This window comes from Caballeronia sp. KNU42 (assembly GCF_053760385.1).
On record NZ_CM132388.1, the window covers coordinates 4,064,102 to 4,178,984 of the forward strand.

The 114,883-nt window shown below is 57.0% G+C and carries 105 protein-coding genes and 3 pseudogenes (2 of these 108 cut by a window edge); 75 read left to right on the forward strand and 33 right to left on the reverse strand.

The window, feature by feature from the left end; genetic code table 11:
• From ACSOSP_RS18300 to ACSOSP_RS18390, 19 genes are all read left to right on the forward strand, one after another.
• A protein-coding gene (locus ACSOSP_RS18300; protein ID WP_455308702.1) for a hypothetical protein crosses the window boundary here: on the forward strand, positions 1–190 show its 3' portion. The gene continues 338 nt to the left of window position 1, outside the view; only the last 190 of its 528 coding nucleotides appear in the window; its start codon lies beyond the left edge, outside the window; its stop codon occupies positions 188–190.
• A complete protein-coding gene (locus ACSOSP_RS18305) occupies positions 187–813 on the forward strand; it encodes a lytic transglycosylase domain-containing protein (protein ID WP_455308703.1) in 627 nt (208 codons plus the stop codon). Before ACSOSP_RS18300 ends, ACSOSP_RS18305 begins: the two co-directional genes overlap by 4 nt.
• Before the next feature lie 120 nt (positions 814–933).
• Entirely contained in the window at positions 934–1,257 is a 324-nt protein-coding gene (locus tag ACSOSP_RS18310; RefSeq protein WP_455308704.1) for a TrbC/VirB2 family protein, read from the forward strand.
• Entirely contained in the window at positions 1,254–1,595 is a 342-nt protein-coding gene (locus ACSOSP_RS18315; RefSeq protein ID WP_455308705.1) for a type IV secretion system protein VirB3, read from the forward strand. Before ACSOSP_RS18310 ends, ACSOSP_RS18315 begins: the two co-directional genes overlap by 4 nt.
• Complete coding sequence (locus tag ACSOSP_RS18320; RefSeq protein ID WP_455308706.1) at positions 1,592–4,081, forward strand: VirB4 family type IV secretion/conjugal transfer ATPase; 2,490 nt, start codon at positions 1,592–1,594, stop codon at positions 4,079–4,081. The genes ACSOSP_RS18315 and ACSOSP_RS18320 overlap by 4 nt, the downstream gene beginning before the upstream one ends.
• Positions 4,078–5,211 carry a type IV secretion system protein gene (locus ACSOSP_RS18325; RefSeq protein WP_455308707.1) on the forward strand — a complete coding sequence of 378 codons (1,134 nt, stop codon included), beginning with the start codon at positions 4,078–4,080 and terminating at the stop codon, positions 5,209–5,211. The genes ACSOSP_RS18320 and ACSOSP_RS18325 overlap by 4 nt, the downstream gene beginning before the upstream one ends.
• Before the next feature lie 19 nt (positions 5,212–5,230).
• The gene (virB5, locus tag ACSOSP_RS18330) at positions 5,231–5,932 is read left to right on the forward strand and encodes a P-type DNA transfer protein VirB5 (RefSeq protein ID WP_455308708.1); all 702 of its coding nucleotides are present in this window, start codon (positions 5,231–5,233) and stop codon (positions 5,930–5,932) included.
• Positions 5,933–6,104: 172 nt separating this feature from the next.
• Complete coding sequence (locus ACSOSP_RS18335) at positions 6,105–6,866, forward strand: virB8 family protein (protein ID WP_455308709.1); 762 nt, start codon at positions 6,105–6,107, stop codon at positions 6,864–6,866.
• Complete coding sequence (locus tag ACSOSP_RS18340) at positions 6,863–7,675, forward strand: TrbG/VirB9 family P-type conjugative transfer protein (protein WP_455308710.1); 813 nt, start codon at positions 6,863–6,865, stop codon at positions 7,673–7,675. Before ACSOSP_RS18335 ends, ACSOSP_RS18340 begins: the two co-directional genes overlap by 4 nt.
• The gene (virB10, locus tag ACSOSP_RS18345) at positions 7,668–8,981 is read left to right on the forward strand and encodes a type IV secretion system protein VirB10 (RefSeq protein ID WP_455308711.1); all 1,314 of its coding nucleotides are present in this window, start codon (positions 7,668–7,670) and stop codon (positions 8,979–8,981) included. The genes ACSOSP_RS18340 and virB10 overlap by 8 nt, the downstream gene beginning before the upstream one ends.
• On the forward strand, positions 8,978–10,105 hold the full coding sequence (gene virB11 / locus ACSOSP_RS18350) for a P-type DNA transfer ATPase VirB11 (protein ID WP_455308712.1): 1,128 nt from the start codon (positions 8,978–8,980) through the stop codon (positions 10,103–10,105). Before virB10 ends, virB11 begins: the two co-directional genes overlap by 4 nt.
• Before the next feature lie 4 nt (positions 10,106–10,109).
• Complete coding sequence (locus ACSOSP_RS18355) at positions 10,110–12,368, forward strand: type IV secretory system conjugative DNA transfer family protein (protein WP_455308713.1); 2,259 nt, start codon at positions 10,110–10,112, stop codon at positions 12,366–12,368.
• Positions 12,369–12,401: 33 nt separating this feature from the next.
• Positions 12,402–13,037 (forward strand): hypothetical protein, encoded by a 636-nt coding sequence (locus ACSOSP_RS18360; RefSeq protein WP_455308714.1) that lies wholly within the window; start codon positions 12,402–12,404, stop codon positions 13,035–13,037.
• 52 nt (positions 13,038–13,089) lie between these two features.
• Positions 13,090–14,646 (forward strand): LPD7 domain-containing protein, encoded by a 1,557-nt coding sequence (locus ACSOSP_RS18365; RefSeq protein WP_455308715.1) that lies wholly within the window; start codon positions 13,090–13,092, stop codon positions 14,644–14,646.
• The gene (locus tag ACSOSP_RS18370; protein WP_455308716.1) at positions 14,643–15,164 is read left to right on the forward strand and encodes a plasmid mobilization protein; all 522 of its coding nucleotides are present in this window, start codon (positions 14,643–14,645) and stop codon (positions 15,162–15,164) included. Before ACSOSP_RS18365 ends, ACSOSP_RS18370 begins: the two co-directional genes overlap by 4 nt.
• A gap of 14 nt (positions 15,165–15,178) precedes the next feature.
• Positions 15,179–16,171, forward strand: coding sequence for a relaxase/mobilization nuclease domain-containing protein (locus tag ACSOSP_RS18375; protein ID WP_455308717.1), 993 nt, complete (start codon positions 15,179–15,181; stop codon positions 16,169–16,171).
• A gap of 17 nt (positions 16,172–16,188) precedes the next feature.
• Positions 16,189–16,977, forward strand: coding sequence for a DNA adenine methylase (locus tag ACSOSP_RS18380; protein ID WP_455308718.1), 789 nt, complete (start codon positions 16,189–16,191; stop codon positions 16,975–16,977).
• 867 nt (positions 16,978–17,844) lie between these two features.
• Positions 17,845–18,144: an alcohol dehydrogenase catalytic domain-containing protein gene (locus ACSOSP_RS18385; protein ID WP_455308719.1), complete on the forward strand. Its 300-nt coding sequence runs from the start codon at positions 17,845–17,847 to the stop codon at positions 18,142–18,144.
• A gap of 240 nt (positions 18,145–18,384) precedes the next feature.
• Positions 18,385–19,425, forward strand: coding sequence for a porin (locus ACSOSP_RS18390; protein WP_455308720.1), 1,041 nt, complete (start codon positions 18,385–18,387; stop codon positions 19,423–19,425).
• A 130-nt stretch (positions 19,426–19,555) separates the two neighbouring features.
• On the opposite strand, the gene ACSOSP_RS18395 is transcribed toward ACSOSP_RS18390, so the two are convergent.
• Complete coding sequence (locus tag ACSOSP_RS18395) at positions 19,556–20,518, reverse strand: LysR family transcriptional regulator (protein WP_455308721.1); 963 nt, start codon at positions 20,516–20,518, stop codon at positions 19,556–19,558.
• A gap of 501 nt (positions 20,519–21,019) precedes the next feature.
• On the opposite strand from ACSOSP_RS18395, the gene ACSOSP_RS18400 reads away from it, so the two are divergent.
• The 10 genes from ACSOSP_RS18400 (at position 21,020) to ACSOSP_RS18445 (ending at position 32,318) form a co-directional block, all read left to right on the forward strand.
• Complete coding sequence (locus ACSOSP_RS18400; protein WP_455308722.1) at positions 21,020–21,970, forward strand: 3-carboxyethylcatechol 2,3-dioxygenase; 951 nt, start codon at positions 21,020–21,022, stop codon at positions 21,968–21,970.
• Positions 21,971–21,999: 29 nt separating this feature from the next.
• Positions 22,000–23,514 carry a 4-hydroxyphenylacetate 3-hydroxylase family protein gene (locus ACSOSP_RS18405; RefSeq protein WP_455308723.1) on the forward strand — a complete coding sequence of 505 codons (1,515 nt, stop codon included), beginning with the start codon at positions 22,000–22,002 and terminating at the stop codon, positions 23,512–23,514.
• A complete protein-coding gene (locus ACSOSP_RS18410) occupies positions 23,511–24,389 on the forward strand; it encodes an alpha/beta fold hydrolase (RefSeq protein WP_455308724.1) in 879 nt (292 codons plus the stop codon). The genes ACSOSP_RS18405 and ACSOSP_RS18410 overlap by 4 nt, the downstream gene beginning before the upstream one ends.
• 69 nt (positions 24,390–24,458) lie before the next feature.
• The gene (locus ACSOSP_RS18415) at positions 24,459–24,986 is read left to right on the forward strand and encodes a flavin reductase family protein (protein WP_455308725.1); all 528 of its coding nucleotides are present in this window, start codon (positions 24,459–24,461) and stop codon (positions 24,984–24,986) included.
• A 35-nt stretch (positions 24,987–25,021) separates the two neighbouring features.
• On the forward strand, positions 25,022–25,855 hold the full coding sequence (gene mhpD / locus ACSOSP_RS18420; protein ID WP_455308726.1) for a 2-keto-4-pentenoate hydratase: 834 nt from the start codon (positions 25,022–25,024) through the stop codon (positions 25,853–25,855).
• Positions 25,856–25,865: 10 nt separating this feature from the next.
• Complete coding sequence (locus ACSOSP_RS18425; protein ID WP_455308727.1) at positions 25,866–26,819, forward strand: acetaldehyde dehydrogenase (acetylating); 954 nt, start codon at positions 25,866–25,868, stop codon at positions 26,817–26,819.
• The gene (gene dmpG / locus ACSOSP_RS18430; protein ID WP_455308728.1) at positions 26,816–27,850 is read left to right on the forward strand and encodes a 4-hydroxy-2-oxovalerate aldolase; all 1,035 of its coding nucleotides are present in this window, start codon (positions 26,816–26,818) and stop codon (positions 27,848–27,850) included. The genes ACSOSP_RS18425 and dmpG overlap by 4 nt, the downstream gene beginning before the upstream one ends.
• Before the next feature lie 75 nt (positions 27,851–27,925).
• Complete coding sequence (locus ACSOSP_RS18435; protein ID WP_455308729.1) at positions 27,926–29,275, forward strand: MFS transporter; 1,350 nt, start codon at positions 27,926–27,928, stop codon at positions 29,273–29,275.
• 163 nt (positions 29,276–29,438) lie between these two features.
• The gene (locus ACSOSP_RS18440; protein WP_455308730.1) at positions 29,439–31,193 is read left to right on the forward strand and encodes an FAD-dependent oxidoreductase; all 1,755 of its coding nucleotides are present in this window, start codon (positions 29,439–29,441) and stop codon (positions 31,191–31,193) included.
• A gap of 255 nt (positions 31,194–31,448) precedes the next feature.
• Positions 31,449–32,318 (forward strand): alpha/beta fold hydrolase, encoded by an 870-nt coding sequence (locus ACSOSP_RS18445; RefSeq protein ID WP_455308731.1) that lies wholly within the window; start codon positions 31,449–31,451, stop codon positions 32,316–32,318.
• 264 nt (positions 32,319–32,582) lie between these two features.
• On the opposite strand, the gene ACSOSP_RS18450 is transcribed toward ACSOSP_RS18445, so the two are convergent.
• Positions 32,583–33,485: a LysR family transcriptional regulator gene (locus tag ACSOSP_RS18450; RefSeq protein WP_455308732.1), complete on the reverse strand. Its 903-nt coding sequence runs from the start codon at positions 33,483–33,485 to the stop codon at positions 32,583–32,585.
• Positions 33,486–33,605: 120 nt separating this feature from the next.
• On the opposite strand from ACSOSP_RS18450, the gene ACSOSP_RS18455 reads away from it, so the two are divergent.
• The 11 genes from ACSOSP_RS18455 (at position 33,606) to ACSOSP_RS18505 (ending at position 42,812) form a co-directional block, all read left to right on the forward strand.
• Positions 33,606–34,592, forward strand: a complete 987-nt coding sequence (locus ACSOSP_RS18455) for a 2Fe-2S iron-sulfur cluster-binding protein (protein WP_455308733.1) — start codon at positions 33,606–33,608, stop codon at positions 34,590–34,592.
• A 14-nt stretch (positions 34,593–34,606) separates the two neighbouring features.
• Positions 34,607–35,653, forward strand: a complete 1,047-nt coding sequence (gtdA, locus tag ACSOSP_RS18460) for a gentisate 1,2-dioxygenase (protein WP_455308734.1) — start codon at positions 34,607–34,609, stop codon at positions 35,651–35,653.
• Positions 35,654–35,670: 17 nt separating this feature from the next.
• Positions 35,671–36,366, forward strand: coding sequence for a fumarylacetoacetate hydrolase family protein (locus ACSOSP_RS18465; protein ID WP_455308735.1), 696 nt, complete (start codon positions 35,671–35,673; stop codon positions 36,364–36,366).
• 49 nt (positions 36,367–36,415) lie between these two features.
• Entirely contained in the window at positions 36,416–37,675 is a 1,260-nt protein-coding gene (locus ACSOSP_RS18470) for an aromatic ring-hydroxylating dioxygenase subunit alpha (RefSeq protein ID WP_455308736.1), read from the forward strand.
• Between the two features lies 1 nt (position 37,676).
• Positions 37,677–38,150 (forward strand): aromatic-ring-hydroxylating dioxygenase subunit beta, encoded by a 474-nt coding sequence (locus ACSOSP_RS18475; protein WP_455308737.1) that lies wholly within the window; start codon positions 37,677–37,679, stop codon positions 38,148–38,150.
• A gap of 9 nt (positions 38,151–38,159) precedes the next feature.
• Positions 38,160–38,471 carry a non-heme iron oxygenase ferredoxin subunit gene (locus tag ACSOSP_RS18480; RefSeq protein ID WP_455308738.1) on the forward strand — a complete coding sequence of 104 codons (312 nt, stop codon included), beginning with the start codon at positions 38,160–38,162 and terminating at the stop codon, positions 38,469–38,471.
• 77 nt (positions 38,472–38,548) lie between these two features.
• Positions 38,549–39,193, forward strand: a complete 645-nt coding sequence (gene maiA, locus ACSOSP_RS18485; RefSeq protein WP_455308739.1) for a maleylacetoacetate isomerase — start codon at positions 38,549–38,551, stop codon at positions 39,191–39,193.
• A gap of 193 nt (positions 39,194–39,386) precedes the next feature.
• Positions 39,387–40,307, forward strand: a complete 921-nt coding sequence (locus ACSOSP_RS18490; protein ID WP_455308740.1) for a branched-chain amino acid ABC transporter permease — start codon at positions 39,387–39,389, stop codon at positions 40,305–40,307.
• Positions 40,307–41,326, forward strand: a complete 1,020-nt coding sequence (locus tag ACSOSP_RS18495) for a branched-chain amino acid ABC transporter permease (protein WP_455308741.1) — start codon at positions 40,307–40,309, stop codon at positions 41,324–41,326. Before ACSOSP_RS18490 ends, ACSOSP_RS18495 begins: the two co-directional genes overlap by 1 nt.
• Positions 41,323–42,096 carry an ABC transporter ATP-binding protein gene (locus ACSOSP_RS18500; RefSeq protein WP_455308742.1) on the forward strand — a complete coding sequence of 258 codons (774 nt, stop codon included), beginning with the start codon at positions 41,323–41,325 and terminating at the stop codon, positions 42,094–42,096. The genes ACSOSP_RS18495 and ACSOSP_RS18500 overlap by 4 nt, the downstream gene beginning before the upstream one ends.
• On the forward strand, positions 42,093–42,812 hold the full coding sequence (locus tag ACSOSP_RS18505) for an ABC transporter ATP-binding protein (RefSeq protein WP_455308743.1): 720 nt from the start codon (positions 42,093–42,095) through the stop codon (positions 42,810–42,812). The genes ACSOSP_RS18500 and ACSOSP_RS18505 overlap by 4 nt, the downstream gene beginning before the upstream one ends.
• 24 nt (positions 42,813–42,836) lie before the next feature.
• On the opposite strand, the gene ACSOSP_RS18510 is transcribed toward ACSOSP_RS18505, so the two are convergent.
• Positions 42,837–43,811 carry a LysR family transcriptional regulator gene (locus ACSOSP_RS18510; RefSeq protein WP_455308744.1) on the reverse strand — a complete coding sequence of 325 codons (975 nt, stop codon included), beginning with the start codon at positions 43,809–43,811 and terminating at the stop codon, positions 42,837–42,839.
• Positions 43,812–44,380: 569 nt separating this feature from the next.
• Between ACSOSP_RS18510 and ACSOSP_RS18515 the strand changes: the two genes are divergently transcribed.
• The 6 genes from ACSOSP_RS18515 (at position 44,381) to ACSOSP_RS18540 (ending at position 49,636) form a co-directional block, all read left to right on the forward strand.
• Complete coding sequence (locus ACSOSP_RS18515; protein WP_455308745.1) at positions 44,381–44,896, forward strand: MaoC/PaaZ C-terminal domain-containing protein; 516 nt, start codon at positions 44,381–44,383, stop codon at positions 44,894–44,896.
• A gap of 30 nt (positions 44,897–44,926) precedes the next feature.
• Positions 44,927–45,790, forward strand: coding sequence for a 3-keto-5-aminohexanoate cleavage protein (locus tag ACSOSP_RS18520; RefSeq protein WP_455308746.1), 864 nt, complete (start codon positions 44,927–44,929; stop codon positions 45,788–45,790).
• A 59-nt stretch (positions 45,791–45,849) separates the two neighbouring features.
• Positions 45,850–46,398, forward strand: coding sequence for a cupin domain-containing protein (locus ACSOSP_RS18525; RefSeq protein ID WP_455308747.1), 549 nt, complete (start codon positions 45,850–45,852; stop codon positions 46,396–46,398).
• 36 nt (positions 46,399–46,434) lie between these two features.
• Positions 46,435–47,613: an ABC transporter substrate-binding protein gene (locus tag ACSOSP_RS18530; RefSeq protein WP_455308748.1), complete on the forward strand. Its 1,179-nt coding sequence runs from the start codon at positions 46,435–46,437 to the stop codon at positions 47,611–47,613.
• A 228-nt stretch (positions 47,614–47,841) separates the two neighbouring features.
• A complete protein-coding gene (locus tag ACSOSP_RS18535) occupies positions 47,842–48,975 on the forward strand; it encodes a porin (RefSeq protein ID WP_455308749.1) in 1,134 nt (377 codons plus the stop codon).
• 160 nt (positions 48,976–49,135) lie between these two features.
• Entirely contained in the window at positions 49,136–49,636 is a 501-nt protein-coding gene (locus ACSOSP_RS18540; protein ID WP_455308750.1) for a MarR family winged helix-turn-helix transcriptional regulator, read from the forward strand.
• Positions 49,637–50,617: 981 nt separating this feature from the next.
• On the opposite strand, the gene ACSOSP_RS18545 is transcribed toward ACSOSP_RS18540, so the two are convergent.
• The 6 genes and pseudogenes from ACSOSP_RS18545 to ACSOSP_RS18570 form a co-directional block, all read right to left on the reverse strand.
• Positions 50,618–52,180, reverse strand: coding sequence for a methyl-accepting chemotaxis protein (locus ACSOSP_RS18545; protein ID WP_455308751.1), 1,563 nt, complete (start codon positions 52,178–52,180; stop codon positions 50,618–50,620).
• A gap of 501 nt (positions 52,181–52,681) precedes the next feature.
• A complete protein-coding gene (locus ACSOSP_RS18550; protein ID WP_455308752.1) occupies positions 52,682–53,410 on the reverse strand; it encodes an SDR family oxidoreductase in 729 nt (242 codons plus the stop codon).
• Positions 53,411–53,883: 473 nt separating this feature from the next.
• Positions 53,884–55,365 carry a xylulokinase gene (xylB, locus tag ACSOSP_RS18555; RefSeq protein ID WP_455308753.1) on the reverse strand — a complete coding sequence of 494 codons (1,482 nt, stop codon included), beginning with the start codon at positions 55,363–55,365 and terminating at the stop codon, positions 53,884–53,886.
• Positions 55,366–55,759: 394 nt separating this feature from the next.
• Positions 55,760–55,894: pseudogene (locus ACSOSP_RS18560) on the reverse strand (SDR family oxidoreductase); the annotation flags it as partial.
• 187 nt (positions 55,895–56,081) lie between these two features.
• Positions 56,082–58,337: a PAS domain-containing sensor histidine kinase gene (locus ACSOSP_RS18565; RefSeq protein ID WP_455308754.1), complete on the reverse strand. Its 2,256-nt coding sequence runs from the start codon at positions 58,335–58,337 to the stop codon at positions 56,082–56,084.
• A gap of 589 nt (positions 58,338–58,926) precedes the next feature.
• Complete coding sequence (locus ACSOSP_RS18570) at positions 58,927–59,871, reverse strand: TetR/AcrR family transcriptional regulator (RefSeq protein WP_455308755.1); 945 nt, start codon at positions 59,869–59,871, stop codon at positions 58,927–58,929.
• A gap of 695 nt (positions 59,872–60,566) precedes the next feature.
• On the opposite strand from ACSOSP_RS18570, the gene ACSOSP_RS18575 reads away from it, so the two are divergent.
• The 7 genes from ACSOSP_RS18575 to ACSOSP_RS18605 all read left to right on the forward strand — a co-directional run bounded on the left by ACSOSP_RS18575 (position 60,567) and on the right by ACSOSP_RS18605 (position 67,675).
• Positions 60,567–61,346 carry a response regulator transcription factor gene (locus tag ACSOSP_RS18575; protein WP_455308756.1) on the forward strand — a complete coding sequence of 260 codons (780 nt, stop codon included), beginning with the start codon at positions 60,567–60,569 and terminating at the stop codon, positions 61,344–61,346.
• Between the two features lie 540 nt (positions 61,347–61,886).
• Complete coding sequence (locus ACSOSP_RS18580) at positions 61,887–62,486, forward strand: TetR/AcrR family transcriptional regulator (RefSeq protein ID WP_455308757.1); 600 nt, start codon at positions 61,887–61,889, stop codon at positions 62,484–62,486.
• A 444-nt stretch (positions 62,487–62,930) separates the two neighbouring features.
• Positions 62,931–63,593 (forward strand): DUF3313 domain-containing protein, encoded by a 663-nt coding sequence (locus tag ACSOSP_RS18585; RefSeq protein WP_455308758.1) that lies wholly within the window; start codon positions 62,931–62,933, stop codon positions 63,591–63,593.
• A gap of 85 nt (positions 63,594–63,678) precedes the next feature.
• Positions 63,679–64,950, forward strand: a complete 1,272-nt coding sequence (locus ACSOSP_RS18590; protein ID WP_455308759.1) for a paraquat-inducible protein A — start codon at positions 63,679–63,681, stop codon at positions 64,948–64,950.
• A gap of 61 nt (positions 64,951–65,011) precedes the next feature.
• Entirely contained in the window at positions 65,012–66,556 is a 1,545-nt protein-coding gene (locus tag ACSOSP_RS18595; RefSeq protein WP_455311033.1) for a PqiB family protein, read from the forward strand.
• Positions 66,553–67,170, forward strand: a complete 618-nt coding sequence (locus ACSOSP_RS18600; protein WP_455308760.1) for a PqiC family protein — start codon at positions 66,553–66,555, stop codon at positions 67,168–67,170. Before ACSOSP_RS18595 ends, ACSOSP_RS18600 begins: the two co-directional genes overlap by 4 nt.
• Positions 67,171–67,519: 349 nt before the next feature.
• The gene (locus tag ACSOSP_RS18605; RefSeq protein ID WP_455311034.1) at positions 67,520–67,675 is read left to right on the forward strand and encodes a DUF6726 family protein; all 156 of its coding nucleotides are present in this window, start codon (positions 67,520–67,522) and stop codon (positions 67,673–67,675) included.
• Positions 67,676–68,198: 523 nt separating this feature from the next.
• On the opposite strand, the gene ACSOSP_RS18610 is transcribed toward ACSOSP_RS18605, so the two are convergent.
• The 9 genes from ACSOSP_RS18610 to ACSOSP_RS18650 all read right to left on the reverse strand — a co-directional run bounded on the left by ACSOSP_RS18610 (position 68,199) and on the right by ACSOSP_RS18650 (position 77,236).
• Complete coding sequence (locus tag ACSOSP_RS18610) at positions 68,199–68,705, reverse strand: heme-degrading domain-containing protein (protein ID WP_455308761.1); 507 nt, start codon at positions 68,703–68,705, stop codon at positions 68,199–68,201.
• A 642-nt stretch (positions 68,706–69,347) separates the two neighbouring features.
• Positions 69,348–70,157, reverse strand: coding sequence for an SDR family oxidoreductase (locus ACSOSP_RS18615; RefSeq protein WP_455308762.1), 810 nt, complete (start codon positions 70,155–70,157; stop codon positions 69,348–69,350).
• Between the two features lie 241 nt (positions 70,158–70,398).
• Positions 70,399–70,722, reverse strand: coding sequence for a hypothetical protein (locus tag ACSOSP_RS18620; RefSeq protein WP_455308763.1), 324 nt, complete (start codon positions 70,720–70,722; stop codon positions 70,399–70,401).
• The gene (locus ACSOSP_RS18625; RefSeq protein WP_455308764.1) at positions 70,719–71,687 is read right to left on the reverse strand and encodes a hypothetical protein; all 969 of its coding nucleotides are present in this window, start codon (positions 71,685–71,687) and stop codon (positions 70,719–70,721) included. The genes ACSOSP_RS18620 and ACSOSP_RS18625 overlap by 4 nt, the downstream gene beginning before the upstream one ends.
• A gap of 3 nt (positions 71,688–71,690) precedes the next feature.
• On the reverse strand, positions 71,691–71,921 hold the full coding sequence (locus ACSOSP_RS18630) for a hypothetical protein (RefSeq protein WP_455308765.1): 231 nt from the start codon (positions 71,919–71,921) through the stop codon (positions 71,691–71,693).
• Between the two features lie 59 nt (positions 71,922–71,980).
• Positions 71,981–73,111 carry a Gfo/Idh/MocA family protein gene (locus ACSOSP_RS18635; RefSeq protein WP_455308766.1) on the reverse strand — a complete coding sequence of 377 codons (1,131 nt, stop codon included), beginning with the start codon at positions 73,109–73,111 and terminating at the stop codon, positions 71,981–71,983.
• A 112-nt stretch (positions 73,112–73,223) separates the two neighbouring features.
• Positions 73,224–74,402, reverse strand: a complete 1,179-nt coding sequence (locus tag ACSOSP_RS18640; protein WP_455311035.1) for a porin — start codon at positions 74,400–74,402, stop codon at positions 73,224–73,226.
• Between the two features lie 288 nt (positions 74,403–74,690).
• Entirely contained in the window at positions 74,691–75,893 is a 1,203-nt protein-coding gene (gene manD / locus ACSOSP_RS18645) for a D-mannonate dehydratase ManD (protein WP_455308767.1), read from the reverse strand.
• On the reverse strand, positions 75,890–77,236 hold the full coding sequence (locus ACSOSP_RS18650; RefSeq protein ID WP_455308768.1) for an MFS transporter: 1,347 nt from the start codon (positions 77,234–77,236) through the stop codon (positions 75,890–75,892). The genes manD and ACSOSP_RS18650 overlap by 4 nt, the downstream gene beginning before the upstream one ends.
• 156 nt (positions 77,237–77,392) lie before the next feature.
• On the opposite strand from ACSOSP_RS18650, the gene ACSOSP_RS18655 reads away from it, so the two are divergent.
• Positions 77,393–78,136 carry a GntR family transcriptional regulator gene (locus ACSOSP_RS18655; RefSeq protein WP_455308769.1) on the forward strand — a complete coding sequence of 248 codons (744 nt, stop codon included), beginning with the start codon at positions 77,393–77,395 and terminating at the stop codon, positions 78,134–78,136.
• A gap of 334 nt (positions 78,137–78,470) precedes the next feature.
• Here the strand turns inward: ACSOSP_RS18655 and ACSOSP_RS18660 are convergent.
• The 4 genes and pseudogenes from ACSOSP_RS18660 to ACSOSP_RS18675 form a co-directional block, all read right to left on the reverse strand.
• Positions 78,471–78,829, reverse strand: a pseudogene (locus ACSOSP_RS18660) (ATP-binding protein); the annotation flags it as partial.
• A gap of 106 nt (positions 78,830–78,935) precedes the next feature.
• Positions 78,936–79,136: a hypothetical protein gene (locus tag ACSOSP_RS18665; protein WP_455308770.1), complete on the reverse strand. Its 201-nt coding sequence runs from the start codon at positions 79,134–79,136 to the stop codon at positions 78,936–78,938.
• 65 nt (positions 79,137–79,201) lie between these two features.
• Positions 79,202–79,528 (reverse strand): Mu transposase domain-containing protein, encoded by a 327-nt coding sequence (locus ACSOSP_RS18670; RefSeq protein ID WP_455308771.1) that lies wholly within the window; start codon positions 79,526–79,528, stop codon positions 79,202–79,204.
• A 4-nt stretch (positions 79,529–79,532) separates the two neighbouring features.
• On the reverse strand, positions 79,533–79,802 hold the full coding sequence (locus ACSOSP_RS18675; RefSeq protein ID WP_455308772.1) for a hypothetical protein: 270 nt from the start codon (positions 79,800–79,802) through the stop codon (positions 79,533–79,535).
• Between the two features lie 764 nt (positions 79,803–80,566).
• On the opposite strand from ACSOSP_RS18675, the gene ACSOSP_RS18680 reads away from it, so the two are divergent.
• On the forward strand, positions 80,567–81,619 hold the full coding sequence (locus tag ACSOSP_RS18680) for a porin (protein ID WP_455308773.1): 1,053 nt from the start codon (positions 80,567–80,569) through the stop codon (positions 81,617–81,619).
• A gap of 134 nt (positions 81,620–81,753) precedes the next feature.
• Positions 81,754–82,062: a DUF4148 domain-containing protein gene (locus ACSOSP_RS18685; RefSeq protein WP_455308774.1), complete on the forward strand. Its 309-nt coding sequence runs from the start codon at positions 81,754–81,756 to the stop codon at positions 82,060–82,062.
• A 410-nt stretch (positions 82,063–82,472) separates the two neighbouring features.
• On the opposite strand, the gene ACSOSP_RS18690 is transcribed toward ACSOSP_RS18685, so the two are convergent.
• The 7 genes from ACSOSP_RS18690 to ACSOSP_RS18720 form a co-directional block, all read right to left on the reverse strand.
• Entirely contained in the window at positions 82,473–83,177 is a 705-nt protein-coding gene (locus ACSOSP_RS18690) for an ABC transporter ATP-binding protein (protein ID WP_455308775.1), read from the reverse strand.
• Positions 83,174–84,952 carry a branched-chain amino acid ABC transporter ATP-binding protein/permease gene (locus ACSOSP_RS18695; RefSeq protein ID WP_455308776.1) on the reverse strand — a complete coding sequence of 593 codons (1,779 nt, stop codon included), beginning with the start codon at positions 84,950–84,952 and terminating at the stop codon, positions 83,174–83,176. Before ACSOSP_RS18695 ends, ACSOSP_RS18690 begins: the two co-directional genes overlap by 4 nt.
• Complete coding sequence (locus ACSOSP_RS18700) at positions 84,930–85,775, reverse strand: branched-chain amino acid ABC transporter permease (RefSeq protein ID WP_455308777.1); 846 nt, start codon at positions 85,773–85,775, stop codon at positions 84,930–84,932. Before ACSOSP_RS18700 ends, ACSOSP_RS18695 begins: the two co-directional genes overlap by 23 nt.
• Positions 85,776–85,782: 7 nt before the next feature.
• Positions 85,783–86,967 carry an ABC transporter substrate-binding protein gene (locus tag ACSOSP_RS18705; protein WP_455308778.1) on the reverse strand — a complete coding sequence of 395 codons (1,185 nt, stop codon included), beginning with the start codon at positions 86,965–86,967 and terminating at the stop codon, positions 85,783–85,785.
• Positions 86,968–86,999: 32 nt separating this feature from the next.
• Entirely contained in the window at positions 87,000–88,439 is a 1,440-nt protein-coding gene (iaaH, locus tag ACSOSP_RS18710; protein WP_455308779.1) for an indoleacetamide hydrolase, read from the reverse strand.
• A 223-nt stretch (positions 88,440–88,662) separates the two neighbouring features.
• Positions 88,663–89,376, reverse strand: a complete 714-nt coding sequence (locus tag ACSOSP_RS18715) for a helix-turn-helix transcriptional regulator (RefSeq protein ID WP_455308780.1) — start codon at positions 89,374–89,376, stop codon at positions 88,663–88,665.
• 697 nt (positions 89,377–90,073) lie between these two features.
• Entirely contained in the window at positions 90,074–91,039 is a 966-nt protein-coding gene (locus tag ACSOSP_RS18720; RefSeq protein WP_455308781.1) for an AraC-like ligand-binding domain-containing protein, read from the reverse strand.
• 362 nt (positions 91,040–91,401) lie between these two features.
• On the opposite strand from ACSOSP_RS18720, the gene ACSOSP_RS18725 reads away from it, so the two are divergent.
• The gene (locus tag ACSOSP_RS18725) at positions 91,402–92,445 is read left to right on the forward strand and encodes a carbon-nitrogen hydrolase family protein (protein ID WP_455308782.1); all 1,044 of its coding nucleotides are present in this window, start codon (positions 91,402–91,404) and stop codon (positions 92,443–92,445) included.
• 123 nt (positions 92,446–92,568) lie between these two features.
• Here the strand turns inward: ACSOSP_RS18725 and ACSOSP_RS18730 are convergent, their stop codons facing one another.
• Positions 92,569–93,465, reverse strand: coding sequence for a LysR family transcriptional regulator (locus tag ACSOSP_RS18730; RefSeq protein WP_455308783.1), 897 nt, complete (start codon positions 93,463–93,465; stop codon positions 92,569–92,571).
• A 107-nt stretch (positions 93,466–93,572) separates the two neighbouring features.
• Between ACSOSP_RS18730 and mdlC the strand changes: the two genes are divergently transcribed.
• From mdlC to ACSOSP_RS18755, 5 genes and pseudogenes are all read left to right on the forward strand, one after another.
• Positions 93,573–95,153, forward strand: a complete 1,581-nt coding sequence (gene mdlC / locus ACSOSP_RS18735; protein ID WP_455308784.1) for a benzoylformate decarboxylase — start codon at positions 93,573–93,575, stop codon at positions 95,151–95,153.
• Positions 95,154–95,172: 19 nt separating this feature from the next.
• Positions 95,173–96,356 (forward strand): annotated as a pseudogene (locus ACSOSP_RS18740) (alpha-hydroxy-acid oxidizing protein).
• On the forward strand, positions 96,353–97,435 hold the full coding sequence (locus ACSOSP_RS18745; protein WP_455308785.1) for an enolase C-terminal domain-like protein: 1,083 nt from the start codon (positions 96,353–96,355) through the stop codon (positions 97,433–97,435). The pseudogene ACSOSP_RS18740 and the gene ACSOSP_RS18745 overlap by 4 nt, the downstream one beginning before the upstream one ends.
• A gap of 110 nt (positions 97,436–97,545) precedes the next feature.
• Positions 97,546–98,895, forward strand: a complete 1,350-nt coding sequence (locus tag ACSOSP_RS18750; protein ID WP_455308786.1) for an MFS transporter — start codon at positions 97,546–97,548, stop codon at positions 98,893–98,895.
• Positions 98,896–98,939: 44 nt separating this feature from the next.
• Positions 98,940–100,403: a benzaldehyde dehydrogenase gene (locus ACSOSP_RS18755; protein WP_455308787.1), complete on the forward strand. Its 1,464-nt coding sequence runs from the start codon at positions 98,940–98,942 to the stop codon at positions 100,401–100,403.
• A 473-nt stretch (positions 100,404–100,876) separates the two neighbouring features.
• On the opposite strand, the gene ACSOSP_RS18760 is transcribed toward ACSOSP_RS18755, so the two are convergent.
• Both ACSOSP_RS18760 and hpaR read right to left on the reverse strand, forming a co-directional pair.
• Positions 100,877–101,404, reverse strand: coding sequence for a hypothetical protein (locus ACSOSP_RS18760; RefSeq protein ID WP_455308788.1), 528 nt, complete (start codon positions 101,402–101,404; stop codon positions 100,877–100,879).
• 1,094 nt (positions 101,405–102,498) lie between these two features.
• Positions 102,499–102,900, reverse strand: coding sequence for a homoprotocatechuate degradation operon regulator HpaR (gene hpaR / locus ACSOSP_RS18765; protein WP_455311036.1), 402 nt, complete (start codon positions 102,898–102,900; stop codon positions 102,499–102,501).
• 179 nt (positions 102,901–103,079) lie between these two features.
• Between hpaR and ACSOSP_RS18770 the strand changes: the two genes are divergently transcribed.
• Genes ACSOSP_RS18770 through hpaI form a run of 7 tightly spaced genes read left to right on the forward strand, consistent with a single transcriptional unit; the run spans position 103,080 to position 109,051 of the window.
• Positions 103,080–103,850 (forward strand): fumarylacetoacetate hydrolase family protein, encoded by a 771-nt coding sequence (locus tag ACSOSP_RS18770; protein WP_455308789.1) that lies wholly within the window; start codon positions 103,080–103,082, stop codon positions 103,848–103,850.
• On the forward strand, positions 103,847–104,605 hold the full coding sequence (locus ACSOSP_RS18775; RefSeq protein WP_455308790.1) for a fumarylacetoacetate hydrolase family protein: 759 nt from the start codon (positions 103,847–103,849) through the stop codon (positions 104,603–104,605). The genes ACSOSP_RS18770 and ACSOSP_RS18775 overlap by 4 nt, the downstream gene beginning before the upstream one ends.
• Before the next feature lie 16 nt (positions 104,606–104,621).
• Positions 104,622–106,079: a 5-carboxymethyl-2-hydroxymuconate semialdehyde dehydrogenase gene (gene hpaE, locus ACSOSP_RS18780; protein ID WP_455308791.1), complete on the forward strand. Its 1,458-nt coding sequence runs from the start codon at positions 104,622–104,624 to the stop codon at positions 106,077–106,079.
• 51 nt (positions 106,080–106,130) lie between these two features.
• Positions 106,131–106,994: a 3,4-dihydroxyphenylacetate 2,3-dioxygenase gene (gene hpaD / locus ACSOSP_RS18785; protein WP_455308792.1), complete on the forward strand. Its 864-nt coding sequence runs from the start codon at positions 106,131–106,133 to the stop codon at positions 106,992–106,994.
• Positions 106,995–107,012: 18 nt separating this feature from the next.
• Entirely contained in the window at positions 107,013–107,414 is a 402-nt protein-coding gene (locus ACSOSP_RS18790) for a 5-carboxymethyl-2-hydroxymuconate Delta-isomerase (protein ID WP_455308793.1), read from the forward strand.
• 17 nt (positions 107,415–107,431) lie between these two features.
• Positions 107,432–108,235 carry a 2-oxo-hept-4-ene-1,7-dioate hydratase gene (hpaH, locus tag ACSOSP_RS18795; protein WP_455308794.1) on the forward strand — a complete coding sequence of 268 codons (804 nt, stop codon included), beginning with the start codon at positions 107,432–107,434 and terminating at the stop codon, positions 108,233–108,235.
• A gap of 9 nt (positions 108,236–108,244) precedes the next feature.
• On the forward strand, positions 108,245–109,051 hold the full coding sequence (gene hpaI, locus ACSOSP_RS18800; RefSeq protein WP_455308795.1) for a 4-hydroxy-2-oxoheptanedioate aldolase: 807 nt from the start codon (positions 108,245–108,247) through the stop codon (positions 109,049–109,051).
• A gap of 105 nt (positions 109,052–109,156) precedes the next feature.
• On the opposite strand, the gene ACSOSP_RS18805 is transcribed toward hpaI, so the two are convergent.
• A complete protein-coding gene (locus ACSOSP_RS18805; RefSeq protein WP_455308796.1) occupies positions 109,157–109,957 on the reverse strand; it encodes an IclR family transcriptional regulator in 801 nt (266 codons plus the stop codon).
• A gap of 395 nt (positions 109,958–110,352) precedes the next feature.
• Here ACSOSP_RS18805 and ACSOSP_RS18810 point away from each other — a divergent pair, with 395 nt between their 5' ends.
• The 6 genes from ACSOSP_RS18810 to ACSOSP_RS18835 form a co-directional block, all read left to right on the forward strand.
• The gene (locus ACSOSP_RS18810; protein WP_455308797.1) at positions 110,353–111,351 is read left to right on the forward strand and encodes a 2Fe-2S iron-sulfur cluster-binding protein; all 999 of its coding nucleotides are present in this window, start codon (positions 110,353–110,355) and stop codon (positions 111,349–111,351) included.
• A 38-nt stretch (positions 111,352–111,389) separates the two neighbouring features.
• Complete coding sequence (locus ACSOSP_RS18815) at positions 111,390–112,733, forward strand: aromatic ring-hydroxylating oxygenase subunit alpha (protein ID WP_455308798.1); 1,344 nt, start codon at positions 111,390–111,392, stop codon at positions 112,731–112,733.
• Between the two features lie 20 nt (positions 112,734–112,753).
• Positions 112,754–113,548, forward strand: a complete 795-nt coding sequence (locus ACSOSP_RS18820; protein WP_455308799.1) for an SDR family NAD(P)-dependent oxidoreductase — start codon at positions 112,754–112,756, stop codon at positions 113,546–113,548.
• A gap of 15 nt (positions 113,549–113,563) precedes the next feature.
• Positions 113,564–114,154, forward strand: a complete 591-nt coding sequence (locus tag ACSOSP_RS18825) for a 3-phenylpropionate/cinnamic acid dioxygenase subunit beta (protein ID WP_455308800.1) — start codon at positions 113,564–113,566, stop codon at positions 114,152–114,154.
• 13 nt (positions 114,155–114,167) lie between these two features.
• Positions 114,168–114,356, forward strand: a complete 189-nt coding sequence (locus ACSOSP_RS18830; RefSeq protein WP_455308801.1) for a hypothetical protein — start codon at positions 114,168–114,170, stop codon at positions 114,354–114,356.
• Positions 114,357–114,496: 140 nt separating this feature from the next.
• Positions 114,497–114,883 carry the 5' end (the start) of a methyl-accepting chemotaxis protein gene (locus ACSOSP_RS18835; protein WP_455308802.1) on the forward strand. 1,167 nt of this gene lie beyond the right edge of the window, so the window shows 387 of its 1,554 coding nt (coding positions 1–387); the start codon lies at positions 114,497–114,499; the stop codon falls past the right edge of the window.

The window sequence follows — 114,883 nt, forward strand, 5'->3', positions numbered from 1 at the left end:
CGGCGCGATCAATGTCGAGATCGATGGCGAACTCTACACCCGCGTCTGGTGGGGTGTGGGCGGTACGGGGACGATTCCCGAGTTCTATGGTCCCGGCAGCACACAGGCCGCGTACGATCCGTCCCGCTCGGCACAGGCGTTCCTGCAGCAGATGTACCGCGATTCGTCGTCGGGTGGAGGTGGGGAATGATGCTCGATTTCAACACACTGGCGCAGGCCTGCGCCCCGGAGGTCGCACCCACGACGATGGCGGCGATCGTCAGGACCGAGTCCAGCTTCAATCCGTATGCGATCGGTGTCGTGCGCGGGCATCTGGTACGACAACCACGCAACCTGGGTGAAGCGGTTGCCACCGTTCACGCACTTGAGCTCGCGGGTTACGACTATAGCGTCGGATTGGCGCAAATCAACCGGGCACATTTTGATGCTTACGGGTTGATGCCCGAGGCCGCACTCGAGCCCTGCCGGAACCTTGCTGCGGGCGCGGATATCCTGTCGCGCTGCTTCGAGCGGGCACGGGCAATCAGTTCCGGACCCCAGCAGGCGCTGGGGGCGAGCCTGTCGTGCTATGCAAGCGGTAACTTCGTGACCGGTTATCGGGTTGGCTACGTGCAACGGGTGGGCGCCAATGCAATGACGCGGGCACTGCCGCGCATTCCTACAATCGATCCTGCTGGCACGCCGATTCCGGTTGTACCGAACGCCCCAGATGTATCGAACCACCGTAGGCCCGATCACGATAAGGTAGACCGAAATCACGATCCACCCGCAGCGCCGGAGACACCTGATGCCGACGATGCACGCGTTTTCTGAAGCGTGGGGCAGGCGAATCAGGTAGTCGGATCATCGCCATGAGATAGCTGGGAGCACATCACTGAAATAGAGGTGAGGGAAAGCTATTTTTATTTAGTAATCCTACTTGATTGGTGGATTATGAAATACCGAATTCGCAAATTTACATACAGCTGGGCAGCGCGGCTTGCCGCGCGACGTGCGGTCGTTTCGGTCTCGACGCTTGGACTGGTCTCGCCGGCGTTCGCGCAGCTCTCGCAGGCCAACACGTTCCTGCAAAGCGTGGCGACGGCACTCGAAGGAGTTGGCGTTGTCGTCTGCACGATCGCCATTCTGTGGGCCGCGTTCAAGCTGATGTTCCAGGCCGCGCGTTTCACTGAAATCTCCCACATCTTCATTGGCGCGATGCTGGCTGGAGGCGCTGCGACGTTTGCCGGCTGGATGTTCAGCGGCAGCGGATCGTGAGCGAAGCCGTCATGAACGATCTCTCTGATCCCGTCTTCAAGGGTTGCACCCGGCCAGCGATGCTTTGGAGCGTTCCGATGGCCATGTTGCTGCCCGTCATCGGATTGCTCCTGATCCTCGGCATGTGGGGCCTGTGGTTGTATCCGCCCGTGGGCCTGATCTCGTTCGCCTTGATGGTGCCCGTCTATTTCGCAATGCGCGCCGTGACCCGGCGCGACGACCAACGTTTGCGTCAGCTTGTGATGCGCCTGCACGTGGTGCTCGGCCAGCGCAATCACCGCTTCTGGGGCGCGCGCACCTATGCGCCAATCCGCTTCAAAAACCGGAGCCGGTCATGAACGCCGCGACACAACACGCGAACATCGCGCGCCGTGAAGTCGTGGTCGCCGACTACCTGCCGTATTCGTCGCTGGTCAGCGAGACGGTGGTCAAGATGCGCGGCGGCGACTATCTGCGCACCTGGCGCATCGCCGGCATCGCGTTCGAAGCAGCTGACCCGATTGATGTGCTCACGCGGCACAACGGCTTCAATCAGCTGGTTCGCAGTTTGGGGGGGCAGTTCGCACTCTGGGCGCACCGTCTGCGGCGACGCGTCTCCGACCGATTCACGACACGTTACGACAACGCATTCTGCCAGGAACTGGCCGATCGCTATTACGACAGCTTCGCGGGCTACAGGATGATGGCCAATGAACTGTACCTGACGGTGATCTACCGGCCGCATACATCGAAGCTCGGCTCACTGTTTAACCGTGTACCGCGCCGCACGCTCGATGACATTCACCTTGCGCAAACCGATGCCATCCGTGTCCTGGACGAGATTGCCTGGCAGATTGATTCGAGTCTCGCGGCCTTCGAGCCCGAACGGCTCGCGACCTACAGCCACTCCGCCGGAGGCCAGACTGGCGCGTCGGTTGTCACGTATTCTCGCCTTCTGGAGTTTCTTGGCTACCTGGTCAATGGGGTTTGGGAGCCTGTGCCAGTCCGGGCGTCGCCGATTCGTGAATACCTGCCGACTTCACGCCTGTTCTTCGGCAATGAACAGATCGAGATCCGCACGCCGACGGAGACCCGACACGGCGCGTTGCTCGACTTCAAGGATTATCCGCAGTTCTCCGAACCAGGACTGCTGAATTCACTGCTCTATGGCGACTTCGAATATATCGAGTGCCAGAGTTTAACGATCCTCGACAAGGCATCCGCGAAGCAGGCACTGGAGCGCCAGCGCAACCAGCTGATCGCCTCCGAGGATGCGGCCGAGTCCCAAATCGTTGCGATGAACCAGGCGCTCGATGATCTGATCGGCGGGGCCTTCGTGATGGGCGACTACCATTATTCGCTCGCGGTTTTCGGCGAGACGCCGGAGCGGGTGAGCAAGAACCTTGCGAAAGCACGCACAAGTCTCAATGACGCGGGTTTTCAGACAGCGCTCATCGACCTGGTGGCGGATGCTGCGTGGTTCGCGCAACTGCCGGGCAACTGGAAGTACCGGCCGCGCGAAGCGAAGATCACCTCACGCAATTTCTGCGGTCTGTCGAGCTTTCACAATTTTGCCACCGGCAAGCGCGATGGCAATCCGTGGGGCGAGGCGGTCACGATTCTCAAAACGCCGAGCGGCCAGCCGTACTACGTCAATTTCCACGTCACCTCGGACAAGGCCGACGCGCGGGACGAGAAGGCGCTCGCCAACACGGTGCTCATTGGCCAGTCAGGCGGTGGCAAGACTGCCCTGGAGATGTTCCTGCTCGCGCTGGCGATGAAGTATCAATTCACGTGCGTGTTCTTCGACAAGGACCGTGGCGCCGAGATTGCCATCAGGGCGATGGGCGGTACTTACCTGACGCTCAGGCGCGGCGAGCCGACCGGCTTCAATCCGTTCCAGCTCGAGCCGACCGCGGCGAACATTCAGTTCTGGGAACAACTCGTCACGCGCCTTGTTACCGATCCGGGCGAAACGTTGTCGGCCCGGGAAGAACAGGACGTGTCGCGGGCGGTGCGGGAAGTAGCGCGCATGGACCGGCCGACCCGGCGCCTGTCGATGGTGCTGCAACTGCTGCCCAGCGTTGGTGAAAACAGCCTATACGCGCGGCTGAAAAAATGGTGTGCCGGCGAGCGTCTGGGCTGGGTGCTCGATAACCCGGTTGATCGCATCGATCTGACGCGTAACACCCTGTTCGGCTTTGACGATACGGAACTGCTCGACGACCCGGAAGTATCGACACCGGTCACGATGGTGCTGCTGTATCTGACTGAGAGTCTCATCGACGGCCGCCGCTTCATCTATGTGATGACGGAATTCTGGAAACGCCTGGCCGATCCGGTCTTTGCCGATTTTGCTAAAAACAAGCAGAAGACAATCCGCAAGCAGAACGGCTTTGGCATCTTCGATACGCAATCACCCGCCGATCTGCTCGAGAGCGAGAACGCCCGGACGATGGTCGAGCAGTCGGGCACGTTCTTCTTCCTGCCGAACCCCCGCGCCGATCACGACGATTACGTCAATGGCCTCAAGCTCACCGAAGCGGAATTCAACATCGTACGCAACCTTGGCGACACGAGCCGCATGTTCCTTGTCAAGCAGGGGCACCGGTCGGCGATCGCCAGGCTTGATCTGTCCGACTTCAGTGATGTGCTCGACATCCTGTCGGGCACCACCGACAACGTCGAACTGCTCGATGAGATCCGGGCGGAAGTGGGAGACGATCCGACCCGGTGGCGTCCTGTTTTCCACGAACGGTTATCGGCGCGGCGTGCTGCATCAAGGTTGCATTCTGTGCGCGCAGATGTGTCTGCGCTACGGGCCGGGGCCGGGGAGCGGCCATGAACGGGACCGGGATCTTTATTACGGTCGGTGAGACCCTCGAACGGGGGATGTCGACTTTCGTCAACAGTACCTCGTCGGCGATTGCCAGCGCCATTGTCCCGATCGTGACGACCGCCATCACGTTGTGGGTGTTGCTGTTTGGTCTCGCCGCGATGCGCGGCGAAACGCACGAGCCGGTTCCCGCTTTCGCATGGCGTGGCACGAAGATCGCGCTGATCATGGCTGTTGCGCTCTCCGGCGGTATTTACCAGAGCGAGGTCGTGGGTGCGGTCAACGGTGTCGCCGGTGGGCTGGCACAGGTCATCGCGCAATCAGCTGACAACGGCGGCGCCTGCACGGCGAGCGTCGCCACCGACACGAGTATCTATACCGCGCTCGACTGTTACGACCAGAAGACCGACACGATTGTCGAGGCGTATTACACGCAGGCGGTGCACGACGGGGCGGTGTTGCAGATCGTCGCCGCAATAGGGGAACTGATCGGCGGCACGTTGGTGGGACTTGCCGCCGGCATGTTCATGATCGTACTGGCCGGTGAAGTCGTGGTCGCGCGCGTGGGTCTCGATCTGGTCCTCGCACTCGGTCCAGCGTTTATTGCGTGCGCCGCGTTTCCACCCTCGGCACGCTTCTTCGATGCCTGGGTCAGCAAGGTCGCTTACTGCGTCGTGCTGCAGGTACTGATTGCCGCATTTCTGGCGATGGCCTTGGCTGCGTACAGCCAGGAGCTGAACGCCTTCGTTCTCCCTTCGGGTGGCGCCGGTACCGGATCGACGTCGATCGGTCAAAGCGCGCTCGCGTGGCTAGGGGCGGCCACTGGATCGTCGACCAGCTCGGTGACCTCTGGCGGTGACGGCTCGATGAGTCTGAACGCCATCGCGAGCGCACTGGGCCTGGTGGTCACCACGCTTTTGCTCGCCTGGGTCGGTTTGAAGCTGCATCACTTTGCTGCAGCACTCGCTGGCGGCAGCGCGGGCGTGAGCGGCGTGGGCGCCTTCATCGCGGGCTTCGCAATGCGGCGTTTCACCACGGCGATGAAAACGCCGGTCACTCCGTCTTCCGGCGGGGCCATCACTCCATCTACGCCGGCCTACCGGCGGGCCGCCGAGGCGCATCTCGGCCGCAATACCTAGTGAACTAGTGGAGGGCGTCATGACGCGTTCAATCCGTATCCAGTTTCTCCTCGCCGTGCTGTGTGCATCATCGGCAATCGGGGTGGCACAGGCGCAGGGTATTCCGGTGTTCGATGCGTCCAACGTTGCACAGGCGATTAGCCAGGTACTGCAGCTCGAAAAGGAGGTTCAGCAGGAACTGCAGCTGTTCAATTCGCTTAACGGCGTGCGCGGCTTTGGTTCGATCCTGAGCAATCCGGTCGAGGCCAATTCACTGCCAGCTAATTGGATGAGTGTTTATACGGCGATCCAGAACGGCGGGTACGCGGGGCTCACGGGCTCCGCGCAGCAACTGCGGCAGGCGAGCCAGATCTACAACTGCGAGGATCAGACCGGCTCAGCCGCGCAGCTTTGCGAGCGCGATCTGAATAAGCCCTTCCAGGACAAGGCGTTTGGCGAGCAGGCATACCAAACGGAGATGCAGGAGCTCAACCAGATTCAGGGTTTGTTGCAGGAGATCGACGCGACACAGGATCCGAAGGGCATCGCGGAACTGCAGGCCCGCATCCAGACCGAGACCACGACGGTCAACAGCGAAATGACGAAGCTGCAGCTCTTCAGGATGCTGGTCGACGATGAGGATCACTTAGTTCAGGAGCAGGGAAAAGAGTCTGCGATGAGCCGGGCGGCAGCGACGGGGCGCCTGCAGGACACCGTTGGTCCGGTGTCATTTGGACAGTGAGGTCGACCATGAAACAGTTCCCGTTAAAGCTCACCTATACGGTACTCCTGCTATTCGCTGCGGGCTGCAGCAGTGCCCCGCCGAAACCGGCGCTGGCGGATGGTTCTCATCGCGTTCCGGTGAATGTGTCACCGAGTACGCCAGACGCTTCGACCGTGCCGAGGGACGCGAAATGAGTCCGACGACGCACTTCTCGCGCGCCCTTGACTGGGAGGCCTCCACCACCGAAGCGCTGGAGAAATCAGAACGTCGTGCCTGGCGCGTCGCCTATGCCTCGGTGGCCGTGGCGGTCCTGTGCGCAGTGGGCCTAGCCGTGATGGCTCCGTTCTACCGGATCGTGCCACTCGTCATCGAGGTTAACCGGCTAACCGGTGCCGCTCAGGTCGTCGACGTTACCGATGCGCAGAAGGTTCGCGCAAGCGACATCCAGGATGAACACTGGGTCGGTGAATACGTCGAGACGCGCGAGCGTTATCTGTGGGGCATCCTGCAGCGCGACTATGACCACGTGCTGAACATGAGCGATCCGGCGGTGGCGCGCCAGTACCGTGATATCTACGACGGCCCGAACGCGCAGGATCGAGAGCTGAAATCCGATACCGAGTGGCGCATCCGGATTCTCTCGATTACGTTGCCGCCCGGCGAGCCGGGTCGAGCGGTTGTGCGCTTCGAGCGCACCGTGCGCAAGAACGGTGTCGAGAATGCGGAGCCGCCGACCCGATACGTCGCCACGCTGGCCTTCACCTATCGTCCATCGATCTTCGTGCGCGAGCAACTCGCGATCGACAACCCGCTCGGTTTCAAGGTGACGGCCTATCGCGTCGATCCTGAGTTCACGTCGCCCGGTGTATCGCATGAAGCTGCTCAGGCCGCAACGGCTGCATCGACATCTGGATCGACGTCCGCATCGACATATCCGCGAGGCGCCCAATGAAAACGCTTCTTCTCAGCCTGATAGTGGCGACTATCAGTGCCCATGCATTGGCCTACGCGATACCTGGTGCACTTGAGGATCAGCGTGTGCGCCAGATCGCCTATGACCCGAACGATGTCGTTCGAGTGGTGGCGCAGCGCGGCTTTGCCACGCATATCGCGCTCGATCCCAATGAGCACATCGCGGTCGCGGCGCCCGGCGATTCGGAGGGCTGGATCGTGATCGCCAGAAAGGGCGATCACGATATCTATATCAAACCGAAGCTGGAGGCGCACGACAGCAATCTGGATATTCGCACCGATAAGCGCAGCTACAGCTTCGATCTCGTCGTGCTTCCGCTGAAGGCGAAGTTCGGCAATGACGATGAGATGTACCGGGTGAGCTTTGTCTATCCTGCTTCACCCGCGCAGACGGTCGGGAAGCAGGCTGCGAGCGAGGTCGCACAGCGCCTGGCCGTGCCGCCAGTCATTCGCAATCTGAAGTATTCGATGCAGGTCGAACCGGGATCGGATGATATCGAGCCGGTGTTCGCCTATGACAACGGACGCTTCACCTACATCCGGATTCCAGCCAATCACGAGATTCCTGCGGTTTTCCAGTTACAGGATGATGGCTCCGAAAGCCTGGTCGATTCGCACATGGACGGCGACACGATCGTCGTGCATGAAGTTGCGAAGCGCTTCGTGCTGCGTCTTGGTAAAGAGGTTGTAGGCCTGTGGAACGACGCCTACGATCCCGACGGCGTGCCCCCTCAGAATGGCACCACGGCGGCCGGTGTCGCGCGTACATTGCGGGGCGATCATGACTGAGCCGACCCTGCATCGTTCTCCACGCCAGTTGGCGCAAGACGATTCGATCAATTCGATTTCCGACGCGTCAATGGCTGATACCACAATGGCCGATGTTGGCCTGCAAGGGCGCACGGCGGAATCCAACCCGGCAGGAGGCTCACCAGGTTCCAGCTTTGATCGTGGCATGCCCGGGTTGAACCGGCGGGGTGCAGGCGCCCACAGTACAACGTCGTGGCTTATGCTTCTGATTATTGTTGTGGTGCTGGCCGGTGCGGTCTGGACCGTGCGTCATCTGTTGTCGATGCGCTCGCAGGCACACAGCGGACGTCGGGATGATGCCAGTGCCCAGCAGATCGCCGGTAGAGTGTTTGGCGACGACAGTCCTCAGCCGGCCTCGGGGGCGTTGCGTACCTACGTGGCTTCCTCTGCGGTGCCACCTTCGGCGTCTCCGCCGACTGTACCCACCGCATCCAGCCGCACATCTCGGGCCACGGCGCCGGTCCACAGCTATTACGACGCGCCCCTGCTTGCCGGTGGTGACAGCAGCGGGGTGAACGCGGGCGGCATATCACCTGCGATGCCAGGCGCGGTGCCAGGTGTTGTGTCCGACGGTTTGTTGCCAGGTGGCGTCTTGCAGGCCAGTTCCGGGCAGGGACAACCGACAGCGCAGACAGGCCCGCTTGCGGAAGTATTTCGTTCGACCTCCACCCCGACGGCCGCCGCGAGCTTTCTGGGGGACCGCAATTTCCTGCTGACCAAGGGTACGACCGTTGATTGCGTCCTCGATACCGCGCTCGACTCCACCGCGCCGGGCATCACAAGCTGCACGGTGACCAAGGACATCTATTCGGATAACGGCCATGTGGTGCTGATCGAACGTGGCTCGCAGGTCATGGGTGAGTACCAGTCCAACGTGCATCAGGGGCAGAAACGCATTTTTGTACTGTGGGACCGCATCAAGACGCCTCTCGGCGTGATTGTCTCGCTCGACTCGCCCGCGGCAGATGCTCTGGGGCGCACCGGTTTCGACGGTTACGTCGACAACCACTGGTGGCAGCGCTTGGGGGCAGCTTTCATGTTGAGCACGATCCAGGACGCGATCGGCTATGCGGCATCGCGCAACGGCAGCTCGACCGGCGCTATCGAGTTCAACGACACCCAGCAGACGGGCAACGACGAGGCGGCCCGGGTACTCGACTCGACAATCAATATCCTGCCGACGCTTTCCAAGAACCAGGGAGATCGCGTCAGCATTTACGTGGCACGCGACCTTGATTTCAGTCGCGTCTACGCGTTGCAGCCGACAGGACCAGGTAGGCCATGAAGACCATGATCGAGACCGGTCCGCTCATGTTCGACCGGCTTGCCGACGATGCGTCGGTGCGCGAACTGATGCGGCCCTTGCTGCCATTTCTGGATGCGCCAGACATTACCGAGGTCGCGATCAATGAGCCCGGCTTCGTATTGACGGAAACCGACAGGGGCTGGACCAGCGACAACGTGCCGGAACTGGACTACCAGCGGTTGCTCTCGCTGACGGTGGCCATTGCCACCTTCACGCACCAGGATATCTCACCGCAACACCCGATTCTGTCTGCCATGCTGCCGGCCGAGTTGGGACGCACTGGCCACGCCGCTCGCATTCAACTCGTGATTCCGCCAGCGGTACCGCAGGGGACCGTTTCGGTGACCATCCGGCGTCCATCCGCGACCCTCAAGACGCTCGACGAATGGGGGCAGGACGGATTGTTCGAGGAAACAGTTCTGGCCGGCATGGCTCCGGGTGAAGAGCCGCGCGCGCATCTATCGATCGTAGACCGTCAACTGGTCAGCGCGCTCGAAAGCCGGGATTACGTGGGTTTCTTCAAGGGTGCAGTCAAGGCCCGAAAAAATATCTCGATCGTGGGCGATACGGGGTCCGGCAAGACGACGTTCATGAAAACGCTGTGCCAGCATATTCCGGCAACGGAGCGCCTGCTGACGATCGAGGACGTCCACGAGCTGCTGCTGCCGAACCACGACAACTGTGTGCACCTCTTTTACAGCAAGGGAGAACAGGGGCAAGCCCGCGTTACGCCGGCAGATCTGATCGCCAGTGCCATGCGCATGAAGCCGGACCGGGTGCTGTTGGCAGAGCTAAGGGGTAGCGAGGCTTACGATTTTCTGAAGCTGCTTACGACCGGCCATAGTGGTTCCATCACGAGCTACCACGCACAGTCGCGTGCGGTCGCCATCGAGCGTTTTGCGCTAATGGTCAAGGAACATCCAGAGGCTGCAGTTTATGCCGATACAGCGCTCAAGCGCTTGCTGTCGCTGACCACCGATATCGTGGCGCACATCGAAGCACGTCCCGTGTTTGATGCGACGGGTCGTCAAACGGGCAAGCGCCGCGTGATGACGGAAATCGGCTTCGATCCGTGTGTGAAGCACGACATCAGACGGGCTTGACGTCATGTTCTCCCGAACATTCTCTTCAGCATCGGTTGGCCCGCAATGGGTGTGGGGCCATCGTCGGCGGATCGTCACCGTGCTGGTGATTCTCGTTGCAATTGGCGGCACGCTTGTTGTCAACTGCTGGCTGGCCGGCGCCATCTTCTTTGCCCTGAACCGTCATAACCCGCTTCACGCACGTCTATGGAGTTGGCCGGGCGCGGTGCTGTATCACGTCAGTGGGCAATGGCCTGAACAACGGCCGAATGCGGGCAGAACGCTGGCCATGTCGGCTTGGCTTGCGGGCCTCGTTGGGCTCGGCATACCGGCGCTGGGTGCTAGCGCGGTACTCGATGCACGTAGCCGGCGTGAACTGCATGGTAGTGCCCGGTTTGCGACGGCTGCCGAGATCCGGCGTGCCGGTCTTATGGCACCGGAAGGCATCGTGGTGGGTAAATATCGGGGCCGCTACCTGATGTTTTCCGGGCAGCAGTTCATCTTCGTGGCGGCGCCCACCCGCTCAGGCAAGGGCGCGAGCGCAGTGATTCCGAACCTACTGAACTTTTCCGAATCGGTCGTGGTGCTCGATATCAAGCAGGAGAATTTCAACGCCACGGCCGGCTTTCGGGCCCAATACGGTCAGGAAGTCTATCTGTTTAACCCGTTTGCCGAGGATTTCAGGACACACCGGTACAACCTGCTATCGAGCATCACAGATGGCGTGTTCCGTGTGGGGGACATCCTCGCAATCGGCTACGCACTCTATCCCCGTAGTGGTTACGACAGCTTCTGGGCCGACCAGGCGCGCAATCTGTTCCTCGGCATCGTGCTGCTGTTGTGCGAATTGCGAGATGCCCGGCGCACCGATCGTACAAGGGCTGCGGACATCCCGGACTATCCGGTCACGATGGGCGAAGTGCTGCGCCAGTCATCGGGTAACGGCACTACCGTCAAGATCTATCTGCGCCGGATGCTGGATCAATACCGCGACACTCTGTCGGGTGCGTGTATCAATGCACTGAATCGGTTTCTGGCAAACGACGATAAGGTTCTGGCGAGTGTGCTGGCGACCTTCAATGCACCACTCACTATCTGGTCCAATCCGATCGTCGATGCGGCGACCAGTGCCAACGATTTCGATCTGAAGGACGTGCGCCGCAAGCGCATGTCGATCTATATCGGTATCACGCCGGACCATCTGGCCGAAGCGGCGCTGCTAATCAATCTCGTGTTCTCGCAACTGGTGAACCTCAATACCAAGCAGATGCCGCAGGACAACCCGGCTTTGAAATATGCCTGCCTATTGCTGATGGACGAATTCACCGCGATCGGTAAGGTCCACATCATCGTTAAGGCCGTGTCGTACATGGCGGCCTACAACCTTCGCCTGCTGCCGGTCGTACAGTCAATCGCCCAGCTTGAGTCGGTGATGGGACGCGCGGACGCCCGGACCTTCATCACCAATCACGCGATGCAGATTGCCTTTGCGCCACGTGAGCAGAAGGATGCGAACGAATACTCGGAGATGCTGGGTTATTTCACCGAGAAGGCGCGCAGCAAAAGCCAGCCACGTGGGTGGTCCGCGAAACGCGGTGCGAGCGAGAACGTATCGGACCAACGCCGCCCGCTCATGATGGCGCAGGAATTAAAGGAGATCGGAGCGGACAAGGAAATCATCTTTCTGGAAAACACCAAACCGATCCTGGCTGACAAGATCCGTTATTACGACGATCCGGTGTTCCAGGCACGGCTGGTTAATCCACCGCCTGTCCGGAAGCTCGACGTAACCCTCTTTCTCGCCAAGATCGACGGCCGTCTGCGTGCAGTGACGGTTGATGACATCGATCCCGATATCGGCCGGCTGCGCAGCCTCTCTGCCGAATACCTGGAGTGCCTGGATGGCTGGCGTCCCGGCGATTTACCCGGGGAGCGGCAAATGCTCGAATGGAGCGAAACCGTAGCCTACGTTGATACCTATTTCCGGAGCTTCGGTATTCCCGAAGACGCCATCACGCAGGCGGAACTCTCGTTGGCCCGTATCGAATCGACACCTGTGAGCGTGGACGCACCGTTGCCGGAGAGCGAGCTTGCCGGGCTCAGTCGCCGCATGTTTAGCGCAGGCACTGTCGTACCGATTGACAGTGAACCTGGCGGATCCAGAAAGCGGAAGGCGAGGGCCGCTTCCAGAGAGGCGGCATCAGGCACGGCGGGGGAACGTCCCCGTAGGTCTACAAAGAGAGCTGAGGGCCGTGGTGATTTATCGAATGAAGCGAGCGCATGAAGGGCGCGGCTGAACATGAAGTGGAGGTGGCAAATGGGCAAAGTGAAAGAGAGGCTGTTGTCTCAGGGCGAAACAAACCCGGTACATCCGGCGATCTGGCCGGGGAAGCCCGTGCATGAGACGGGTCGACCCGCGGAGGATGCCGGATACCTCTTCGAGATGAAAGACGTGCCGCAGGAGGTTCGGGCTGCGGCGCAATACCGGTTTGGCGCCGACCTGAAGATGAGTACGCCGCACCGCCATGGACCGGGTTACGGCGCAGGAGGCATGTATCGCGGGGAGGTGTTCAACACCGAAGGCTATCTGATCCAGGAAGTAGCGCCGCGCAGTGTCGTGTTCCACCGCAAGGACAAACTGGTGTTTTTCTCGGACCGGTTGCGATGGGCAGATGACCACCAGCGGCTGAATGGCGCTGACGTCCAGATCGCCTATGACGATGACCGGCCGGAGGTGTATCCATGGAATCGTGCCCGTGACCGGTTGACGGGCGTCGTGGCGTCGCTGAAGAAATCAGCGAAGGAATTGGGTATGACCGATCTGGCGTCGCATGACGGCGTGCTCGATCAGCTCGAGGCCCACACCTGGGATCGGATCAGGGAGAGGCGCCGCGCCGCGCAGGCTGCCCGTCAGTCGGGAAATGATCTGGCAGACCGCGATGTTGTCCGTTAGAGCGGGGGCGAACGCGGTTGCCGCGCGTGCCCAAACTGTGTGGGAGACAATCATGGGTAACAGCGATCAATTGGGCGACGAAGACGCCTCGAAGACGGCTGCACTGCTCAAGAATGTCATTGAGCCGGTCGTTTCACCGCCTGCGCCTGATAAAGATGCGGTGGGCAAGCTGGCCGGGACACGAGCGACGGATCCAGATCCGTCTGCACCGCAAGGGGCTGGGCAAGCGTCACCCGGCACAGGGAAGCCCCACCCAGCTGTTTCGCCCGAACAGACGGCAACCGCGCCCGACCCGGGCCGCGACGACGTGGCGTCGGCATTTGCTCCACCAACGGCGCTAGACACCGGATTAGCCCGGAAGTTGTCAACGCAGCCGTTGCAGGATCCACCGGAGCTGATCAGGAAGCGCTATCTGCGCTCGGGCAACCAGTATTTCCTGAAGGACGAGCAGCATCGTCTTGCATTCGAGGATCGGGGCGCGCGCCTTGTCACCGAACATAGCCGTAGCGACATCGCAGAATCGATGGCGGAGATGGCGTCGGCGAAAGGCTGGACTTCGATTCGTGTGGGTGGCAGCGACGAGTTCAAACGTGAGGTCTGGCTGCATGCGTCCTTGCGTGGTCTCGAGGTCGCGGGCTACAAACCGCAGCCCGTCGACCGGGCCCGGCTCGACGCCCTGCGTGAAGAGCGGCTGACCAATCGCATAGACGTCCGCGTTCCCGTTGGCGTTGACGTGGGTAGTGAGGCCACAGGTAAGGCGAGTGAGGCGGCTATGACGCGCGAGTCGAGCCCTGTCATGCCGCCATCGGGCGACACATCATCAATGACGGCAGAGCGGACCACCCAAGCGCGGGGCGCGCCCAGTGCTGCCACATCAGCACCGCAACTCACCGGCGAACTGCTCGCACATGGTGAGGCGCCTTATCGGAATAATCCCAGAAACAGCCCGTCGTACTTCGTGACGTACGCTGACCTGGCGGGGCCGCGCACGATCTGGGGGATCGATCTTGGACGCGCGATCCCCGCGGCCGGCGCGCAGGTCGGCGATGTGGTGGCGCTCGAAAATCGCGGCAAACGATGGGTCACGGTCAACGTCCCGGTATTGAACGACGCGGGCGAGGTGACTGGCGTCAGGCCGAAGGAGGTCTACCGGAATACGTGGGATGTGCAGATCCGGGAGCGTGAACGTGAGTATCGGCACGAGCAGCCTGCTGAGGCGGCGCGAACAGAAGGCCTGCCGCAAGCCCGTGAGACGCTTGACCCCATCGAGCGGGTGCGTGAGAAGTTCTGGAATGATTCTCCGACGCTACAGCCAGTAAGGCCATTGACTGATGCTGACCAGATGAAGCAGGTACACGTGGCCGTGATTGGCGAGGTGATGCGTCGCCAGGGCTTTGGTGAGCGGGCGATCGAGCGTGTCCAGGCGCATTGCGCGGGACTGGTCGGCGAGTTGCAGGAGCAGGGCGTCACGATCCCGGCACCGCGGCGCTACGACCGGAATGCAACGCCGACCCGCATGCGTCATGCGCCATCCCCTTCGACGGCGTCCCAGACGAAGGAAATCGAGCGCGCCGTGAATCACCCCGACCCTTCGCTGCCCTCCCTATGAAAATCCGTCCAGTTCATATTCGGCCAACTGACCTGCAGGCCCGCTGGCGTGCCTATTGTGATCGTGCAGGTGTCTCGCAAAGCGAGGCATTGCGTGCGTTGATGGTCCATGTGCTAGGTGACGCGTCCCAACCGCTGTTCGAGGTTCAGTTCCTGCCGGAGCGGGGCCGTCACCAACGTATCGAGCTGCGCCTCACTCCGTCTGAATATGCCGCCTCACAGCAGGCCGCACGTTCGGTAGGCCTGTCGCCGAATCGCTGGATCGTTGCGCTGATCCGGGCGCATCTGGGCGGAGACCCGCAATTCGGTGCGACCGAACTGGCCGCATTAAGCGAATCGAATTCGCAGCTCGCATTGATTGGTCGCAACCTGAACCAGATGGCACGCGCCTTGAACGCTGGGGCGGATGTGAATCCTCGTTGTCTGGCGCTGGTCGAGGCACTCATGGGCGAAGTCGACGCTCATCTGGACCGGGTGTATCGGGTCATGCGGGCAAACGTCGAGCGTTGGGGTCGTTGACTGGAGGAGAAATCATGCCGCTGCCCAAACGCTATGTCGACGACATTCTGCTTAACTGGGGCGACCGATTGTTCTTTAACGGACTTCGCCGACCCGGGGCGCGACAAGGTGGCCGCCCTCGACCAGGCGGTGCGCTGCGCCTGCGTGCTCAGATTGTTCGCACCGTCAGGAACGTACCGGAGGTGATGCTTAAGATCACGAACAGGCGGGGCGGCCGAAACGGAATGCAGGCGATTCGTGCCCATCTCCTATACGTATCTCGCAACGGCCGCGTCGAACTTGAGAACCAGGATGGCGACGCGATACACGGCAAGGAGGACGTGAACGACCTGGTGCGTGAATGGAGTCGCAGCGGACGTGGCATCCCAGAACAGAGCCGCAAGCGCGAAGCGCTGAATCTGATGTTCTCGATGCCGCCGGGCACTGATCGCCAGGCGGTGCGCGATGCGGCACGGGCATTCGCCCGGGCTGAGTTTGGCGGGAATTTCAGCTACGTGTTTGCGGCACACGACGACGAAGCGCATCCGCACGTTCACCTGTGCGTGCAGATGCAGGGACGGGACGGCACGCGCCTGAATCCGCGGAAGGCGGATCTGCAGCGATGGCGGGAAGGCTTTGCACGTAGCCTGCGCGAGTACGGTGTGGAGGCCAATGCCACGCCACGTCGTACGCGGGGTGTCACGCGTCGCTACGCCTCGCAGGCGGTGGTCCATATGCGCGAGCGTGGCATCGCCAAGGGTTCGCCATCGTCGCCTCCAACCCAGGCGGTGGTCGATGGCCATCAACCGGTGCTCGAAGCCTGGTGGGCGATCGGGCGGGCGCTGGCCGCCTCGGATGACCCGGACGACCGGCAGCTGGCCCTTGATGTCACCGGGTTCGTGCAGCAAATGCCAGTGACGGTGAGCAGACCCCATCAACGCGATCATCCCGACGTGCCGTCTCGAAGTAACCAGAAGCCGGATGTCGACGTCCACCCGCACCCTGACGATCCGGATCCCGAACGCTAAGCGATGGGAATACTACGATGAACCCGATCGTGCCGTGGATTGGCGGCAAACGTCGTCTGGCGGATGTGCTCATACCCAGGTTTCCACCTCACCGGTGTTACGTTGAGGTATTTGCCGGTGGCGCTGCATTGTTTTTCCTGCGTCCACCAGCGGAGGTGGAAGTCCTGAATGACGCGAACGGCGAGTTGATTAACCTTTATCGCGTCGTCCAGCATCATCCAGATGAGTTGGTACGCCAGTTCCGTTGGGTGCTGAACAGTCGGCAGGCCTTCGAACGGCTAAAGATGACACCGCCCGAAACGCTCACCGATATCCAGCGCGCTGCGCGCTTTTACTTTCTGCAACGGGAGGCTTTCGGTGCACGTGTCGAGGGCCAGACCTTCGGTACGGCGACGACGGCCGGACCCGGTCTGAATCTTGACTACCTGCCGCAAGAACTGGCGGCAGCCCATCGACGTCTGTGTGGTTCCTTCATCGAAAACCTCGATTGGCACGCGTGCCTTCTGCGCTACGATCGTCCTCACACGTTCGCGTATCTCGATCCTCCGTACTGGAAGACAGAAGGATACGGTCTGCCATTCGAATTCGGCGAATACGAGCGGATGGCTGAACTTTTGAAAAGTATCAAGGGGAAAGCGATCGTCAGTCTGAACGACCATCTCGATATGCGAGCGGTGTTTGCCGGATTCGAGATTGAGACGCTCGACATTCAGTACACGGTCGGTGGAGGCGGTCACGCCGTTCGTCGCTCCGAGTTGATCATTTACTCGTGGGATCGCCGGCGCGATCCCGTCGGGCTTTTCTAGAGTACACACGCGCCCTAGGATAACCATCCCACGATATACGGAAGTTGGGCATCGTCCAATTTATTGGTTGGTGCATGCTTCCCGCCCTCATGTGGAAAAAGAGGCGCGCGAAGGAATTCGGCTTCACCTTCACGCAGCCTAAACCGGCGTTCCCAGATTTCTGCTTTTGCTCTCTTTTAAGCAGCTCCGCGGACGCGCCAACAGCGGCGCTCTCGATTCAGCGTGATGCCACTAACCCGGCTTTTAGCGGCGAACAGACCGTACGAGAATTGACGGATGAAGGGCCTCGTCATCGCCTACCTCATTGACTGCGGAACATCCTCGACAAGCTGGTTTGTGTCAAAAATGCACAGTCGCGTCCACGGTACGACAACTCGTACTGTTCAGAACAAAACGGTTTTGATCGCGCGGTGCCAGGGCACCTTGCTTCGATGGCCAATTGTGGCTCCGCTGTCAACTATGATGTTGTGGCCAGTAATAAACGCACCCCTACGTTTGTCATCTAAATTTGACCTACCCCAAAGACAGCGTAGTACATGCTTGAAGACCGTGTAATCTGGATAACAGCTATAGGTCGAATGCATAACCGACCGTTGCCGCTCTGCGGTAACTTATCTTCCCATGGCCCCTCGCACAAAGCCCACCAGTTGCGTGCGCGACACCGCACAGGTGCAGCAAGGCTCGCTATGCCGCTCTAATTTCATAAAGTCTCGACCGCTCCGTAAATGGGCGCGTACCTGACCGAGGAGGCTGCCTTTCAGTCCAAACAACGTTTCGACTATTGCTGTGCGAAGAAGCGGGTGCGATGCAGGCACGCGGACAAGGCGAATTTACGACAACGTAAACGCAAACTTAAAGGAGACGAGCATGACAAATGTGCGTGCTGCACGATTTCATAAAGTTGAGGAAGAAGGCAAGGTCGACAAGATTCCGGTCCCGGAACCGCGTCCGACAGACGGTCTGATCCGGGCTAAGGCCTACGGCGTTGTACCCAACCTCCGCAACGTCGTCGCTCACTATCCGCAACGGTTCCCGTCCCCTCCGTTGCCCAAACTTCCGGCTATCTTCGGACCCGATGCGTCCCGCGTAGTGGAGCGGGTCGGCAGTCACGTTCATTGCGTGAAGGTTGGCGATCGCGTCTGTATAAGTCCAGGTCTCTGTTTGTAATACTCGGGTCGGAATTTCCCGATTGATGTCCGTCAGCAGCAAGTCGGGCTCGTACCTCAGGTTTGGCATGGGACGACGTTGTTCGGCCGGACACCGTAATCTGCTCGCGGTCAAACGCGAGACGGGCCTTTCTCACCAGTCATCTTTGTCCGGCTTCATTCGCCATGTCGGCAAGGGACGCGTTCGTCATCAGAAGATAGAGAGTGCTTTGTGAAAAAAATTATTTCGGTAGTTATCCTTATGACACTTTCAACGTTATCGCACGCGCAAAGCTCGGTTACGTTGTTCGGCATTCTCGATGTGGGCATCACTTACGTGAGCAATTCAGGCGGCCACTCGCTTGTAAGTACGGCGACTGGCATTCAGGCGCCAAACATCATTGGGATTCGCGGTATCGAGGACCTTGGCGGCGGCCTGCAAGCCATCTTTGTCATGGACTCGCAGCCTAACCTCAACAACGGCACGGCGAACGGTGGCGCTTTGTCCGGACGCGAGTCGTACGTCGGACTCGCATCCCAGTACGGGACGCTGACCCTTGGGAGGCAGTTTGACTACATGTTCGAAACGTTGTCGATTGAACGATGGGGTCACCAGATTCCGTATGTGAGCCTGTATCAACTGCCTGGTGGACCTTTTGCAAAGCTCGGTTCGCCTCTGGGCACATTCGACTACACACGAATCGCAGGCGGCGAAGCCACGCCGAATTCTGTCAAGTTCACATCGAAGACATATGCGGGATTCGGCTTTGGTGCAATGTACGGCTTCAGTAACATTGCCGGGCAGACCGGTCGCAACAATCTGACCAGCTTTGAGACCCATTACGATGATGGCCCGTTAAGGTTAGACGCGGCGTACACTTATTCAAAAGAAGACGGAATCGATAACGGAGATTCGGGGATTCGAAACTTCGGCGCCGGCGGACGATACGACTTTGGGCGGTTTGCGTTGGATGTGCTTTATGTGAACACGCACAATACGTTCAACGGGGCACACGTCGACAGCTACGAGGTAGGCGGGCTTTACACCTTTGCGCCTGATTTGTTCCTGTATGCGCAGTACATCTATGCCAAAGGCAATGACCAGTTGACGAACAACCATTCGAACCAGGGTGGCATCACGCTCGACTATCTGCTCTCCAAGCGGACGGACGTGTACGTCAATGCTATCTATCAACGCGCGAGCGGCGGCGCTGATGCTTTTGCGTCGGTGAATGGCACATTCGCGACATCCTCTAGTGCAAGTCAAACCGTCCTACGGGTCGGGATGCGAACTCTATTTTGATCTTTGATTGTTGGTTTGCTGTTCTGCTGGTCTGTAAAGCCTCGGCATGTTGTGGCTCGTCATCGCGACGAGCCACAATTGCCCTGCCTAATCGAGAAGCGGTATGAACGACACAAGCAAATTTCTGCAATCAATTCTCTTCAACAAACTCGAACGTACCGGCCGGAGCTGTTTTGCTTGCCCGCTCCGCGCCAAGCCATACACCACTGGCCACAATCTCATCCACCATCTGGAAGATAAGTCGCTGTCCTTCGCGGACGGCTTGTGAGTGCGACCGAGCTGAGTTTTCACACAGTGCCCACGTCATATACATCCCGCGAATCGGGCTCCATGAGACTTCTGCCTCGAGGCGTGGGTTTCCGCTGATGGCGCAGCACGGGGTGACCGTGTCGGCAACCCCCTGACGAGCCAGTTCAATCGAGAGCGACATGGCGTCAATTTCGAAAGCCGTCTTGAATTCAAATCCCTTTCTCGACAGAGTGTTCTCGATTTGGGTGCGGATAACATTCGGTTTGCCCGGCAAGGCGAGCCTCAGGTTGTCCATACGGGACAAAGGCACCGGCTTCTCTCGTCTTAGCTCGGATTCCTTCTTCGAAACAAGAACGAGGGGCTCGCGGATAAGCGGTGTGTGGATGTAGCCATTGGGAGGTGAGCCCTCGAAGGGGACTATCGCGAGGTCCAGCATGCCAGCGTGCATCACTTCCCTTAACTCGTGGCTTGCCCCTTCGTGCACCCTCAATGACACCCCGGAATACTGTTCGACAAGCCTGCCGATGTATTTCGAGGTGAACAGGTATTGCCATGACGGTGGGACACCGACGGACAACTGACCGGCTGCCCTGTCACCCACCTGTTCGACTAGCTTGGTGAGTTGTCGAAGTATCGGACGCGCCCGCTCCAACAGCAGGGTGCCAGCTTCAGTCAACTGGACCCCCCCCTGCGTTCTAGTGAAGAGCTTTGCCCGAATCTGATGCTCTAGCAGCGCAATGTGCCGCGACAGAGCAGGCTGCGAGAGGCGAAGGTCGGTTGCTGCCTTGTTGATGCTTCCAAGCTCCGCTACTCGAAGGAAATACTCAATAAGCCGCGAGTCCATCACCTTGTCTCCGATACGCCTCAAGTGAGTAACCTGGGCGCTTGTTATCCATAAAACGATTATATGTCGCAGAGTGATGCTCACCTCCCTCGGGGTTTGCCCTCACGCATCACAACGGGCTGTGAATGCCTTGCCATTCTCCAAGCATCGAATCGCCAAACTCTCCTTCCGGTGGACGATAGCGGCTAAAAAGCTGCTCCCCAAAAATGACCTCACGATGCGGATTTAAAGGGTTAACTCCGATAAACGAAAATCGGATAATGCCTATAGATGCATCGCATTATCCGGATAACCAGCGCATCGCTACTATCACTTCAACACACCGCTCATTCGAAAGCCCCGCCAGAAGGAGCATCTCGGTGCCAGCCGTCGAATTTTTGTTCGACGCACAGGATTGTCCATGCGCCGCAATGCATGGGACCAGACCAAAGGTCTACTCCTATCACTGCGCACTAGATGCGCGTGGCAACCGGGAGTAAGGCCATACAAAGGAGACAGACCGTGCCGTTGGCCGTCTTGAGTGCATCGCACACCCCTCTCATGAAAGACGGGATTACGACAGACGAAGTTCGGGCCGGCGTGAAGCGAGGGTTCCATGAGCTCGCTGAACGCGCCCAAAGCTTCAATCCCGACCTCGTTATCCAGTTCGCGCCGGACCATTTCAACGGTTTTTTTTACGACGTGATGCCGAGCTTCTGCCTTGGGGTGAACGCAAGCTCGGTGGGCGACTGGGACACATCCGTCGGCCGCCTTCCAGTTCCGTCGGCGGAGGCGCTGAAACTCGGTGAAGCATTGCTCAACGACGGCATCGACATCGCAGTGTCGTACCGCATGGAAGTCGACCACGGATTTGTCCAAATCTGGGAAGCCATGTTCGGCTCTTTCGAGACCTATCCGTCGATTCCCATCTTCATCAACTGTGCCGCTCCTCCGCTGCCGACTTTCAAGCGAGCGCGCCTTCTCGGAGAGGCGGTGGGCAGGTTCGCGGCTGCGACGGGCAAGCGTGTCCTTATCTCTGCATCAGGAGGCCTTTCGCACGACCCGCCGACGCCCAGTATTGTCACAGCGCCGGACGACGTGAAGGCGCGTCTCATTGATGGACGCGAGCCGACGCCGGAGGCACGCGTGGCGCGAGAACAGCGGGTTCTCGCTGCGGGTGCGCGGGCGTATCAGGGTGATCCAAACATTTTGCCGGTCGACCCGGCCTGGGACCGGAGCCTCATCGACCGACTGCAAAGCGGAAATCTGATGGATTTTGACGCTTTGACCACTAGAGAAGTCCGTGAGAAAGCCGGACGCGGTGGCCCTGAAATTCTGGCCTGGGTCGCGGCATTTGCCGCACTTTCTGTAGAAGGCGACTACAAGGCAGACCTTATTTACTACGAGGCAATTCAGGGGTGGATTGCCGGGATGGCAATGATGTTCGCCGAATCAGAGGCATCGCGTGCATGACGCACCGGTGCGATTTTAGGAGATGAGTCATGGGTATCAGAACTGGCAAGCAGTTCATCGAAGGACTGAAGAACCGTCCGCGCGACGTATGGGTGCGCGGTGAGCGCGTCGAGGATGTCACGACGCACGCAGCATTCAAGGGGGCCGTCGAGCAACTCGCAGCGCTCTATGATACGCAGCACGACCCAGAACTGCAGGACAAAGTAACTTACGTGGTGCCGGAAACCGGTGAACGCGCCGGTCTAGCCTTCATGCCGGCAAAGTCCACGGCAGACCTTCGCAAGCGCCGCGAGGCCTATCGCATCTGGGCTGAAACAAATTTCGGCCTGATGGGCCGTTCGCCGGATTTCATGAACGTCACCCTACTGGCGTTCCGGGAAGCGCGTCACGATTTCGCCAAGGGCGGCCAGAAGTACGCGGACAACATCGTGAAGTACTACGAGTACATCCGCGACAACGACCTGTTCCTGAGCCATGCGCTGATCACGCCCCAAAACGACCGCTCGAAGCAGTCGTCGGAGCAAGCCAGCATGCACCTTCGCGTCGTGAAGGAAACCAATGAAGGCATCTACGTCAGCGGCGCGCGGATGATTGCAACGCTTGGGCCCGTGTCCGACGAAATGATTATGTATAACCTGCCGCAATTCAAGGCAGGCGACGAAGACCACGCGCTCATTTTTGCCGTGCCGACTGACGTCAAGGGCATGCGTCAGATTTCCCGCGACCCGTACTACGTCGAAGCGCATGAAAGCTACGACCATCCGCTGTCGACGCGCTTTGAAGAAAACGACTCGCTGCTTATCTTCGATAACGTGTTCGTGCCCTGGGACCGCGTCTTCTGCTATCGCCAGGTTGAACTGTCGAACCAGCTGTACACGCACACTGGCGTGCGCAACCACACGGCGCATCAGACCAATACCCGCGCGCTCGTCAAGATGCAGTTCTCCGTCGGCCTGGCCATCGCGGTTGCGAAGTCCATCAAGGCGGACCAGTTCCTCCACGTGCAGCAGATGCTGGGCGAACTGCTCGGCTACATCGAGCAGGTCAAGAGCGCGCTGGTGCGCTCCGAGTACGAATCGGAACCGACGGAGGTTGGCACCGTTCGACCAAGTCTCGCTCCGTTGCAGGCAATTCGCACGATGCTTCCGACGGCTTATCCGCGCGTCATTGAAGTGCTGCAAACCATTGGTGCCGGTGGCTTTATGTTGATGCCAAGCGCTGCGGACTTCCGCGCGCCGGAACTCGCCGACGACCTCTCGCTTTACTACCAGGGCGCCGGTGGCATGCCATCGGTCGAGCGCGTGAAGCTTTTCAAACTTGCATGGGACCTCGCTGGCGAAGCCTTCGGTCAGCGTCTCGTGCAGTACGAACGCTACTACGCAGGGGACCCGGTGCGCAACCTCGCACTCAACTACCTGAGCAACCGCAATCCCGATATGCAGCGTTTGGTCGATAAGGCCCTAGCGCTTGCAGGTGACCCGAACGGCACGGCGCCCGTCGCGGAACAGACAAACAACGAACTGACCACGGAAGTGAACTCATGAGCGATACCCGACCCCCCAATTTTTCAAGCGTATGGGCTGACATGCGCGGCGTCTCTTTCAGCCAGGGTTTCCTGGATGCAGATGGAATCAGGACGCGCTACATGATGTCCGGCAGCCCGGACAAGCCACTTCTGCTCTGTCTGCATGGCGTCGGCGGCCATGCCGAAGCGTATTCGCGGAATTTCGGGCCGCACGGCGAGCACTTCTGGGTTGTGGCTATCGACATGCTTGGTCACGGCTGGACTGACAAGCCCGCCATCGATTATCAGGTGAAGGATTATGCGGACCACGTCATCGCCGTCCTGAAGGCGTTGGGCCGTGAGCGCGCGCACATCACCGGCGAGTCGCTGGGCGGCTGGGTCGCAACTTACCTGGCAGTGCATCACCCGGAAATCGTCGACCACATGGTGCTCAACACCGCCGGTGGTTGGACTGCGCACCCTGAAGTGATGACCCGCCTGAAGACCCTGTCGAATCAAGCAGCCGAAGACCCGAGTTGGGAACGCATTAAAACCCGTCTCGAGTTCCTGATGTGCGACAAAAGCATGGTCAGCGACGACCTCATCGAGACCCGTCGCGCCATCTACGCGCAGCCCGGCTTCGCTGACACGATGAAGCGAATCATGTGCCTTCAAGAGATGGAACTCCGTCGCCCGAACATGATTACCGAGGAGCAATACCGGTCCATCAAGGCGCCATCACTCGTGGTCTGGACGTCGCACGACCCAACGGCAACGCCCGCGGAAGGCAAGGAAATCTCAGAAATGATTCCGAACTGCAAATACGTCGTGATGAACGAATGCGGTCACTGGCCGCAGTTCGAAGACGCACCGCTGTTCAATCGTCTGCATATCGACTTCCTGCTGGACAAGTGACGACGTAGCGGTCTGGGCACTAATGGAACCGCTGCCAAGAGAGTAACGCCTGAGAACGAGGATTGAATCATGTCAGACACCACCCGAGCCGCTGACGCTTCGACGTCGGACACCAACGCGACAGGCAACCTATTTCGCCACGCGCTGGGGCATTTCGCAACTGGCATCACCGTGATATCGGTGCTGGATGCACGGGGCAAGCCGTATGGCGCGACGGTCAGCTCGTTCTCGTCACTCTCGCTGGACCCGCCGCTTATCCAGTGGAGTCTGACGACGGCCTCGTACTCGTATCCCATTTTCAGCCGGGCAAAGCACTTCGCGGTCAACATCATCGCGTCCGATCAGGAAGACGTCTCGCGCATTTTCTGTAAGCCGATTGACCGGTTCGCTCAGGTCGAATCGCGGACCGGACTCGAGGGGCTGCCTTTGATCGCGGGTTGTCTTGGCTGGATTGAATGCAGCCTCGAGCGTGAAATCGAAGCCGGTGACCACACCATCTTCGTCGGACGCGTCATGCGCACCCGAGTGGCAGACAAATCGCCCCTGGTTCATTGGCGCGGCTGTTATCACCCGCTCGAAGTCGACCCTGTCTGCTAACTCCTCGTCGACGCGAGCAATCAATAGAGGTTTTTATGTCTGATGCAACCATCGAGCGCCAGGCCGCCAACTCGGCGAGTATTGAAGCGCTGGCTGCCGAACTGCGCAACTGTTACGTGACCGGGCAGACCATCGCCCCCTTGCGTTCCCGCGCGTCGTCCAACGATGTTGACACCGCGTATGCAATTCAAGACGCAAACACCAAGTTCTTCGAGGCCCAAGGCCGTCGCCTAGTCGGACGAAAAATCGGACTGACGTCGAAGGTCGTGCAGGCGCAGCTAGGTGTGGACCAACCGGACTTCGGAATGCTGTTCGCCGATATGGCAGCCGGCGAAGGTGAACCCATCCCGTTCAGCCGCCTTCATCAGCCTAAGATTGAAGCAGAGGCGGCGCTCATCCTGGCAGAGGACCTCGACATCGAGGCACCAACCGTCGCCGACCTAATTCGCGCAACTGCTTATGTCGTGCCCGCACTCGAAATCGTCAGCAGCCGAATTGCCAACTGGGATATCCGCTTTTTCGACACCGTGGCCGACAACGCCTCGTCCGGGCTCTTCGTGCTTGGTGGCCCCGTCCGTCGTATCCAGGACCTGGATTTACGAGGCCTGCAGATGACGATGCGCCGCGACCGTGATGGCGTGACGACCGGTCCCGATGTTGTATCGACTGGCAGTGGTGCAGCTTGCCTCGGCCACCCCCTCAATGCGGCCGTGTGGCTCGCGGGTGAAATCGCCCGCCGCGGTCGTCCTCTCAAAGCCGGTGATGTCGTGCTGACCGGAGCACTGGGTCCCATGGTTCCAGTAGCCGCCGGTGACACGTTTGTCGCTCAACTGTCCGGACTCGGTGAAGTCACGGCGAAATTCGTTTAAGAGGTTTTAAATGTCCAAAACCAAGGTAGCCATCATCGGTTCCGGCAACATCGGCACTGACCTGATGATTAAAGTACTTCGCCTGTCTGACGTTCTTGAAATGGGTGCATTTGTCGGTATTGACGCCGAGTCCGATGGCCTGAAGCGCGCTGCACGCATGGGTGTGCCCGTCACGGCTGAAGGCATCGACGGTCTCACCCGGATGCCTAATTTCGATGAAATCAAAATTGTCTTCGATGCGACCTCGGCCGGCGCTCACAAGAAGCATGACGCCGTACTGCAGTCGTTCGGCAAGCGCGTCATTGATCTCACGCCCGCAGCGATTGGCCCTTTCACAGTGCCGTGCGTGAATGGCGAGCAAAACCTCGATGCCCCGAACGTCAACATGGTGACGTGCGGCGGCCAGGCAACGATTCCCATTATTGCCGCCGTGAGCCAGGTCTCGAATGTTCCTTACGCAGAAATCGTAGCGTCGATTTCGTCAAAGTCTGCAGGCCCGGGCACTCGCGCAAACATTGATGAGTTTACCGAAACAACGTCCCGGGCAATTGAAAAGGTCGGTGGCGCGAAGCGTGGCAAGGCAATCATCGTCCTAAACCCGGCGGAGCCGCCGCTCATCATGCGCGACACAGTCTATTGCCTCTGCGAAAGCACAGACGAAGAAGCGGTCACCGCGTCGATTGAGGCGACCGTCGCCAAAGTCCAGTCGTACGTCCCTGGTTACCGGATGAAGCAAAAGGTCCAGTTCCAGCACTACACCGACGGAAATCCGCTCTTCATCGCGGAACTGGACCGCTCTTTCACCGGTATGAAGGTCACTGTGTTCCTTGAAGTCGAAGGCGCTGCCCACTACCTGCCTGCATATGCCGGCAATCTCGACATCATGACGTCGGCGGCATTGGCAACAGCAGAAAGCATTGTCCGTCGCCAGAAACAAGCAAGCACAGCCACGGAGGCCGTATGAGCAACGAAGTCAAATCCAAGCTGTACATCCAGGACGTAACGCTACGCGACGGCATGCATGCCGTTCGCCATCAGTACAGCCTCGACCATGTTCGTGCAATCGCCCGCGCGCTTGATGCAGCGAAGGTTGACGCCATCGAAGTGGCCCACGGTGATGGTCTTTCAGGTTCGAGCTTTAACTATGGGTTTGGTGCTTGCACCGACTGGGCATGGATTGAGGCGACCGCCGAGGTCATCACGCACGCCAAGCTGACTACGCTGCTCATTCCTGGCATCGGCACGACCCACGACCTGAAGCGCGCATACGAATCAGGTGTGCGCTCCGTTCGGGTTGCAACGCATTGCACCGAAGCAGATGTATCGAAGCAGCACATCGAATACGCCCGGGAACTTGGCATGGACGTCTCAGGCTTTCTGATGATGTCGCACATGCTCGAACCGACAAAGCTCGCCCAGCAGGCGAAGCTGATGGAGTCGTACGGCGCTCACTGCGTCTACGTGACCGACTCGGGTGGCGCCATGACGATGGATGACATCGCTGCACGTTTTCACGCCTACGACGAAGTGCTCAAGCCCGAAACGCAACGTGGCATCCACGCACATCACAACCTCTCGCTTGGCGTGGCGAACTCGATTGTCGCTGTTCAGAACGGTGCCATTCGCGTCGACGCAAGCCTGGCCGGCATGGGTGCGGGTGCCGGCAACGCGCCCCTCGAAGTTTTTATCGCCACGGCTGACGTCTACGGCTGGGAGCACGGCACGGACCTGTTCGCCTTGATGGACGCTGCAGAAGAACTCGTTCGTCCGCTGCAGGACCGGCCGGTGCGCGTGGATCGCGAAACGCTGAGTCTCGGTTACGCCGGCGTCTATTCGAGTTTCCTGCGACACGCGGAGACGGCGGCAAAGCAGTACGGACTCGATACGCGAACCATCCTCATCGAATTGGGTAAGCGAAAAATGGTCGGAGGGCAGGAAGACATGATTGTCGACGTCGCGCTCGACCTGGTTCAACGGCAGAGAGAAACAGCCTGAAGTAATAACGCACCAGACCCTCGATGGTCCGGTGACGAATAACAAAAACCAATCTATCCAAGTATGGAGGAAGACATGCACGAGTATCTCGCTTCGAATTCTGATTCCAGCCTGCTAAAAAAGCGGGCGTACCGGAAAATCTGGTGGCGTATCATTCCGTTGCTTTTCGTGTGTTACGGGATTGCGTTTATCGACCGCATCAACCTTGGTTTCACCAAGCTGCAGATGAGCGATGCGTTAGGCATCAATCCCACGTGGTATGGCATCGCAGCGGGTGCGTTCTTTGTCACTTATTCGCTGTGTGAGATGCCAAGCAACATCTTGCTCGCCAAATGGGGCGCCCGGCGAACCTTTGTGCGCATCATGGTTCTGTGGGGTCTGGCTACTGTTGCCACCGCGTTTGTTCTGACCGTAGGACACCTCATCACGCTGCGCCTGCTTCTCGGCGCATTCGAGGCGGGCTTCCTGCCGGGCATCGTTCTCTACCTGACATTCTGGTTTCCGGCCAGCATGCGCGCTCGGGTGACAGCTGTCATCTTCGTTGCGAATGCCGCTGCAGGTGCTATCGCCGCACCATTGAGCGGGTGGATTCTGACATCGCTGAACGGCGCTCTTGGCATGGCCGGATGGAAGTGGGTATTTATCGTACAAGGAGTGCCAGCATGCGTGCTTGGCGTCGTGTGCTTCCTCACGTTGTGCGACCGGCCGGATGACGCTGAATGGCTGACAGTCGAAGAGAAGGCAGCGGTCAAGGCGGACCTTGCTTCGGAAGCCGTAGTTTTACCTGACCACTCCTTCGGCGTCTTTCGCCAGGTGGCGGGAAACCCGGTGAATTACCTCGTCGCCTTCCTGTTCTTTACCGCAATCTGCAGCAACTATCTGCTTTTCTTCTGGCTACCTACAATTGTGAAGGAAAGCGGCGTTGCGTCGCTTGTGAACGTGGGATTGCTGAGTGCCATTCCGCTGGGTATGGGCTTCATTGGGGCCATCGTACTGAGCTGGAGCTCCGACTGGCTGAAGGAACGACGCTGGCATCTCACGCTCTGCTTTTGCCTGATCGCACTTGGCCTGATTGCCAGCACGACGACCCGTTCATTGCCGTTGATGCTCCTGTCGTTTGCGGTCGCGAGCTTCGCGACGGGCGCGAGCGGCCCCCTTATCTGGGCCATTCCACCGTCATACCTTGGCAAGAAGGCTGCGCCTGTCGGTATTGCATTCATTAGCACGCTGGGCAATATCGGCGCCTTTGCAAGCCCGCCGCTTCTTGGCTACATCAAGACCTTGACTGGCAGCCTGACGAATGGCGTGCTGGCGATTGCCGCACTGTCTGCGGTAGGTGCCATCTGTATCGCCTTCGCGTTCCCGGAGCGCGTCGTGCGGGTAGCCAGAAAAGACCCGGTTGAAACCGCTTGCGTGAACGACTAGTCGGCGACATCCGACTACGTCAGCCGGAATCTAATTGCACTGAAAACCAATGCGGCGCCTGAGATTGGTCTCCGTGTTCCGGTGCCCGAATCGCGGGCGCGCGGTCCGCGGCCCGTACCCATGGATGCTGTTTGTTTGATTATTAAAAGGCTAGGAGGCAATTATGGGAACCAACACCGAATTCGACACCGACGTGGTCATCGTCGGTTCCGGCCCGATGGGTGCAACCACTGCATTGGCACTAGCGACATACGGGATTCGCGCGCATATCGTCTCGCGGTTCAACTGGCTGGCCGATACACCACGAGCGCACATCACCAACCAGCGAACGATGGAGGTATATCGGGACCTTCAGATTGAGGAGGAAGTGCTTCGGCATGCTACGGCGTGGGACCAAATGGGCGACAGTCTGTTCGCGACAAGTCTCGCTGGCGAAGAGCTGATTCGTCTTCGTTCGTGGGGAACGGGTGACGCCCGCAAGGGCGACTATGTTCAGGGCAGCCCCTGCGATGTCGTCGACATCATTCAACCGGAAATGGAGCCGATTCTTTTCAAGAACGCGGCGCAGCGCGGAGCGACGTTTTCGACCAACACCGAATATCTTTCGCACGAGCAGGACGAAACCGGCGTCACCGTGCGACTCCAGGACCGCATAACGGGGCGTGAGTATTCAATGCGGGCCAAATACCTGGTCGGTGCCGACGGTGCGCGCTCGAAGGTTGTTGAAGAGCTTGGCCTGCAAATCGAAGGTCAGATGGCGCGGGCGGGTACTGCCTACGTCATCTTCAATGCGGACCTGACGCGTTACGTGAAGCATCGCCCCAGCGTCCTTCACTGGATTGTCAGTCCGGACGCTACATTCGGCGAAATTGGTCTCGGACTGCTTCGCGCGGTCAAACCGTGGACCCAGTGGATTGCCGGGTGGGGATTCGATATATCGAAAGGTGAACCGGACCTCAGCGAGGAAACGGTACTCGGCAAAATTCGGATTCTGGTTGGGGAGCCGGACCTCGAGGTTGAACTCGTTCGCAAATCAGTCTGGCATGTGAATCAGGCTTACGCGACCACGTATTCGAAGGGACGCGTCTTCTGCGGTGGGGATGCCACGCACCGTCACCCACCGTCGAGTGGGCTCGGTTTGAACACATGTGTGCAGGACGGCTTTAATCTCGCGTGGAAGCTCGCATACGTGTTGAAGGGTTACGCCAGCGAGCAGTTGCTGGAGACCTACTCGCCAGAGCGCGCGCCTGTCGGAAAACAGATTGTCTTGCGTGCCAACCAGTCGCGTCTCGACTACGCCCCCATCCAAGCGGTCTTCAGCGTCGAAGGTGCAGAGAATCCGGTCGCGGCCGGAATTGCACGGTTCAAGGACCCGGGTCCCGAAGGTGCCCGGGCACGGCAGGCGGCCCAGGAAGCGCTGGAGCTCAAAAACCGTGAATTCAACGCGCAAGGGGTTGAAATGAACCAGCGATACAACTCGTCAGCGGTCATTCCCGACCTGCAGGCGGCCGGAGAGGAATGGAAGCGTGACCAGGAACTCTATCTGCAGGCAACCAGCCGGCCAGGTGCGAAGATTCCGCACGCGTGGCTCATCGACAAGCATGGCAATCGCATCTCTACCCTCGACGTCACCGGGAAGGGAAAGTTCTCGCTCGTGACGGGCCTGTCCGGTGGTGCGTGGGTCAAAGCTGCTGAAGACCTCGGCCTGCCGTTTCTGCGAACTGTCGTAACCGGAGCAAATGGCTCGCAAGACCCGTACTGCGACTGGCAGCGTCTGCGCGAGATTTCAGAGGGGGGGGCTCTTCTCATTCGTCCAGATGGATATGTCGCGTGGCGACAAAGCGAAAACGTCTTTGACGGCGCGATGGCGAAGGAACTTCTCGAGTCCGCACTGTCGGGTCTGCTGGGGAAAGCGTGACAGCACCCACCGAATCCAGCGAATACTCAAGAGACCACGACGCAATTCAACGGTTTTGTAGGAGTTAGGAAACGTCATGAGGATATGTCGCGTGGCGACAAAGCGAAAACGTCTTTGACGGCGCGATGGCGAAGGAACTTCTCGAGTCCGCACTGTCGGGTCTGCTGGGGAAAGCGTGACAGCACCCACCGAATCCAGCGAATACTCAAGAGACCACGACGCAATTCAACCGTTTTGTAGGAGTTAGGAAACGTCATGAGCACAGATACCCGGTTGACCGAAGCAGGAACCAGCAAGCTTGTGCGCATCAACGAAGGAGACCTGGACCTCCAGATTCACTACAACGACATGGGTCAAGGGCGCGAGACTGTCGTGATGCTGCATGGCTCCGGTCCTGGTGCGAGTGGCTGGGCGAACTTCAATCGCAATCTGGAGCCGCTCGTCGAGAAGGGATATCGGGTCATCCTGATGGATTGCCCGGGCTGGAGCAAGAGCGGCCCGATTGTTTGCACGGGCTCGCGTTCAGAGTTGAATGCCCGTGCTTTGAAGGGACTGCTCGGCGCAATCGACGTGCCGGGACCAGTGCATATCATCGGTAACTCAATGGGTGGTCATAGCGCAGTGGCTTTCGCGATGGCGAATCCTTCGCGCGTGGGCAAGCTCATTCTGATGGGTGGCGGAACAGGTGGTCCTAGCCAGTTTGTGCCGATGCCAACGGAAGGTATCAAATTGCTGCAAGGGCTCTATCGTGAACCGACGATTGAAAACCTGAAGAAGATGATGAACGTGTTCGTGTACGACACGAGCAATCTGACTGAAGACCTGTTCCAAGCGCGACTGGACAACATGCTCGCGCAGAAGGAGCACCTTGAAAATTTCACGAAGAGTCTGGCGGCAAATCCCAAGCAGTTCCCGGACGTTGGTCATCGCCTTTCCGAAGTGAAGGCTCCGACCCTCATCATCTGGGGGCGCGATGACCGCTTCGTCCCAATGGATGTTGGTCTGCGGCTGTTGTGGGGTATGCCGAACGCTGAGTTTCACATCTTCAACCGGTGCGGCCATTGGGCACAGTGGGAGCACGCCGGCAAGTTCAACCGCATGGTCCTTGACTTTCTGACGCACTGATTGAGCGTCGGTGCCGGATAACGGCTTTGAGGTCCATCGACAACGTCCAATGCGTTCTCGTTGGACCGGCTACACCCCTTCAGGGACCGACCCGCAGGCTGGCCGTGGACAACTCGCAGCATCACGTCGACTGGAGGAAGTTCACCCATTCAAAATTCGACTGCATAACCGTCCGCCGAACCGGTCACCCTCAAAAGCCTTTTCGGTAGTGTGAAAAATCTCTGTGTTGATTTTCACCGAATTCAGACGCAATCAACCGTCAGATCACATGGAGAACTCCTGGAAGAACAACTGCCGAAGCCATTGGTTGCCCGGCTCGCGATGATTCTTCGCGTGCCAGAGGACATTAATCACAATTTCTGGAATCTTTACCGGACTTTGCGCCGTTTCAAGTCCAAATGGCTTGAGTGTTCGGTTGGCGTACGCTTCTGGCACCACGGCGATGAGATCGGTCGTCTGAAGGATGTGGCCGACCGCAACGAAGTGAGGTATCTGCAAGCGGAGCTTCCGCGCGATGCCGGCTCTTTGAATAACCTCATCGACGATCCCGTGGCCGGTTTCGTCTGCGACTATCGAGACATGCTCTGCAGCACTGAATGATTTGAGGGTCAACCCCTTGGTTGCGAGTGGGTGGCCTTTCCTGAAAATGCACACGTATTGTTGGCGAAATAGTCGACGTTGAAAGAAGCCTGTATTTAGCCCCGGCAGGAAGCCAATGGCGAGGTCGACTCGGCCGCCCTCCATCTCCTCTCGCAGATTGGCGGTGTTGTTTTTCACAGTACTAATGGTCACGCCAGGGGCCACGTGAGACAACTTCTTCATCAATACCGGAAGAAAGTAGATTTCGCCAATATCCGTCATTGCTACCGTAAAACTACGCGTGCTCGACGCAGGATCAAAACTTGTCTTTGAGTTGAGCGTGCTATGAATTGCGCCTAGCGCGAGGCCGATTGGCTCCGCGAGATCCTCGGCAAACGGAGTCGGCACCATGCCTTTCGATGTCCGCAGGAACAGTTCATCTCCCAGTCGCTTACGCAGCCGATTCAGTGCATTGCTGATCGCTGGCTGAGACGTTCCGAGCGTTTCCGCAACAGCCGAAACACGCCGCTGCTGGAGTAGTTCATTGAAGACCACCAGCAGGTTCAGATCGATATCCTGCAGTTCCATCAACTCCTCCAGTTTTATCACTCACAGTGATAAATCGTATCACTGACCTTCTATTTATTAATGCCATCAGTTGCCTCAGGATACAGGAACTGCTTAACCGGTTTCGGAGACATTGCACCTGTGGAAGTTACCATCCTCCCGCTCGACCGAACACTCGAGGTTTGCTCCGGGGAAAATTTGCTGGATGCGTTGCGCCGCAACCAGATTCCAATTTCGTACAGTTGCATGGCTGGACGATGCGGCACGTGCCGCTGCAAAATCGTCGCTGGACAAGCACTGGTCGCGGGCGTTGACATGTCAGGCTCGCCGATGGGCGCGGGGCAGTCCGTGCTTGCCTGTCAGACAACGCTCTTTGAAAGCTGTGCGATCGAAATTCCAGAACTCGATGAGGTCGTCGTTCATCCGGCAAAGATCATCAAGAGCATCGTACTCGGTATCGACGACCTGACTCATGACATCAAGCGTGTCCGATTGTCTTTGTCGAAGCCGCTTGAGTTTTCCCCCGGACAATACGTGACGCTCCAGTTCACGCCACAACACATCCGCCCTTACTCGATGGCAGTCCCGCAGCACCGGGACGAAGTCGAGTTTCATATTCGTCTGGTGCCCGACGGGCGGGTGACTTCATACGTGGCGTCCGAACTGAAAGTAGGTGATGCGGTTCGCGTCAGCGGGCCATTGGGAACCGCCTATCTGCGCCGCACGTTCGTTGGCCCGATCGTCTGCATTGCGGGCGGTACAGGCCTCGCACCGATTCTCTCGATCCTCAGAGGCATGCTTGTCGCAGACATGTCCAATCCCGTTCACGTCTACTTCGGGGTGCGCTCCCCGGCCGACGTGTATGGCGTGGAGTGGCTGCATGAGCTTCGGGAGCAGCATCCCTCGCTGAAAGTACATGTAGTTGTCGCGTCGGCGAACAGCACCCACAGATATCGCGGCGGAGTGGTGACCCAGGCGGTGAATGCCGACTGGGAAGAGATGCGTGGCTGGCGTGCTTACGTGGCGGGTGCGCCGACCATGGTTGAAGCTGCATCGATCCTGCTCAGACAAAAGGGTATCGACCCCGATCATATCTATGCCGACGCTTTCTACCCTAGTGGCGTCTGACTAAAGGAGGAGCCATGAACCCAGTCGTTGTGCATTCCAACATGGACGAGAGAAGACAGTACTACGAACGGATCGGCGCGAGCAATCTCACACCATTGTGGGAGGTGCTGCATGCACTCGTGCCCGCCTCGCCCCAGCCGAACATCGTCCCGGCGATCTGGAAATACGCGGCGTTGCGCGATACGCTGGTCGAATCGGGGGCACTAATCAGCGCAAAGGAAGCCGAGCGTCGCGTGCTCATTCTTGAGAATCCTGGTGCGCGCGGGCAATCGCGGATCACACAGAGTCTTTACGCCGGCTTTCAGGTCATTCTCCCTGACGAGATTGCGCCTGCTCATCGTCACGCGCAAAGCGCACTGCGCCTGGTGCTGGAAGGCGAGGGCGCCTATACCGCCGTGGACGGCGAGCGCACCGCCATGCACAGGGGCGATTTCATCATCACACCATCGATGACTTGGCATGACCACGGCAACCTTGGCGATGAACCGGTCGTCTGGCTCGACGGACTTGATATTCCCCTGGTGCAGTTTCTCGATGCCGGCTTTGCGGAGAAAAACCAAATTCAGTCGCAGCTCGAACAACGCGCTCAAGGCGATGCGCTATTCCGCTATGGGCACAACATGGTGCCACTCGACTTCTATCAGTCTGCTTACGAGCCGACCAGAGTGTTCGTATATCCGTTCGCGCAGGCGAAGCTGGCGTTGCGCGGGCTTGATGCGACGCCAGCCGATCCTTACCATGGCCACGCGTTCCGCTACGTGAACCCGGCAACGGGTGCTTCGCCCATTCCGACCATCGGAGCGTTCCTGCGGCGCCTCAAGGCCGGTACCGAGACCAGGTTGTATCGCTCCACCGACAGTACGGTTTTCACTTGTCTCGAGGGAGGGGGCTCGGTGGATATCGATGGGTTGAAGTTCGAATTCGCCGAAAGCGACGTATTCGTCGTCCCCTCGTGGTGCCTTCATCAGTTTCGCGTAGCGGCGGACACCATCCTTTTCAGTTTCTCCGACCGGCCGGTACAGCAGGTGCTAGGTCTTTGGCGCGAGGAGAAGCTTTCGTAGTTTATCTGGAGAAGATCATGGAATTTGTAGTCCCTTTTGCCCCCGCGTGCACGCTGCAGGTAGCAGATCACGTGGAAGTGTTTCCCGTCAACCGCGTGTTCTGCGTTGGTCGCAACTATGCCGCGCATGCGCGTGAAATGGGCAAGGAGCCGAACGAACCGCCGTTCTTCTTCATGAAGCCAGTCAATGCGGTCGTGCCGGCCGGCGGCACGGAGATCACGATTCCGTACCCGCCGAAGACGTCTAACTTTCAGCATGAAATCGAACTGGTGATCGCCATCGGCAAAGGTGGATCAAACATTCCAGTGAACGAGGCATTAAACCATGTTTACGGCTACGCGGTGGGGTTGGACATGACTCGCCGGGACTTGCAACTCGAAGCACGCGATAAGGGGCGCCCCTGGGAATTCGGGAAGTCTTTTTCGAAGTCTGCGCCGATCGGCCCTCTGCGCATGATTGGCGAACTGGGCGTATTCGACACGGCCAAGATCACGTTGACTGTCAACGAGCAGCCTCGCCAGGCGTCCGACATCTCAAACTTGGTCTGGTCAGTTGCCGAATGCATCGCATACCTGTCTGAATATGACGCGCTCGAACCTGGCGACCTCATCATGACCGGTACGCCCGAGGGCGTGAACGCCGTGCAACGCGGCGACGTCATGCGCGGCGGAATCGATCGCCTCGGCGAGATTGTCGTTCGCGTCGGAAGCTGATGTTCTGCGACCCGGGTCGCAGCAATCGAAATTGTTGAGGAGACGAAGGATGAATGAGGCTCCTGTTGTATTCATGAAGCAGTCGACATGGACGGACGAGGGATCGAGCCGGATCCCCTTTTGGGCCTACACCGACGGCCACGTCTATCAGCGCGAGCTAGAACGCTTTTTCTATTCTGCGCACTGGTGCTACGTCGGTCTCGAGGCGGAGATCCCGGAGGTGGGCGACTTTAAGCGGACCGCTATAGGTGAACGATCTATCATCCTCAGCCGCGCTTTAGACGGCGACATCTACGTCGTTGAAAATGTTTGCGCCCATCGCGGTGTACAGTTCTGTCGCGAGAAATTCGGCAATCGCAAAGATTTCACCTGCCCGTATCACCAGTGGAACTACGATTTGAAGGGTGACCTGGTGGGTGTGCCGTTCCGGCGTGGGGTTAAGCTGGATGGGAAGGTCAATGGCGGTATGCCAGCAGACTTCGACCCGAAAGACCACGGGCTGACCAGGCTCAACGTAGCCCGCCGCAACGGCGTGATTTTCGCTTCGTTCGATCATGACTTGCCGCCGCTGGAAGCGTATCTGGGCCCAACGATTCTCGAATATTTCGACCGCGTTTTTGATGGTCGAAAGTTGACTATCCTTGGATACAGCCGCCAGCGAATTGCGGGTAACTGGAAGTTGATGCAGGAAAACATCAAGGATCCCTATCACCCTGGTCTCCTGCATACGTGGTTCGTGACATTCGGACTGTGGCGCGCCGACAATAAGTCTGAGCTCAAGATGGACGCCCACTTCAGACACGCCGCAATGATTTCAACGCGCGGACAGGGCGGAAAGGGCGAAGTCACAAGCGGCGTTTCTAGCTTCAAGGAGCAGATGAACCTTCACGACGACCGCTTCCTCGACGTGGTCACCGAAGACTGGTGGGGCACACCGACGGCCGTCATGTTGACGCTGTTCCCTAGCGTCGTCATCCAGCAGCAGGTCAATTCGGTTTCGACGCGACATATCCAGCCGCTTGGGCATGGTTCGTTCGCTTTCGTTTGGACGCACTTTGGCTTCGAAAGCGACAGCGAGGAAATGACACGGCGCAGGTTACGCCAAGCGAATCTCTTTGGTCCCGCAGGGTTTGTGTCGGCGGATGACGGGGAGGTCATTGAGTTCTCTCAAAAAGGGTTTGAGCAAAAGCCGTTTCACCGGACAGTCGCTGAGCTAGGTGGACGCGACATCGGCAACGCCGATCATATGGTTACTGAAACGCTGATTCGCGGTATGTACGACTATTGGCGCCGCGTGATGGAGATCTGACATGGTGGACTTTGAGACGTACATCCAATTGCTCGCGCTCTATGCCGACTATGCGGCGGCGCTCGATAACAACGAGTGGGACAGGTGGCCCAATTTCTTCACCGACGAATGCACGTACAGGCTTCAGCCTCGCGAGAACTACGAGCGTGGTTATCCGCTCGCGACGCTGTCGTTCGAGAGCCGCGGGATGCTGAAAGATCGCATCTACGGCGCATCCGAAACGATTTTTCACGACCCGTACTACCAGCGACATGTTGTCGGCATTCCGCGCATCTGCAAGGTCGACGGCGCGCGCATTAGTGCCGAGGCGAACTATGCGGTGTTTCGCACGAAGCCGGATAGCATGACTACCCCGTTCAACGTCGGCCGCTATATCGATACGATTCAGTGCACCGCGGGCGGCCTTAAGTTCGAATCGCGCCTATGCGTGTTCGACAGCGAGATGATCGACAACTCCATCATCTATCCGATTTGAGGTTTTTCGATGACACGACAGTGGATCAAAATCATTAACGTTGCGTCGCTTCCAAGTGACGATGTCGTCGCGGTGGGCGCAAGGGGCAGGGAGTTGGCGCTTTACACCGTTGGCGGGCGCGTCTACGTGACCGACAACATCTGCACCCACGGCCACGCGAGGTTATGCGATGGCTTCCTTGACGGCTATGAGATCGAATGTCCGCTGCATCAGGGCACGTTCGACGTGAGAACCGGCAAGGCACTGTGCGAACCGTTGACCGAAAACATCGGTACGTACGAGGTGAGAATCGAGGACGGGGATGTGTTCGTTCAGGTATAGCCGGGAACTGGCGAGTGCTCCGCGGAGGTCTCAAGTTGCGGCGCGCGTCCGTCAACTCATTTAATCCATCGACACAGATGAAGCTCTATAACTACTTCCGCAGTTCGTCGTCGTACCGTGTCAGGATAGCCTGCAACCTGAAGGGACTCCCCTACGAGTATCGACCGATTCATCTCAACAGGAACGGCGGCGAGCAATTCGGCGTCCACTTTTCGACACTCAGCCCGCAGCAGCTTGTTCCGGTCCTGGACGACGACGGCCTGCGCATCGCGCAATCCCTTGCGATCCTCGAATACCTCGAAGAACGGTATCCAATACCGCCGTTATTGCCGTCGTCTGTTGCGGGGCGTGCGCGCGTGCGCGAGATGTCCCTCTACATCGCGTGTGAAATGCATCCGCTCAACAATCTGCGCGTGCTGAAGTTTCTCACGAGAGAGTTGGGAATGTCCGACGCGCAGAAGCAGGCGTGGATCGTCCACTGGTTGCAAACCGGGTTGACGGCGCTTGAGCGAGACCTGGGCGGCGCAGAGACACGTGGAACATTCTGTTTCGGAGACACCCCGACGATGGCTGACTGCTGCCTGGTGCCACAACTTTTCAATGTTCGCCGATTTGGCTTGGACGTGGACCAGTATCCGACGCTGCGCGCAATCGAACGGCAGTGCGAAGAACAGGGTGCATTTGATTCGGCTCATCCAAGTCGTCAGTCAGACGTGGAGTAAATGTCACCCAAACGCAGAAAGCACCGAGCGTGTTTCGCAGCATGGTTAATCGAGGAATACGATTCGCTTTGCCCAGAGGTTCTGTTGAGATAGTGGAGTGGGACAGGCTGCCTCGCAGTTGAAGTTAGAGCTTGCTAACTGTCGTTGGTGAGGTCATCAACGTCGCACATTCAATAAAAAATGGAGACGGAAAATGGAGCTTGGCCTTGTTTTTATGCAGCTACTAAATGGGCTGCAACTTGGCGTCTTGTTATTTATCCTCGCGGCCGGTCTCAGTCTAGTGTTCGGAATTATGAATTTCGTGAACCTGGCTCACGGCTCAATTTACATGTTGGGTGCTTATTTTTCGGTCACGGCGTATAGCGTGACGAAGTCCTTTACGGTCGCAATGTTGGCTGCGGTCGCTGGCACTATGGTCGTGGGTTTCGTTATCGAAAAGTTTGTGGTGTCTCACTTGTACAGCCGAAGCCATCTGGACCAGGTACTGGCGACGTTCGGCATGGTGCTTTTCTTTAACGAGATCGTTACCGTTGTCTGGGGTCCTCAACCTTATTCTTTGCCAACCCCATCTCATCTCGGAGGCTCTGTCGAGGTGCTCGGCGTGAGCTATCCAGCGTATCGTTTCGTGATCCTGGCTGTCGGTGTGTGCGTTGCTTTTGCTCTCCATTTGCTGATGCATCGGACACGGCTGGGTATGCTCATCCGCGCGGGGGCGAGTAATCCGAAGATGGCCGGAGCACTGGGTGTTAACCTGAAGTTGCTCAACGCAGCCTTGTTCGTCCTGGGCGCGGCTTTGGCGGGCGTCGCAGGCGTCATGGCCGGCCCGATTCTGTCCATCGAGTCGGGGATGGGCGAACCCGTGCTGATAACGGCATTAGTCGTCATTGTTATCGGCGGAATCGGCTCAGTGAAGGGAGCGCTGTATGGAGCCCTTATGGTGGGCGTTGCGGATACGCTGGGGCGAGCATTTTTGCCAATGGGTTTTCGGGAAATAATGAGCCGCGACATAGCGGATGCAGCTGGGCCGGCGGTGGCGTCGATGCTTGTCTACGTGCTGATGGCGGCAGTGCTGGCCGTTCGACCGCGAGGCCTGTTTCCTGAAGGGAGAGGTTGATGGTACAGAAACGTTATCGATTCAACCTGCAGTTCATTCTGCCAGTGGCGCTGCTCTTGATCTTGCTCTTCGTTCCGTTTTTGGCGCGCTCTGCAGACCAGCCATTCTATGTAACGTTTTTCGCTCGCATCATCATTTATGCGATTGCTGCGAGTGCACTCAACCTCGCAATAGGCTATGGAGGACTGGTCAGTCTCGGACATGCTTTATTTTTCGGCATAGGCGCGTTCAGCGTGGCGCTTCCGGCTTTTCATGGAGTTGAAAGTGGGTGGGTTCATCTAACTATATGTATTGTCGCGTGTGGATCAATAGGCTTTGTCACCGGGCTTATTAGCCTGCGCACCTCAGGAATAGCCTTCATCATGATCACGCTAGCTTTTGCCCAAATGGGCTATTTCGTTCTTATTAGCCTGAAGCAGTACGGGGGTGACGACGGAACACCCATTCTACTGACGAGCAAGTTTTTCAGTCTTGATCTCGGACAGCCAGACACGTTGTATGCCGTCGCCTTCCTGGTTTTGTGCGCCGAGCTCTGGTGGTTGAAGCGGGTGCGAGCGTCTCCGTTCGGCATGGTATTGCGGGGTGCCAATGAAAACGTTCGCAGGATCAACGCAGTCGGTCTACCGGCCTGGCAATATCAACTTGTCGCGTACGTTCTTTCAGCCGTTCTCTGCGGGATAGCCGGTTTTCTTCTCTCAAATCTGAATGCGTTCGCATCGCCAAGCACCATGTCATGGGTAACGTCCGGAGACCTGATGGTAATGGTGGTCCTCGGAGGTTTGGGGACCGTGTTTGGTCCGCTGCTGGGAGCATTGACCTTTCTTGGATTGGAGGAGGGGTTAACGCTCTTTACTCAGCATGCCATGGTGGTTCTCGGCCCGGTAGTTGTGATTGTCGTGCTGCTGGGAGATTCCGGAATATTAGGTCTGGTAGGAGCGTTCGACCAATGGCGAAGGCGACATAACAGAGCGAGTGGTGATCCTAAGCCCTCTGTTCACGTACATGAGAAAGAGTTATGAAAACAACTATCCTTCGTACGGAGTCGTTGGTCAAACGCTATGGCGGCATTCTCGTCACGAACGACGTCTCGTTGGGAATTGACGCGGGCGAAATTCACGCAATCATCGGGCCGAACGGCGCGGGTAAAACCACACTTGTTAGCCAACTGTCCGGCGAACTTGCGCCAAGCGAGGGGAGAATCATTTTTTGCGGCGAAGACGTCACTTCACTACCTATTTATAAGCGTGCACGTCGCGGCCTGTTACGCTCCTATCAAATCACCTCGGTTTTCGAGGCGTTTACCGTCAAGGAGAATGCTGTTCTATGCGCAATGGGTACAACCGAGCACTCCTTCCGTTTCTGGAGATCGATGCTAGATCGTAAACAAGCGGTGCTTGCGGCCGATGAAGCGTTAGAGGCAGCGGGTCTCGCTCGTCTCGCTGATGTCCCGGTAGCGGCGTTGGGCTACGGAGAACGACGGGAGTTAGAGCTGGCTATGGCGTTGGCAGCGCGACCAAAACTTCTCCTCTTAGACGAACCGATGGCGGGTATGAGCCCGCACGAATCGCTCGCTGTCGTGTCGCTCTTGCGACGACTGAAGGGTCGATATTCTATTTTGCTGATCGAACATGACATGGACGCGGTGTTTGCACTGGCTGACCGAATTACTGTGCTTGCAAACGGCAAAGTTATATGTACGGGCACACCAGCTGAAATCCGGGAGAATCCACAAATCAAAGATATCTATCTCGGAAATGAGGAACTGCCTGTTGTTGGGAGGGGCCAATGAGCGCATTACTGGCAGTAGCAAGTCTGAGCGCTTCATATGGCCGTGCGCAAATACTGTTTGGAACTTCCTTCCACGTGAACGCTGGGGAAGCGGTCACTCTGCTTGGACGAAACGGCATGGGAAGGTCCACTACCGTTAAATGTCTGTTCGGCTTACTTCCGGTCCAGGCCGGTTCCATTACCTTTTGTGGCGGAACTATTCACGGATTGCCATCACACCGGATTGCACGACTCGGACTTGGACTAGTCCCCGAGGGACGACAAGTCTTTCCGAATCTGTCCGTCGAGGAGAATCTGATTGCTACCGCGCGTATGCCGGTAAGGACAGGGGACAATCACTCGGGTTGGACGTTGGATCGGGTCTTCGATCTTTTCCCGGGGCTGAAGAAGAGGCGAGGCAACCAAGGATGGCAACTATCGGGTGGTGAGCAACAGATGCTGGCCATTGGCCGTGCGTTGATGACTAATCCTTTGCTGCTTGTGCTTGATGAGGCAACTGAGGGACTTGCGCCTCGGATCAGAGATGAGATCTGGGAAGTGCTGAGCACACTGAAGGGACAAGGCTTGGCGCAGATTATCGTAGATAAAAACGTGGCCGCGCTACTAAAGTTGGCCGATCGCCACTATGTCATGGAAAAGGGGCGGGTGGTATGGTCCGGCAACTCCGATGCCTTGCGCGACGATGAACACGTCGTGCATCGGTATCTCGGAGTTTGACTTTAAAAGTGTAAGGGGGCTTTCTCAACGATATAACTTATAAGGAGGCGCGCTCACGTCGCTCTCATTTTTATCAGGGGCGCGCCAAATCAGTTCAGCGCCTTGCCACATTCCGCAGTCAATTCGCATGGTAATCAGGCGTAGCATGCGCCGCCATGCGATAGCGACGGTACCGGAATTCATTCGATTCCGATTTACAGCAATAACCCACGTCAGAACCATGCCTCGTATGGGAGCTGCGCGAAATTGACTACGCAATGGGTGCTCGAACAAGGCGCAAAACGGCATCACGGTATAACCTAATCCTCGCACCACTAAATCCAGACATAGGGACAGCGTCTCCGCTTCCGCTGCGTTGCAGTATTTGCGGTCAATGCGCCGCAACTGGTTCTCGACCATCTGGCGGATGATGTTGGGCCGTCCTGGCATGACCATCCTTAAGTCGGCGATCTCGGATGCCGTCACGAAGTGGTCAAGTTCAAGGCCCGACTTAGCGTCGCCAACTAAATATAGCTGCTCGCGCAGTAGCGGGGCCTCCTCGTACATGGGAGACGCTGTAGGGGAGAACGCGACGACGCATAGATCCGGTAAGCCGTTCCGCATCGTCTCTCGTAGGACATTGTTAATGCCCTCGTAAGCGCGAACCTTAATATCCGGATGCTCCATCAAAATTTCCGCGACCAGCGGAGCAGTGACGCTTCTCTGCATGGAGAGGGGCATTGCGAAGTTCACGGACCCGAGCATCTTGGCACCCACCTCTTCTCTGAGAATTTCCGCCTGCAGCAAAAGGGCTCGAGCTTGTTCCGCAAGCTCCGCGCCAGCATCCGAGAGTTTTACACCCGACGAATCTCTCAGAAACAGCTGAACGTTCAATTCGTGCTCCAAGACACCCATATGTCGGGAAAGCGCGGATTGAGAAAGGGCTAGATCCGTCGCTGCACGACTGATGCTGCCAAATTCGGCCACACGGAGAAAATATTCAAGCAGGCGCAATTCCATCGACGTGCTATTCCATTGACTGGCGACACAACACCATATCGTCGTTTGACAGCAATTGGCTATTGGTACAAGCACTTGTGCGGGCGGAGCTCATGGGAGATGGCCTGTTCGTTCGGACAGCTTTTTGTTTTTTTCTGAGTAGCGTACCGGGCGGTCACGCTGCCGTTGTAGTCGTTGGCAGCATGACGAAGTACGCTTCGCCCAGGGTCTGTCCGACAGGGACTTGAATCAAACTTCTGCGACAATTCTGCCAGTGCGTTCGCCACGTATTGCTGCAGTGCCCATGTTCGCTTTGAACTTCGCTGAGTGCGTGCACGGGGTTCTTTTCGCGTTTTTGTTTTCCCCCTTAGGCGTTATGCCTATCTCAGAATCCCGCGACTCCGCCTAGCCGACTGTACAGTTTTCCGGAACCACCTCCAGATATGCAAATAATGGGTAACGACCATCTCGATATTTGTATTGAGAGTCGATGTCCCTGTTCTTATTATGCGTGCACAAGCTTGCAGTCCAAACGAAACTGTCGACCCGCGGGAGTGCGGAATTTTCACCTCAAAAAACTTGGTCTTTACATGTCGGATGCCTACCAAATTGGTACACGTGAGGCTTTGATGGAGACGGGCGCTGTGCGGCCAGAAAACATTGACTTGTTTTGGGAAGACTTCCAGCCAGGGAGATCCTTCGAGTGCGGTCAACGCAAAGTCACAAGGGAAGAGATTATTGAGTTTGCTAACCAGTACGACCCCCAGCCGTTTCATCTGGACGAGGCTTTCTGCGCCGGGACTATCTATGGCGGGCTGATTGCCAGTGGAGGTCATATATGGGCGATCTGCATGGGGCTGGTGGCGCGCTCTGTATTCAACCGCTCGGCAAACATGGGTTCTCCCGGATTGGACTATTTGAGATGGCATCGGCCATTGCGACCGGACGACTTGGTCCGCGCCGTGGTTACGGTCTCGGGCGCAGAACCATCTGCTCGGCCGACCACCGGGAAGCTAAAGCTTAGTTTTGAACTACGGAATCATCGTGAGGAAGTACTGATGACCGCGTTGGTCAACGTACTGATGGGCCGGAAGACTGAAGTCTAAAAACGAAGAATGTTTACCAAAGAGGTCAATATGGAACGCAAAGTAATAGTGACGGTTGCTCCAACCAGTAATTTTCAGGGAAAGGAGGCCAATCCGGCATTGCCAATCCAACCTGATGAAGTAGCGCAGTCAGTATATGAGGCCTATAACGCGGGGGCATCGCTTGCACATATGCATGCACGCGATATCAGAGGTGTCCAAACCAACGATACCGAGGTCTTCAAGGACATCAATCAGCGGGTCCGCAATAAGTGCAACATCATCATCCAGAACAGCATCGCACCAGCGCTGGGGCCGACCCCGAACAGCGCGGACGATGGACTGGCTGTGCTGGACGCATTGCCTGAAATGGCGTCTTTGGATATGGGAATTTCCGTTGTTTCCGTGCACGGTAAAGACATCATTATCGAGTGGACGCGCAACTTTCTGCGTAAGGCCGCAAGGATGATGGACGAGCGAAATATCAAGCCGGAGCTAGAGATCTTCAACGATTCCCAACTCGATGATGCGATCATGCTGATTAACGAAGGTATTCTGAAACCGCCCTTTTCATTTAGCTTCGTTATGGGCATGAACCGCGTTAACCAAGGCGCTGTCGCCTACAGTCCTCAACGCATCGCGAGTTATGTCGCGATGCTGCCCGCAAACAGTCGGTTCTCAACATTGGGGATTGGCCCCAACCAGCTTCCTGCAGCCTTAACGTCGGTGCTCATGGGGGGCAACGCTCGGGTTGGTTTCGAGGACAACATCTACTATAGCAAAGGGGTGCTTGCCACCAGCAATGCACAGTTAGTTGAGCGTCTAGTGCGTTGCATCCGTGATTTGGGCCTCGAAGTGGCGACGCCGGACGAGGCGCGACAGATGCTCGGCATACCCGCATTGAATAAACGTTAGTATACCGACACATACCTCATGAATGGGCACACCTCAACAGAAACAAGGTCGGATAACTTATGAAAAACCAATTTGGCCAAGTGAGGCGGATCATTACCGGGCATGACAACGACGGGAAATCGATCATTGTGGAGGACAAGCCTTCGCCGCATACGATGCATCTGCCCGGGGTTCCGACATTCGGAGTGACCGATATTTGGAAGACGAAAAGTTCTCCGGCGAGCAACGCCGGCTGTGCGGACGCTTGCGATGGCCCGATCGTCCTCGAACCACCAACGAGCGGTACGGTTTTCAGAGTGGTGGAGTTTCCGCCGGATCGCGACTACGTCGGCAAGTGGGATGCACACGCAGGCTTCTCTGGGATGGGCGACTCGGGAGCCGGCGCGCTTGCCACACGTGACGCACCACATGAAGCAATGCATAAGACGCGTTCGGTTGACTACGCATTTGTTTTGTCCGGAGAAATCGTGGCGGTGTTGGATACATGTGAGGTGGTAATGCAACCTGGTGACGTCCTTGTTCAGCGTGGCACCAACCATGCGTGGAGCAATCGTACTGACACACCAGCCACAGTAGGTTTCGTCCTCATTGATGCAACGCCTATCTAGTTCTTCCGCGATACGACTGCTAACTACGAGAAAACGATGAAAGTACGGAGACTAGTCGCTAAGTTGGTCATGGCGGCGATCACATGCGGAAGTGCGGCAGTATCCGCAGAGGTGAAAATTGGCTTTATGGCGCCGTTATCTGGGCCACAAGCCATTGTGGGGCAAGATCAGATAGACGGTTTTATGCTTGGGCTAGAGCTGTTGGGGGCCAAGCTCGGCGGGCAGCCCGTTACCGTGCTAACGGAGGACGACCAGGTGAAAGCTGATCTGGGGAGCCAGATCGTACGAAAGTTCATCGAAAAGGAAAGAGTGGATGCCATTGTTGGCTTGAGCTTTACGAATGTGCTACTAGCGAGTTCACGACGGATTGCAGAGTCAGGGACGGTCGCCATTGCAACCAACGCGGGGCCGGCCGCACTGGCCGGATCGAACTGTGTCGCGAATATTTTCGTGGACGCGTGGCAGTCAGACGGACCCGCCGAAGCAATGGGTAAGTTCGTTAAGGAAAAGGGCTATAAACGGGTGTACTTGCTGGCGCCGAATTACCAGGCCGGCAAGGATATGCTAGCCGGATTTAAGCGGTTCTATGGCAAAGAGGCCATTGGAGAGGTCTACACGCAAGTCAATCAAACTGATTATTCGGCAGAGATTTCACAAATTCAGGCAACCAAGCCTGATGCCCTGTTTGTTTTCTACCCAGGTGGAATGGGAATCAATTTTATGAAACAACTTGGGCAATTCGGTCTCCTCGGAAAGCTACCGATGTTTTCCGTCTTTACTGTGGACGAAACCACGATGCCTGCTCTGGGAGACGCTGCCGTAGGTGCAGTCGTAGCTACGATGTGGGACGCTAGCTTGCAGAATGCTGCGAACATAAAATTCGTCGCGGCATTCCAGAAGAAATATAAGCGAGCACCGACGTACTACGCCGCCACGGGCTATGACGCGGCGAATCTATTAGATGCAGCGGTGCAACGTGTTCACGGAAATACCAAAGACAAAAAGGGTTTTACGGACGCCGTGAAGTTGTCGGCGAACGATCTGCAATCAGTACGTGGGCCTTTCTCATTTAATAATAACAACATGCCGATCCAAAACTATTATATTTTCGAGGTTGTGCGGGATGGAGCTAGAATAATCTCTAAACAGATTGACACTCCATTGGCGAAACATCAGGACGCTTATCATAACGACTGCGCCTTAGGGCGATCCTGATTGATAAAAAGAAAGGACTACTATTATATTGGGGAGTCAAAAGGACGCGTGTCAAGTATTGTCGCATCCTGATCGTGCGGAACTGGGTCCTAAATTGCGGCTCAGCCACCTTCGTTGTTTCTTAGTGTCCATGGATTGTCTTTTTCATACCTGAGGTTCTAGGTGGTTAAGTAAATTCTAACAACCAATCATATCAATAAATAATAATCAGATACGGACGGAGGCTAAGTGAGACTTTCAAAGCTCTTTTTAATTGGACTTGCATTCTACAACGCATCGACGCTCGCACAGAGCGCAGTCACCCTCTATGGGATTGTGGACACAGGAGTTGAATACGTTTCGCATGCAAACGCGTCAGGCGACGCGGTGGTTCGCATGCCAGGTATCACCGGTGAGGCGCCCTCGCGCTGGGGATTCCGCGGAAGCGAGGATCTCGGTAGTGGTTTGAAAGCGGTCTTTCAACTCGAAAGCGGTTTTAACGTTCGGGGCGGGGATATCGGGCAGGGCGGCAGGCTATTTGGGCGACAAGCTTGGGTTGGTCTGCAAGGTCCTTGGGGGACGGTTTCGTTTGGTCGCCTGTACACGATGACGGTGTGGGCGTTGTACGATGCTGACGTCGTCGGGCCGGAATTGTACGGGATTGCTTCACTCGACGCCTACCTTGCAAACGCGCGTAGCGACAATAGTGTCGGTTACAAGGGCACATTTGGTGGTTTAACATTGGGAGCAACGTACTCGTTTGGCCGGGACTCCGCCGGCACCGGTAACTCGCCCGGACAAGGCACCTGTGCCGGCCAGATGGCCGGCAACTGGTTGGAGTGTCGGCAATGGAGCGCAATGGTGAAGTACGACGCGCCCATGTTCGGGATCGCAACGGCTTATGACGAGCAACGTGGAGGCAGCAATGCGGCTGCCAATTTCTTTGACGGCGCAGCGCCGCTGCCGATTGGTTCGAGCGGCAACAAGGATACTCGGATCCAGTTGAACGGCTACGTTAAGATTGGAGACATCAAGATCGGATCGGGCTGGCTTGGCCGGCGGGTTGAGACTGTTTCGCCTGCGATCCCGGACGTGCGATCAAACATCTTCTACATCGGCGCAACCTATCAGGTCACGCCGGCCTGCATTGTGCTTGGCGAAGTGTATCGGATAATTACGGCCCAGCAAGACGCGCGCGGCACTATGGGTACGCTTCGCGCCTCCTATTTCTTGTCGAAAGCGACGGATGTCTACATAGAGGGCGCATATCTCACAAACAGTGCTAAAGCGCGTTACACCGCAAGTTCTGGCGGTGGCGGAACGAATCCTGCAGCCGGTGGCGGCCAGATCGCAGGCGCGGTTGGAATTCGTCATGCGTTCTGAGCCGTTGCGCGAGTCGTTTCGATTCAAGACGGCCCCTCGAGCCAACGATGCATTGGAATCTTCGTCCACAGCGCGAAAGTCCCGCAGCGAACGGGCTGCTTTAGTCGGCGAAAGATTGCGTACATATATCCGATGCGGTCCGGCGTTCGCTGATTAAAAATTGAACGAGCCCAAACTAGACAATAGTATTGATCAACTCGTTGCGGGGGCCCGCTCGGTGATTACTGATTTGATCAATCGAGAAACCTTAGGAAAGCTTGGGATTACTTGTGCGCAAGCTGGCGTCTTGCTGTTGCTGATGGAGTCGACTTATCACGACGATCGTTCCGTGACCGCCCTAGCAAGTCGATATGGTAATGACCCGAGCGCGATGACGCGTTTGCTGGAACGGCTGAAAAGGCGTGGTCTGCTTTCTCAGGCTCGTTGCTACGACGACCGACGCGTGGTGATCGTCACACTCACCGATGAAGGTTCTCAGATAGCGTCACAGCTACCGGCTATTTACACACGGGCTCACAACATCGCACTAATAGGATTCAGCCGGGAAGAGGTTGGTTTTCTGAAAAGCATGCTCCGACGTATTGTGACTCCACGTGAACATACGGACCGTTATCAACGAAATGAGAAAGGACTCGGCGATGTCGGACATCGGCGGAGTTAGCGAAATCAACGCTCTTCGACCACCTTCCCCGGTGGTGTAGTGCCGGATCTTTGGACCGCGGGTACATGGAACCGTAGGGTTCCTACGCGCGAGACGATACGAGAGATCGTTCATCCGACAGTAAAAACGCTGAGTTGAGCGGATATGATCTATAAAGAAATCATTTAATATATGGTCGACTCCTTGAACTGACGGGATTTCCGCGGGAGGAGTGCCACCGGCGCATCAGCGCGTACCACGGAAAATGCAAAAAAGCGGGGCTCGTGATCCAAATCCGCAAAGCTTCGTTGACGCAGATGGATTTGTTGTTCAGTCGCGCTCACCTCGAATGGCCTCGACGGATTCTATACTGCCGTGTCAGCGACGGGGAAGAACCTGCCGAGGCTGTTGAAAAACACTTGTTTTCAAGCGCGACAATAAAGTCCTGTGCTTTAACGTTGGCTTCGCATCGTCAGCAAAACATGGGAATTTGATAGAAGCTGCGAGTGCCTCGCTTGTCATGCATTCGCAATCTCCATGTTGTCACCTCCAGACATGAGTCGAATCGCCATTCGCTGTAGATTTTGCGCGGTTGCTGCCAGCAGAACTCATCGTGTGAACCTGACCCGCGCAACCTCAAGCGGTCGAGCATCTGGCTGCGTTTGAGGCGTGTGCGAAGGGCATTTCCTCCTTGTTTCGCTAAGCCTAGCTTTATTTATGCAAAAAACTGTCGCCCGGCAATGGACTGAACAACAACAGATCGGTGCACTTGAGCGAGCGGCTCCGCCCCGTTGATCACCACGTGGGCCCTCATCAGCCGATGCGGGAAGGGGAGAAGGTGATGCGCGCATTCAAATCAGCGCGTTCCGCTGCAATTTATGTCGGTCCACAATCAGGTAGCCAACCTGTTGATGCACCGCGGCTAAAACGGGAACGTGCAACAGAATCGTTCGGCATGCACTTAGGCCTTTCAGGCGTGGGAGGCCGTGACCGGCCTAATGCTTAGATGAGCGCATCCCGCAACGTGTGCCGGTTGTCATCGACCTTGAATACGGACACCGCGTCCATCAGCGCCTGCGCCTGTTGCGCCATGGATTGAGCTGCCGCCGCCGCTTGTTCGACCAGCGCCGCATTCTGTTGTGTGGCTTCATCCATGCGGATCAACGCTTGGTTCACCTGCGCGATACCGGTGCTCTGCTCGTTCGAAGCCGACGATACTTCGCTCATGATGTCGGTCACCCGCTTCACCGAGACCACGACTTCAGCGATCGTTCCGCCCGCGTGTTCCACCAGTCGCGATCCGGCTTCCACCCGGCTCGCGGACTCGCCGATCAAGTTCTTGATCTCCTTGGCAGCCGTCGAACTGCGCTGCGCAAGCGCGCGCACTTCACTTGCTACTACTGCAAAGCCCCGGCCTTCCTCGCCTGCGCGCGCCGCTTCGACCGCCGCGTTCAATGCAAGGATATTGGTCTGGAATGCAATGCCCTCGATAACGCCGATGATCTGCGAAACCTTGCTTGAACTTTCCGATATACCGTGCATAGTCGAGATTATCTGTTGCACTTGGTCACCGCCCGCCTTGGCGTTTGTCGACGCCGAATTGGCCAATGTCACGGACTGCTTGGCGTTATCGGCGTTCTGCTGGACGGTGGCAGTCAATTGTTCCATGCTTGACGCCGTGCCTTGCAGCGAGGCTGCCTGCTTCTCCGTGCGTTGCGACAAATCGAGGTTGCCCTGCGCAATTTCGGCTGCGGCTACCGAGATCGATTCGCTCGAATGCTTGATGCCGCGAATGACGGTCGTCAGTTGCGTGCGCATCGCGTCGAGACAGAACATCAGACTCGTGCTGTCGCCACGCTTCAACTGCACTGGCACACAAAGGTCGCCAGCGGCAATGCGCCGGGCAAGCGCCGTGGCTGTCCGTGGCTCGCCACCCAGTTGCCCCCCGAGTCCTCGTGCGATCACCAGCGCGACTGCAAAAGCCAGCGCACCCGCGCACACGACAAAGCCGATCACCATGGCCATGGTGTGCGCATAGGCTCTGCTTGCGGACTGGCCTTCGCGAGCTGCTTCCGTCACGTTGGCGTCCACGATGCTCTTGGTGTGCGACTCAATTGACGCGCGGATCTTCAGCGCGGGGCCCATCAGCAACTGCATGGCATCGGCCTGGTTTCCGTCCTGCAACAGGTCGCGCACTTTCTTGTCGATATCGACGTATTGCGGGAACAGGCGCTGGATGTCTGCGAACGCCGTCTTGGCGCCCGCCACGGTATTCAGTCCCGCGAATTCGATTGCGGCATGCTGGAAGTCGGCGATACCGCCCTCGATCCGCGCACCTGCCTGCTGCGTATCGACGGGCGTGTTGGCGTTCATTGCGAGGAATTCCGCCAGCGCGATTTCGCGCAACGCGGCTTCCATTTGCAGGCCGGTTCGCACTGACGGCAAGCCGTCTTCGCGCATGACCGAGACAATGGTGTTTTCGGCGCTGACCTCATAGAGAGAAAGCGCACCGAGGCCTGCCAGCAACGCGACAATAATCGAAAATCCCACCGTCAACTGGCTCAAGACAGTCAGTCGGGTCAGAGAAAAAAATGAGCGCACGCGTGCCTCTATGAGTTATTAATATGACCGCACTGGCTTCGAATGAACGCCGGACTCAACGGGTTTATCGGCACGTGATCGGGATACATGAAATGAAAACTGCCGCAAAACGCGGATCAATCGATAATTCGGGAAAACACTTATCCAGCCGAAACGGTCAAAATTGATTCGTAATAAATCGAAGACGGTGCTTAGCGTCTATCGAGGTCGCTGCGATTTCGTGCCGCTTAGCGGGGAGCGTGATTCAGATGTGCCAACGCTTCGCAAATCGAGCCGATTTAAAAATCCAAAAATCAGTTCCTTGGAGCATGTCTTTTTCGACGGTTGGTGGACGGGTGCGTGCGTTTCGCGAGAGGGCCTATGAGCGGCGGAAAGCCCTCTCCGGTCTGGCAATACGATCAATTGGCTGGTCGAAGGTCGGCGGCGCGCATCATCACGCAGTCCGGCGACGAATCCGATCTTCCTCTAGAGGTCGAAATTGGTGGGCATCAGGATCACATCGCGAATGGTCATGCCGCGTTGCCGCGTCAGCATGAACATGACGACTTCGGCTACTTCGCTAGCCTCGAGCAGGCTGCCGGATTCTTTGGCCTCTCTCAGTTTCTCCTCCGGCCAGTCGGCGAGCAGGGCGCTAATGACTGGGCCGGGCGAGACGGAGCCGACGCGGATTCCGTGTTTGAAGACCTGACGTCGCACGGTCTGAACAAAGCAGTTTATCGCCCATTTGGACGACGCATAGACCGGCTCCCATGGAGTCGGAAAGTGGGCAGCCAAGGAACTCGTCACGATAATGTCGCCGGTCCGTCTCCCGATCATGTGGGGCAAGACGTCGTGGACGTTCTTCATCACGACGTTGACGTTGAGGTTCAACATCCGGTCGATCGCCGCTGTGTCGGCGTCGACCAGATCGCCGCCTACGTAAGTGCCTGCATTGGCATGCAGGATGTCGATTTGACCCGCCATCTCAAGGACGCGTGTTGCGAGCGTCGCGCAGGCCTTCGGGTCGAGCAGATCGATGACCAGCGGAATCGCCGCATCGCCGCGTTCACTGCAAACTGCCGCCAGTGCTGCGTCGTCGCGGTCGACCAGTACCACGCGAGCGCCGGCCGCCAACAGCGCATCGGTGCTAGCCAGCCCAATGCCAGATGCAGCCCCCGTTACAACGGCGACTTTGCCTTCCAATTCTCTTGTCATGCTAACCGTCCTTCTTGGTTGGACGTCCTTGCAGGGATCTAATCCCGGACTTAACTGGCCCGGGCGGGGCCGAAGTGATTCCCTAATAATCGCTACCTGGTCTTGCAGTTTTACGCATGTATCTATTCGGAAATATCCGATCAAATGTTCATTTACAGATCATTTGCTCTGGCGTTGAATAATGATCGATTACGGAAGAAGCGATGTCAAGGCGATTTCTAAAGGGGAAAACCCGGAGAGGTGTGCGTGGTGTAGTCGGTATCTGAGCGCCGCTGCGACTGTTACCAGGGCCTCGCATTGGAGAGCGACCTCCGCCGCAAAGGCCTCAACTATGCAGGTCGGGCGTTGGGGGTTCCAGCAAACGCTCTCGTGACGGCCGAGAGCGCAGCTTCAACGGAATAGGAGGCGCGTTCTCGACCAGTGTAGAAGCGTAATGCGTGACAGCCCAATCCGTGCTTAGGGTGCCTAACAGTTCAGCGGCGATTGTTTCCGCGCGCGTCGAAAAGTGGGTGCAATCGAGCGTACAGGCTCCTGAACGATTCCAACCGCGTCGATAGTGTCGAGCGCCGCTCGGCGTCAGGAATGAATTCGTCGTATACCGGCGGCTTGTGGATTACGACCGAGAAATCGCCGCCACCCGCGAGCCATCCGAGGCGCGCGGCTCCAAGTGCAGCGACGGACTGAGCATTTGACGGCACGCGTATCGGTATCCCGAGGGTATCAGCGACCAACTGTGCCCAGTGCGCACTGCGTGCGCCTCCGCCAACAAGGGTGAGCGTGCTTCCAAGGGTACCGTCCGCACGCAGGGCATCGAGTCCGTCCCGCACCGCAAACGTGACGCCCTCAAGCACTGAATATGCGAGTGTCGCGCGATCGCTTGAATCCACAAGTCCGAAAAACACGCCTTGCGCGTACGGGTCGTTGTGCGGTGTTCGCTCGCCGGAAAGGTATGGCAGGAACAATGGGGCATTCGCGCGGCGGTCGGCACCGACTCTCGCGACCTCACCCAGCAAAGTTGCTTCGTCGACGGAAGTGAGTTTGCATAGCCAGCGGACGCAGCTGGCTGCCGACAATACGACGCTCGTCCGGTGCCACCTGTCCGGAATCGCGTGGCACAGCGCGTGAACACCTAGATGCGGGCTCGGCCGGAACTGATCGGTGACGACCGATAGGACACCCGATGTACCGAGCGAAAGAAATCCATCACCGGGCTCGGCTGCTCCCACGCCCAACGCACTCGTCGCGGTATCGCCACCGCCCACAGCAACAATCACATTAGCGGGCAGGCCAAGTTCGCTGGCGACGCTGGAGCGCAGCAGGCCGGATGGTTGGCTCCCTTCTTTAATAGGGGGTACCTGCATGTGTGTCATGTTGCACGCCTGTAGGAGCTCCTCAGACCACTCGCGGCGCGCGACGTTGAGCCAGAGGGTACCCGACGCGTCTGATGGGTCTGTGAGCTTTATGCCGGTCAGACGCAGACGCAGATAGTCTTTCGGCAGCAGGACGCACGCTATTTTTTTGAAGTGGTCCGGCTCATGTCGTGCAATCCACAGGAGCTTGGGCGCCGTGAGGCCTGGCATTGCGCAATTGCCCGCAATTTCATGCAGCCTTGGTGCACGCGCCGTTAGTTCATCGCATTCACTGACGCTGCGCATATCGTTCCACAGAATCGCGGGGCGCAGCGGCCGGTCATTGGCATCAAGGAGAACGGCGCCGTGCATCTGACCGGAAAGACCAATGGCTTGGATACGCGCATACGCGTCCGGATATTTCTCACGTAGCGCGGATAGAGCAGTGTGCGCGGCTCGCCACCAGTCCTCCGGATCTTGTTCTGACCATCGGGGCCTTGGGCGAGATATGTCCAACGGATGACGTGCGGCCCCAACGATCAAACCGTCGCTGGAGAGCAGCAAGACCTTCAACTCGGACGTGCCAAGATCAATGCCCAAGAACATGCTGCGAACTCAGAAGCCTATCGTCGTGGCGCGATAGATCACCAAACAACCAGCGACGCAGTAGCAGTCAATTCGTATCGGGGGTGCGGGCTGGAAGCCAGGGTTGATTGTAGTTCAGGTCACGCAGCGCCATATCGTGCGCACGCGCTTCTGTAAGGCAAGTACAGCCGGCATCCGCTATCAAGCCGGTTTGGCAATATACACCAACAGGTCCACCCGCAGGTGCGCATCCAGTATCTGCGAGCGTCGAAAAAATCGAACCGTGGTCTTGACTCTCGTGACGAGTCCTTGCAAACACAATCGGATCGCAATTGGTGGAGACGCCGGTGTAGGAGGCGTCAGCTTCGAGAAGCCGGGACTGAACATCTAAGGGCGGCCCCGGCTACCTTTTCCGTCAGAAAAGGTAGCGTCTGCCGTTGACGCTGAGCGTCTGCCCGGTCACGCAACCGGCCTCTTCGGAGACGAGATAGGCCACCGCGCACGCAATATCGTTCGGCTGCCCCGCGCGCTTCATCGTATGGGCAGATCGTCGACGATCTAAAAATCAAGAGCCGCAGATGCCACAGGTTCTTGTCGCTGGTTATAACTTGGCGATTTTATTTGTTTTTATTTGTATCGATGCCACCTCGCAGCTGTCGTGCCGTAGATTCCGAACGCTGGCACCCCGGTCATGACGCAGCGCCGAATCTAACAAGGCTGAAGACAAGCTAACAGCCCTAACCAAATGGCACGCGTACCTTGATGGAGGTGCCGTGGCCCGGCGAGCTGGCGACGTCGAGCGCGCCGCCCAGCATCAACACGCGCTCCTTCATGCCCACCAACCCGAATGATTTCCTGGGGACCGCCACTGGATCAAATCCGCGGCCGTCATCGCGTACTTCCAGCAGACAATCGTCCCTCGTCTGCTCCAGCGTAATGAACACCTCGTGCGCATCGGCATGTCGCGTGATATTGGTGAGCGCCTCCTGGACGATCCGGAAGATCGCAATGGCCCGCTCCTCGGCAAGCTCCGGACCTTCTTCCTGCACGCTCAGGCGGCATGTCGTCTGGCCCTTCTGCGAAAATTCGGCAGCCAGCCACTCGAGCGCCGCGGCGATACCCGCGTCGAGCGCCGCTGGACGCAGCGAGGTCACGACATTGCGTAGCACCTGCATCGTTTTGTCGGACAGGAGCAGTATTTTCTGGACGTACTCGCCGAGGTCCGGAGTGTCATGGCCGAACCGCAGGCGCAGGGTCGAGACACCCATGCGAAGCGCGGTCAGGTGCTGGCCGAGTTCGTCGTGCATCTCGCGGGCGATACGCTTGCGCTCTTCCTCGCGTGCCGTTTCGCGCCGTGAGGTGAGTTCGCGCAGCAGCTCATAAGATTCGCGCAAGCGCTGCTCGGTTTCCTTGCGCTCGGTGATATCGCGCCAGATAGTCAACACACTCTGGACTACCCCATCCGCGTTGTACTCGGGCACAGCATGGGCATACCAGCACTTGGCCTTGCCGTGCCGGGTCCAGCTCACTTCGAATTTGGCCGCAACGCCGCTTTCCATGATCTCCTTGAGTTGCAACCCAACCCGCCGGTTTACTTCGTCCGCCGCACCCAATACGTCCGTAGGTTCACCTAAAAGCTTCTCGACCGTCGCGCCGGTCACGCGCACGAATTCCGGATTGACGTACGTACGGCGGCAGTTCCGGTCGTACCGGACAATGGCATCCGGCGCATTCTCCGCAAGCGTGCGAAAGGCCCCTTCGCTGTCGCGCAACGCCAATTCGGTCGCCCTCAGTCTCGTGATGTCGCGCCCGATGCTCAGCACGCTGACGACGCTGCCTCCGGCGTCCATTTCCGGAACGTGCCGCACCTCGAGCATGCGGATGTCCTGGACGGCGGTTTGCCATCGCGTTTCACTTTCGTTCGGTCGTCCCTCCAGAAACGCGCGCTGGATACTCTGTTCAATACGCTCGGTCTGGTCCGCGTCAATGGTCGGAAGCTCGCTCGGCCGCTTGCCGACCAACGCCTCCTGCGGCAGGCCATACGCCCTGGTGACGGCAGGGTTGACGTAGAGATACCGGCCGTCGCGGTCGAACCGGGCAATGAAATCCGGAAAATTCTCGGTCAGGGTACGAAAGAGCTGCTCGCTTCGCTTCAGTTCGTCCATGTCGCGACTGATGGCGAGCACGCTGGCAACCTTACCCTCGGGCGCAAACTCCGGAACGATCCGCATATGCGCCCACCGGATCCTGCCTTCGGCATTGCGCAACCGCACCTCCTTGGTTACTTCGGTACCTGTCTCGACCGCGCGCTGCAATGCGGCCATGTATTCGCGAACATCGACGAGCGCAGATAGCTCAGCTGGCGTCGTGCCGAGCACGTCGCCGGCCGGGTGGCCTATCAGCTTCAGTAGCGCCGGGTTTGCGTATACGCGGCGATACTCGAGGTCATGGCGGGCAATGTAGTCAGGCGAATGCTCCACGATAGCGCGGAAGGCCTGCTCGCTCACATAGAGTCGCTGCTGCGCCGCCTTGCGCTCAGTGACATCGCGCGCGAGCGCCAGATTGTATTCTTTACCGCCGTATTCGAAATGGCTGGCGTTGACCTGAACGGGAAACAGGCTGCCGTCCTTGCGCCGGTGCATGGTTTCAACGACGACCGAACCCATCTCGCGCAGCGTCGGCCATGCCTCGTGCCACCTATCGGCAGTCCAGTCCGGATCGATATCGCCCACGCCCATCTGCAACAGTTCTGTATTGCTGTATCCCAGCGTCCGGCAGGCCTCCTCGTTGACATAGACAAAGCGGCCGGTTTCATCGAGTAGATAGGCGGCTTCGCGCACCCGATTGAGTGCAAAACTGGTCAGGTGCAGGAGTTCATCACGTTCGACCACCAACCGCTCCAGATTTTCGCGGTCCTGGCGAAGAGCAGCATTTTCCCGTTTCAGTTCTTTGAGAATCGCATCTGTCGCGGTGTCGCGTGCGGATTCGTTCATACGTTGCCTATGAAAATTTCTACATGACTCGGAATTGTGTCTTCAGACGGAATGTCAATACGGGAACGCCAAGCCGTTGTTTCGCAAAAGTCTTGCCGTTGACGAGGTACAAGTTCGGTTTGCACGCTCATCCCAAAGAAAACACCTTCGGCAGGCATAACTAGTAGCCGACTACTACAATACGCCCCGGTATTTCGACAAGCCAGTTGAACCGCGTCTGGAACCTAGCGCCTCATTGGTGTGAGTCATACGGCCATGCGATACCTGCTAAGTGGTCAACGTCGTGTATCAGCCAGCGTTGACCCGACCCGACTCGTAGTCGGAGAAGTGAAATTAGTAAGACGATTTAGTGAGGGACAGTTTCGCCCTGGCGAGTTCGAGTGAATCGAGGAAGACGAAGCGGATTACTTCGTCCCGGCGGCTGCAATGGAAATCACAGCAATACGCAGCCAGTTACTCGTGAGCTAGCTCGTGCTGCTTCGGCTCACCGGGGCTCGCCTGCTCGAGTGGGGCAGCACGGCATTTCCGACCTGCGAGTCAAAAAAATAACCAATTATTTATATAAAATTATATAGGTATCCTTTGTTCATTATTGCCATTGGCAGTCATCAAGCAGGCGATCGAACAGACGCCCGCGCTTCTTTTCGGAAAGTGGGCAGAGGTCGAAGAGATTCGTCAATGCAAGGCCTCTGGCTGCTGCCCACCGCAACACCGCTAGCTCAGGGTCGGCCGCCTCCTCCTTCATACGTTCAACCTTTTTTGCATTGATCTCTCGATTGATTGACGGAAGCTCGGGATCGTCCATCAATGCGGCAAAAATAGCGAAGTCGGCTGGGTACGGATGAGCAATGGATTCGCGCACTGTCGCAATCTGCGTCAGCAGGGTGGTTTCGGGTCTACCGGAACCGATCGCGGTTAAGTGGCCTCGGGAGAGGTTCTCGAGTGAGCCTACGGAGTGTTGTTTGCTTGTGCTGGAAGGAGATAGCCACTGCTGTTCGTCAAGCAGGCGATCAAACAAACGCTCGCGCTCCTTTTCAGAGAGTGGGCAAAGTTCGAAGAGAGTCATTAAGGCAAGGCCTCTGGCTGATGTCCACCGCAACATCGATAGCTCCGGGTCCGCGGCCTCCTCCTCGATACGTTCGACATTTTTTGCATCGATCTCTCTATTCGTGGACAGAAGCTCAGGGTCTTCCACCAGGGCGGAGAAAATAGCCAAGACGATGGAGTGCGGCTGGGCAATGGATTCGCGCGCTGTTGCAATCTGCGCTAACAGCGTGGTCTCGGGTTTGGTGGACCCGATAGCAACCAGGTAGTCTCGGGAGAAGCTCTCGAAATAATCGGTCTGGTGCTCAAGCAACGCTTTCAGCAAATTCTCTTTTGTCCGGAACTGATGCATCAGTCTATCCTTGCTAACACCGCTTTCGTGCGCGATGGCGTCAAACGTGAGATGACCTGGACCATCGCGGGTAATGACATTAAGCGCCGCGTGGATGGCCGTTCTGCGGAAGCGTTCCGAGTAAGGGGGATTATCCATTATTTCTCTCAAGGGGCATGTGAGTTCACGCAGCTATCAAAAGTATTCGCGAGCGTCAATTGCCGCTCAAGCGTTGTTGATCTTTGCCAGCGGAGGTACGCGCGACCGATACCAATCATCTGGATGGCCCGAGGATATCTCCACTCGCACTACAAGCTCATCAGTAGGTCGCGATTGCGCTCGATGACAGACTCGGTGACTTATTAAAGACGCCGATAGACGAACACTTCGCGTCAACTGAATTTGCAGGCGTCGAATTTGTCGGTGTCGCTAGGCAAAGTTAAGAACTCTTGGTGCAGGGCGAAGCGGTTTATCCGGACGCGAATAAGTGGGTGCGATGCTTGTGTAGCCCGCGGGTAGCAGCGTGCCGGAAAGTGCGCAAACCGGATGCAAAGCGAGAGCTGGTTGATACTCGTGTGGGCTGATCAGGAGTGCCATTAGACGGATATCTATTTTCTGGAAAGAGGCTGCGCACCATGACATGCAACAGTGAAAAAAGAGACGATTAAACGAATCGAATGAGGATTACATCGGATCGAGTCGAGAGTGAGTCGACCGCTAGTCTACACCCAGAAATGAATTGGACAATAAAAAACCGCCTGGTCGGTTTACAGAAAATATTTGCGATGTTAAGCTAAAGTTTCACATGATCCGTCATATTTGGGCTTCGCAAATGGGCGTAAAGGGAGCGATGCATGAAGCAACTGATTCTCGTGGTCGACGACAATGTCGTGAGTCGCGACGCGTTGCGCACCTGCCTGCAGTCAAGCGGTTTCGATGTGGCGGTGTTGTATGAGCCGGGCAAGGTGGTGGCGCGCGTCGAGATGGAGCGGCCAGCGCTGATTATCCTGGCGAGCGGACCCGGCTCTGGCGGTAGTCTTGCCGCGCTGCAGACGCTGCGAGTCCGCGGCGACGATTTGCCGCTCATCATGCTCGGCGACGGAGGCGAGGCCACGGAACGCATCGTGGCACTCGAATGTGGTGCTGACGATTTTATCTCCAAGCCGTTCAATGTTCAGGAAGTGATGGTGAGAGTTCGTGTCGTACTGAAACGCGCGGGACAGTTTTCCCTGCATGACCCAATATGCAAGCCGCTGTTCCGCTTTAGCGATTTCGAGCTGGATTACGCATCGCGCACGCTGACGTTCCGCGGCGAAGTGGTCCCCCTGCGGCAAACCGAGTATGCGATTCTGAACCTCTTCACGACCGCGCCAGGCCGGCTCTTCTCGAAAGAGTCCATTGCGCGGCGTGTCCGACCCGATAGCCCTGACCGACTGGCTGCTGTGGGCCTCTGGGTGCATCGTTTGCGCAAGAGGATCCAGCGGGACCCAACTGCTCCGAAATTGATTCAGACGGTGCACACAAAAGGGTACGTGTTCCGTCCCGGGTTCGAAGACCAAAACCTCGATGCGTCGCGAAAGTTCAAACCGTTCGCACGACCGTCAGAAGAAATGATCCGCGACAACTTCACGTGAAGCGCTACGCTACGGCACCTATTCGACAGGCTTCGTCATCTGCCCACGCAATCATTTCCCTGAGAAAACGCCAAGTGGCGTGAACGAATGGAAATGTCAGGGAAGTCGCGGCTCGTTTTGATAACACTGGCGGCTCGACCTCCGCGCGGTTTCCTGAACGGATGGCGGAGCTGCGTGACGGGTCGTTCGCCGAAACTGGATGTTCGGGGCGCCGGGCAGCATGTGGTTCGCTTCCACTAGCGCCGGGGACGCCGACCCGTGGGTCGAGGGCGATTCTCCAGAGCATAGCCTACACAAGCTCAACATGTCGAAGAGGGCGGGAAATTCCGCATCAAAGCCATGATGATGTCGCGAGCGGCTGACATTGAAGACGGCCCGACGGTAACAGGGAAGTGCAACGAAAGCTGGGGGCGATCAAAAATGGGGGCGGCCCCGCGCACGCTTCCATAGGTAAAGATCAACAACACTTGAGGAGCAATCGATGCTCTTTCGCACTTTTATGCGACTGCACGACCTGGCAGCCGCTCTTGAGAGATAACCATGGACAATTCCACGCGTTCGGAACGCTCACGCAAATCGGCCATCCAGGCTGCGTTCACCATTATTGCCCGTGATGGCCCGGGTCGTCTCACATTTGACGCCATCGCGCGCGAAAGTGGTATCAGTAAGGGCGGGCTGATGCATCAGTTCCACACGAAAGGGGGCGTCTTGAAAGCGCTGCTTGAGCACCAGACCGAATATTTCGAGAGCTTTTTTCGGGGCTACCTTGCTACGATCGACGACGCCAAACCTGAGGCCACGCTGTTAGCGCAGATTGCAACAGCACGTGAATCCACTACCCAACAGCACTCGGTCGCCCTTGCCATTCTTGCCGCCCTGGTGGAGGACCCTGAGCTTCTGTCGACGGTTCGAGAGAGCGACTTAAAAAGGATAAAACATATCAAGGGCGAGGCACTTGACCCAGAGCTGGCATTGTTACGCTGGTCAGCAGCCAGGGGCCTTGCATTGACGGCTCTTTTGGGGCTCTGTCCATTTTCCGACAAAGAGCGTGGACGTTTGTTCGATCGCCTGCTTGACGAGGACAAATGGCCGTTGTCTCCAGACCTCAAAGTCAAAAAAAGCCGCGTTCGGCGCGCTTAGCACGTAGCGCGAGCCACAGCGACCAAAGCGCTTGAGTGCGGCGTAGCTGCACGGTATAGCGCCGGCAGGAATTGCCCGGATCTGGATCTAATCCGCTAAGAGCGGTTGGTTTCCGACGGGCAACCCGTAGTGCCTGAACGACATCATAGAAGGAAAATCGCGGTGCGGATTCGTTCAATGATGGCAACGTTCCTGGCACTGAGTCGTGATTATCCATAGGTGTCGAGAAATGGGCTGGGTGTGTGTGCCCCATATCGAAGCTTTTCTCTGACGCAAACATCATCGCGACGATGTCTCAATGCATTTCACCATTTATTCATAAAACAAACCGCCTGGTCGGTTTACATGGATAATTTGTGGTGTTACGCTTGCGCCTCACATGAGCTGTCATGTCTGAACCCGATCGGGACACCGACTGGGGCAGCATCGAAACCGGAGATCCGAATGGTCAAGTCAATCAAGGCGCGGCATCTGTTGCTAGCCGCTATGTGCGCAACCGTGGTTGGCTGCTCAAGCGTGCAGCCAGTCGCGTATTCTGGAATTACGTCGTCATCCTATTTGAAGCCTGATCCGGAAGATAAGTCTGGTCGTGTGCCGTATCGTTTCTCGACTCAGGTGGATTGGCAGCAATACAGGAAGGTGATTGTCGATCCGGTGGTCGTGTATCGAGCAGCCGATAACCAGTTTGGCGACATGAGTGACTCAGACAAAAAAGCGCTGGCCGGCTACATGCAATCCAAGTTTGAAGAAAAACTACGGACTCGCTTCGAACTGGCGAATGCTCCAGGTTCGAGCACGTTGCGCGTCAAGCTGACTCTGACAGGTGCATCAACCACCACTCCTTTTCTCGGTCCCTTCACGCGCTTTGATCTTTCCGGCGGTATTTACAACGTGGTTCAAACAGCCCGCGGCAAGGAAGGCGCCTTCACAGGTTCGGTCATGTACGCCGTTGAAATCTACGACGCGTCGAACGACAAACTCCTCAGTGCTTACGTGACAAAGCAATACCCGAACCCCTATAACGTCGGCGCGAGCTTCGGGGCGCTGAATGCGTCGAAGACGGGTATAGAGAAGGGCGCTGATGCGTTGGTTGCGCAACTTAAATGAGCCGGTACACGGGACGACGATTAGGCGCTTGAGGATGGCGGGCGCGCTTTTGGACCGTGTGTTTTGCCCCAAGCGGATGCGAAAGATGAATGAAGCCAAGTTAATAGCCTGTCACGAATGTGATTTGCTCCAGTGGGAAGCGCCGCTATCGGAGAGCGGTACCGCGCGTTGCGGACGATGCGGGGCAGCACTTTACCGAAGCTTGCCCGCCAGGTTCGACCGCGCACTGGCGTTCACGTCGGCTGCAGCAATTTTTTTTGTGCTCGCCAACTGCTTTCCCATCGTCGGACTTTGGGTCAATGGAACGCTCGTTGAATCCACGCTTTTTGGGGCAGCCTGGTCCCTATACGTGGATGGCATGTGGCCAATAGCGGGCCTCGTCTTCGTGACTACTCTGTTGATGCCGTCACTGAACATAGCGGCCGTTATCTATCTGCTCGTTCCGCTGCATATGGGTGGTCTTCCCCAAAGACCCGAACTTGTCCTTCGTGTTCTGCGCCACATTGCGCCCTGGGGCATGATCGAAGTGCTCATGCTTGGCATGCTGGTCGCGCTCGTCAAGCTCCAGCACATCGCAACCGTCGTCCCTGGCGTTGCGATCTGGGCATTCGGAGTGGTGATGTTGCTGCTGGCGGCAGCGGCCGTTACGTTTAATCCGCGTGATATTTGGGCACGTATCGATTCCGTACAGAGCGACCGTGGTGCGTCATATGCGGTACAGGCAACTGCCACGGCAGACACCGCGGCGCGCGCCGGTCTGTTCGTTTGTCACGACTGCGGATTGCTCTCGAAGCCGCTCTTTGCCCACGTCCATGCCGGAATTTGCCCACGCTGTGACGCCACGCTGCATCGGCGCAAGCCCGACAGTCTCGTACGGACCTGGGCGTTCGTTTTCGGCGCCATGGTCCTTTATATCCCCGCCATTCTTCTGCCTGTCATGGTCACCAGCACCTTGTTCGGGACTCAGTCCGACACGATTCTCAGCGGCGTAGTTTATCTCTGGAACGCAGGATCGTGGTCGCTTGCAGCTATCGTTTTCATCGCCAGTATCGTGGTGCCAGTGCTCAAAATCCTGTCCTTGGCCTATCTCGCGTGGAGCACCCAGTTGCGCTCTCCATTCATTCCACGACAGCGAACGCGTATCTACCGCTTGGTGGAGTTCGTCGGCCGCTGGTCGATGCTCGACATCTACGTCATTACCGTCCTGGTCGCACTCGTGCAATTCGGTTCGCTTGCAAGTATTGAAGCGGGACCCGGCGCGATCGCATTCGGCGCCGTGGTCGTGCTGACCATGTTTGCCGCACTGTCGTTCGATCCCCGGCTGATATGGGACGCAGTGGAGCCGGAAATTGAATAAAGATGACCACGATGCGCCCGGTATTCCGACAGCAGTTGCTGTCAAGCGGTCGAAGTGGCGCATGCAGCTTGTATGGTTGGTGCCGCTTGTCGCCGTCCTGATTGCCGGATGGCTGGCCGCGCAGGCCATTATGCAAAAAGGCCCGACCATCACTATCAGCTTTTCCACCGGCGAAGGGATCGAGGCCGGCAAGACCAAGATCAAGTTCAAGAACGTCGATATCGGCACGATCAAGAGTGTCGAACTTTCCGACGATCACAAGACCGTGCTCGCCAGCGCTGAGATGTCCCGCAGCGCTTCCAGCATGCTCGTTGACGACACTCGATTCTGGGTCGTTCGACCGCGGATCTCCGGCGGCACGGTGTCGGGCATAGGGACATTATTGTCCGGCTCTCACATCGGAATGGACGTCGGTACAGCGCAGAATGCGCGACGCGATTTCGTCGGCCTCGAGTCACCGCCGGTCCTGTCATCGGGCGCACCAGGGCGAGAGTTCGTGCTTAAGAGCGGCAACATCGGTTCCCTCGATATAGGTTCGCCCGTATTCTTCCGGCGGCTTCAGGTCGGTCAAATCGTCTCGTATGCGCTTGACCCCGATGGCGCGGGAATGACCTTGCACGTTTTTATCAATGCGCCTTATGACAAGTACGTAACGAATGACACGCGCTTCTGGCACGCAAGCGGCGTTGATGTGACTCTGGATACGACCGGCGTAAAGCTCAATACCGAATCATTGGTATCAATCCTGATTGGCGGCCTGGCATTCGAGAACCCGCCTGAGACGACCAGCAAGGCTGAAGCAGAAGCGCGGCACCAGTACGAACTTTTTGTCGATCGAGCCGAAGCAATGAAGCTGCATGACACCATCGTCGATAAATACGTGCTGGACTTCAAGGAGTCTGTACGCGGGTTGACCGTTGGTGCACCCATCGACTTCCGCGGAATAGTCATTGGTGAGGTATCGGCGATCCACACGCACTTTGATCCGGCAAAAAGGGAATTTAGTATCCCCGTCGAGGTGAGCATTTTTCCCGAGCGGCTGGTCGCGAGCGACGACTCGGGAGCCAGTAGTGCGAGTACCTCGGCGGAACGAAAAGCGATTACGGAAGACCTGGTATCGAAAGGGCTGCGGGCGCAGCTGAGGACCGCGAGTCTCTTGACTGGACAACTGTATATTGCGATCGATTTCTTCCCCGCCGCACCCAAAGCGACTGTTGACTGGAGTAAAGGGACGCCCCAACTGCCGACGGTGCCAGGCAATCTGCAAGGCCTGCAAGACTCGATCACCAGTCTCGTCGCCAAGCTGAACAAGATTCCGTTCGAGGGAATCAGCCAGGACCTGCGCAAAACGCTGGGTGACGCCGACACGCTGATGAAAACAATTAATACGGACGTGGCGCCCGAGGCGAAAACTACGCTGGCCGCTGCTCGCGAGGCGCTCACGTCGGCGAATCGCGCGTTGCAAAGCGACTCGCCATTGCAGCAAAGCACCGCTGAAACAATGCGCGAGCTGTCACGGACCGCGGCTTCGTTCCGCTCGCTTGCAGAGTATCTCGAACGCCATCCGGAAGCGCTGCTCCGCGGCAAGACCGGGGACAAGCAATGAGCCGATATCCACGGTTCCTATGGACCGCGATCTTGCTGACTTTGTTCGCGGGGTGCGCAACGTCGCCGGCATCGAAGTTCTACACGCTGAGTCCTGTTCAGGCCGTCGAACAATCCGTCGAACAATCGTCTGGCAGCCATCCGGTCACGATCACGATCGCGATCGATCCCGTTACGGTTCCCGAACTGGTCGATCGATCGCAGATAGTGACTAAGCTGGACGCGAACCGCGTGTCTATCGATGAGTTCGCTCGCTGGGCAGAGCCGTTGAAGAAGCAGATTCCAAGCGTGCTGGCTGCGGATCTTGGGCGGTTCATTCCGGGAGCGATCGTGTCCACCTACCCGCAGCGTGTGGACGACAACGCCTACCGCATTTCCATCGACGTGCAGGTCTTCGATTCGTCAACGAACGGCGCAGTAACGCTGGCGGTTATCTGGTCGGTGCGTTCGCCGAAGGGTGGTGAGAACGTTAGCGGACGCAGTGTTGTACACGAGAGCGCAGGCGGCCCTGGTTACGACGCCCTGGTCAAAGCACACAGCCGAGCCCTCGCATCGGTAGCGAGCGATATCGCCGTGGCGACGCATTCGGCTATGGGGAAGCAACGCGAGGAGTGAATCGATGGAATAACTCGCGCGATGCATGGTCACATCAAAAGCCGGGCGGAGTGCAAGCAGCTTGCGCGTCATAAGGTCCCGCGGCGTAACCGGTGGGTCAGTAGGGCATCCTGACGGAGCGAGCGGTTTCTCGTGTGCGCCAGCTCGTCGCATCGCGAATGAGAGCAAGAGAGTTTCTTAAAGCGACAGACGGCGTTGCCGCGACAACCGACGCGAATTCTAATCTGGTATGGCAACTCGCCGGAGAGGGTATCTATGGTAGGACCCGTCCTCCATCCGGAGACGGGGTGACGCGCGCGGGAGATTCCGCGCGATCATACGGAGGTTGAAAGTGAAGACATGTGCTTGGATGGTGCTCTGCACGATTCTGTGGGTGACGCTTGGCGGTTGTGGTCTGGCCGCAGCTCCGTGCCGCGTAGCGTCGACAGGAATCAAGATTGTGCCGCTGGTGGGACATGTGGCCGCAGCGCCCACCGACGCATGCGCGGCCGTTATCGATCCCTGATAAATTTGTACATGAGATTAGCGCGTCACACACTCGCGCACATGCTGTCTCAACCTTGGGGAACCAAGACGAAGACCGGACGACTTAGCTTGAGGGAGCGTTCGACGCATCCGGGCCCCGATGAAACAGCTCCCAATCCCCTCAGGGTCAATATTCCCCTCACTCTCAGAAATTCGCACCGCTGCAAAAACAAGCAGGGACTGGTCGAACGGAACACCACCACGCCCACTTCCTCGCGTTCTCGATCTGGGCGAGAGCGAAATATCGACATCAGCGAGAATCGCCATCGTCATGGCGCGGTGCAGCGCCGCCCGGTCTAGCGTGATTTTCGTAATCGACCACCGATGTGCAAATGAATGTTGGAACTGGGCATGAGAATGAGCTTTTGCAACTGAGCCTCGCTTGTCTGCTAGGACGTCGACTTCTCAGAGGACTTTGCAGCCACTAGAAGTCGTGGCGGAAAAGTTATCCCAAGCCGCAGATTAAAGACATGAAAGGCATGCAAAAGGCCGAACGCACGCTATTACTCGCTTTCCTCATGCGGCAGCCTGAGATTTGCGTAGTCGTGGCCAAGCAACGCGCACATCGCCTCGACGGTCAATTCGTGATCTTCGCGCTGCGGTAAGCCAGACACAGTGATCGAACCAATTACGCCAACTCCTGGCACGATCAAGGGAAAACTACCGCCATGTGCAGCATAGTCGGCGTTCGACAAGCCAAACTTGTCGGCGAGCGTCGAAGCAGACTGCGCTAGACGCAGGCCAACCGCGTATGAGCTGCATCGGAACTGCGCCACGATTTTACTTTTTCGGCGCACCCAGTCCGCATTGTCCGGAGTCGCTCCTGCGAGCGCACTGAAGAAAATTGCATGACCGAACGTACGTACATCGATCGCAATCGCCAGTCCGCGAGCCTCTGCGAGTTCGTGCAGATGCGTTCCGATCCGCCAGCCGAAATCCGCGTCAAAGCGTGGTACGACGAGCAGCTTTTCCTGTTGTTCGATCTGCTGAAGGTCTAAGGTGATATCCATATCAAAGTAGACGGAGCCAGTCCGCCGTCAAGTAGAAAGTTAATTGAAAAGCGGTCCAAACATAAGACTGCTGCCTGGCGAACCCGGTCTGCATCGAGCTAGATAAACGGATGAGGTTGCAAAGTCATACCGGCCGGTCATCGGTTGCCCGGGACGGACTGTGTTGCCTCTCACGCAAGTCCTGTAAGCGAAGAACGATGCAGCCGACCGTGCAGTGCTTGGCGTGATGACATGCTTACTTTGCAACCGTGGTCGGATCGGATCATTCACAAGATTGAAAAGCAGGACAGGGTTCAATTTCGGGGCTCGGGATCACAGCGAGCAGTCATCCGCGATGCGCGACCAAAGACGGAAAAGCATGCTTGAGCGGCCAACCATCCGAATCGCGCGGGATTACGCACATCGTTCAGGTCGTTCGCCATCCAGAAGACGATGAACCGTTCGCCTTCGAGTTGGTCGACAATTCATCGCTACTTGCAGTAGGCCTTACACCTATTGCGGAGTGGCTGACGCTTGCGCGGCCGCGATTCCGCGCAAGCGAAATGTGGGCCGTCGATCCTCTTTTGATGGCACGGGAAAAAGCCGACTAAGGTTTGATCTGTGCGATGCCCATGATGAACGCGCGGACCCGCGCCGCAGGCTCTAAAGCGCCGCCCCCGGATGCGGCGCGTTGTCGAATGCACCCCACACCGACTGATCATAATTCACCATCGATCCTGTCATCAGGCCTGACTCTCCGCTCGCTAAAAACGCCACCGCGCGTGCCGCTTCCGCCGGATCGATCAACCGTCCAAATGGTTGCGCAACGCTCGCCTGGATCAGCCAGTCGTCAGACGCGCCGTGATGTTCCCGCTGGATACGATCCTCGCCATCGGACGCCATCCAGCCGAGATTCAGGCCATTCACCCGGATCCGGTTACGAAGCAGCGCGTAACCCGTGTTCTGCGTGAGCGTGGCCAGCGCTCCCTTTGTCGCACAATATGCCGCAATGAACGGTTGCCCCGCCATGGCGGACATCGAGCAGATGTTGACGATCGAACCTTCAATGCTCTCGCGCCTCATGATGCGAATGGTCTCCTGCATCAGGAAGAATGGCGCGCGAACGTTGGTCGCGAACATACGATCGAAAAGCGTAGGGTCCGTATCGAGGATCGTGCCGCGGTCGGTGATGGCCGCCGCATTGACCAGCACATCGATACGGCCGAACCGCGCGTCCGTCGCTGCAATCACCGCCCGGCAATCGTCGACTTGCGAAAGATCCGCCTGTACGTAATGTACATCCGTGCCACCCGACTCGTTCAACTCTTGCGCCTTCGCTTTGCCCTTCTCCTGCGAGCGTCCGCAAATAATCGCGCCCCTCGCGCCACGCTCAACGAACAGCGCCGCGATCGCCGCTCCGAGCCCTTGTGTACCACCGGTGACTACAGCCACCTTGCCGTCGAACTGTCCCATCGATTTACCTCTCATTTATGTACCGGTCAAAGCATCTCGATCACTTCTTCTACGGACGTCTGCGCCACCGAGAGGTCGAGCACGACTTCTCCACGCGCCATTGCGACAATCCGTTCGCATCTGCTGCATCTACCGCCTGAGCTTCTATTATTTCAATCGATAAGGTATCCTCATGTAGAAAAATAGTCATATTCAATCTGCCTATTTTTACTAGAAGCCGTTCGGAAGAGGTGTTAGCAAATCACCAGCGCTCGGGATTCCCGACAATGCCCTTCACGTCGTCGAGCTCGAATTGTTTTAACGCCACTGTATCTGCATCGATGTGCGTTCCGGGCAATGCAAACACACGAACCGTATCGATCACGCGTCGGCCCTGACATCCGCTCAGAACCCTATCTGGATCAAGGCCTGATAGAAGCGCCCAGTCCACATACACCCGGATCACGGGTGTATGTGAGTTGAGCAGGGTTCCGCCCATATCGCACAAAAAACATGATGCGCGAAATTCGGCTTGAGCAAGCCGCATGAGCAGCGACGGACCGTTTGAGACCTGGCGATCATTCAAGGAATTTGGGCAGCATCGCTGCCCACGGCCTCCTTCACACTAAGCGTTGTCGATTCGCCAGTCTGCAAGACGACCAGTGGCCCGTGCGACTCGATCTCGAAGTAGGGCAGCGTAGGGGAGTTAAACACTTCGAGCGGCGTGCCGTGAGCATACCTCGCGTCAGCGATAACGGGGAAGCTCCTGCGCAACATACGCTTGCCCTCCGGCAGATCGAGTTCGACATGGATGACGCCCGCCGAATTCTTTACGCCCAGCTTGAACTCAACTGCTTCAACGCATTGCGTAGTGACAAGTCTGGTCGAACCCGTCACAAATGCTGATTCACGTATGTCGCCCAAGAGGCCTTTTGCAGGGAATGGGACCACCGATTCGCGCCAGTCTGCTTCGCCCTCGATAGTGACCTCGACCTTCCCCGGCCGCCGCAACATCAGGACATCCCAGATCCCGCATTGCCGCTCCAGCTCGCCGCGGTTACAAAGTTCGTGAGATGTCGTCCATGCACCATCGCCCGCTGACAGGACAATGCGACGGCGGATCTGCAAGCCGCTCTGCCTACAGACTGCGCTTAACAGTTCGATGCCCATGGACCTGGATTCGAACCAGGTACTCAAGACTTCGTAGGGCCCGCTATCCAGATAGCGCTGAGGCGCGCCACCGGGCCAGTCGGCCTCAGGCGCCACCCAGGTCTTGCCCCCGCCCCACAGCGGAAAATCCCGTTCTCCGCAAAGCGTTCGCCATTGCGCGCCGCTCCAGTTTGGCACGTGTCCTGCAAGGGACTCGTTGACATACGCAAGGTCGACGTCCTTATGCCGGATACTCATCAGCCGCCCACCAAGTGCAGGAACAATTGTCAGTTCGAGCTCGCACTGACGCATAGACAACGCCGTCCACCCGCGATACTCGGTCCATTTAAGTTCGCGATGCACGTCCGCGATGCCGGCGAAGTGCGATATGTGACGTAGCATCGTTCAGCTCCTTTCCATCAGCCCGCTGCGCATTCGGCCGACTGCCTCCGGCTGCACTATCTTGGACGTCACTGGCGGCAACACGATGCCATCGCGCATGGCGTCCCGGTACGGATTGGACAAAATTTTCAGCAAGATCTCGGTTTCGGCCGCCTGTGCGGGTGTCCAAGCCGACAGCGTGAGTGCCAAGTCCGCGATGTTGGTTGTCGACTTGTGAAATGTTCGAACTTTCAATTTCGTCTCCTGTTGTTCCGCATGGGGGCAGTTTTTTAAAGGATGTCCAATGTGAACCGCTACTGGATTTGCTCCCATGCTTGCTTTTTGGACGAACGAAGCACCGCGTCAATGATCTGAGCCGAGCGATACCCGTCTTCGAACGTCGGCAAGCCTTCACGCGCGTCACCGCGAATCACCGCGTAGGTGTCGGCGACAAACGCTTCGAAGCACTGGGCATAGCCCTGGGCATGGCCCGCTGGCAGGGTGGCAAGACGTCGTTGTTCGGCACTGCCGCGTGATGGGTCACGCACTAGGAGCCGGGTCGAATCTCGTTCGCCCAGCCACAGTCGTTCCGGCTCCTCCTGGTCGAATACGAGGCTGGCACGGGCACCATCGAGTTCGAACCACAGCCGATTCTTTCGGCCGGCCGACACCTGACTCACGGTCAGCGTTGTCAGCACCCCGGTCGTGGTCCGCAACAATGCACCGGCAACGTCCTCGGTCGCCACCGCTTGCCTTTCTAAGGAAGCCCCCGGAGCTGGAGTCGAGAACGTCCCGACCGTGCCCGCCGGACGGTCGGGCATGGTCGTCTGGAGTGTTGCGACTACGGCCTCGAATCGTTCGCCGCTGATCCATTCGATTAGGTCGCACCAGTGCGACCCGATGTCTGCGAACGCCCGCGATGGGCCGCCCAGTGCGGCGTCCACGCGCCAGTTCGTGTCGTCCGGTCCGAGCAGCCAGTCCTGCAGATAGCTGCCGTGGATAAGTTGAAGCGCCCCTACGGTACCGTCCTGCACGAGGGAGCGCGCCTCTCTCACCATTGGGTGATAGCGGTAAACGAACGGGACCGCAGCGACGCGGCCCGCCGATTGCGCTGCCAACGCGAGCGACTTCGCATCGGAGAGACTGGTTGCAAGAGGCTTTTCGCACACCACATGCTTGCCGGCGGCCAGTGCTGTCAAGGCGATCGGAAAATGCGTGGAATTGGGCGTGCAGATATGAATGACCTCGACGGCGGGGTCGGCGATTGCTTCGTCCGCGTTTGAATACGCCCGCTCGATACCCAGATGCGCCGCGGCCTCTCTGGCGCTCTGTGGGCTCGATGCTGCGATGCCCTTCAACGTGGCGCCAGCGAGCCGGGCCGCTCTGGAATGAACCGCACCCATCATCCCTGCGCCAATGATTGCCACACCCAGTGTCTCAGCCATTTTCTTAGACTCCATTTTGTTTAATAACCTTTTCTAATAATTTTGTTAGAGTTTCTAACTAAATGAGACTGTTCGCCCCAAAGCGCCGTCGAGAGCAGATCTCTCGAAAGCATTAGAATTTATGATTAATGCCAAACACTATGGCGAACTGCCTGTTCGACGAAGATGGCGCGCCGTTGAATCCATCGCCGACCGTGGCGGTTGCATCGATCACGCTTCCTGAGCCAGGGGTACCAAGCGTTTTACCCTGAGCCACCTGAATTCCCTGTAGAGCGTAGAACAAAGTGCTCTTAGATAGACTGTAACTCTCGCGGAGGCTGAACTGATGGTATTGTGCCGGGGCGTCAATGCCATTGGCCTTTGTTGCTCGCGTGTAGCTATAGCCAGTGGCGAGAAGGATTGATGGCGTCACCAGATAGTGCAGGACCGCGCCAACAGTGTTGAAGATTGCCTCGTCTCTGAACTTCGAGTTGACACCTGGAACATATTGCACGTTTGTGTATTGCATTGAAATGCCGAGATTTTGTGTAAATTCGTAACCTCCTGTGACCGCTAAGCGCTGTTGAGCTGCTGCGGTCTGGTAGCCGTTAGTGATCGCCGACACACCTATCTGGCCATTGCTATTGGTCGTCGATGCGGCGCCCCAATCTCCGCCACCCGTGTTCGAATTGTTTATTCGTAGCACAGCGGCGGCGAGCCCAAACGGACCATTAAGGTACTGCAATGCGAGGCTCCACGTTGAACCGGTATTGATGCTGCCTGCCACTCCTCCTAAGGCATACGCGCCGCTCATCGTGAACCCATAGATTGAGGGGGAGGTATAGACCAGCGAGTTGTTCATCCGGTAATTGTTGTCCATTGAATCAACATCGCCCGGATGTGCGCCAGTGAAACCGGTCAACCAGAAAGTTGGGCTGTATGGCGAGAGCAATACCCAGTAAGGCGTATACTGCCGACCTGCGGTAACCGTTCCAAGTATGTTGTTTGTGATGCCAACATCCGCCACGTAGCCAAATAATTCATTCGCGAACTGCGCGCTTCCCGTATCGATATTAAATCCGGATTCCAGCCGGAAGATCGCTTTTGTCCCCCCGCCAAGATCTTCTTGGCCTATCAAACCGAATTTGCTTCCAGTTAAGATACCGTTCACGAATTTGTTCACCGATTTGCCACCAGCGGTTGATCCGAGCGAGGACTGGTTGTTTACATAGACCAGACCGTCGTCGAGACTTCCATACAAGGTCACACTAGTTTGAGCAACGGCGTGAGAGGTGACGCAAGGAGTCAGCATCAGCAATGCTATTCTAAAGTATATAGTAGTACGAATCATAATATTGGCCTAAGATCGATAATCAGATTCGCCTCTCGGCGAACAGTCAATGTAGAGCCGCTGGCTAGTTTGGCTAATGATCCACTGCTTCTTATTCCTAAGACACCGGGGACTTGATGTCCTTAGGTCCGAGAGCTAGTGTTTTGAATCGCCGAGCAGGTGCCTGCGCCATATCCATCAGAATCTTTCCAGTTGGAAAGTTTTATTGCTCGTCAGCGGGTATCCGTAAATGGCAGTGTTTCTGCATGGTTACCAACTCCACATCGTTCCATCGGATAGGCGGGCAACGTCCAGATAAGCGCGCTTATACGGGTACTTCGCGGCGGCGGCCTCGTCGATATCGACCCCATGCCCAGGTTTCTCACCACTCAAGAGATATCCGTTTGTGAGCGACCACTCATGAGGGAACACGCTTTGACATTCAGGCGGATGAAAGGCGTACTCTTGAATTCCGAAATTCGGGACCCATCGACCAAAATGCAACGCTGCGCCCATGGTGATCGGCGACATATCTGCGGCACCGTGACATGCGGTTCTGACGTGGTACAGATTTGCAAGGTCGGCAATGCGACGTACATGCGTAAGACCGCCAGCATGAACCGGCGTCGTGCGGATGTAATCTATAAGTTGCTCTTCAAGCAGTTGCCGGCAATCATGGATGCTGTTGAAGACTTCCCCGAGCGCAAGCGGTGTCGTCGAATGTTGACGGATCAACCGATACGATTCCTGGTTTTCGGCGGGAACAGCATCTTCCAGCCAAAAGAGTTGGTGTCGCTCTACGGATTTCGCGAGCGCGGCAGCTTCTCGCGGTGTTAGCCGGTGATGAACGTCGTGTAGAAGGTGCAACTCAAAACCGAAGCGATCGCGCAGGTGATCGAGCAGCTTTGGAAGATGGCGCAAATAGCTCGGCGTGTCCCAGACTGTTTCGCGCGGTCTTTCTTCCGCTTGCGGCGCGTCGCCGGCTGTGTGGACCCCATAGGTGACAGGCATCCCGGGAATTGCGCTCTGAACTCTTATCGCCTTGAACCCTTTTTGCACGAGTGCAGCCACGTTGTCCGCGGCTTCCTCGATCGATTCGCCACTCGCATGCGAATACGTCAGCATTTGCGTCCGGCTGGCTCCCCCGAGCAATTGATAAAGTGGCATATTGGCCGCTTTTGCTTTAATGTCCCACAGCGCCACATCAATGGCGGCAATTGCGGCCATCGCGATCGGGCCTCGCCGCCAATAGGCCCCTTTATAAAAATACTGCCACGTATCTTCAATCTGCGACGCATCTCGCCCAATCAAGCATGGCACGAGGTGGTCCCGGAGATAGGAAGCAACGGCGAGTTCCCGTCCGTTGACCGTGGCATCGCCGACACCGTAGATGCCCCCGTCGGTTTCAATTTTCAGGGTAACGAAATTGCGGCCGGGTGAGCAGACAATAACTCTTGCGTCAGTGATCTTCATGATGGTTCCTTTGCTAGATTCTCGGCGAGTGGACTCGATCCGTCAGGCTCAGGAATCGGCTCGATTCGTCCGAGCACGAATACGTACGAAACGATGCCAACAGCGAGCATGACACCTGCAAGCATGAAGGCCCGGCTGAAAGACTGCGTCGCGCCCACGATAAAACCGGTGATAACCGGCGCCGCAATTCCCGTCATGCTGTTAACAAAGTTCATGATGCCGCCGATGGTCCCCGCTCCCCCTTTTGGGGCTATGAGAGACGGGACGGCCCAACCAGCGGGTGCGGCTGCCGCGAGACCGGAAAGGGAAATGGTTATCCAGACGATCGCCCAGTCGGGATCACGAGTGAACCCGGCGCCCACCACTGCAAGTCCAAACAGCATTCCTATCACGATGATGGATTTGCGCACTTTCGATTCGTCGAAACCTCTTTTGATGAGATGGTCGATAAGCCATCCTCCGATGAGCAGATCGGAGATCGTCGCAAAGACCCAAGGGATGGTTGTGAACGTTGCCGATTTGAGAATGCCCATTCCCATTTCCGTGACCAGGTAGCCAGGCAACCAGAAGATGAAGAGCGCAAACGCATAGCCATAGGCGGCAAAACCGATTGATAGACCCCAGACCTTGCGATTCCTCACGAGATAGCTGAAAAGGTGCGAAGTATCTGCTGCGGCTTCGCCTTCAATCGCCGCGCCGCCGCTCCTGATATACGCGTACTCCTCCGCCGACAATTTTTTGTCCTGACTCGGGTCGCGATACATAATTCTGAATAGCAAAAAATACGCAACGCTGATTGCGGTAGTTACTAGAAAAGCGGCGCGCCATCCTAAATGGACGAGCAACAATGCGATCACTGGTACGCCAATGACATTGGAAAATTTAGCCGCCCCGTCAAATAAGGCCGTTGCGAGTCCTCGCTCTGTCCGGGGAAACCAGTATCCTGTCGCTTTGGAGTTCGCTGGGAATCCAGGTGCTTCAGCTACGCCCAGCAATAACCTCGACAAAAAGAGGGTTTTCATTCCCAGGGAGAACGCGGTGATCATCGACGCCACGCCCCACAGGAACGTGCTCCACCGCATCACTCGCGTAACCCCAAGCCGATCAAGCAAGAGACCAGCCGGAATTTGCAAAATTCCATAGGTCAGACCAAAGGCACTAAACAAGATACCGAGTCCCCCGGGGCCAAAACCAAACTCATGGGCAATCGTCGTCCCGGCTACGGTCAGATTGACGCGATCGAAATAGTTGACCAGTACACCGAGACCCAGCAGGTAACCAATTAACCAGCGCCGACGCCCCTTTGGCGGGTGCGACTTTGCCGTCTCAGTTAGAATTAACATATCAATCGTCTCCGTTGAAATTTCAGATGTTATAGCTGAAATTTCAGAGAAGAATACAGACGCAATTTTGACCTGTAAAGGCTGGAGTCACTGGGGTTTACTCTGCCCGGCCAGACAGATAATTAGGTAGCTTTGATCGAAAAGGCGGGATTTAAATTGTCAGAGGTAAAGCGCTCAAATGAGTCAGGAGGAAGCCTTGCAGAAGCGGCATACGATCGACTAGAGGGAATGATCGTTGCGACGCGACTCGCACCGGGCTCGAGACTTACCTTGCAAAGGCTCGAGGAGATATCGGGGTTCGGCCGCACGCCAGTCCACGATGCGGTCAAACGTCTAGCCGTCAATCAGTTAATCATCGTCAGTCCGCGCGTAGGGCTGACGATTGCTCCGGTCGATCTCGCGCGGGAGCGCACACTTTTGGAATTGCGTACGGAGATGGAGGTTTTCGCGTGCAAGCTCGCGACAGAACGCGCCTCACTTCAGGATCAAAAGATGTTCCTTAGGTTCATTCGCGATCTTAAAGACGCCGGAGAAAATCTCAGTATCGACAGCTTCAATATCGTCGATCGGCTGCTAAATGAAGCGATCGTCAAGGCTTCCGGAGAGCTGTTTCTTCAGAACACCTTAGCTCCGCTCCAGACATTGTATCGACGCATCGGGTGGCTGCATGTTACCTACGTAGCCGGTTCGTCTTCGCTGAAGCGGGCCGTGGACACGCATATTGCGCTGCTCGAGACGATCTTGCACGGCGACAGCAAGAAGACCACCGATTTTGTTCGTGCCATGTTCGCGGAACTTCAATCCGTCATCGACGCAGTTCGGCGCGGCGTTGATCCCGGGCTTCTCGATGTCAAGGTTGCCGAGTTGCGCGTTAGCACCGGGCTATCGAAGGCGAATTAGGATCTCTAACTTAGATACTGGCTCGGCGGCCGCCGAATACAGCACCGCGATGCTCGATGAGATCACGCCTAGCAGGTTTGATCTTGTAGACGGCCTTCATTTCGTTACTTTCGCGTCGGATGACCACCAAACTTTACTGAACGGGCGCACCCTTTTGTGAAGGTCGGGGTGCATGCGGCGGCGATCTGCCAATCGCATCATGCAAACACTACTCCCTATAGTTCAGTCCGATAAGGTACCAGCGCCGCCGCAATCAGCTCCAGGTCATTGGTCTGCCGCTTGCAGTACAGCACCCGCTTCTGGTCGTCGATCAAGGCCATCACGGTGTTATTCGGCCGGACACGCCGATGGTGGTCGCCGGATGCGTATTGCCCGAGCCCGGTCCTCCGACCAGAACAGGTTGTGCGCGCCCTCGGTGAACGTCATGCCGGCCAGCTGCATGACTAGTTGGCGATCGGCCGCTGAAGCGCCGAAGTCGAAGCCGGCCATATCGCGATGGACCGGGAAGTTCGCCGCGTTCATCTGATGGCTGACCGAACACACGGCGCGATCGGCACCCTTGGCCTACAGCATCCGTTCAAGCAGCCACTGCGAAGACACCACTTCGACGTCACCCTGTTCGAGCAGTTCGGCCCAGCCGGCAGCCATGCCATCCAGCCGCAACTGTTTGAGTTCGACGATCAGATCACACACGAGCTAACTTCCTCAGTTGCTGTGCGGAATGCAGCCCGTCATAGCGCGACGTATTGGCCAGTGGGTGTTGCCAGTTCCAACGCCGTATCGATCTTAGTCGGCATCTTCACACTGGGATGCGCGGCAGAACCTTCACCCCATGCTCGATGCTGGCGGGCTGCTCCAGTGCCATCTCGGCCGCAATCAGCCCGGCATCCAGACGGCTCTCCGCACTCTCCGGTACCGGCGCCAGAACCTTCGCTACCACCCGGTCGTCACCCGTCTCGCGCAGCAGAGCTCGGCGCAGGCGTTGCAGCGGTTCGGGCATATCTAGGAACGACGCACTGTGCGCAGTGCGGCGGGCTCGCGCTGGATCAGCGGGATGTGATGCTGCTAGCAGTATCGCACCGGACCTTCATCAACCAGCCGCACGTGTTCAGCCACCATGGCGTCATCGCCCACCACAACGACGTGGCCAGGACAGAGCCGCGTGCTGAGCATCTGGCCTGCAGATTCGCATGGCACCGAGTAGTGGTTGCGTCCAACCACCACCAGACAGCTCGACGACACCTGTACCGCGCGTTCAACATAAGCGTCAAACCGTGTCGGCATTGGCATCAGACGGGCGCGCTCTTGCTCGAACACGGCGGCAACGCTCAGGTCTCTATAGCCCGGAGGCTTCGCTTGCTCCACAACAATTGGCACCGGGTCACCAGCCATGCATTTAGATCGGCGAAAGGACCGATCCGCTGCTCACGTTGCAGAAGTCCGCGTCAAACGGGAGAATTATCCCGTGACCGTGGAGTTCCAGTAGCATCTTCGTCGATTCAAGCGCATCGAGGTTGTCGTCCACGATCACCATTCTTTGAGGTCGGCTCTGAGGGAAATTTGCAGGGTTTTCAAGGATGGCTTGCCAACTGAGACGACGGAGACTGGTCTTGTAGAAGCTGTCTCGAACCTGCTTCGCAACGCCCGGCATCATGGCGATATGCATTTCCGATCAAGCCAAGCGCGAGCCGCTGCAGCGCTCAACGGTGTATCGAGATCACATACTAAATCCCGGTTGACGCTTCACTCACGCACGGGCCTATGACAAGTCCCTTCAACATATCGTCGTCGCGAAATCCGCGGAACAAAACGGGACTCGGCCCCGGGCTATATGTCGCAAACGCGATCACCGTTACCCTCGGCGAACTCTGAAAGCTGATTGCATCAGCAATGATGCCCAATTCACGATCGTACTCAACGACCTCTCGTCAACGAGAACTGCTCGATAACAATTGCTTGCCAGCCCAAGCAGTCGTGGAAACCGCACCGTGCCAAATCAGAAGATTGCTCAGGCGAGTGTCCGCATTGGGCCGGTCTACGGGCATCAGTACCGTAGGACTTGAGCGGCAGCCTCGGGCGGCGATCGAGGACAGCGCAGATCGAGCACGCACGCTATGGCCAAAGTCACCCGGTTTTTTTGCTAACCACGTCAGCAGTTTTCACTTTAATTCTCATCCGACAGCACTGTCGTGCCCTGACATGCCGGTTCCTGCCCACACCTCATGGCGAACCTGAAATCGTCACTATTGATGATGCTGGCGAAAAAAATCCTTCAATAAAGTCTGTTTGAGTGATGAGTGTGATTCGCACTTTCTCAAGGGCAGCACGCTATTACCAGATTCGAACGCGCGTCCGACAGAGCTCGACATGTCGGACGTTCGTTCGTCATATTTTTAAATCAGGTGGGATTAAGCGAAGGACAGCGAAAAAATGAAACGTACAATACTTGCGGGAACAGCTGCCTTAACTATGTGCAGCTACGCTCACGCTCAGTCGTCAGTGACCCTGTACGGTGTGCTGGATGCAGGGATAACCTATACAAATAATACTGGCAGCTCGACCGCTCACGGCGGCGCCGTACAGTTCCAGGACGGCATACCTCAACCTACGCAGTGGGGTTTGAAGGGCGTCGAGGACCTCGGCGGCGGCACGAGCGCAATCTTTGACCTGGAAAACGGATTTCAGCTCTCAAACGGCTCCCTGATTCAGAATGGCTCCATCTTCAACAGAAAAGCATACGTCGGTCTCTCAGGTCCATGGGGAAAACTCACTATGGGGAGAGACTTCGATTTTATTGGCGAAACTTTTGCGTTCTATTCGAACGCTGTAGTTACACCCTCCGGACTTCTTGGGTGGGGGCTCTCTTCGTACGCATCGGGCGGTTACATTCTTGACAACCGTGTTTGGGGAGATCAGGTCAACAACGCCGTGAAGTATTTATCGCCTAGTCTGGGTGGTTTCAGCGCGGGCGCGATGTATGCGTTTGGAAATCAACCTGGGTCACTCGGTACTGATAGCATTCAGAATTATATTCTTAATTACAATCACGGTGGTCTCGCCGCTTCAGTGGCGTACTTCTCGCAGCACAACAAGACAAACGACGCTAACGAAACGGTGTGGGCTGGGGGCGCAAGCTACACTCTGGGCGCGTTGCGAGTGGTAGGCAACGTCGCTAGCGCTGAGCTTTCATCTGCGACAAAACCTCGAGCTACTACCATTGAGACCGGATTGCAGTACTACATCAGGCCGGACCTGGCGCTCTCTGGGGGGTACACACTGCAACTCCGGAACAATGACCTCGGCAGCGCCAATACGTTTATTCTGGGCGCGGACTACATCCTTTCAAAGAGAACGGATGCTTACATTGTGGGTGTGCTTGGGCACGACTACGCATACAAAGCACAGATTGAAGCTGCGTTCGGTTCGCCATCGAGCTCCAATACACAAAGCGCTGTACGAGTCGGTATCCGGCACTTGTTCTAACGCGACGCACGCTACCCGCGATGTTAGGCACTTCTATCAAGCAACGAGGCGATTGATGCGATTCCTGGAGTCGCAGGTATCCGCCCACCGTTGCTATCCACTGCTCGTGTATCGAAAATCCCGGAGAATTGCCAATGAGATATTTAAAAATTGTCCTCATAGTTTGCATTGTTACTTCGTTCTGCAATCCAGGGGCGTACGCTCAAGAAAATTCGGACGCAAACCCGTCCAATGCCTCAGTGTCTGATCAAGGGATTCCTAGCAAGGCCGCGGCGAAAGCAGAACGCAAACACCAGCGAAAGCTGGCTCGTGCGAAGAAGAATGCTGATTTGAAAAAGCTGGAAGACTCCGGCTATCGACCGGGTCAGAATGATCCCAACTATCCGCAAAATGTTGAAAGCGCCGAGAAAAAGGTTCAGCAAGGTCAGTCACCCCCAAAATAACGCGAGGTTCGGTGTTCCATGAAATTACGGAGGGCACTAGCCCTCCTTTTTTGCCACGGTTTGGTGGTCAAGATACTTCGTTATCGCCGGTATGCCTCGTCCCTCAGTTTGAGGCGCCGCACTATATGCAGCGAAGCGTTTGCCAGTCAGACTAACGTAGTCTCCTTAGCAAATGGCTCGCTTGCTTGACCCGTATCTCGCGCCGTTCGTGCTTGCGCAGCGTTACGAATATCGTCGACCTAGTCGTCGCGAACGCGACCCTCGTACGGGCGCGCCCTGACATGTCCTTTCATACAATGGACGTGTCCGGGCAAATTTTCACGTCCCCGTTTTATCTCGTCCTTTAACCTGCGATGACTATACGTTGCAGTCAAGGCGATGGCTGGACGACACGCCCAGAATGTAAGCACCTACACGTGGAGAACCGCTTCCAGACTTTCTTTGGTCACTTCACCGACCGACGCGCGCAACACGGGTTCACCATGGTCCAAAGCGAGGAAATGGTCTGCAATTGATGCAAGGAAAGTGATGTTCTGTTCGACGACGACAAACGATGCGCCCTCTGCCGTCCGTTGCCGGATGAGAGCAGCCATCCGCTCGAGGTTTTCTTGCTGGACGCCTTCCGAGGGTTCATCAATCAGCGTCAATGCGGAGCGTTCGCTAATCACTCGGGTGAACGATAAGAGTTTCTTTTCACCGCCGCTCAGCTTTCCCGCCTGCTGCTGCAATCGCTCCCTGATGCGTGGGAAAGATTGCAGAGCGGTATCGAAGCGTGCAAGGCTCCTGTCGGCGAATCCAATTGTCAAATTGTCGGCGACAGAGAGCGCATCAAAGATCAGGCGCTCCTGCGGAGCATAACTGATGCCAAGGCCGCGGCGGGCATGGGCCGGAAAGCGCGCGATACTTGCATCCTTCCAGGTCACATCCCCTCTGGTGAGCGGAATATTTCCAGTGAGGGCGCGCATTAGTGTCGACTTGCCGACGCCGTTTCTTCCAAGTATTCCCAACACCTCGCCGCGACGGATTTCCGCTGAAACACCGCGCAAAACCATCGTGTCGCCGTAGCCGGCGACAATATCGCTAAAGACCATTGATGAGGTCATGGCGTCAATCATTTGCGACCTCCTGCGTATACAGCCCGCACTTCGCTCGATGCCTTGATCTCGTCAAGCGAACCCACTGCGAGCCGCTTGCCCTGATGCAAGACAATCACGTTGTCCGCAATGCGCTCGAGCGCGCTCATGTCGTGTTCGATTACCAACGCCGAGGCCCGACCCTCCTCAACCGTTGCCTTGATGGCAGTCATCATCTGATGTGTCTCGTGCGCCGACAAGCCGGCGCATGGCTCATCCAACAGAAAGAGCTTCGGCTCCATGGTCGCGACCATCGCGAACTCAAGCATTTGACGCATGCCTTGCGACAGCGCTCCCGCGTTGTTCTTCAACTGTTCTTCGATGAACAGGAAGCGATTCTGCGCTCGGGCTCTTGCAGGCGAATTCCAGTGCAATGGATCCGATTTCAGCATGTCGACAGTCCGTATCCTGTTGGCCCAAATGGCTACCCGCATATTGTCTTCGACAGACAGACGGTCGAAGACAGATGGAATCTGGAATTTGCGGCCCACGCCAAGACGCGAAACCTCCCAGGCTTGAAGACCCACAACGGCTTCACCATAGACGATGATTTGGCCGGACTTCACGGGCAAACGACCCGTCATCGCATTGAAGGAGGATGTCTTGCCTGCGCCGTTCGGTCCAATAACACAGCTAATGCCCGCACCCGCTACAGCGAGGCTCAAGCCATTTAAGATGCCGACTCCGCTTTGAGAAACCTCCACTTCGTCGAACTGCAGGACTGGTCGAGAGGTATCTGCGTATAGTCTGTGCTTCAGCTCGGGCGCCGCGACCCAATCGCTAACAGTCAATTGCAGCACCTTCGAGCTTGCAATGCCCCTTGAAATCAAGTGACCGATACCCGCAAGTCCCTCCGGGAAAAACCTCACCACCACAATGAATACTGCGGCGATGAAGACTTCCCAAAAGGAGAACTGGTCCCGCCATTGTGCCGCCAGTAATCCGATAACCAGAGCGCCCAGCTGCGCGCCGAGTGGACTTCGTCTTCCACCCACGGCTGCCCATATGACGAACTGTGCTGAAAGGTCGGGTCCTAACGACTGTGGTGTCACAATCCCTTCGTGAGGGGCATACAATGCCCCGCCAAGTCCCGCTATGCCGGCTCCAATTCCAAATGCGGCAGCTTTCAGTCTATGCGTTGCAAAACCAAAAAATTGGAGTCTATTTTCGTTTTCCGCAACTGCGCTCCACAGCACTCCTACGGGGCGCTTGACGAGCCAGGTGAGAAACGCGGTAACGAGAATCGCGCATATTGTGATGACGTAGTAAAGGTTTCCGTATTTCTCCGTTAGCGGTATGTCTGGCACATCCGCTAGACCGTTGAAGCCCCCTGTAATTGAGCTGCACTGGTTAGCAAGCAGGAAACCGAGCATGCTCAACGCAAGAGTGATGAGCGAGAAAAATGGGCCGCTATCGATGCGACGTGCAAAGACGAGGAGACCAATGAGGTAGGCAAAAACACCTGACAAAAGTGCTGCCAGTATTACCCCGACTACAGCGAGTAAGCCGTAGCTGGGTGTCATCCATTTTAGGGTGTAGGCGCTCAAGTACGCTGCAACGCCAAAAAACAAGGCCTGCCCCAACGGTAGGAAACCTGCTCTTCCCCAACACAGGGCAACACTTTGCGCGCCCATTCCGTAAAGTAGAAGCAGGCCAACCTGCGTTGCGCTGTAGTCTCCAGCCCAGAGCGGTACAGTGAGCAGGATGCATGCAATGACCGCCTGTGCGATCAGCTCAAGAGCGCGCGATGAGGCCATTCGGCTTGCTCCAGAGAAAATAAATCGAGAGGATGAGTACGGCCGTGTAGCCCGCGGTTTGGTCCAGCACACCCGAAACAATTGACTGAGTTCCACCAATTGCAATAGTTCCGGTCACAAGGCCGAGAAGACTCCCGAGTCCTCCAACAACCAGCACGAAAAATGACGTTAGAAGGTAGTCGAGACCCATGTACGGTTCGACACGAACAATTGGCGCGAGAATTACACCCCCGATTCCAGCGACCACAACCCCAGTGATGAAGGTGCCGCTAGCGAGTAGGGTGGTGTTGATGCCTGCGGCGCGAGCAAGGGGTGCATTGCTCGCCATCGCCTTTATCCTTGCTCCAGCTTGACTTCGGGAATACCAGACAGCGAGACCGATAACTGCAGCAGCAACACCTACGATAATCAGCAGCCGATACAAAGGATAGGCGGTTCCAAAAACGCTAACAGGATTGGAAGTTACCCCTGTCACGTCTTGATAGCCTCGTCCGAATATGGCTGCAATAGCTTCTCTCAACATCACTGAGAGTCCCCACGTTGCGAGCAGAGTGTCGAACGGACGCTGATAAAGAGGCCGGATTAGCAGCCGCTCCACCAGCCACCCGAGTACGCCGCAGACCCCTGCCGCGAGGGGTAACGCCAGGGCGGTCGGGAGGTGCGCATGCTGGACCACGACGACGGCGTAAGCACCAATCATCAGAAATTCGCCATGCGCCATGTTCAGTACGCCGAGTAGCCCGAACACGATGGCAAGTCCCAGGGTCGTCATGATGAGTGCAGCGCAGGCGTACCCGATGTTCAAGGAGTACGAGATCAACATAGCTAGCTCAGGGTGTGGAATGGTCAAGGGGGCAAACCTCGCCGGAATCCATTTGCGGGAACGTTTTGACGATGTCGTAGGTGGTTCCGTTCGCTTTGGCGAGGTAGATATCGGAGGTTGCGTTCCTTCCCTTCATGGTGATTTTTCCGCGAGGACCGTCATAGGTTGCTCCCTCGGAGGCACTCGCCAGGGCCGCAACTTCAGTTGATTTGGCTTTGGCTGCGATAGCGTCGAACATCATGAAACCCTCGATCACCGATTCGCCGACGCCGCTCAAGACAGACGTTTTGCCGAACGAGCTGTGATACCTGGTCATAAATGCCTGGATAGACGGCGTCTTCCCATCGGAGAAGAAGCCCGACGCGCAGTACAGGTTGTCGGTGCCTTGCGCGCCGATACCAGCAATCGTATTTTCTTCAAGCAGGGTGCCGTAGCGGAGCACCTTGTCGCTCAAACCAAAGCTTGCGAAGGCGCGATTGAAGGTGACCGATGATCCACCGACGAGCGTGATGAATACGGCATCTGCACCGCTGTCCCGGATCTTTACAAGAGTCGAATCGAAGTTGTCGACCGTGAAGGGAACGTATTCTTCGCCGACAACTGTGCCCCCAGCACTCTCTACTAACGTTCGGGCAACAGCATTGGACTTGTGCGGCCAGATGTAGTCGTTGCCAACGAAATACCACCGCTTGACCTTGTTCTGCAGGGTCAGATACGGAATGACTGGCGCGATTTGCTGTTTGGGTGTTTCGCCAAGGAAGAAGGTCCCGGGTGCGCAGTCCGAGCCTTCGTAGACAGGTGTGTAGAAATAGGGAATTTTCCCGCGGAAGACACCTTCTAGTGCATTGCGAACAGCGCTGTCGTGAGAGCCGACGAACACCTCGGCACCGTCTCGTCTCCAGAGGCGAAGCGCGGTCTGTGCGGCCTCCGCGGGTGCTGTCCCGGCATCTCCAACGAGGAGCTCGAGCGGACGGCCCAGAACGCCTCCTCGCGCATTGATGTCAGCGACGGCGAGTGTCGCGCAATTCTTGCACGCCTGCCCGAAGAACGCGGCTGGCCCGCTCATGTTAGCCATCACCGCTACTTTCAGTGGCTTTCCAGCCGCCCGTGCGGCGCCGCTGAACAGAGGGCCAGCGACACTCGTCCCGACGGCGGCGAGGGCGGAATTTTTAAGGAAATTACGTCGATTCATTTTGTGCTCCGAACTCTTTAAGGGGCGCGCTTCTAGGGGTTCTTGATGACCAGCCCGTAGGCTTGACTGGGTGGGAGAATCCGGCCCAGGACCTTCTCAATGTCCAGCGATATCGCGATGAGCTCGCGGTCAGTGCCGGGCGCACCGTCAAGGGCCAAGCCTACGGGCAAGCCGGTTAGTGTCAAACCCGCGGGGAGAGTGATGCCTGGCACGCCAGCGTTGCTTCCTGGCTCAGTGTTTCGGATGTATGTCGGGAAGACGGGGACGGTTTCGCCGTTCAAGACTATGGAATCGCCCGACGCGATCGGACATGCGGTATTCACCGTCGTCGGAAATACAAGAGCATCAGCGTGGTTGTCGGTGAGGCACTTTTCGTAGGCGGCCCGTGAAACGGCTCTCTTCTCAAGAGCAGCCTTGTAGGACGGTTCGCCAATACCATCAGGACCCAGAATGCGGTGCGCCAGTTCGGCGACGTCCGGGCTGCCAATTTCAGCGACGATGTCCTCGACTGTCAGGTTGTATCCGCACTCTTCAAGATATTCGCGCATCGACGCGGGGAACTCGTACATGGCGATGGTTGCCAGTCCTTCATCAAAGAAGCCGGGGTACGCGTTTAAGTCGACCTCTATTAATTCCACACCGGACTGCTCGAGCTTGGAGAGAGCAGCATTTGCCACTTCTTCGACGTCCGGCGCGAGACCGCGCCAGAAGGTTGTCCGTGGTATCAAGAGACGAATGGGTCGCGTCGCGTTGCGCTTGGCAGAAAACGCGGTGGTACCAGCAAGGATGGCGTCAAGCAGCGCGATGTCCTCGACGGAACGTGCGATAGGACCTACGGTATCGCGAGTGCTGGAAATGGGAACGACGCCGCCCGATAGATAACGACCCTGACTTGGGCGGAAGCCTACTGCGCCACACAGCGCTGCGGGAATCCGCACAGAACCGCCTGTATCTGTTCCGAGCGCCGCAGGAACGACCCCGGCACCTACCAGGGCGCCAGAGCCTCCGCTGCTACCGCCCGGAATTCGAGTGATATCATATGGATTCCTAACAGAACCCATGACTCGATTGTTATTAGAAACGCCGAAGGCCAACTCATGCATGTTCGCCTTTCCGGCGACCAATGCCCCGTGCTTCAACAGTCTGACTAACGTCGGCGCGGTCTGTGGGGGCATCATCGTCCGCAGCGCCATCGTTCCGCCGCCAGTCGGCATTGATGCCGTGTTGATGTTGTCCTTAACGGCGATAGGCAAACCTAGCAAAAGTCGCGGAGAGTTTGACCGCTTAAGTTCCCGGTCAGAGCGAGCTGCTTCAGCTAGAAGGCGGCTTTCGTCGAAATAAGCGAAGCCGTTGAGGTTGCGCCAATAGGTATGCCGCTCAATCAATTCATACGCATATTCGACGCACGTGAACTCCCGGCGCAGCAGAGCTGTTCTTGCTTCAGTGAGGGACAGGGGGTCTGTGTACGGCATCGCCAGCATTCCATGTGACAGTGATGACCATAGGGTATGCGTTGCTGGTTTTGATGCGCATCATCAAAAAGTGTGACCCGAACGATCGCTCGGCATCAACCCTCTCACCGCTCGCAGCATGAGTATGTGCCGCACTTTCGCCGCTTGAGCACGACGTTCAGCTGGACACTGTTGTGATTAAACTTTCGGCTGCCGTCCCGTCAGCGACCTCGTGGCGCTAGCGTCAGGCGATAACCGCCGCGAGCTTGGACCTATTCGTGACCCCTTTCTTGACCATGACGCGTCTCAGATGAGTACGCACAGTCGAAAGCTCTATTCCTAAGGTGCGCGAGATTTCCTTGTCGGTGCACCCAGTCGCGACAAGCTGCGCTACGTCATTCTCACGGTCAGTGAGTCCAGTGCAGTTGCAGCGTTGGCGTGTGAGCGCCCTCCTAAAAAACGGTTCGATTCCATTCAACAGGATTTTGTCCCGCTCCGTGAAGTCGGGACGCCCTTTGGCTCGCCAGATGCGGAGGTCACCGACGTGCGTGTTCGCCTCGAAGGAGTACACGTTGATTCCATGATGAAAGCCTTCAGGCCGCAGGAAATCGTTGTAAAACTCAGTATGTTCGAGGTCACGTCGACAGATGACTTCTTCAACATATGTCGCGACCCGTCGGTCGGCGAGTTGCATCGTCATCGGGTCGTTATGCTGGAACCACGTCTCGTAACGAGTTACGAGCGACTTGTTGACGTTGAACGAGAAGCCGTTCTGCCACAGTCTCGATTTATCGTCGTAATCAAAGGATGCGGCGAAATCCGAACGGAGTAGCCGGGTTATCGCAGGCAGCATGACGCTCCGGATGTCGACAATCGGCCCCAACTCCTCGAGCTGGGCAACAATGTCGCCAAACAGGCGGATTTCTTCAAGCGTTATGTCGGACGTAGATAGGTTCATTGCGGCTTTCAGTCTGATGCCTTTCACATATTAAGAGCTGAATCCTCACTCTTCGCCATCTCTGGATTGAGGTCGGGTTCGCGGTCGTGAGCAATTGCTTTGCATCGACCCCTGAGAGCTGCCTCACATGAGCATCAGGGCTTGCCGTCAATACCTGGGCTATACATGTCATCTATAAGCAGATATAGCCGCAGAATATCTGGTGATGTCTGACTAGAATGAACGAGCCGTCGCGGCCCACCGTGCTGTCATTTTGGTCGTTACGAGGGGCTGCATAAATCAATGAATGACCGGTAGTGCCCCCCCCTCGCGCCCTTCAATGAAAAGCAGACTAGCTTCGACATAAATATTCGGGAAGTGGTGGCTGCGACTGTGTCGGGCCAACAACAGTATTGGAGACATTGGATGAACTGTTGTTGATTTCCCGCTGCACTAAAAAGAATGTCGTTGTCGCTCCTTGGAGATCACGCCACTTCGGGGGAGTGAACGTATGCCCAAACAAATGGAATCCAGCGATATAGAGATTTTTAATAACGAGCTATTGATATTGCCAATGATAGAGCAGCGTAAAATCAAAGGTAGTGGCTTCGGCTTGAAGTGCGCAAAGCGGAAGCCTTCTTTGTTCGTGGAATACTGCCAAGGTCGACAATCACCTGAGCAGACGACGGTCAGTCATAACGTGGAAGGATTGATACGTTCAACCCGCGAGGGACATCATCCGAAACTCGCGAGGTGTTGTCCCAAAGTGCTGACGGAAGGTTCGGCTGAAATGTGCCGGGTCCGAGAAACCCCAGTCGAACGCAATTTCCTTGATGCTCTTTCCCGCGCACGACCGGTCTTGAAGCGCCGTTCGGGCTGCCTTCAGCCGCTCTTGCCAAATCATTTCGGCGACAGATGTGGCTTGCCCCTCAAATGCGCGATAGAGCGAACTGATCGACATATCAAGGGTTTCAGCAATCTTCGCGACACTCAGTCCTGAATCAGAAATATTCTCTCTGATGTGGGACTTGATTCGCTCCTCGTGATAGCGCTTCAATTTTCCCCCACTTGACTCCGAGAACTCGGGGAGGCTTCGGAGGTTGGCGACAATAAGGTCCAGCACGGCCTTTGAGAAAAGTGTGTGGGTATCGGGACCGGAGTCGTCAATAGCAAGAGGAAGTCCGCTGACGATAGCTGAGAGCAGTCGCGCGACCGGTCGTTCTCCCGAAATCTTGCAGGCGGTCAGATTTTCTGCGCCGGGGACATGGGCGCGCAAATGCTCGCGGGGCACGCTAACTACCACTTGTCGGAACTCCGCGCTGAAGTCGAGGTTGTATGCCGTGGTAGTGTCGTACATGGCGAAGTCGCCTGGGGCCAGTACCACTGCACGACCGTCTTGTTTGACCTCACCAACACCGCTTACTTGCATCGCAACCAGGAAGAATTCGCCTTCGCTGTCCATTGCGCGTTGAGGTGTTCTCTTCAGTGACTGCTTCGTCGACGTTACCTGATGCAACAAGAGGTCAGAAAATGTGCGGCTCTCGACTTGAGCGGTCAGTTCCTTATCCGCATTAACATCGGTACGAATGTATTCGAGTCTGACGAACAACTGCCCAAGAAGGTGCAGCCATTCATCGATCTTTGCAGACACTGGACCAGCCTCGGTAATTGAATAAGTCTTCACATCAATGTTCTCTTTATGCTGACGGTGTTGCCTCAGCTTAGGCAGGATAGGGGTCTCACAAGAATCAAGAAATACGCCGAGTTCGGTGTGTCGGGGCGAGGCGCTGCAGCGCAATGAGACGTTTGTCCTGGTATTGCGACAGCCCCAGTCAAGAGGTGCTTTTTTTGCCCATCTAGGATAGCGCCATAAACCAGATAGTAGGGCGAAGATTTGGTTAAATGTAGTGGCTCGGAAAATATAGAGTCCTTCTATATTGCATTATGAAAACCATCTATAGATGCGCCAGCGATGGTCATCAAGCTGGGTTTTTTCTGATTCGTCGGCAGTTTTATGTTTGAAGCTAAATTATTTTCGGAGGGGTTATGTCGGGCAATGTAGTCACGCAGTTTAAGGTCGCGGTCGTGCAGGCCGCCCCCGAATTCCTCGACCTTGAAAAGGGCGTTGCAAGAGCCATTCAACTGATTGAAGAAGCGTCGGCCGCCGGCGCGTCGCTCATCGCGTTCCCCGAAGTATGGCTCCCTGGCTATCCCTGGTGGATATGGCTAGACTCGCCGGCATGGGGCATGCAGTTCGTTCGACGCTACTTCGAAAATTCGCTCGTGATTGGCAGCGAGCATTTCGAAAGACTGAAGTTCGCCGCAGCCAGGAACAGGATTCATGTGGTGCTGGGTTTCTCCGAGCGCTCGAATGGCACGCTGTACCTCGCGCAGGCAATCATCGATGACAACGGCAAGGTTGTAGCGACTCGAAGGAAGCTGAAACCCACTCACGCCGAGCGCACCGTGTATGGCGAAGGTGATGGAAGTGACCTCGCGGTACACGACACTTCACTTGGGCGCCTGGGAGCGCTTTGCTGCGCAGAGCACATTCAGCCGTTATCGAAATTCGCGATGTTCTCTCAGCACGAACAGATTCACGTTGCCGCGTGGCCGAGTTTCTCGGTCTATCGGGGGGCTGCGTTCCAGCTCAGTGCGCAGGCGAATAATGCGGCCAGCCAGGTGTACGCGCTTGAAGGCCAATGCTTCGTGCTGGCGCCGTGCGCCACGGTGTCAAAGGCGATGCTGGAGATCCTTATCGACACACCGGCGAAGGCTCCGCTATTAACGGAAGGCGGCGGCTTCGCGATGATCTATGGGCCCGATGGCGCACCGCTTTGCAATCCGCTCGGCGAGACCGAGGAGGGGTTGCTCTACGCAGATGTTGACCTAGGCATGATTGGCGTCGCAAAGGCCGCGTACGACCCGGTCGGCCATTACTCGCGACCGGACGTCTTGCGCCTGCTTTTTAATCGCAAGCCCTCGGCACGTGTGCACAACTTCGAGCAGGAGTCTTTGCCAGAAGAGCTGCACACGACGTTTGCGCCGCCTGGCGAGCAACCAGGACCTGGAAAGGAAGCGGGCGAATAGTCGTCAAGGGTCGCTCACTCTCTCAGACGCTGGAGGCGCCAGCGGAGGCGGTGACCCCCATCACGGGCTTCCAAGATTCATGCCGCGCGGAAAGGAATCGTTGAACTCAGCATGTGTGACACGTCAAACTCCGCTCAATGTACGGGTGATCGTGTCGCAAAACCATTGCTGAGCCGCGGAGTCTTCCGTGTGAGGCTGCCAGTAGAGATTGACGTCAAACGACGAAATCGGAAACGGCAATGCCAGCGTTCGCATTCTTCCGTCGCTAGCGAAAGCATGTGCAACGCGGGTTGGGAGCGTCAGGACAAGGTCGGTGGACGCAATGACTGCAACGATATTCGTGAAGTGCGGTACGCGAAGTGCAATTCGTCTGGACAGCCCCATCTCCGTCATCACGTCCTCCACCAAGTGGTGTCCTGAAAACGGCGCGACCACGACGTGGTTTGCTGAGACATATTCTTGCAGGTTCAACGTTTCACCAATGAGCGGATGCTTGGCACTCAGCAGGCAAGAGTAGGTCTCCGTGAATAACGTTCGCTTTCTCGCCTGCCCGCCCGTGAGTTGCAGGTTTCCGACGGCAGCGTCAACGCTTCCGGTCGTCAGCCATTCGGAGATGCGCTCGCTGTCGAGTTGCACGATTTCCAGTGCCATCGAGGGCGCGATTGTCTGCAGTTCCTTGACAAGAAACGGCAGGAAATAGAGCTCCCCGAGGTCGGACAACGCAAGCCGGAAGCAGCGGGTTGACTGCGTCGGGTCAAAATTGCGAGTGGTCGATATAGCCGTCTCGATGCTGTCCAGTGCGCTCTTGAACGCATGAAAAAGCTGGGTGGCGTTGAACGTCGGAATCATTCCTTCACGCGTGCGCGTGAAGAGCGGGTCTTGTAGCAAGTCTCGAAGCCGGCTCAGCGAATGACTGACCGACGGTTGCGTGATATTCAGACGCTTCGCTGCCGCACTCACACTGCCCGTCTCGTAGATAGCGACAAAGGCGCGAATGAGGTTCAGGTCGGTTGTGGTCACGATGATTGGCCTATATAGACAACATCTATTACTTAATCTAAAAATAGATGATTTGATTTATTTTATACCGGGTCCTAGCATCGGTGTGTTGACTAGGAAGAAATCTCATGACCACCGTTCACCAAGCATGTTACGAAATCCTTCGCGAGCAAGGATTGACCACTTTCTTCGGCAACCCCGGCTCAAACGAGTTGCCGTTTCTCAAAGATTTCCCGAAGGACTTTCGCTACATCCTGGGCCTTCAGGAGGCGGCTGTCGTAGGAATGGCTGACGGTTACGCGCAAGCGACCGGCCGCCCCGGATTCGTGAATCTGCACTCAGCCGCGGGAACCGGTAACGCAATGGGTGCGCTCGCGAATGCATGGAATTCGCATACGCCGCTGGTCGTAACGGCCGGGCAGCAGGTTCGTACAATGATGGGGGTCGAAGCACTGCTGGCAAACGTGGACGCGGCGGCGCTCCCTCGTCCGCTGGTGAAGTGGAGTTGCGAGCCCAGTTGTGCACAAGAGGTCCCTCTCGCGTTGAGCCGCGCTATTCATACGGCCGCTATGCCTGCTGCTGGCCCGGTGTACGTCTCGGTGCCATACGACGACTGGAAACAGGAGGCGGGCCCCGGTGTAGAACATCTGGCGAAGCGTCGTGTCGAGCTGGCAGGGTTGCCGTCCGCAGAAGCGCTGGCAGATTTGGTTGAATCGCTGGAAGGCGCCTGCAACCCTGCTATGGTTGTTGGCCCCGACGTTGATGCTAGCAACGCAAACGCATTCGCTGTCGCGCTTGCCGAAAAACTTTCGATGCCGGTATGGATGGCTCCGTCTGCTCCTCGCTGCGCGTTTCCGACTACGCATGCGTGCTTTCGTGGATTGTTGCCGGCCGGTATCGCCAGCATCAGCCGTATCCTCGACGGCCATGACCTGGTGCTCGTCGTCGGCGCGCCAGTGTTCCGGTATCACCAATATGAGCCGGGCGAATACCTGCCTAAGGGCACCCGCCTTATCGCTATCACCTGCGACATCAACGAAGCGACTCGTGCCCCGATGGGCGATGCAATCATTGCAGATGTGGCACTGACGATTCGGGCGCTTAGCGAGAAAGTTTCTCAGAGCACCCGTGCGCTACCCGCTGCAACGCGTCGACCGGAGCCGGCGCCTGAAGCGCCCGGTCCGCTTACGCCGGAGCGCGTATTCGACATCCTCGATGAAATGGCTCCACGTGACGCCATTTACGTCAATGAGTCCACCTCGACCACGAACATCCTATGGCAGCGCCTGCGCATGACGGAGCAGGGAAGCTATTACTTTGCTGCTGCCGGCGGACTAGGGTTCGCGCTTCCGGCTGCCGTGGGCATTCAATTGGCGAAGCCGGAACGGCAAGTTATCGGCGTGATTGGCGACGGTTCTGCGAATTACGGCATCCAAGCGCTCTGGACCGCAGCTCAATACGAAATCCCTGCAATTTTCATCATCATGAAGAACGGCACCTATGGCGCGTTGCGCTGGTTCGCAGGCGTTCTTCAGGTCGAAGACGTACCTGGACTTGATGTGCCCGGCCTAGACTTCTGTGCTCTCGCTCGTGGATACGGTGTGGACGCTCTGCATGCGGACTCCAGTGCAACGTTGACCTCTGCGCTGCGCGAGGCGCTTGCCAGCAAAAAGCCGGTGCTCATCGAAGTCGAGACGCGTACGGCGTAAGCAAGCAGAGGAATGTGAAATGAGCAAGCCTGTGAACGTAGCCGACTTTCGTCTCCTGGCGAAGAAGCGGCTGCCTCGAATGGTGTTTGATTATCTCGAAGGCGGCGCAGAAGATGACTCGGTTTGAAGCACAACCGGCAAGTCTTCGATAGCGTCCGGTTCCAACCGCGCCGTCTGGTCGACGTCAGTAAGCGGAGCATTGAGACAACGCTCTTCGGCAAGCGCTTGAGCGCGCCGTTTGTCATAGCCCCGACCGGGTTGAACGGCATTCTCTGGCCAGAGGGCGACCTCGTGCTGGCTCGCGCAGCGGAAAAATTTGGGATTCCGTTTGCGTTGTCGACCGCATCCACAGCCTCAATCGAGGCCGTAGCAAAGGCATCTGGAGGCGAGCTCTGGTTTCAGCTCTACGTCGTGCACCGGAAGCTGGCTGAGATACTAGTCAAGCGCGCGTTGAACGCTGGATACACCACGCTGATTTTGACGACCGACGTCGCCGTGAACGGAAAGCGTGAGCGCGATATCAGGAACGGTTTCGGGCTGCCGATGAGCTACAGCCCCAAAACGATTCTCGATGGCGCTCTTCACCCCCGCTGGTCATTTGACCTCGTACGCAAGGGCGTGCCGCAGCTCGCGAACTTTGCCAGCGATGACGTGCAGGATACCGAACTGCAGGCAGCGTTGATGAGCCGGCAGATGGATGCGAGCTTTTCCTGGGACGACCTGTCGTGGCTGCGAAGCCTCTGGCCGCACAAGCTCCTCATCAAGGGGATTAGCCGCCCCGACGATGCCGAGCGGTGCATAGCGCTCGGCGCGGACGGGGTGATTCTCTCGAACCACGGCGGCCGCCAGCTTGATAGCGCCATCGCGCCACTGGAAGCACTCGAGCCGACCGCCGCTCGGCTTCGTGCTCCCGTTCTGCTCGACAGCGGAATTCGACGAGGCTCCGATATTGTCAAGGCACTCGCAAAGGGAGCGAAAGCTGTGCTGCTCGGCCGCGCGACCTTGTACGGACTCGCTGCGGATGGAGCGCGTGGAGTAGACGCAGTGCTGGAAATCATGAAAGACGAGATTGACAGGACGCTTGCTCAAATCGGTTGCCCTTGCGTTCCGATGTTGTCCAAAGACTATGTCTGGACTGACAACGCGCGCGAAGATGCGGGAGCAAATGCAGTGAAGTACGAGACGGATGTGATGGAGCGATGATGAGCGAAACGAAAATCGTTGGATTGCGCACGCGGGCAGTGAACGTCCCTCTGGAATACCCGGTTAAAACTGCTGTCGGTACGGTGGCCAGCGCCCCGCTGGTTCTGCTCGACTTGCACACGGATAGCGGCGTTACAGGGCATGCCTACCTCTTCACCTACACGCCATTGGCATTGAAGCCGGTCCAACGAATGGTGGATGAATTGGCGGCGGTGATCGAAGGACAGCCGCTGGCGCCTCGTCACATCGACCAACTGATGCAGTCGAAATTCAGGTTGCTCGGAATGACAGGTCTGGTCCGAATGGCCACGGCCGGCATCGATATGGCGGCGTGGGATGCGAGGGCCAAACTACATGGACTTCCGCTGGTTGAGCTGCTCGGCGGCGTCGCGCGACCATTGCCTGCCTATGACAGCCACAGCATGGATGGTGTCGAACTCGCGACACATCGGGCGAAGGGCGCAGCGGAAGCCGGCTTCACTGCCATCAAGACAAAGATCGGCTATCCCACCCTTCAGGAGGACATCAAGGTGGTCCGCAGCATCCGCGCGGTGGTCGGCGACAACGTCCAGATCATGGTCGACTACAACCAGGGTCTGACGATCCCGGAAGCCATCCGTCGTGGCCAAGTGCTGGAGCAGGAAGGCGTGTCGTGGGTGGAGGAGCCGACGTTGCAACAAGATTACGAAGGACATGCGAAAGTGCGCGACGCATTGAATGTCCCCGTTCAAATGGGCGAGAACTGGTTCGGGCCCGACGAAATGAGTCTCGCACTTGGCGCAGGGGCCTGCGACCTGTGTATGCCTGACTTGATGAAAATTGGCGGCGTTACCGGATGGCTCCGTGCAAGCGCACTTGCGGAGCAGCATGGGCTGCCGATGTCGAGCCACATCTTCCAGGAATTCAGCGCCCACCTTCTGGCGATCAGCCCTACGTGTCACTGGCTGGAGCGGATGGACCTTGCGGGTCCAATCCTTGAGCCGACCCTGAAGTTTAAAGACGGTAAAGCGCACTTCGGGGAGCTGCCGGGAGCAGGCATCGTCTGGCGCGAGCAGGAAATAGAACGGTTCACAGTTTAAACGTGGCATAGCGCGCTGGCAGTCCGGTCAGTGCTTTTCAGCTATGTAAGTATTACTAATCAATAAGCCGACACAAGAACGGCATCATTCAAATAAACTTGGAGACAAACATGAACGTCAACGTTATCGATGATGTGATCGACGGAACACGCGTTAACTCGTTCCACCTGATGATTGTGTTCTGGTGCTCGATGTTGATGCTGTTCGACGGCTACGACCTCGTCATTTATGGTTCTGTCCTCCCGCAGTTGATGGTCGAGTGGAAGCTGCCAGCAATGACCGCCGGCATCATCGGCAGCAGCGCGCTGTTCGGCATGATGATCGGTGCGCTATCGTTAGGAAGCTCGTCGGACAGATTCGGACGCCGCCGCGTGATTCTTACTTGCCTGGTTGTTTTCGGCCTTGCCGCGTTCGGAAACGGCTTTTGTGAGAATTCGACGCAGTTTGTCATCTGCCGGTTCTTCACCGGGGTCGGTCTAGGCGGAATGGTGCCGAACATCGTCGCGCTCGTGACCGAAATGTCACCGAAAGCCAAGCGCAACATCATGGTGACCATGATGTTGAGTTTCTTTTCGGTGGGCGGGGTGGTCGCGGCACTGATGGGAAAAATCATCACGCCCACCTTCGGTTGGCGAGCCAACTTTCTGATTGCCGGTCTGCCGTTGCTCACGCTCCCAATTCTGTTTCGTTGGCTACCAGAGTCGATTGCCTTCCTTCTGGCAAATCGCCGTTTCGTCGAGGCCGACCGCGTTCTGCGCAAACTTTCCCCGAGCTATCGAGGTAGTGCCGAGTCGCTCGCGTCAACGCTGTCGAGAACATTGGTGAAGCCGACGCAATCGCGAACGGTACAGATTTTCAAGGACGGACGGGCAGCAGACACCCTTTTGATTTGGATTGCATTCGGGATGTGCATGCTGATGGTCTATGGCCTGAACACGTGGCTTCCCAAGTTGATGACAGCAAGTGGATATTCGCTCGGATCGAGCCTAACCTTCCTTATTACGTTGAACGCCGGCGCCGTTCTCGGTGGCCTTGCGAGCGGCTGGCTGGCGGATAAATGGGGCGGCAAAGGTACGCTCATCCTGTTCTTCGCCGTTGCCGCAGTCTCAATCGACCTTCTCGGCTACAAGCAGAACGCTTTTATCCTCAATGTCCTGCTGATGCTGGCTGGCGCAACGACTATCGGCACGCTGTGCATCGTGCACGCGTTTGCTGCTCAGTTCTATCCGGCGAGCGTCCGGTCGACCGGCGTCGGCTGGGCTGCCGCGGCCGGCCGATTCGGCGCAGTCGCCGGTCCCGCCTTAGGGGGTTACCTTGTCGGCATGAACCTTCCAATCACTTTCAACTTCATGGTGTTCGCGGTCCCTGGTGTCGTCGCGGCTATCGCCATCGCGCTCACCTCGAGGACGAGGAAGCCGTTGGCGGAGAGCGCAAAAATCGTCGTCGCACACGCAGACTGACCGTACCGGGGCAGAAATTGAAACCGCTTTCGAACGAGGTATCTATGAGCAGCATCGAACACAAAGCTGTGTGGGAAAGCCGCATTTATTCAGACGGCTGGGTGAGTGCCGCCGGCGGCGTCTCTCCGGTAGTCGAACCGGCAACGGGAGAGACGTTGGCCATTGTCGGGCTGGGCAACCCGGTTGATATCGACCAGGCTGCAAAGTCCGCAGCGACAGCACAGGAAGCTTGGGCATCTACCCCGTTTGACCAACGAGCTGCGGTGCTGCGGGAGGCCGCAAGGCTGCTTAAGGAGCGTGCGCCCGAGATTAACGCGTGGAACGTGAGGGAATGCGGGTCAACACAAGCGAAGGCTCAGTGGGAGCTGCACGCCACCTATGAGCAGTTGCTGGCGGCAGCGGCTATGCCTATGCAGCCTGAAGGCGCGCTTTACCCTTCGGCGATCCCCGGCCGCATGAACATTTGCCGTCATGTGCCTGTTGGAGTTGTCGGTGTCATCGCCCCGTGGAATTTCCCAATTTTGCTCTCGATACGCTCTGTCGATCCGGCGCTTGCTGTCGGCAATGCAGTGGTGCTGAAACCAGACCCGCAGAGTGCAGTATGCGGAGGATTGCTACTCGCCAGCGTGTTTGAGGACGCTGGATTGCCTCCGGGCGTTTTGCATGTCGTCCCGGGGGGCGCAGAAGCCGGCGATGCGCTCGTGCGACATCCACAAGTTGGAATGATTTCGTTCACCGGTTCAACGGCGGTCGGACGCTCAATTGGCCAAATCTGTGGTGAGATGCTCAAGAAGGTTGCACTCGAGCTTGGCGGCAACAATGCCATTGTTATCCTTGACGATGCGGACATTGATGCAGCCAGTTCGAACGGTGCCTGGGGTTCGTTCCTACATCAGGGACAGATTTGCATGCAGACAGGGCGGCACCTCGTACATCGGTCGGTCATCGACGAGTATGCGGAAAAACTGGCACAGCGGGCCAGGAACCTTCGTGTCGGAAATCCGCACACCGAGCAGGTTCACCTCGGTCCGCTCATCAACAAGAAGCAACTCGACAGAATCGACGATATCGTTCGCAAGAGCGTTGCGGCCGGGGCAACTTTGCGCGCCGGTGGCGACTTCACGAAGCTGTTTTATTCACCGACGGTACTGACGGGGGTAACCACCGACATGCCCGCATTTCAGGAAGAGATCTTCGGACCGGTCGCGCCTATCACTGTCTTCGACACCGATGACGAGGCGCTCCAGCTGGTTAACGGGTCGCCGTACGGCCTTGCTGCGGCAGTACATACGAGTTCCTTGGCGCGAGGGCTTTCGCTGGCGTCCCGTATCAAGGCCGGCATGGTGCACATTAACGATCAGACCGTGAACAACGAATTTCATGTACCGTTCGGGGGAATGGGCGCGTCAGGTAACGGCGGCCGATTCGGAGGGCCAGCGAACTTTCATGAGTTCACGCAGACTCAGTGGGTGAGCTCGCTCGACAAGCCGATAGTTTACCCGTTCTAGGAAATTGAGCGAGGGTGCCGGACAGACTATCAACATGGTGTCGGATGGCGACGTGAGCGCTGCACATTGCGGGATGCTCTAGCTACGCACGCCGCTCGGAGATGGATAGGACGAGTAGTGCTCAATATCACGGTCAATCTGTCGACGCTCTATGGCATTTCCCTTACGACACATGCCACAATCGCAGCGACCAGCAGCAGGGCCGATCTCCATCTAGCAGACACGCGCTAGAGGTCCGATGGCACTGCTCCGTTTCCCGTGGCTTCATCCAGTGTTCGATGACGGTGGTATAAGAATCCCTTCCCGGTTGTCCGCGGCTCGATTGCAACGTTTCGAGTTTCCGCACTCATGCGACCAAGTCGAACCAACTATTTTGCATATCGATAGCAGCGAGGCATCTTTGCGGCGCACGTGTTTCCGCTAGGGCGTGGGTACGTCCCGAAACTCGTGCGACCGCATGCAATATGCTGGAATCACGTTTCGCGGTTTAATCGCAAATCACGGAAAAGTGGGGGCAGCATTCCAAAGAAAAGGCGCCGATATGTTCCGGAAGCCTGCATGTCTTGCAAAAACCCGAAAACGCTCCCTTCTCTGGCATTGGCATGTCTCGTAAGCGACACCGACCCCGCTGACACATCCATATGCGGATTCTCTGGCGAGCCCTCGGACCGGACATTTACACCCTGCGCCGTCATCGCGTCGTGCGTACTGGCATCTGCGTGGATATGCTGCGCAGGTTCGAGCGGTGCCCATCGGGTCCAGTTCGGCACGGAATCCGGCGTGCCGATCCGCACCGCGCGCGATCCGTCGCCGAACACTAGAGACTCGACCTTGCAGGGGCGTGAGCTTGCGTCATTTCCTTCGACACAGATGTCCCCAAGCTCGCGGGCGCAGTCAAGGTTGCCTTCGCGTAACAGATCGAGATAAGTGCCACAGCCATCGCCTGGGGTTTTGCGATTCCACCGGTTCAGAAGGGTTGCTGCAATTTCGGCGTCAAACATGCTGATCTCCTTGCATTCGCCTCAGAACGGCAGACGCCGCAGGACAGTCCAGGAAAAATCATGCGGCCGGGAAATCTCGACCGTACCGGTTACTATAGTTGAAAATGGTGCGATGCAATAAGTGCAATTATCATAAAGAAAACTCAGGAAAGCGAGCGTCATGGAACCGGCGCTGCGCGCTCTATTGCGGTACCAAGTGCACCGCGTCATGGGTGGAGCACGCCTGCGTGCGCGTCTTCCCTTAGACAGGAGCAGACGCAGGCTCTGTAAGCGCCTCACGAGGGCCGTTACATTTTGGGTACGGGCGCGGGCAATGATTTCGCGTCAGTGTCCTCATCCGGTACGAGCACCCGCGCTCAATCGATGAGCTTTGGGTTTGGCATGAAGACTCACCGCTTTGCAGCGACGTTTCATGGCAGCAAGTCGTCGACCCAATTAAAACGATGATTGACAATGCGGCTGAGTACGTGACAGATATGTTTCTTATGTTTCCGTGCCGTCCAGGTATCCTTCCGTTCGCAATCCACCACGGCGGGACAAAGGAAAGTAGTCCTGCTGTTCCGGTCAACATTTCAACTGTCGGAATCGCTCGCATCCCGCTGGCACAGAGCGCTGTGCTCCCGAGTAGGGCACCGCAACCGATGCCCAGATTGAATGTAAGCACCCGTTGATTGACGTCTATCGGAATTTTCTTAGAAGGGATATTGCAGAGGTCGAGTACATCTCCCGAACACGGCGTTGCATGTACTGAAGATGGGCCTCCAATGCGGCACCAGTGTCGCCCGGATCTATACTAGATCGTTCGCTAACGGTCGTTTCGAGACCATCTGGTCAGCTTCGTCGCTGACCACTGCCACACTGCTGTTGGAGTGCAGGTCGATTCCACTAAGCCTGTTCATGCCGGCCTCTGAGTCGGTGAGTTTGCGCCCTGACTCTACGCCAGACGTTCTAATGGTACGGAGGCAGGCCGGCTATATCATTAGCCAAGCCGCCAGACGATATCCGTCGCCGAAAAAAGCGCCCTAACGCGCTTTTCTCCTTTTCAGATCTGTCAGCCGGTCGGAGCTCGCGGAGTGCATTACATGCGGAAGCATTCATCGCGTTTCAAGACCAGACAAGAGATCGTCCACCGCTTTGTAGACACGCTTAACGGTGTCGGGTCCGACTTTGAGCTCAAGCTGACGATATTGGTCCTCTAGCTCCTTAGATATTAGCGCGACCAACGTTGCGCTTGCCGATGTCAACGAGACTCGGACCCTTCGCTGATCGTCGGCAAAGCGCTCTTTTACAACCAGATCCATTGCCTCCATACGTCCGAGCACTCCAGCCATACTTGGACTTGAAATCGTGCAGACCTCGGTTATTTGTCGGGGTTCCAACGGCCCGTGTTCGTGCAGGGCGCGGATGACGCGCCATTGCTGATCCGTTAACCCGTGGGCGGCGATAACGGGGCGAAATCGCTCCATCATTTTTTCCCGCGCTCTGAGCAAGAGCATTGGCAGATTGCGATGCAGCATACCTGTGGCGACTAGAGCGTTCATATCGTTGGCAAACATGTCCGTCAGTTCAGTTGATCCGAAGAAACCCGTACAAAAGCGACGAGCGCTTGACTGTAGATGATAGCAATGTCAATATCACTAACATATTAGTGAATGTAGCTGGAGACGGATATCCCATGTTTGCCATTGCCGATCATCGCATCCATCTTAACAACGAGCCGCTGGCGCGAGATGTCAATGCGCGCGAGGCCCTTGTCCTTTTGAGGCACGGGGTTATCTGCCGTCCGCCCGTCTGCGGCGCCGTCTACGGCACGCTGCTCAACGACCGCGCGGCGCTCGAAGCGCTGGGCGGAGCGGTACACGAGGCTCCGTACAAGGCGCCCCCGTTCGCTCCAATACTCTACGTGAAACCTCGCAATTCTCTGACGGGCCACGGATCGAGCGTTGTGGTTCCCGACGATTCAGGCGTTCAAGTTGGTGGATCGCTTGGCATCGTTATCGGGCGTACAGCGTCAAGGCTAATTGTTGGCGAGGCATATGACTATGTCGCCGGTTACACGATTGTTGGCGATCTTTCCGTTCCTCATGTGAGCTTCTATCGGCCATCGGTACGGTTGCTCGCGCGGGATGGCTTCTGCTTGATTGGGCCTGTCCTCGTTGCGTCAAGGCACGTAAAGGACCCTGACTCACTGTCCATTTCCGTATCTGTTAACGGAATTCAGGTGTCCTCGTCTACTACGGCCACCGCGGTGCGCAGCGTAGCGAAGCTTCTAGCCGACGTAACGGAGTTTATGACGCTTGTTCCTGGAGACGTAATAACGATGGGTGTTCCATATGGTTCGCCTACCGCTGGACCAGGCGACGAGGCGAGCATTACGATCGATAGTTGGGCGCCCCTTAGCATGTCATTTGTGAGTAAAACCGAACACGCAGGAGAGGCACGATGAAGCGAGGTCGCGTAGCCTATAAGGGCGCCATTCATGAGGCCTATCCGGACGAAATCGGGGTTCGGCTATCAGACGGACGCTTGTGCCGCGAAGAGGATGTTGTATGGCTTGCACCGATCGAAGTCGGCACAATCGTCGCCCTCGGATTGAACTATGCCGAACATGCGAAGGAGCTAGCGTTTTCGAAACAGGAAGAGCCTCTGGTTTTCCTCAAAGGGCCAGGCACGGTCATTGGACATCGAGGCGTTACAAGGCGGCCGTCCGACGTTAAGTTCATGCACTACGAGTGTGAACTCGCCGTAGTGATTGGGCGCTCGGCAAAGGAAGTGTCTCGCGACAAGGCCATGGATCACGTGGCCGGTTATATGGTTGCCAACGATTACGCCATTCGCGACTACCTCGAAAATTACTATCGCCCGAATTTGCGAGTAAAAAACCGCGATGGAGGGACCGTGCTCGGGCCATGGTTTGTCGATGCGGCCGACGTGCCAGATGTCACGCAATTAGACCTTCGCACCTATGTCAATGGGACACTTCAGCAAAAAGGTAACACGCGTGATTTGGTCACTGACATCCCTGCATTGATCGAGTACCTGAGCGGCTTCATGACGCTCGCGCCGGGCGACGTCATTCTCACCGGCACGCCTGATGGTGTCGTGAACGTCAACGCGGGCGACGAAGTCGTCTGCGAGATCGACGGGTTGGGCCGTCTTATCAACGTAATCGCTTCAGACGCCGAATTTGGCCGCGTCTGACTGACTGGGGCAAGAAATGCGAATCGAACACTTGATTAATGGAAAGTCTGTAGCTTCCCGTGACTATTTCGAGACGGTCAATCCTGCTACTCAGGAGGTGTTGGCGGAGGTCGCTAGCGGAACTGCGGGGGAAGTCGACGCCGCCGTCAGGGCGGCGAAGGACGCGTTTCCAAAATGGGCCGCAAAGCCTGCCACTGAGCGCGCAAAACTCGTCAGAAAACTTGGCGAGCTGATTGCCAAGAACGTTCCGGAAATCTCGGAGACGGAAACGAAGGATACAGGGCAGACTATTTCGCAGACGGGTAAGCAACTTGTGCCGCGCGCTGCTGACAATTTCACCTACTTTGCCGAGATGTGTACCCGCGTGGATGGCCACACGTATCCCACGGACACGCATCTGAATTACACACTCTTTCACCCGGTTGGAGTGTGTGCGCTCATTTCTCCGTGGAACGTTCCGTTCATGACGGCCACCTGGAAGGTTGCGCCGTGTCTGGCTTTCGGTAATACAGCTGTGCTCAAGATGAGCGAGCTGTCGCCCCTTACAGCGTCCATGTTGGGGAATCTGGCGTTGGAAGCTGGGATTTCGCCGGGGGTGCTGAACGTGGTACACGGGTACGGAAAGGAGACAGGCGAGCCGCTGGTGGGGCATCCAGACGTACACGCCATATCGTTTACCGGATCGACGGCGACAGGAAATCGGATCGTTCAATCAGCCGGGCTTAAAAAATTCTCGATGGAACTTGGAGGTAAATCACCCTTTGTGATTTTCGACGACGCGGACTTCGAGCGTGCGCTGGACGCCGCCGTGTTCATGATCTTCTCTAACAACGGCGAACGGTGTACGGCAGGCTCCCGGATCCTGGTACAGAAATCGATCTATGCGAAGTTTGCGGACCGCTTCGTTGAGCGTGCGAAAAACCTGACCGTCGGCGATCCACTTGACGACAAGACAATCGTTGGACCAATGATCAGTCAGGCCCACCAGTCGAAGGTTCGCAGCTACATCGAATTGGGTCCCAAGGAGGGAGCGACACTGGCGTGTGGCGGCTTGGAGATTCCAGATCTGCCGGATGCGATGCGCAAGGGCAATTTCGTAACTCCCACTGTATTCGTGGATGTAGACAATCGGATGCGCATTGCACAGGAGGAAATTTTCGGCCCGGTCGCGTGTCTGATCCCGTTCGACGACGAAACCGATGCGATTCGGATCGCCAATGATATTTCGTATGGCTTATCAAGTTACGTTTGGACTGAAAACGCGGGGCGCGCGCATCGCGTCGCAGCGACAGTCGAAGCGGGGATGTGCTTTGTAAATAGTCAGAATGTGCGCGACCTTCGCCAACCATTTGGCGGGACGAAAGCCTCGGGGGTTGGGCGCGAAGGTGGGACCTGGAGTTACGAAGTGTTCTTGGAGCCGAAGAACGTGTGCGTATCGCTTGGGTCACATCACATCCCGCGATGGGGCGTTTAAGGCACATGCGAACTCAGTCCTGCATTTGCGAACAAGCCTGAGGAGGCGACGATGGGAAAATTAGCATTGGCAGCAAAGGTGACACATGTCCCGTCGTTGTACCTCTCGGAGCTCGACGGTCCAAACAAAGGCTGCCGTCAGCCGGCGATCGACGGCCATCATGAGATCGGACGTCGTTGCCGAGAACTGGGCGTGGACACGATTGTTGTTTTTGATGTCCACTGGCTGGTGAACAGCGAGTATCACATCAATTGCGCTGAGCATTTCGAAGGCATATACACGAGCAACGAGCTGCCTCATTTCATTAATAACATGCCCTACGCCTATCCAGGAAACACTGAGTTAGGCAATGTGATCGCTGAAGTGGCCAATGAGATGGGTGTCAAAACACGCGCTCACAGCAAGACAACGCTGGAGCTGGAATACGGGACGCTTGTGCCGATGCGTTACATGAATGCTGATCAGCATTTCAAAACGGTTTCTATTTCCGCCTGGTGTATGTGGCATGACCTCGACACCAGTGCGAAATTCGGCCTTGCCGTGCGTAAAGCAATCGAAGAGCGCTATGACGGGACTGTGGCCATTCTTGCGAGCGGCTCGTTGAGTCATCATTTCGCAAACAACGGAACCGCTGAGCAGTTCATGAATAAGGTGTGGGATCCGTTCCTTGAGCAGGCGGATCGAAGCGTCGTCGCTTTGTGGGAGAACGGAGATTGGAAAACGTTTTGCGAAATGCTTCCGCTATACAACGAGAAATGCTTTGGCGAGGGCGGGATGCATGACACCGCGATGCTGCTGGGATCCCTCGGGTGGGACCGCTACGACGGCAAGGTGGAGGTCGTGACCCCCTATTTCGGAAGCTCGGGTACGGGTCAGATCAACGCGATTTTCCCCGTAACACCACTCCTTGCATAGCAGTTGGAAGGGCAAATCATGCCGCATTTGACGCTTGAATATAGTGCCAACTTGGCAGATGCGACCAGTATCGGGCAGCTCTGCAGGAGCTTAGCGGTCTGCCTGGATGCGCAGCGCGACGACGATAAGCGCGTGTACCCTCTCGGAGGCATCCGAGTGCGTGCGGTGGAATGCCATCAATATTGTGTCGCAGACGGCCGACCCGACGCAGCATTCCTGCATGGAATTTTGAAGATCGGGGCGGGGCGTTCCGATGCTGTCAAAAAGGCTACCGGTGACGCACTTTTTGCCGTGATTGACAGACATTTCGCTGAAGCTTTTGAACGACGAGGAATTGCGCTTTCGTTGGAGATCAACGAATTCAACGAAGCGGGCACCTGGAAACACAATAGTCTTCACGCGCGCCTTAAGGTTGGTTAATCTTTTAAGAGTCCGTCATGTTAGATGAAAAGACGATTCACGATTTAGCAGGACAACTCAATCGCGCCGAGAAAACGCGAACCCAGTTAAGGCATTTTTCTGCCGCTTATCCTGATATGACCGTTCAAGACGGATATGCGATACAGCGCGAATGGGTAAAAATAAAACTTGCGGAAGGGCATGTCATCAAAGGCCGGAAGATCGGCCTTACGTCGCGCGCAATGCAACGGTCGTCGCAGATTGACGAGCCCGATTACGCGCCGTTGCTTGACAGCATGTTCATTGAGAGCGGGCAAGACATAAGGGCCGACCGCTTCATCGCACCGCGGGTTGAAGTAGAACTCGCGTTTGTGCTCAATAAACCGCTCAAGGGGCCAGGTGTCACCCTCTTTGACGTGCTCGACGCGACCGCCTATGTCACGCCTGCAGTCGAGATTATCGATGCGCGGATCGAGCAGTTCGACCGTGAAACGAAGGCACCCCGGAAAGTCTTCGACACAATCTCCGATTTTGCCGCGAATGCCGGAATCGTACTTGGTGGCCGGCCGGTAAAACCGATGGACGTCGACCTGCGTTGGGTTGGCGCACTTCTGTATAAAAACGGATGCATCGAGGAAAGCGGACTGGCTGCGGCGGTGCTGAATCACCCGGCTACTGGAGTCGCGTGGCTCGCTAACAAAATATCGCCTTATGACGAAAGCCTGAACGCGGGCGACGTAATTCTAAGTGGCTCGTTTACGAGCCCGATTGCGGCGCGAGCAGGTGACACGTTCCACGTGGACTATGGTCCGCTCGGTGGCATTGCCCTCAACTTCATCTAAACAATTCCCATGCTTCTTGCTCAAAATCACTTCAAGCAAGCTTTGAAAGAGGGTCGCCCGCAAATTGGGCTGTGGGCGGCGCTCGCCGATGGGTACGTGACGGAACTTTTGGCGACCGCGGGTTTCGACTGGCTGCTGATCGACAACGAGCACGCACCAAACGATGTGCGCAGCACGCTTGCCCAACTGCAAGCAGTGGCCGCTTATCCGTCTCATCCCGTTGTGCGTCCAGTTAAAAGCGATACGGCGCTGATCAAGCAACTCCTCGACATTGGAGCGCAGACCTTGCTGCTGCCAATGATCGATACTGCCGCACAAGCTCAAGAAGCCGTCGCGGCAACCAGGTACCCGCCGGTAGGCATTCGGGGTGTGGGCAGCGCGCTTGCTCGAGCCTCACGCTGGAACAGAGTGCAGGGCTATTTGAACGATGCAGCAAACGAGCTCTGCGTGCTGGTGCAAGTTGAAACAGTAGCCGCGATGTCGAATTTGGCGGCAATCGCGAATGTCGAGGGTGTCGACGGCGTGTTCTTTGGACCGGCCGATCTAAGTGCGTCGATGGGTTACCTTGGTAAGCCCGGTGAGCCCGCCGTGCGGCAGGCGATTCTGTCCGGGATCGAAACAGTTTGCGTGGCGGGAAAAGCGAGCGGCGTGCTCGCGCCAGACCGTGCTTTCGCCGACGAGTATCTCAAGGCCGGAGCAACGTTTGTGGCCGTTGGTACCGATACGGGCCTACTGAGCCGGGCGGCAGCAGATCTTGCAGAATCTTACAAAGGCGCTGTGTTACACAAATTGAAGGAGGAGCGAGGAGGGTATTAATACTATCGAGCCGTGTTCGCAATGCAGATGGTGGCAGATGGACACAAGTGAGGATTGCGCGAGTAAGGTCCGGCCGTCTAGCAGGCGGCCGAGTCTCCGTTCTTGCTAAACCACTGCGGTCTTTTTGAGTTCTGGCCGTCCGGGAGCGCTCCCAAGCTGGGTAGACAAGTTCGCGGAATGCTGCAGTAAGCGCTCGCCAATTCCTTCAATTTTGTGCTGGTCGAGCCGCACGCTTGGACCAAATACGCCGATCGACCCCGCCACGCGGCCGGCATGATCAAAGAACGGCACCGCGATGGCCACGGCACCCGCAATCAATTCATCTCGGCTAACTGCGTATCCCAGTTTTCGCGCCGATTGCAATTTTTTCTGCAGTTCTTTCGGCTCAAAATCGAGCCCTTCGCAATACTCGACAAGTTCTTCCGATGACGGGTTCATCCAGGCGAGGAGCGCCCGCCCGCTCGCGCCACGAACGATTTTTTCGCTGTAACCGACCCCGCGTTTAAACGAAAGCGGCTCGAGGCTGGGGAGCTCAGCCACGCAGATTCGGGTGGCCCCCTGGGGCACAAACAGTGCCACGGTCTCCCCCGTCTCTTCCCATATTTTTTTCAATATCGGCTGCGCCAGCTGAGCGACGTTCAAGCTGGCTGTCCACGCCCACGCTAGTCTGCCGACCGAAGGTCCCAACCGGAAACGCTGAGGCTCGCCTTCGGTAACTACAAAACCGTTTTGTTCGAGTGTGTACAGCAGCCGATAGAGCGTCGGGCGACTCAAATTGACGCGCTTTAAAAGTTCGCCAACTGTCAGATCGCGGTCGCTATCTCCGAACGCAAGCAGGATATCCAGTGCGCGTTCAACCGAGCGCACTCCACCGTCTCCGCCTTTTTCCTTCTCGACCACATCCATCTTGTTCACTCCCTAAACGTAATTTCCCTGACCGGCCCGAGCATATTACCGCGTCCGCCTGGTGGACAGCCGTTAGGTTTTTACCCCTACTTGACATTCGCAGTCAAGTTCGTAGAATGGACTCTAGTATCACACAGCGGACATAAGCACGGTTCTGCTGAAAAGGAGACGCTGATGTACTCACTTTTACGAAGACTTTCGATAGCTTCGCTGCTCGCATTTCTGAAGCGTTGCGCATGGCGTCGTCCAGAATCCGAAAACCGACGCCGGAAAGAACCCCAACGACTCCTCTGGCCACTCGAACGTGCGTCGACACCCATTTCTATCGCAACGGACAAATGGGCGAGCATCGCTTCGGTCTGCAAAACTTTTAGCTGAGCTACAGGATGACAAGCATGACAACGATCCCCATCACGTTGTTGTTCGCCGATGGCGTGACCCACCAACTATCAGCGATTTCAGGTGAAAAACTCCTTGATGTTGCAGCGAGTGCGGGTCTGTCGCTGCTCACTGACTGTTCAAATGGCCAGTGTGGTACGTGCGTAGGCGCGTGCGTGTCCGGGTCTCTTGAACTCGACGATTACGATCCCAGCGTACTGCCCGATGACGAGCGTGAGGATGGAGCGGTGCTCTGTTGCGTGGCACGAATTTACGAACCAGTGATTGTTGAGCTGCCATACGATTCCAGCGAGGCCAACGCCACGGAAGCCCCGGCGCAAACCGGGCGTGTGCACTCAGTCAAGCACGTCGCTGAAGAAACCGTCCGCCTCGAAGTGGATGTGGACGGCCCGGTCAATTTCCTTCCTGGACAGTATGTTCGTTTGAAACCCGAGGGACAGGATGAATGGCGTTCGTATTCAATGGCCAACGGATCAGGCGAGACGCGACTTGTCTTTTATGTCCGCATCGTTGAAGGGGGAGCTTTCTCGAGCTGGCTTTCAGGCGAGCCTGCGGTCGGCACGCCGATCGAAGTAAGCGCGCCGCGAGGCAGTTTTTTCCTACATGCTGACGATCGTCCGCGGCTGTTTGTGGCGGGGGGAACCGGCCTCGCTCCTTTTCTCGCGATGCTTCGCGCGATCGGTAGCGGTAAGTACCTTACAGCGCCGACTCACCTCCTAATCGGTGTCCGCACGGGTGAACACCTGTTTGCGAAGGATGAAATTGCGGCGCTCCAACGAGAATTTCCTGCGCTCGATGTCCGCTACGCGGCTGAATCTTGCGCGCCGGACGGGTGTCACCTTGGTTACGGCACTGATTTGATCGGCCAGATGACCGTCGACCCCAGGACTCAAGTCTATCTTTGCGGACCTCCTCCGATGGTTGAGGCAGGACGCGAAGCCATGGCGAAAGCAGGACTTCGTAAGAGCGACGCGTTGTGCGAGCGATTTGCCTGAAGCTGACACGTCAACCCCATTAATGAAGTGAGATAGCAATGACCTACGATACGATGATTGATACCGATCACGGCATGATTAGCCGTGAGATCTTTTCGGCCAAGGCAGTTTTTGATGACGAACTCGAAAAGGTATTTACCCGCGCATGGCTGTTCGTGGGCCACGAGAGTCAAGTTCCTAATCCAGGTGATTATTTCACGTCGCGCATGGGCACGGAATCAGTCATTCTCGCTCGGGACAAAAAGAATCAGATCCACGTGTTTTTGAATTCGTGCCGCCACCGCGGTATGAAGGTCTGTCAGTACGACCACGGCAATACGCAGCTGTTCACCTGTCCGTATCACAGCTGGAGCTACACCACCGAAGGGAAGCTCTTTGGGGTACCGCAATTCAAGAATCTGTATGACGGGTGCCTGCAGAAGGAAGATTGGTCTTTGATCGAGGTGGCCAAGCTTTACACCTACAAGGGAACGGTCTGGGCAACGTGGGACAAAGACGCCCCTGATTTTCTGACGTTCCTTGGGGACGCCAAGGCTCATCTCGATCTCGCCTTGGACGGACGAGACGGCAGTGAGGGCGGCTCGGAAGTGCTGATGGGCGTTCACAAGTGGATCATCCCTTGCAATTGGAAGTTCGCTGCTGAGAACTTCCTTGGAGACACCTATCACAACGTCAGTCATCGCTCAGTCGATTTGATCGGTATCGGCCCGAGCGCAGAACAGGGTGTCAAAGGTCGACGCGACAACGAGCTCGAACACGCTCAGCATCTGTGGGTCAATTTTCCATCTGGTCATGGCGTGCACAGCGCGATCATGCCGGAGAATATGCCGTTCGTGGATACGTTTAAAAATGATCCCATCATCGCAGAGTATTTTCGCCACTGCCATGAGGAGCGTCAGCGGCTCCTAGGCGACAAAGCACGCCTGGTCCCGTTCGTCGGCACAATTTTTCCCAATGCCTCATTTCACGGAAAGCAACCCCGCTCGATTTGCGTCTGGCACCCTCACGGACCAGAGGCGACCGAGGCTTGGCGCTTCTTCCTGGTTGATAAAAGCGCACCCCAAGAAGTCAAAGACTTCCTACGTCATTACTACATGCGCTATTCCGGTCCGGCCGGGATGACTGAGCAGGACGACATGGAAAATTGGAACTACGCGACGGCGGGTAGCCGTGGGGTGATCGCTAAGCGCTACCCGTACAACTATCAGCAATCATTGGGCACCTCGCTTCCTTCGGGAACTGGCCCGGTCGCAGGGAACGTCAGCCTAAAAATTAGCGAAGAAAATCCGCGTCAATTTTATCGCCGGTGGCGTGATTACATGAATAGCGCAGAGTGGAGCACGTTGCTCGGCCAGAACGACACGCCCGGCAATAACGATTGACCAAAAGGAAGCCACACGACATGCCAGTAACAATTGTCACCGGTGGAACTTTCGGTCTGGGGCAGTCCATCACAATCGAGCTTGCTAGGCGCGGCCACCAGGTCGTAGCGTTCGGCCTCGCACAGCCGCAAGTTTCGAGTACGGCGAGAGGTTTCGAAAGCTTACATGCCGCACTCGACGCAGAATGTTTGGTAAACCGTGTTGACGTCCTTGATGCCGATGTTTCAGATGCTGCGGATGTCCAGCGCGTGATTGAACAGACGATGGGCAAATACGGTCGCATCGATGGGCTAGTCAACAACGCGGCTATTGGCCCGTTAGGGACGGTCTTGGACACCGACGAGCCGCTCTTCGAAAAAGTCGTCGCGGTGAACCTTAAAGGCACGTATTTGATGAGCCGGAGCGTGATCCCGCATATGGTTTCACAGGGAGGGGGCTCCATCGTCAATATCGGGTCTGGAGCGGGATACGGAAAGCCCAACATGGCGATCTATGCAAGCACCAAGGGAGCGATATTGGCACTCAGTGCCGCGATGGCGTATGACCATTTTATCGATCGCGTCCGTGTGAACGTGGCGATTCCTGGCGGAGGCGGAATCATTTCCGGCATGAGCGTGGGTCGGGTTGGAGGCGACGAAGAGGCGTTTAGAAAACGCAATGCCGCAGGCACCGCTGCCGGCCGGCCGGCAACTGGCTTTGACCTCGCGAATGCTGTGGCGTTTCTCCTTTCCGAGGAAGCCGCCACGATATCCGGAACTGTGATTGATGTCGGCTGTTTCGCACATCAGGGCGGCCCCGTGCCTCTCAAACAATGATTGCAAGGAAGACAAATGACTGATCTTGTGAAAGAACCCGAAGTCGCGCTCGAGTATGTTGCTACGCTCAAGAAAGATGCGCGATATTTCGAGCTCAAGCGGGAGCTTGAAGAGCACCTCTACGAGGAAGCGGAAATGCTCGACGAGCGGCGCTTTCGTGACTGGTTGGACACCTTGAGCGAAGACCTAGTGTACTTCATGCCCATGACCTACAACGTCAAGTACGGCGAACACGCAAAGCGCGAGCGCACCAGTATTGAAAAGGACATGAGTTGGTTTAATGAGGGCAAGTGGACTCTCACGAAGCGTGCCGAACAAATTTTGACGGGTGTGCACTGGGCGGAAGAGCCCTTGTCGAGGCTCTGCCGCCTCGTAACGAATGTGCAGCTCACCGCGATCACCGCGAACAGCGCAGGCCAGGACGAAGTCTCTGTACGCAGCCGGTTTCTAACGTATCAAAATCGTTGCGAGTATGAAGAGTACTATTTCACCGGCAAGAGGCTGGATGTCTTTCGACGGGAAGGCGACAAGTGGCTGCTGATCCGTCGTGAAATCCATCTCGGGCAGACGGTCCTACTCGCAAAAAACCTCACGATGTTTTTTTAGGACAGGCGTAATCATGATTAACTTTATGGATCTAAAGACGGGTCAACAGATGGTTTTGAAGGGTGGGATTGTTGCGGAGGTCGTGGAGAATATGGGCGACGGCATTTGGGCGCAGGTCAAATATATCGAAGCGCCTGAAAGTCCATCGAAAGTTGGCACTGAAGAACTTTGCCATTGCGAGGAAGCTGTCCGGTTGGTCTGAGTTAGTCGAGTGCGCTGAAGACCACTGCAGGACGTAACCAATACAGGACGCACGATCGTTCGTCGGGCTCACCATCGCATGGCCAGAAAGCCTGGGAGCCCAGCCTTGTTGAACCAGAATTTGTTTATAACCTATCGACTATGATCCGTCTGACGCTGAGGCAGAAGCTGTGGTTGCCGTTACTGCTTTGTTTGGTAACGTTGTTACTCGTAACCTTGGTGAACGCGGTAGCCGCGCGAAATGACCAGCTACTGGCAAGAAAGACCGAACTGACCCACGTCACAGAAATGGCGGTATCGATCGCGAAAGACTATGCTAAACAGGCTTCGGCTGGTCAGCTCTCGACAGACGAAGCGCGACGGCAAGTGATCGCGCGCGTTAATGCTCAGCGGTTTGGCTCGACGGGTTATGTGACAATCGTTCGTGGCGATTCGATCGTGATCGACAATCCGATGAGTCCTGAGTCGAATGGGCAGGACAAGCACGGCTTCAAGGACGCGAAGGGCAATCCGATGTTTCTGGATATC

What these genes read in the sequence shown, in the direction of transcription:
- ACSOSP_RS18305 (WP_455308703.1), top strand. Translation starts at nt 187, where the DNA reads ATGATGCTCGATTTCAACACACTGGCGCAGGCCTGCGCCCCGGAGGTC.
- ACSOSP_RS18310 (WP_455308704.1), top strand. Translation starts at nt 934, where the DNA reads ATGAAATACCGAATTCGCAAATTTACATACAGCTGGGCAGCGCGGCTT.
- ACSOSP_RS18320 (WP_455308706.1), top strand. Translation starts at nt 1,592, where the DNA reads ATGAACGCCGCGACACAACACGCGAACATCGCGCGCCGTGAAGTCGTG.
- ACSOSP_RS18325 (WP_455308707.1), top strand. Translation starts at nt 4,078, where the DNA reads ATGAACGGGACCGGGATCTTTATTACGGTCGGTGAGACCCTCGAACGG.
- virB5 (WP_455308708.1), top strand. Translation starts at nt 5,231, where the DNA reads ATGACGCGTTCAATCCGTATCCAGTTTCTCCTCGCCGTGCTGTGTGCA.
- ACSOSP_RS18335 (WP_455308709.1), top strand. Translation starts at nt 6,105, where the DNA reads ATGAGTCCGACGACGCACTTCTCGCGCGCCCTTGACTGGGAGGCCTCC.
- ACSOSP_RS18340 (WP_455308710.1), top strand. Translation starts at nt 6,863, where the DNA reads ATGAAAACGCTTCTTCTCAGCCTGATAGTGGCGACTATCAGTGCCCAT.
- virB10 (WP_455308711.1), top strand. Translation starts at nt 7,668, where the DNA reads ATGACTGAGCCGACCCTGCATCGTTCTCCACGCCAGTTGGCGCAAGAC.
- virB11 (WP_455308712.1), top strand. Translation starts at nt 8,978, where the DNA reads ATGAAGACCATGATCGAGACCGGTCCGCTCATGTTCGACCGGCTTGCC.
- ACSOSP_RS18355 (WP_455308713.1), top strand. Translation starts at nt 10,110, where the DNA reads ATGTTCTCCCGAACATTCTCTTCAGCATCGGTTGGCCCGCAATGGGTG.
- ACSOSP_RS18360 (WP_455308714.1), top strand. Translation starts at nt 12,402, where the DNA reads ATGGGCAAAGTGAAAGAGAGGCTGTTGTCTCAGGGCGAAACAAACCCG.
- ACSOSP_RS18365 (WP_455308715.1), top strand. Translation starts at nt 13,090, where the DNA reads ATGGGTAACAGCGATCAATTGGGCGACGAAGACGCCTCGAAGACGGCT.
- ACSOSP_RS18370 (WP_455308716.1), top strand. Translation starts at nt 14,643, where the DNA reads ATGAAAATCCGTCCAGTTCATATTCGGCCAACTGACCTGCAGGCCCGC.
- ACSOSP_RS18375 (WP_455308717.1), top strand. Translation starts at nt 15,179, where the DNA reads ATGCCGCTGCCCAAACGCTATGTCGACGACATTCTGCTTAACTGGGGC.
- ACSOSP_RS18380 (WP_455308718.1), top strand. Translation starts at nt 16,189, where the DNA reads ATGAACCCGATCGTGCCGTGGATTGGCGGCAAACGTCGTCTGGCGGAT.
- ACSOSP_RS18385 (WP_455308719.1), top strand. Translation starts at nt 17,845, where the DNA reads ATGACAAATGTGCGTGCTGCACGATTTCATAAAGTTGAGGAAGAAGGC.
- ACSOSP_RS18390 (WP_455308720.1), top strand. Translation starts at nt 18,385, where the DNA reads ATGACACTTTCAACGTTATCGCACGCGCAAAGCTCGGTTACGTTGTTC.
- ACSOSP_RS18395 (WP_455308721.1), bottom strand. Translation starts at nt 20,518, where the DNA reads ATGGACTCGCGGCTTATTGAGTATTTCCTTCGAGTAGCGGAGCTTGGA.
- ACSOSP_RS18405 (WP_455308723.1), top strand. Translation starts at nt 22,000, where the DNA reads ATGGGTATCAGAACTGGCAAGCAGTTCATCGAAGGACTGAAGAACCGT.
- ACSOSP_RS18410 (WP_455308724.1), top strand. Translation starts at nt 23,511, where the DNA reads ATGAGCGATACCCGACCCCCCAATTTTTCAAGCGTATGGGCTGACATG.
- ACSOSP_RS18415 (WP_455308725.1), top strand. Translation starts at nt 24,459, where the DNA reads ATGTCAGACACCACCCGAGCCGCTGACGCTTCGACGTCGGACACCAAC.
- mhpD (WP_455308726.1), top strand. Translation starts at nt 25,022, where the DNA reads ATGTCTGATGCAACCATCGAGCGCCAGGCCGCCAACTCGGCGAGTATT.
- ACSOSP_RS18425 (WP_455308727.1), top strand. Translation starts at nt 25,866, where the DNA reads ATGTCCAAAACCAAGGTAGCCATCATCGGTTCCGGCAACATCGGCACT.
- dmpG (WP_455308728.1), top strand. Translation starts at nt 26,816, where the DNA reads ATGAGCAACGAAGTCAAATCCAAGCTGTACATCCAGGACGTAACGCTA.
- ACSOSP_RS18435 (WP_455308729.1), top strand. Translation starts at nt 27,926, where the DNA reads ATGCACGAGTATCTCGCTTCGAATTCTGATTCCAGCCTGCTAAAAAAG.
- ACSOSP_RS18440 (WP_455308730.1), top strand. Translation starts at nt 29,439, where the DNA reads ATGGGAACCAACACCGAATTCGACACCGACGTGGTCATCGTCGGTTCC.
- ACSOSP_RS18445 (WP_455308731.1), top strand. Translation starts at nt 31,449, where the DNA reads ATGAGCACAGATACCCGGTTGACCGAAGCAGGAACCAGCAAGCTTGTG.
- ACSOSP_RS18450 (WP_455308732.1), bottom strand. Translation starts at nt 33,485, where the DNA reads ATGGAACTGCAGGATATCGATCTGAACCTGCTGGTGGTCTTCAATGAA.
- gtdA (WP_455308734.1), top strand. Translation starts at nt 34,607, where the DNA reads ATGAACCCAGTCGTTGTGCATTCCAACATGGACGAGAGAAGACAGTAC.
- ACSOSP_RS18465 (WP_455308735.1), top strand. Translation starts at nt 35,671, where the DNA reads ATGGAATTTGTAGTCCCTTTTGCCCCCGCGTGCACGCTGCAGGTAGCA.
- ACSOSP_RS18470 (WP_455308736.1), top strand. Translation starts at nt 36,416, where the DNA reads ATGAATGAGGCTCCTGTTGTATTCATGAAGCAGTCGACATGGACGGAC.
- ACSOSP_RS18475 (WP_455308737.1), top strand. Translation starts at nt 37,677, where the DNA reads ATGGTGGACTTTGAGACGTACATCCAATTGCTCGCGCTCTATGCCGAC.
- ACSOSP_RS18480 (WP_455308738.1), top strand. Translation starts at nt 38,160, where the DNA reads ATGACACGACAGTGGATCAAAATCATTAACGTTGCGTCGCTTCCAAGT.
- maiA (WP_455308739.1), top strand. Translation starts at nt 38,549, where the DNA reads ATGAAGCTCTATAACTACTTCCGCAGTTCGTCGTCGTACCGTGTCAGG.
- ACSOSP_RS18490 (WP_455308740.1), top strand. Translation starts at nt 39,387, where the DNA reads ATGGAGCTTGGCCTTGTTTTTATGCAGCTACTAAATGGGCTGCAACTT.
- ACSOSP_RS18495 (WP_455308741.1), top strand. Translation starts at nt 40,307, where the DNA reads ATGGTACAGAAACGTTATCGATTCAACCTGCAGTTCATTCTGCCAGTG.
- ACSOSP_RS18500 (WP_455308742.1), top strand. Translation starts at nt 41,323, where the DNA reads ATGAAAACAACTATCCTTCGTACGGAGTCGTTGGTCAAACGCTATGGC.
- ACSOSP_RS18505 (WP_455308743.1), top strand. Translation starts at nt 42,093, where the DNA reads ATGAGCGCATTACTGGCAGTAGCAAGTCTGAGCGCTTCATATGGCCGT.
- ACSOSP_RS18510 (WP_455308744.1), bottom strand. Translation starts at nt 43,811, where the DNA reads ATGGAATTGCGCCTGCTTGAATATTTTCTCCGTGTGGCCGAATTTGGC.
- ACSOSP_RS18515 (WP_455308745.1), top strand. Translation starts at nt 44,381, where the DNA reads ATGTCGGATGCCTACCAAATTGGTACACGTGAGGCTTTGATGGAGACG.
- ACSOSP_RS18520 (WP_455308746.1), top strand. Translation starts at nt 44,927, where the DNA reads ATGGAACGCAAAGTAATAGTGACGGTTGCTCCAACCAGTAATTTTCAG.
- ACSOSP_RS18525 (WP_455308747.1), top strand. Translation starts at nt 45,850, where the DNA reads ATGAAAAACCAATTTGGCCAAGTGAGGCGGATCATTACCGGGCATGAC.
- ACSOSP_RS18530 (WP_455308748.1), top strand. Translation starts at nt 46,435, where the DNA reads ATGAAAGTACGGAGACTAGTCGCTAAGTTGGTCATGGCGGCGATCACA.
- ACSOSP_RS18550 (WP_455308752.1), bottom strand. Translation starts at nt 53,410, where the DNA reads ATGACAAGAGAATTGGAAGGCAAAGTCGCCGTTGTAACGGGGGCTGCA.
- xylB (WP_455308753.1), bottom strand. Translation starts at nt 55,365, where the DNA reads ATGTTCTTGGGCATTGATCTTGGCACGTCCGAGTTGAAGGTCTTGCTG.
- ACSOSP_RS18565 (WP_455308754.1), bottom strand. Translation starts at nt 58,337, where the DNA reads ATGAACGAATCCGCACGCGACACCGCGACAGATGCGATTCTCAAAGAA.
- ACSOSP_RS18570 (WP_455308755.1), bottom strand. Translation starts at nt 59,871, where the DNA reads ATGGATAATCCCCCTTACTCGGAACGCTTCCGCAGAACGGCCATCCAC.
- ACSOSP_RS18575 (WP_455308756.1), top strand. Translation starts at nt 60,567, where the DNA reads ATGAAGCAACTGATTCTCGTGGTCGACGACAATGTCGTGAGTCGCGAC.
- ACSOSP_RS18580 (WP_455308757.1), top strand. Translation starts at nt 61,887, where the DNA reads ATGGACAATTCCACGCGTTCGGAACGCTCACGCAAATCGGCCATCCAG.
- ACSOSP_RS18585 (WP_455308758.1), top strand. Translation starts at nt 62,931, where the DNA reads ATGGTCAAGTCAATCAAGGCGCGGCATCTGTTGCTAGCCGCTATGTGC.
- ACSOSP_RS18590 (WP_455308759.1), top strand. Translation starts at nt 63,679, where the DNA reads ATGAATGAAGCCAAGTTAATAGCCTGTCACGAATGTGATTTGCTCCAG.
- ACSOSP_RS18595 (WP_455311033.1), top strand. Translation starts at nt 65,012, where the DNA reads ATGCAGCTTGTATGGTTGGTGCCGCTTGTCGCCGTCCTGATTGCCGGA.
- ACSOSP_RS18600 (WP_455308760.1), top strand. Translation starts at nt 66,553, where the DNA reads ATGAGCCGATATCCACGGTTCCTATGGACCGCGATCTTGCTGACTTTG.
- ACSOSP_RS18605 (WP_455311034.1), top strand. Translation starts at nt 67,520, where the DNA reads ATGGTGCTCTGCACGATTCTGTGGGTGACGCTTGGCGGTTGTGGTCTG.
- ACSOSP_RS18610 (WP_455308761.1), bottom strand. Translation starts at nt 68,705, where the DNA reads ATGGATATCACCTTAGACCTTCAGCAGATCGAACAACAGGAAAAGCTG.
- ACSOSP_RS18615 (WP_455308762.1), bottom strand. Translation starts at nt 70,157, where the DNA reads ATGGGACAGTTCGACGGCAAGGTGGCTGTAGTCACCGGTGGTACACAA.
- ACSOSP_RS18625 (WP_455308764.1), bottom strand. Translation starts at nt 71,687, where the DNA reads ATGCTACGTCACATATCGCACTTCGCCGGCATCGCGGACGTGCATCGC.
- ACSOSP_RS18635 (WP_455308766.1), bottom strand. Translation starts at nt 73,111, where the DNA reads ATGGCTGAGACACTGGGTGTGGCAATCATTGGCGCAGGGATGATGGGT.
- ACSOSP_RS18640 (WP_455311035.1), bottom strand. Translation starts at nt 74,402, where the DNA reads ATGCTGACTCCTTGCGTCACCTCTCACGCCGTTGCTCAAACTAGTGTG.
- manD (WP_455308767.1), bottom strand. Translation starts at nt 75,893, where the DNA reads ATGAAGATCACTGACGCAAGAGTTATTGTCTGCTCACCCGGCCGCAAT.
- ACSOSP_RS18650 (WP_455308768.1), bottom strand. Translation starts at nt 77,236, where the DNA reads ATGTTAATTCTAACTGAGACGGCAAAGTCGCACCCGCCAAAGGGGCGT.
- ACSOSP_RS18665 (WP_455308770.1), bottom strand. Translation starts at nt 79,136, where the DNA reads ATGCCCGAACCGCTGCAACGCCTGCGCCGAGCTCTGCTGCGCGAGACG.
- ACSOSP_RS18670 (WP_455308771.1), bottom strand. Translation starts at nt 79,528, where the DNA reads ATGGCTGGTGACCCGGTGCCAATTGTTGTGGAGCAAGCGAAGCCTCCG.
- ACSOSP_RS18675 (WP_455308772.1), bottom strand. Translation starts at nt 79,802, where the DNA reads ATGCATATCGCCATGATGCCGGGCGTTGCGAAGCAGGTTCGAGACAGC.
- ACSOSP_RS18680 (WP_455308773.1), top strand. Translation starts at nt 80,567, where the DNA reads ATGAAACGTACAATACTTGCGGGAACAGCTGCCTTAACTATGTGCAGC.
- ACSOSP_RS18685 (WP_455308774.1), top strand. Translation starts at nt 81,754, where the DNA reads ATGAGATATTTAAAAATTGTCCTCATAGTTTGCATTGTTACTTCGTTC.
- ACSOSP_RS18690 (WP_455308775.1), bottom strand. Translation starts at nt 83,177, where the DNA reads ATGATTGACGCCATGACCTCATCAATGGTCTTTAGCGATATTGTCGCC.
- ACSOSP_RS18695 (WP_455308776.1), bottom strand. Translation starts at nt 84,952, where the DNA reads ATGGCCTCATCGCGCGCTCTTGAGCTGATCGCACAGGCGGTCATTGCA.
- ACSOSP_RS18700 (WP_455308777.1), bottom strand. Translation starts at nt 85,775, where the DNA reads ATGTTGATCTCGTACTCCTTGAACATCGGGTACGCCTGCGCTGCACTC.
- ACSOSP_RS18705 (WP_455308778.1), bottom strand. Translation starts at nt 86,967, where the DNA reads ATGAATCGACGTAATTTCCTTAAAAATTCCGCCCTCGCCGCCGTCGGG.
- iaaH (WP_455308779.1), bottom strand. Translation starts at nt 88,439, where the DNA reads ATGCCGTACACAGACCCCCTGTCCCTCACTGAAGCAAGAACAGCTCTG.
- ACSOSP_RS18715 (WP_455308780.1), bottom strand. Translation starts at nt 89,376, where the DNA reads ATGAACCTATCTACGTCCGACATAACGCTTGAAGAAATCCGCCTGTTT.
- ACSOSP_RS18725 (WP_455308782.1), top strand. Translation starts at nt 91,402, where the DNA reads ATGTCGGGCAATGTAGTCACGCAGTTTAAGGTCGCGGTCGTGCAGGCC.
- mdlC (WP_455308784.1), top strand. Translation starts at nt 93,573, where the DNA reads ATGACCACCGTTCACCAAGCATGTTACGAAATCCTTCGCGAGCAAGGA.
- ACSOSP_RS18745 (WP_455308785.1), top strand. Translation starts at nt 96,353, where the DNA reads ATGATGAGCGAAACGAAAATCGTTGGATTGCGCACGCGGGCAGTGAAC.
- ACSOSP_RS18750 (WP_455308786.1), top strand. Translation starts at nt 97,546, where the DNA reads ATGAACGTCAACGTTATCGATGATGTGATCGACGGAACACGCGTTAAC.
- ACSOSP_RS18755 (WP_455308787.1), top strand. Translation starts at nt 98,940, where the DNA reads ATGAGCAGCATCGAACACAAAGCTGTGTGGGAAAGCCGCATTTATTCA.
- ACSOSP_RS18760 (WP_455308788.1), bottom strand. Translation starts at nt 101,404, where the DNA reads ATGTTTGACGCCGAAATTGCAGCAACCCTTCTGAACCGGTGGAATCGC.
- hpaR (WP_455311036.1), bottom strand. Translation starts at nt 102,900, where the DNA reads ATGCTCTTGCTCAGAGCGCGGGAAAAAATGATGGAGCGATTTCGCCCC.
- ACSOSP_RS18770 (WP_455308789.1), top strand. Translation starts at nt 103,080, where the DNA reads ATGTTTGCCATTGCCGATCATCGCATCCATCTTAACAACGAGCCGCTG.
- ACSOSP_RS18775 (WP_455308790.1), top strand. Translation starts at nt 103,847, where the DNA reads ATGAAGCGAGGTCGCGTAGCCTATAAGGGCGCCATTCATGAGGCCTAT.
- hpaE (WP_455308791.1), top strand. Translation starts at nt 104,622, where the DNA reads ATGCGAATCGAACACTTGATTAATGGAAAGTCTGTAGCTTCCCGTGAC.
- hpaD (WP_455308792.1), top strand. Translation starts at nt 106,131, where the DNA reads ATGGGAAAATTAGCATTGGCAGCAAAGGTGACACATGTCCCGTCGTTG.
- ACSOSP_RS18790 (WP_455308793.1), top strand. Translation starts at nt 107,013, where the DNA reads ATGCCGCATTTGACGCTTGAATATAGTGCCAACTTGGCAGATGCGACC.
- hpaH (WP_455308794.1), top strand. Translation starts at nt 107,432, where the DNA reads ATGTTAGATGAAAAGACGATTCACGATTTAGCAGGACAACTCAATCGC.
- hpaI (WP_455308795.1), top strand. Translation starts at nt 108,245, where the DNA reads ATGCTTCTTGCTCAAAATCACTTCAAGCAAGCTTTGAAAGAGGGTCGC.
- ACSOSP_RS18805 (WP_455308796.1), bottom strand. Translation starts at nt 109,957, where the DNA reads ATGGATGTGGTCGAGAAGGAAAAAGGCGGAGACGGTGGAGTGCGCTCG.
- ACSOSP_RS18810 (WP_455308797.1), top strand. Translation starts at nt 110,353, where the DNA reads ATGACAACGATCCCCATCACGTTGTTGTTCGCCGATGGCGTGACCCAC.
- ACSOSP_RS18815 (WP_455308798.1), top strand. Translation starts at nt 111,390, where the DNA reads ATGACCTACGATACGATGATTGATACCGATCACGGCATGATTAGCCGT.
- ACSOSP_RS18820 (WP_455308799.1), top strand. Translation starts at nt 112,754, where the DNA reads ATGCCAGTAACAATTGTCACCGGTGGAACTTTCGGTCTGGGGCAGTCC.
- ACSOSP_RS18825 (WP_455308800.1), top strand. Translation starts at nt 113,564, where the DNA reads ATGACTGATCTTGTGAAAGAACCCGAAGTCGCGCTCGAGTATGTTGCT.
- ACSOSP_RS18830 (WP_455308801.1), top strand. Translation starts at nt 114,168, where the DNA reads ATGATTAACTTTATGGATCTAAAGACGGGTCAACAGATGGTTTTGAAG.